The organism is Lactococcus hircilactis, assembly GCF_009601015.1.
Lineage (GTDB): Bacteria > Bacillota > Bacilli > Lactobacillales > Streptococcaceae > Lactococcus > Lactococcus hircilactis.
The window spans coordinates 1-115,343 of sequence record NZ_WITJ01000010.1 but is presented as its reverse complement, the minus strand read 5'-3'; the positions used below and the strand labels follow the sequence as shown (position 1 = coordinate 115,343).

The window sequence follows — 115,343 nt, the reverse complement described above, 5'->3', positions numbered from 1 at the left end:
GTCAAATCCAGTTGGAGCGACTAAAAAATCACAATCAAGTGCGTGGACAGGTCAAAGTCGATAGTGAAACAAGTTTGCTCAATGTGTTTCCTTCCTCAGCTTACGCAGATGAAGCGCGCCAGATTTTGATAAAACAACAAGAGTTTTATCCTGAGCTTACGGATGAATTTATTGAGAAAAGTGTGGAGTTAATCAGTCGCAAACGTGATTATTTTATCGGTCCTGGAAATGAAAAATCGCGCACAGATTATGGTGTGTATAAAATTGATGGCAGGACGCTAGACAATCTTTTTGATGAACTTATTGGTACTGATAAAATAAATGGGGAAAAACGGGCTTCAGCTTCTAGTTTGACTGCTCAGACTTATAATTTGCTCAATGACTTGAATAATTTGATTGTTCCGAATACGGAGAGTGGCAAACTTAGTTCTGAAACAAAAAAGAAAATTTTAGAAGCAGCAAAATGGGCTGATGGACAATTTGGTTTGGTTCAAATCTGCAAGATCATAGGTGCTAAGAAAGAGGATATAAAAGGATTTCGGATCGATAAGTCTGAAAAACCGGTCATTCACACGCTTTCTGGATATCGAAAATTCCGCAAAGAATTAGCGGAGATTGACATTGAAGCAAACAATTTAGTAACTGAATTTTTTGATAAAGTTGCTGATATTTTGACACTCAACACAGAAAAATCTGAAATTCGCAAACAACTTGATAGAGCAGAGTTTGCTGATATTTCTGACGAAATCAAAGAATTGATTATTGGACAAAATAAAAATCTCCTCGTTGATGGTCGTGCGACTTGGCACAGTTTTTCGTATAAAACGCTCAATTTACTCATTCCAGAGTTGCTCAACACATCTGATGAGCAGATGACGATTTTGACACGTTTGGGATTGATGAAGCCTGATAATGAGAAATATGTAGGGCTGAAAAATGTTCCGGCCAAGAAAATCACAGAAGAAATTTACAACCCTGTCGTTGCGAAATCGACACGCGAAGCGATTAATGTGTTCAACGCGATTGCTAAGCGCTATGGACGTGAAAATATTGAACACGTTGTAATCGAACTCCCACGTGAAGACAATGAAGACGACGTAAAAAATAATATTAAAAAGTTCCAGAAAGCGCAAGAAGCAGAGAAAAATGCAGCTGACGAATTCGTCAAACAACAGCTGACAATTTCAGATAGTGCTTTACTTGCACAATATCGCAAAGTTAAAGGCTTATCACAAAAAGTCCGCTTTTGGTATCAGCAAGAAGGTATTTGTCCTTATTGTGGTAAGGAAATTCAGGCTGTGCAACTTATCAATAATAATGACAGTTTTGAAGTTGACCACATTATCCCAATTTCTGTCAGTTTTGATGACTCACAAAACAATAAAGTGCTCGTTCATGCGGGGTGTAATCAAGAAAAAGCCCAACAAACACCGCTTGGCTGGATCAATAGTGGTGGAGGATTTGGACAAACTAAATCTGAGTATATCGCAAGAGTAAAAGCAACAAAAGGTTATTTTAACACTAACAATACTACTCACAGTGCCAAAGTTGATAATCTCTTAAGTGAAGTTGATCTCAATGACCTCGCAACTCGACGTGGATTTATTCAGCGCAATCTCAATGATACACGCTATGCGTCGCGCGTGGTTCTGGACGAATTTTATAGTTTTTTCAAGTCAAACGACCTCCCTACAAAAGTCAAAGTGGTTCGTGGGAAATGGACATCTCAAATGCGTAAAAAGTGGAACAGCGCAGGTGGACTTGCAAAAACACGAGACACACACCATCACCACGCGATTGATGCGAGTATTATCGCAAGCTTTCCTCTGCTAAAAGCATTTGACAAAGCGGTCAAACTTCTTGATATTGATCAAGAAACAGGCGAAATTTTAAAAGATAAAGAGCAAATTAAAAAAGCACGTGAAACAGAAGTTTTAAAACAATGGGCAGTTATCAAAAACAAGGATTTTGAAAAATTAGTTGATGAACTTTATAACTTTCCACTTTTTAAACAAGTAGAGCTGGCAAATGACATTGACAATCCAGAAAATCCTGTCAAATTCAGCCATAAGGTAGATAAAAAAGCGAATCGTGCCGTTGCGAATCAGACGATTTATGGAACGCGTACGAAAGAAACAGAAATCACTAAACGTGGGAAAACTGAGCTTGTAAGTGACGAGTATGTTTTTGGGACAATAAAAAATATCTATAATGTTGATGATTTTGCGAAATTTAAGAAACTCTTTGACGATGCAAATAAAAAGGGTGATCTTAAGTTTTTGATGCAGGCAAAGGATCCAAAAACATGGGAAAAATTATTGCAGGTGCTTAAAGATTATCCTGATTTTGAGGAAAAAACGCAGGTTGACGGAAAGGTGAAGGTGGTTTCAATTTCTCCTTTTGAACTTTATCGTCGGGATAATGGTTTTATTACAAAATATGCGAAACACAATAATGGCCCGAAAGTCGTGAGCTTGAAATATTATGACTCAAAAGTTGGGAATCATATTGATATTACGCCTGAAAATGCGAAACACAAAGTTGTCTTACAGAGTTTGAAACCGTGGCGGACGGATGTTTATTTCAATCCTGATACGCAGCAATATGAGCTTTTAGGCTTGAAATATGCTGATTTGAAATTTACAAATGGAGAGTATGGAATTACTGAGGCAGCTTATGAAAAGTTGAAGCATGGGATTGAGGCAGATGAGACGATCTTATGGAAACCGATTGGGCGAAATAGTGAATTTAGGTTTAGTCTGTATCGGAATGATCGTGTGAAAGTTGTGGATGATAAGGGCGAAGAAATTGAATTGCTATATAGTTCTATCTTCCCAGACGGAAGAAGCGAGGTAAAGCCTATTCATAAAGCACGATTTGAAGGAAGAGAAGAAATAAAATTTTATGGTGCAGTTACTCCAAATGGACGATTTGTAAAAAAATTAGTTAAAGAAGGTTACAAACTCTATAAAGTCAACACCGATATTCTTGGTAATCCGTATTACACGGAGAAAGAATCAGATCAACCAAAATTAAAGATAAAAAATTAAGAAAAGGCTTACGCGATACTTGCAGAGTTTCAATATTTTTGTTACAATAAAGAGGTAGTTGACGAACTGCTATGCTCGACGGAGCATATTTCAATCTTTTTATTGATAGGAAAATGATTGAGAATCTGCAAAGATAAGGCTTTATGCCGAAATCATGACTCGCCTTTGGGCGAGTTTTTGCGTTTTATGAGGAAATAAAATGACGTGGAGAAATGTGATGATTAAAGACGGGGATTATCTTCGCCTTAAACTTGATAATCTGGAAATTGAAAAAGGAGGACATAAATTTACAATTCCGCTGACAGATATAGCGACGATTACTTTAGAGGGCAATATTTTAACATTGACAACGAAATTATTGGCAAAATTGGCGCAACACAATATTGCGGTGATTGTCTGTGATAATAAATATGTTCCTTGCGGTATTTTTATGGGATTTGGGCAATATCATCGGACGGCGAAGCGAAATTTGGAACAGGTTTCTTGGAGGGAACAGTTGCGTCAGGAAGTTTGGACAGAAATCATGCGCCAAAAAATGAGTAATCAAAAAGCGGTGCTCCTTGCGCAAGGAGTCGAAAAGGAACGCACGGATAAAATGCAAGAGCTGATAGACCATCTTCAACTCGCTGATTCAACGAATCGTGAAGGACATGCTGCAAAAGTTTATTTTAATAGTCTTTATGGGATGAAATTTACTCGTGAGCAGGATTCTCTGGAAAATGGTGCGATGAATTATGGTTATACGATAATTCGCGCTTATATGGCAAGGTTGGTCACGAGTTTGGGGTTGATTCCAACTTTAGGAGTTTTCCATCGGAATGAATTTAATTCATTTAATTTGGTGGATGATTTGATGGAGCCTTTTCGTCCGTTGATGGATTGGTATATTTTGGAAAATATTTTGTCGCAAAATCCAAAATATCTGAGTTGGGAGCTGCGTTGTCAGCTAATTGATTTCTTGAATCAGCCTTATATTCATGGCGGAAAGAAAACAACGCTTGACTTGGTGATGCTGGATTATGTTAATTCTTTTATTAAAACAATGCAAGAAAATGGTAATTTATTGGAGATAACGTTGGAGGGAATGCGAGGTGTATGAGAAATTGCGATTGATGTGTTTTTTTGATTTGCCAATGGAAACAAAACAGGAGCAGAAGTATTATCGTGTTTTCCGAAAAAAACTGATTGAGCTTGGGTTTGTGATGGTACAAGAATCAGTCTATGTTCGTACATTGCCTAATCGAAGTCAACTTTTGAAATATGAGGAGCAGCTTAAACGCGTCACACCTTATAATGGATTAGTTGAGCTGATGTATGTGTCTGAAAAACAATTCAATGATCGGCGTTTTTTGACCGGTGAAAAAGCGCCACAGGAAGTGGCGGTGGGCAATAAGAAAATGGTTATTATATGAAAATAGAAATTGAAGAGAATCAGTTTATTGAGTTTGACGAAAGGGCACGGTTATTCTTTTATGGTCCAAATCAGAAAGTGGCACACGAACTTGTTAGAAGTTTGAAACGTTTTGCTAATAAAAAAGCCTTAAATGACTTGGAAGAGTTGGTTTACGGCGAAAATGGAATTGAGATTTATCGGGAAAATCAGCGGCTCAATGCTAAAAATATTGATTTTTATTTTTTGCAGGATAATCTCTCTTTGTATCAGGAAGTAAGTTTTGATAAGAAAAGCTTAATGACTGATTTTTTGTCAGTACTGACAGAAAATGTAGCCGTTACTCAAGAACTAGAAGCCGTCAAAAATCATTTACTCAAGATTGAACTTTTATTTAATGATGAATTTCGACAAGTTTCAAATAATATTTCGTCAAATTTGACAGCGCTGTCATTTGGTGATTTGCTGAAAAATCATTTGTTTTTGTCCTACGCAGCTGAAAATCACGATTTCCCTTTGGAAATGATGGATGCCAATGAATTTGTGGATGAATATTTGGCACTGCTCAGTAAGAAATTGGAACATCAGCCTAAAGAAAGTTGGATTATTTTGGTCAATCCAACAAGCTTTTTGATGACCGAGAAGATACAAGACTTGCTTGAGGGGCTGTCAGTACTGACAGAAAAAACGGGACTTCTAAAAACACTTGTCATAAGTCAGAATGCTTTGGACTTGGTTTATTGTCGCGAAGACATTCCGAGCACCGTCGTTTTGACAGATGAAAATTGTCAGATGCCAGATTTTGATCATTTTAGAAAAAGTATTGAAAATCATTATCCGACTACATTCACGGCGACAGATGATGCGCTCATTGAGAATTTCTATGAAATCGTTTCAAATATTGGGAGTAAGTCAAGAGTGGCTGGGAAATCTTATCAAAATATGTTATTATTGAAAGTGTTAAATGTGATTTTAGGTTTTGAGACACCAGAGTTTTCTTGTAATTTTGATGAACTTTCCGAACTTGAACGCCTTTATCTTAATTCCTGAACATTGACGAATTTTCAGGACTGACGAAAACGTGCAGAAGCAAAAATCAAAAATTTTTAATTTGAGGTTTTTGCACTCTCAACATTTTCCTATCAGTAAAACTCAAGCGTGTTACATTCTTGTATTGTTCCCAGTTTTTGCACTCTCAACATTTTCCTATCAGTAAAACCAGAACAGTAATGGATTCACTCTTGTGGATGGTTTTTGCACTCTCAACATTTTCCTATCAGTAAAACAGCTTCTAAAACTGAGGGTTACGGATTTAAGTTTTTGCACTCTCAACATTTTCCTATCAGTAAAACCATTATTTTTGATACGAACATTAGTATTTAGTTTTTGCACTCTCAACATTTTCCTATCAGTAAAACTATCAGTTACACTTGATAAAAAAACACCTAGTTTTTGCACTCTCAACATTTTCCTATCAGTAAAACACATCACCGAGAAGCAATTTTATAAGGTCAGTTTTTGCACTCTCAACATTTTCCTATCAGTAAAACTAATATTCATTTTCTTTCTCTTTTCTAGCGGTTTTTGCACTCTCAACATTTTCCTATCAGTAAAACTAAGACGGTTACGTCCATCACCAAAGAATAGTTTTTGCACTCTCAACATTTTCCTATCAGTAAAACTAGAGCAGAGATAACTGAACGTGTCGTGGTGTTTTTGCACTCTCAACATTTTCCTATCAGTAAAACATTTCTGGTCTATGACCTTTGATGAAATAAGTTTTTGCACTCTCAACATTTTCCTATCAGTAAAACATAGCTTTCAATGAATTCCGCCACACACTCGTTTTTGCACTCTCAACATTTTCCTATCAGTAAAACTCCTTCAACTTTTTCAAGACCAGGCTCTGTGTTTTTGCACTCTCAACATTTTCCTATCAGTAAAACAAAATGATGTTGTTCTATTTTTTCTTCTTGCGTTTTTGCACTCTCAACATTTTCCTATCAGTAAAACCATTAACAATTGCTACATCCCCAAGATTAGGTTTTTGCACTCTCAACATTTTCCTATCAGTAAAACAAAGAATGGCTTCTACAATCAGACACAATAGTTTTTGCACTCTCAACATTTTCCTATCAGTAAAACCAGTATGCCAACCAATTGACAACCAAATGTGTTTTTGCACTCTCAACATTTTCCTATCAGTAAAACCAGTATGCCAACCAATTGACAACCAAATGTGTTTTTGCACTCTCAACATTTTCCTATCAGTAAAACATGGAGTTGTCTATGAGCCTGATGTAGAAGGTTTTTGCACTCTCAACATTTTCCTATCAGTAAAACTTAATATATTATTTGGGATTGCGTTTCTGATTTTTTGCACTCTCAACATTTTCCTATCAGTAAAACAAACCACAGCAAGCCCTGCCAGTCGTTCCTGTTTTTGCACTCTCAACATTTTCCTATCAGTAAAACAAGTTTCGTACTGGTCAAAAGAGCAAGTCTGTTTTTGCACTCTCAACATTTTCCTATCAGTAAAACCGCATATGATTTTCCAATAGCTGAAGGTTTGTTTTTGCACTCTCAACATTTTCCTATCAGTAAAACAAATAAGAAATTATAGAGCGCATAAGTTGCGTTTTTGCACTCTCAACATTTTCCTATCAGTAAAACCCACAGCTTTCTAGCTAACTATATAACACAGTTTTTGCACTCTCAACATTTTCCTATCAGTAAAACTTAATTCGTTTCTTGTACTCTTGTTGTCGTGTTTTTGCACTCTCAACATTTTCCTATCAGTAAAACAAAATCTAAATTTCATCAGTAGTCCTCTCCGTTTTTGCACTCTCAACATTTTCCTATCAGTAAAACGAAAGTTTCTTCGTTTGGATTATGAGGAGTGTTTTTGCACTCTCAACATTTTCCTATCAGTAAAACTACTTGATGAGTTGACTGCTTTTCCGAATGGTTTTTGCACTCTCAACATTTTCCTATCAGTAAAACTAGCTGAAGTAGAAGAAGAATTTGTCAAGTGTTTTTGCACTCTCAACATTTTCCTATCAGTAAAACACTCACTTAAAAACTACTTGTCAACAAGTGGTTTTTGCACTCTCAACATTTTCCTATCAGTAAAACGTAAATAATTGAAAATATTTTGGCACAATATGTTTTTGCACTCTCAACATTTTCCTATCAGTAAAACCCGCCCATTCCGCTTGTGATTGCGACTGCTAGTTTTTGCACTCTCAACATTTTCCTATCAGTAAAACGGATGGAACGTGTTATTTCAGCTCGTGGTAGTTTTTGCACTCTCAACATTTTCCTATCAGTAAAACTATGCCCTTCCTAAGTCAAATTCACGCTTAAGTTTTTGCACTCTCAACATTTTCCTATCAGTAAAACTTACGTGTATCATTTCGCTAGCGTTGTATTGTTTTTGCACTCTCAACATTTTCCTATCAGTAAAACTAAGTGGTATCAATTCACGACACCCTATGTGTTTTTGCACTCTCAACATTTTCCTATCAGTAAAACCTAAATATATCATTCTTGAACTCTTTACTTGTTTTTGCACTCTCAACATTTTCCTATCAGTAAAACGCCGTGACGCATTGAGAGAACAACTTGTTGGTTTTTGCACTCTCAACATTTTCCTATCAGTAAAACTACTTGATGAGTTGACTGCTTTTCCGAATGGTTTTTGCACTCTCAACATTTTCCTATCAGTAAAACATTCTTGATACCCAATCGTTCCATTTGTTCGTTTTTGCACTCTCAACATTTTCCTATCAGTAAAACATAGCTTTCAATGAATTCCGCCACACACTCGTTTTTGCACTCTCAACATTTTCCTATCAGTAAAACTCCTTCAACTTTTTCAAGACCAGGCTCTGTGTTTTTGCACTCTCAACATTTTCCTATCAGTAAAACTCCGTCGTGATTGTTCATGAATGGAATAAAGTTTTTGCACTCTCAACATTTTCCTATCAGTAGAACCGCTCGGTAACCACCGACTAATTGTAGGAGAGTTTTTGCACTCTCAACATTTTCCTATCAGTAAAACCAGTATGCCAACCAATTGACAACCAAATGTGTTTTTGCACTCTCAACATTTTCCTATCAGTAAAACCAGTATGCCAACCAATTGACAACCAAATGTGTTTTTGCACTCTCAACATTTTCCTATCAGTAAAACATGGAGTTGTCTATGAGCCTGATGTAGAAGGTTTTTGCACTCTCAACATTTTCCTATCAGTAAAACTTTACATTGTTTTGTGAAAAATATGATATAGTTTTTGCACTCTCAACATTTTCCTATTGTACTCATTTGTTTTTATCTAAAAAGTGCGGGGTTAATCCTCTATCTTATTGATACAAGAAGGTACTTGATTTTATTCAGCGCGATTGATTGTGTGTAGCGTTTTTTTGCTTCAATCATTATTTCGTTTTAAAAATTTAGAAGAATCAATCTAAGTTTTTTGATTAGGGGATGAAGCTGAGCGATAAAAGTGATATAATTGATACCATGATCTATGGAAATGGTGTTGATAATGTTGAATTATCAAGAATTCAAGCAGCAATGGGGCGTTCTGAAAAGTTTGTGATTCAGGTTTTAACTGCTAAAGAGTTTGAAAAATTTCAGATGTTTTCTTCTGAGCGTCGTAAGGTTGAATTTTTGGCTGGACGTTGGGCAGCTAAAGAAGCTTTTTCAAAAGCTTTTGGGACTGGGTTTGGCCGGAGTTTGGCGATGCATGACTTAGAAATTCAAAATGATACGTTGGGGAAGCCTTATTTTTCTAAGCATCCTTTTGAGGGAGGAAATGTGCATTTGAGTATTTCTCACAGTAATGTTGAAGCTGTTGCTTTTGTTGTTTTAGAAACCATTTAATCATTTTTCTGTGTCAAAATTGAAGAAAGTAGGATTGAAAATGAAATCATCTCCACATCGTCACACGCCAGCGCTGATTCATCTGAGCGCGATTCAAAACAATGTCAAAAAAATGCGTCAACATATTGGTCAAAAAAGTGATGTGTATGCAGTGGTGAAAGCTAATGCGTATGGTCATGGTGCGGTTGCTGTGGCAAGAAGTGTTCATGAGTTGGTGGATGGTTTTTGTGTTTCTAATCTTGATGAGGCACTTGAGCTTAGAAATCATTTAATCACAAAACCGATTTTGGTTTTATCTGGAATTGTGCCAGAAAACGCGGATATTGCGAGAAGTTTGAATATTACTTTGACTGCACCGAGCTTGGCGTGGTTGAAAATAATTGTGTCACAACCGACAGAAATCAAGGGTTTGAAAATTCATATTGCGGTAGATTCAGGAATGGGCCGAATCGGGGTTTGCGATGTAGAAGAAGCAAATGAGATGATTGCACTTGCAGATCAACACGGTATTATTTTTGATGGGATTTTTACTCATTTTGCAACAGCAGATGAGAAAGAAGAAAGTAAGTTTAGCGCGCAAAAAGAAAAATTTGATGCGATTGTGGCGCATCTTTCAAGACGTCCTGAGTTTGTCCATTCGACAAATTCGGCGGCAGGATTGTGGCATCAAAAAGAGGTTCAGGATATTGAGCGGTTGGGAGTGGCGATGTATGGGCTAAATCCAAGCGGGAATGCGTTAACTTTGCCATTTGAGTTGGAACCTGCGCTAGAGTTGAAATCTGAACTAACCCATGTGAAAACAATTCATGAGGGAGATACAGTAGGCTATGGGGCAACCTTTACAGCACAAGAAGATACAATCGTAGGGACGGTTTCGATTGGTTATGCGGACGGTTGGACGAGGGATATGCAAGGGTTTCATGTCTTGGTTGATGGTCACTTTTGTGAGATTATTGGACGTGTTTCAATGGATCAAATGTGTATTAAATTAGAAAAAGATTATGAAATTGGAACTCCAGTGACGTTAATTGGACGTGATGGAGCGCAAGAAATTACATGCCAGGAAATTGCGCAATGGCGACATACGATTAATTATGAAGTGCTTTGTTTGTTGTCAGATCGGATTTATCGGGTCTATCAATAAAGGTTAAAAAGTCTGTATTATGAACAGGCTTTTTCTTTTGATTACGATTTGATTAAAAAACCTTAAAATGGGGTTTTTGCTCTTTACTTGTTTTCTAATAATGTTATAATATAATTATAAATAAATGAGAAATAAATAATAAAAAATAACAAAAATTATAAATAAGTGAGGAAAAAACCATGATTAAAATTTATACTGTGATTTCGTGTAGTTCATGTAAAAAAGCAAAAGAGTGGATGGAGAACCATCAACTGGAATATGAAGAAGTGAATTTGTTGAATGATCACATGACGCGTGAGGACTTTTTAAAGATTTTATCGTTGACTGACGATGGGACTGAAGAAGTGATTTCAAAACGCAGTCGTGCTTATCAACGACTCAATCTTGATTTTGAAAGTCTTTCAATAAATGAATTGGTTCGGATTTTTGATGAGAATCGCACGTTACTAAGAAGGCCGTTAATTCTTGATGATTGTAGGCTTCAAGTGGGTTATAATGAAGATGACATTCGGAAGTTTTTGCCACGTGACATTCGTCAAGTGGAGATGAAAGCGGCGACAGAAAATATTAAAACATTTTCTCAATCGATTGAAAATAATGAGCAAGAAGCGGTCGTTTAAACGATCGCTTTTTAATTTTCGATATTTACGATTGTTTTTTTAATTTAATGAAAAACGAAGGGAGATTTTTTTATAGGGGCACTTATTTTATGATATACTAAAACTATGAAATTAATAGATGGAAAAGCATTAGCTGAAACGTTACAGCTTCATTTGAAAGATGAAGTAGAAGCATTAGTGAAAAAAGGGATTGTGCCAGGGTTAGTTGTGATTTTGGTTGGGGAAAATCCTGCAAGTCAAGTTTATGTACGAAATAAGGAAAAAACAGCACTAAAACTTGGATTTCATTCTAAGGTTGTGAGATTACCAGCGGATACATCTGAAGCGGATTTGCTTACTTTGATTGAAGAATATAATCAAGATGAAGCGTGGCACGGGATTTTGGTCCAACTGCCATTGCCTAAACATATCTCTGAGGAAAAGGTGTTGCTTGCGATTGATCCGAATAAAGATGTGGATGGATTTCATCCAATGAATATGGGGCGGTTGTGGGCAGGGAATCCGGTGATGATTCCGTCAACGCCAGCTGGAATTATGGAAATGTTTAAGGCTTATCAGGTGGATTTATCTGGTCAGCGCGCAGTTGTTGTGGGACGGTCCAATATTGTTGGTAAACCGATGGCACAGCTGATGATGATGGGAAATGCAACGGTTACGATTGCGCATAGTCGGACAAAAAATCTGTCAGCACTGACAAAAAGTGCAGATATTCTGGTTGTTGCGATTGGAGTGGCCAAGTTTATCACTGCAGACATGGTGAAAAAAGGAGCGGTGGTCATTGATGTTGGAATGAATCGGGATGAGTCTTTAAAACTGTGTGGCGATGTTGATTTTGATGAGGTGAAGGATGTTGCACGTTTGATCACACCAGTACCTGGTGGCGTGGGTCCGATGACCATCACGATGTTAATGGAACAAACGGTTCGCGCGGCACAATTGGCAAGCCAAAAGTAGTGATATCACAGTGGGTCTGAACGTTGGATGATCTGAACGAAGATGTTAGCTTTTGCTAATGTTTTTTTGTTTGGATTTTGGTCAAACATTTTATTTCATTCTTTGGGAAATATGGTAGAATAGGAAATGAAAAGATGTAGGATAGAAGATGGAAGAAAAAAAGGTAGCGTTTAAAAGACGACCACTTTCCTTGATTTTAATGGTTTTAGCCTGTGGATTTGTGATTTTCTTTGGGTTTTCACAGTTAAGCATTGGAAATGTGGTGGGGGGATTATTTATTTTGATTGGTCTTTTTTGCTTGATTGGAGCGGTGGTTATGATTTTGAGATGGTTTATCCCAGCGATTCGCTATGATCAGATGCAAGTAGAATTCCAAAATTTTTATTTGTGGGAGACTAAATCACTGAAAAGAAAGATAAAAATTAAGTGGCAATGGGTATCGCGCGTGGAGATGATGGACGTTGAAGGGCGTGAAACTAAAGGAGATGTTTTTTATTTTTATTTGACTTTGCAAGCACAAAAAATGCAGGCATTAAACAAAGATGGACGGATCAGGGTTTCAATCCCAGAGCTTAATGAAAAAGAGCGCAATGAATTTTTGAACGTCATGATCAATAAAAAATTAATGAAAAAGAAAGGAGCGTGAGCAGTGGCAGAGTATTTAACAGTAAGTACATTAACCAAATATTTGGCAAGTAAATTTTCACGCGATCCTTATTTGGAACGGGTTTATTTGACAGGAGAGATTTCAAATTTTAGACAACGGCCGCATCATCAGTATTTTGCGATTAAGGATGAAGGAGCGGTCATTCAGGCGAATATGTGGGCTGGACAGTTTCGAAAGTTAGATTTTAAGCTTGAGGACGGGATGAAGGTTCTTGTAGTAGGAAAAATTTCGCTTTATGCGCCTGGGGGATCTTATGCGATAAATATTGAGACAATGGTGCCAGATGGTGTCGGAGCTCTGGCAGTAAAATTTGAGCAATTAAAGAAAAAATTGACTGCTGAGGGATTGTTTGAAGCGCGGTTTAAGCAGGCTTTGCCCCAATTTTCCAAAAAAATCGCAGTTGTCACGAGTCCTTCAGGTGCTGTGATTCGAGATATTATTACCACTGTGCAGCGCAGATTTCCAATAGCTGAGCTGGTGCTTTATCCAACGAAAGTTCAAGGGGAAGGTGCAGCGCAGGAAATTGCCGCAAACATTAAACGGGCCAATTTACGTGACACTTTTGATGTGCTCATTATTGGTCGTGGTGGCGGATCTATCGAGGATTTGTGGGGATTCAATGAAGAAGTCGTGGTACGGGCGATTTTTGAGTCAAAAATCCCAGTGATCAGCTCAGTTGGACATGAAACGGATGTGACTTTGGCGGATTTTGTGGCAGATGCACGTGCGGCAACACCAACAGCTGCAGCTGAATTAGCAACCCCAAATACAAAAATGGATTTGCTTGCTTTTACGAAAGATCAGGAAAATCGGATGATCAATCGCTTGTCATTGCTTTTGAGAAATAAACGAGATCAGGTTGAAAAATTGGCACGGTCAGTTGTTTTTCGACAGCCAGAACGCTTATACGATGGGCATATTCAAAAGGTTGATCGACTCACAGAGCGTCTGTCAGCACTGACAGAACAAAAAATTGCCGCAAATCAGCACCGTTATGAGCTGACAGCAAGACAATTGATTCCGCTCTACAGTAAGCGTGTGGAGCATCAAAAAAATCGGTTAGAGAATGCTTATCAAAAACTCATCTTATTAGATATTTCTAAAATTAAGGCTAGAGGATTTTCTGTCATTACTGACAAAAATGGGAAAATCATTAAAAGTGTGAGTGAAGTGAATCGTGGAGATAAACTTTTGATTGATTTATATGATGGTCAAGTCAACGCAGTGATTGAATGAATGAAAAATGTGTGTTTATAGCGCATGCTAGCGTGAAATAATGCGCGTTTTTAGGAGAAAAAAATGGCAACAAAAAAAGAAGAAGCAAAATTTGAAGAAAATTTACAAGCACTCGAAGAAATCGTGCGTAAATTAGAATCGGGCGATGTGGCGCTGGAAGATGCGATTGCAGAATTTCAAAAGGGAATGATTTTATCTGAAAAATTGAAAAAGACTTTGAACGAAGCAGAAGAAACGCTCGTCAAGATTGTAGGAACAGATGATCAAGAACGCGATTTTTCAGCTGAGCAAAAAGCGTATTAATCAAAAAAACGTTGCTTTTCATCAAATATTCATGGGCTTTGCCTGTGCTTTTTGGTATAATAGAGTGCCCGCAAATAAAAATTGTCAAGAAAGCTGAAATTTTTGAACCTGCTTGCAAGAAACCAAAAAATTTCTTCTTTCTCGCCTTTTTTGAGCGATTTGCGCTTACATCTTGGTATAATGATAACTAATGAACACGAAAATTAAAAAAACTGAAGAAGTTCTTGAAAACTTTTATAAAAATCTTAAATTTCCCTCACATTTGGCGCAAGCAACGACTTACTCTCTGATGGCTGGCGGGAAACGCATTCGCCCGCTCTTGTTTTTATCAATGCTTGAAGCGTACAAAATAGAGCTGAAACCGGCACATTTTGAAGTCGCTGCGGCTCTTGAGATGATTCATACGGGATCTTTGATTCATGACGATTTGCCTGCGATGGATAATGATGATTACAGGAGGGGCAAGTGGACAAATCATAAAAAATTTGATGAAGCGACTGCAATTTTAGCGGGAGATAGTTTATTTTTAGATCCTTATTTTGTCCTTGCGAGTTGCGATTTACCTGCGCAAAATGTTGTAAGTTTGGTGAAAGAATTGGCTTATGCTTCGGGTTCTTTTGGGATGGTGGCAGGTCAAATTTTGGATATGGATTGCGAAAAAAAAGAACTCAATCGTTCTGAAATTGAAGAAATTCATCAACTAAAAACAGGACGGATGCTGACGTTTCCATTTGTGGCAGCGGGAATTCTTGCAAACGTATCAGAAACAGAACTTATACAGCTGCGTCAGATCGGAGAAAAATTGGGGCTTGCATTTCAGATCCGCGATGATATTTTGGATGTGACACGTTCGTTTGCAGAACTTGGAAAAACACCTGGTAAAGACATTATCGAAGAAAAATCGACCTATGTCTCACTTTTGGGACTTGAAGCGGCTAAAACTCAGCTTTTGTGCTTGCTGACAGAAGTGAAAAATGCGTTGTCAGTACTGACAATAGTGAATCAATCTGACATTTTATTACTGGTTAAAAATTTGGAGCAGATCTGAAACAATTCCAGATAAAAAACGTATGGAAAGTAAACTGGCATTTTGAAAAATGATGGTGATGTGTAAATGATGAGATTAAAGAGAGAAAAATGAAAGAAAGAGTAGATGTTCTAGCGACGAATCAAGCGCTATTTGAAACACGTGAACAAGCAAAACGCGGGATTATGGCTGGACTTGTAGTGAGTGAAAAAACGGGTGAACGCTTTGACAAACCGGGTCAAAAAATTGATGCTTCTATCGCATTGCGTCTCAAAGGTGAAAAGTTAAGGTATGTCAGTCGTGGGGGCTTAAAATTAGAAAAAGCGCTGCGCGAATTTAATGTGGATGTCAATGGGCTTTTATGTCTTGATATTGGTGCTTCTACAGGTGGATTCACAGATGTGATGTTACAAAATGGTGCCTCATTAGTGTATGCACTGGATGTTGGAACAAATCAATTGGCATGGAAAATCCGATCTGATCAAAGAGTGGTCGTGATGGAGCAGTTTAATTTCCGAAATGCACTCCCGACTGATTTTTCAAAAGGACAGCCTGCTTTTGCATCGATTGATGTGAGTTTTATTAGTTTAGATCTCATTTTACCTCCTTTATTTGATATTTTATTACAAAATGGCAATGTTGTGGCGCTGATAAAGCCCCAATTTGAGGCAGGACGCGCGCAAGTGGGAAAAAATGGAATTGTTAAAGATCCCAAAGTGCACAAGATGACGATTGAAAAAGTGCTCACGACAGCGATAAAATGTGGTTTTTCTGTGAAAAATCTTACATTTTCTCCCATCAAAGGTGGAGGAGGAAATGTTGAATTCTTGGTTCATTTAAAAAAGGATCAAAACGTTGAAATCAATGAATCCATCAATGTTGAGGAGATGTTAAAAAGAGAAAAGGAAACTTTGGAATGAAAAGAGAAGCGCGTTTAAATTATATTGCTGAATTAATTTCAACCAAAGAAGTGAAAACCCAAGATGAGCTGGTTTCTCTTCTTTTGGAGCATCATATTGATGTGACACAAGCAACGATTTCACGAGACATTAAAAGTTTAGCGTTGATCAAGATTCCAGCAACATCAGGGGGGTATCGTTATGATTTACCCAAAAAAACGGAACGTGTCAGGGCTGATTTTCTTTCGCAGGATTTACTTTTTGATTCCATTACAGCAATCAAAATACAAGAGCAAATGCTTGCGTTACAGACCAATCCTGGAACGACCAGTCTTGTGAAAAGTCATTTATTAGATCGATTTAAAAATGATCTATTTACCGTTGTCATTGATGATGACACTGTTTTAGCAATTTTCGTCAGTACTGACAGCGCAAAACAAGCTTATCAGATGCTCAAAAATTAAAATCTTTTAAAATTGAGATGAGAAATTGGAGGTAAGGATGTTACAAGAAATTTCGATTAAAAATTTTGCAATCATTGAAGAAGTTCACCTTTCTTTTGAAACTGGGATGACGATTTTAACGGGGGAAACGGGGGCAGGAAAATCCATCATTATTGATGCGATGAGTTTACTTTTAGGAGGACGAGCTTCAAGTGATTTCGTGCGCCATGGGACTGAAAAAGCTGAGATTGAGGGACTATTTTTCTTTGGTGAGAATGCTGGACTTCTGTCAGTACTGACAGCATTAGGATTTGATTCGATTGGCAATGAGTTGATTCTTCGGCGAGAAATTTTTGCAAATGGACGCTCTGTTTGTCGCATTAATGGACAGATGGTTAATCTTGCGACGTTGCGTCAAGTGGGTGATTTTTTGGTAGATATTCACGGACAACATGACAGCCAAGAGTTGATGAATGCGAAGTACCATCTGCATTTACTGGACGAATTTGGGGATGAAAAGTTTGAACGCATCAGCTCAGATTATGTTCAAAAATTTGAGCGTTATAAGGATTTGCGACTGCAACTCACAAAACGGCAACATAATGCTCAAGAATTTGCACAACGCATTGAGATTTTGAAATTCCAGGCAGAAGAAATTGAAGCAGCAGCGATTGATCCGATTGAAGATGAGACATTAGAAAAACGGCGAGAAAAATTAAATAACGTTAAAAATATCGCCGATGCACTTTCAACAGCCGCGCTTGCGCTTGATGATGAAGAAAATGATTTTTCTAGTCTTAATCACATCAAAATTACAATGAATGAACTGGATCGAATTGCTGAATTTGATCCGATCTATCAGGATTTGGCTGACAAAACAGTAGAGAGTTATTATGTGCTTTCTGACATCTCCTCTCAAATCACGCGTCAGCTTGAACAATTGGAATTCAATCCAAATGAATTGTTGCAAATTGAAGATCGCATCATGACACTCAATACGTTAAAGAAAAAATATGGGCCAACACTTTCAAATGTTGTCCATTACTTAGAAAAAGTACAGTTAGAGCTATCAGATTTGACTGGAGCTGATCATGATTCAGAGTCGTTAGAAAAACAAGTTAAAGCAGCACAAGATGAGCTTTTAGTCGCAAGCCGTGCATTAAATGAGACAAGACACGTGATGGCACAGGATTTAGAAGCAGACATTAAAAAAGAACTGTCTGAATTATATATGGAAAAAGCGGATTTTAAAGTTCAATTTGAGCAGGCAAAGTTTTCTTCACATGGGAATGAACACGTTGAATTTTTTATTCAAACGAATCCAGGAGAAGGGTTTAAACCGCTTGCCAAAACGGCATCAGGAGGAGAATTATCGCGGTTGATGCTTGCCATAAAATCCAGTTTTTCACGTCGTGAAAATAAAACATCAATTGTTTTTGATGAGGTGGATACAGGCGTTTCTGGCCGCGTGGCTCAAGCCATTGCTCAAAAAATCTATAAAATCGCAAAAAATGGACAAGTTCTTGCGATTAGCCATTTACCACAAGTTGTCGCTATTGCAGATACGCAGTTTTACATCGAAAAAAGTTCAGCACACGATGTCACGACCTCAACGGTTCGAAAATTAGATCAAAAAGAACGCATTCAAGAACTCGCAAAAATGCTTGCTGGAGATGATGTAACGAAAGAAGCACTTGCACAAGCTAAAAAATTATTACAGTAAAAATGGATTCAAAAATAAAAATAAAAAAGAGGATTAAAAATGATCAAAGCATATCAAAAATATTGGAAAAAAGCACTAAAATTCAATGGTTATAGTAGCAGAAAAGACTACTGGTGGGTCTTTTTAGTCAATACCATCATTTTTGCCATTTTAAGTTTCATTCGGACCCTCATCACGCTTCCAATGGTGGCGAAAATTATTGAAAGCTCAAAAAATTTGAGTAGAGAAGAAACAGTTGAAAAAACACAGGCCTTGAGTTTGCACCCGACTGGTGCGATTCTTGCAATGGTTATCCTCAGCGCTATTTTAGGAGCGGTAATTTTGATTCCTAACACAACGCTTGTGGCACGTCGTCTAAAAGATGCAGCACTTCCTAATGTGTTAGCTTATCTTTTTGCGATTGCGGCCTTCTATGGCATCATTTCACCCTTCATCGGAGAAAAAGGGTTGGGAGTTGTTTCAACAGTAGCAAGCATTTTAACCCTTCTGATTTACATCTTATGCCTTTTCCCATCCAAATACCGTGATGATGAAGATGATGACAGCCGTAATTACGATTAATTTAAGCCTGATTTGCTATGATGTTTAAGATTGGAGAATATCATGTTTGATTCATATCGGAAATTTTGGCTTGGGTTTTCAAATTTTACATCAAGGACCAGTCGCAGTGCGTTTTGGCAAGCAATTGTGGTTCATTTATTCATCATTTTCGTCTTTTTGATTTTTATTTGCGGCTTTCAGTGGCTTTCAAGTCCAGTTTTACCAGATCGCTTTACAGTAGTGGCCGTCGTTTTGGCGTATTTTTTACTGACTTATCTTCTTATTTCTTTTTTTGCAGGTCTGTCATTACTGACAAGACGGCTCAACGATGTCGGACTTCCCTTTCCACTCATTTTTCTTTTGCTCCTTCCAGGAATTGGGGGGATTGTACTTACAGTTTTTGCAAGTTTAAAATCCGCCACAAAAGCAGTTGAGACACTTCCTAACTTCGATGGTGAAGTGGGAGAGCCAAAAATTTTGGAAAATGGATCACTGCATTTTTCACAAGCCATTAAAAATTATGTGTTTGGGATGTTTGATTTCAGAGGAAAAACGACACGACGCAGTTTTTTGTGGAGCCAACTTGTTTTTTTAGGAATCGGGGTGTTCTGTTTATTTTTGTCAGTACTGACAGAAAAAATTGAGTCTTTTCTTTTTGATTTTACAGGACCTTTAGCGCAATTGACACTACTCATGACGGGAATTTATTTTCTATTCATTCTTTTACCTGAACTTGCAGTTTTTTCAAGAAGATTTAGAGATGCTGGGATTTCTTCTTTCAAGATATTGTTTTTATTTCTTGGATTTTTAACCGTCATTTTTATAGAACGCGCGATTTTTCGTGTCAATCGCTTAAGTTATGGCATTCATCATTTTGAGTTGATCCACTATGTTTTATTCTTGGTTCTTTTGGTTTTAGTCCCTACAAGTCTTGCAATGCTATTAAAAGAGACAAAAAAGTAAGGAAGTTTAGTCCTTGCTTTTTTATTTCCTCTCAAAATTTAAGTTTACGAAAAGCGTCAATTCAATTGACAGCTTCTGTAAGAAAAAAGAGAAGCATCAAAAATTAAATTTCGTTTAAGGTGCGATGTGATGAGCTTTAGGGGGTGCTTTTTTTATAACATAAAAAAAATGAAGTTGACAATAAATTGACAATTTTCATTAAAAACACTTCCAAATTTATCAAAAAGTGTTATAATAAAATAAGTCTGTTTCACGTGAGCATTAAAAAAACAAGAATGTGATATAAAATAAGAGAGCAGACCTTCAACAAGAGCACAAAAGGAGTATAAGAGATGCCTCAAGAATTCAAACATGACACCGTCTTATTACATGAAACTGTTGATCTCCTTGACGTCAAGCCAGATGGTGTTTATGTTGATGCAACATTAGGTGGTGCAGGGCACAGTGAATATCTTTTGAGCCAGTTGACAACAGGACATCTTTATTCATTTGACCAAGATCAAGCAGCACATGACCATGCAAAAATACGGTTAAAAAATCAGCTTGCCGCTCAAAAAGTGACACTGATTAAAGATAATTTTAGAAATTTAAAAGTGGCGCTGGATGCGCTAGGTGTAGAAAAAATTGATGGGATTCTTTATGATTTAGGCGTTTCAAGTCCACAATTTGATGATCGCATTCGTGGATTTTCATACAAAAAAGAGGCACGTCTTGATATGAGAATGAATCAAGAGCAAGCATTATCTGCTTACGAAGTTGTCAATGATTATCCTTTTAATGACTTGGTTCGGATTTTTTATCGTTATGGTGAATCAAAATTTTCCAAGCAAATTGCAAGAAAAATCGAGCAAAAACGGGCACTACATCCCATTGAGACAACACTTGAACTGGCTGATGTTATCAAATCAGCACTTCCTCAAAAGGAACTAAAGAAAAAAGGACATCCTGCAAAGCAAATTTTTCAAGCGATTCGCATTGAAGTGAACGATGAATTAGGTGCAGCAGAAACATCAATTGAGCAAGCAATTGATCTTTTAGCTATCGGTGGGAGAATCTCTGTGATTACATTTCATTCTCTTGAAGATCGGCTCACAAAATCTATTTTTAAAGAATATAGTACAGTAGAAGTTCCCAAAGGATTACCGATACTTCCTAAAGAAATGGAAGCGCGACTTAAGCTGGTGAATCGAAAACCAGTGATTGCATCAAAAGAAGAACTCGAGTATAATAACCGCGCACACAGTGCTAAACTTCGTGTGGCAGAAAAACAAAATAACAATAAATAAACAAAAAATACGGATTAAAAATAAAGGAGGAAAAAATGGCCGCTCAACCCAAAGAATATTTCGATATTAAAACTGCAGCAAAAAAAGACAGTTATCGTATCGATAAAAGCTCATTAGCTCCTGAAGTACTCGCGAGTAAATTCAAAAAATTTGATACAGTGGAAAAAGTGTTTTATACTGTACTTATCATTGCAACGTTGACAATCGTCATTGGTCTTCTTTATATCAAAACTAAAACACAAGAAGTAGAAGGAAGAACGGTAAGTTTAACCACGCAAATTAATCAGTTGCAAACGAAAAACACGGAATATAATCAACAAATTACAGATCTTGGATCTGGCCAACAAATCTCTGACATTGCTACGAAAGATGGCATGTCACAAAATTTCTCTAATGTATTGAAAGCGACAAAATGATCAAATTTTTCAAAAAATTATTTTTACTGCCTTTTAGAAAAGTCTCAAAGCACGCAAAAAAAGAAAATTTAAGTCCAGAAAGAAACCGTAAACACGTAGGTAAAAACCTGTTTTTCCTAGCTATTGCTGTGTTTGCGATTTTTATTTTTAGGTTGGTATGGTTAGTGACTGTCAATCATATTGGGGACACAAATTTAAAAGAATATGCCACATATAATTATCAAAGTACGATAAAAGTTCCAGCAAAGCGAGGGACGATTTTTGATCGTTATGGCACACCGATTGCCGTTGACTCAAGTAATTACACGATTTATGTCGTTCTTGATAAAAAACAAACGGATGTTAATCACCATAAGCTGTACGCAGATAAGAGTGAATTTCCTAAGCTGACGAATTTTTTAAACAGTCAATTAGGGATTGATAAAAAGTTAATTGAAACACAGCTTAATCTTAAAGGAGCCAAACAAGTTCAATTTGGGACAAAAGGAAGCAACATTTCACTCAAAAAAATGCAAGATCTCCAAAAAGCAGCAGATGATCAAGGGTTAGTTGGTGTCGGTTTTTCTGCAACAACGGCGCGCTCTTATCCGATGTCAAACGTTGGATCAGGTTTTGCTTCTCAATTCATTGGAACAACAACATCAAATAATGATACTTTAGTTGGAGCCGATGGGTTAGAGCTTGCTTATAATCATGTATTGAGTGGAAAAAATGGTGTGGAGACTTTCCAAAAAGATGCTTCAGGACATCCCTTACCTGGGACAACAAAAGTCATCAAACAAGTTGAAAATGGATCAAATGTTTATACAACGATTGATTCACGCATTCAAGAATTACTTGAGAGCAAGATGGATCAAGCAGCTGCAGATTCTGGAGCGCAACAACTCTCTGCGACTATCATGACCAAAGACGGACAGATCTTAGCGACCACACAACGTCCAACATATACACCAGATACTAAAAATAAAGCGACGGATCAAAAATATTTTACCTGGAACAGCTTGCTTTTTCAAAGTTCGTTTGAACCTGGGTCTGTCATGAAAACATTTTTGATGTCCTCCGCTTTAGATAGCAACAAAGTTAATTTAAATGCAACATACAATCGGACGAAGTTTAAAATTGCCGATGTCACGATTTATGATGCCGACTTTAATGAAAATGAAGGACAGTACCAAAAACCAGTCATGGGTGTCAGTTTTGCAGATGGTTTTATGATGTCAAGTAATGTCGGAATGAGTACGATTGAGCAAAACATGGGCTATCCACTGTGGAAACAATATTTGCAAAAATATAAATTTGATATGCGCACACGAACGGGATTATCTGGTGAAATCGCAAGTGCCCTTCCTGCTGCGAATGTCGTTTCCCAAGTGCAATCTGCTTTTGGTCAAGGGATTGCTGTGACGCAAATTCAATTGTTACGAGGATGGACTGCTTTTGCTAATGAAGGAGTGATGCTTGAACCACATGGTGTGAGTCAAATCGTGAATCCTAATGATCAGACGGAACGCTCTGTTGGACGAGAAGTGATTGGAAAACCGGTGTCTGATTCTGCCATTTCTAAAACGCTGAATCTGATGGAGGGCGTTGATACTAATGCAACGTATGGGACGGCTTTCACTAATCTTGGAGATCCACAAGATAATATTGCACCAAATAGTCCGTTGATTCAAATTAATGGTCAACCTGCTGCTGTGAAAACAGGGACTGCACAAATCGCAGCTGCTGGTGGAGGATATATTTCGGGATTAGAGAGTAATCTTTACTCAATGGTTGCAATGTATCCTGCGTCAAATCCTGATTTTATCATGTACATGAACATCAAGTTGCCAACAAAACCTTGGACATTACACTATATTAGTCGCGTGATTAATCCTGTGTTGACTTTGGCAGAAGCTAGAAAGAGCGAAATTTTCCAAAGCACAAGTGTCACAAAAGCGGGAGCTGTCAAAATTGGAGCGTATAAAGATAAAAATCCAGGGGATATGGCAGATCAGTTGAGACAAGAGATATTGCAGCCTGTTTTAGTGGGTTCTACGACGAATCCAGGTTCAAAAATTGTGTCGCAATCCATTGCTGCAAATCAAAAGGTTGATGCGAATACGCGAATTTTGCTTTTGACGAATGGAGATCCTGTCATGCCTGATATGTATGACTGGACCAAAAAACAGGTAGAACAGGTTGCAAAATGGTATCAATTGAAAGTGACGTATTCTGGATCTGGTAATAAAGTTGTTGATCAAGATGTTGCCGCATCAGCTAATCTTAAAAGAGGGCAGAGCATCACAGTGACGTTAGGTCACTAAGGTTCAAAGAGGAGAAAAAAATGTTATTTGGCGGAGTGATTGTCGCAGTGATTTCAATGGTGTTTACCATGATTGGAATCCCTCGCTTCATTATGTATTTCCATAAGAAAAAATTGGGCGGACAGCCAACCCTAGAAGAAGTGAAACAACACGCAAATAAAGCCGGAACCCCGACGATGGGTGGTTTTGTCTTTGTTGTGGTGACATTAGTGGTGTCGTTGATCGCAGCGATCAGTTTTAATGTGTTCAGTCCCTTATTTCTCATCACGTGGTGGGTACTTGCGATGTATGCCGTTGTAGGATTTTTTGATGATTTCTTAAAAATTTTTAAAAAAGTCAATCAGGGATTGACGGTGATGCAAAAATTGATTGCACAGATTTTGATTGGCATTGTGTCATACGTGATTTACCTTGCTGCACCTCATATCAAAGGACTGGCTCCAGCACGCGGCATGAGTCCAGATCAGGCGATGGTCCCAAATCATCTCATCCTTTTTCACTTCGATTTTAATTTGAGTTTCTTTTTCTTCTTTTTCATCATTGTTTGGCTCGTTGGCTGGTCTAATGCGGTTAATCTGACAGATGGAATTGATGGTTTGGCTTCAATCACAGTTGCAATCTCGCTGATTGCTTACGCGATTATTGCTGTGGCACAACAACATTATGATATTTTGATGATCATTCTTGCGATGATTGGAAGCTTATTTGGCTTTTTTGTCTTTAATCATAAACCTGCTAAGATCTTTATGGGAGATGTCGGAAGTCTGGCTTTAGGAGGATTCTTGGCGATGATTTCGATTTTGCTCCATGTGGAATGGACTTTGCTTTTGGTTGGTGCGATTTATGTGATTGAGACGTTGTCAGTCATGCTTCAGGTGACGTATTTTAAGCGAACTGGTGGAAAGCGCATTTTCAGGATGACTCCGATTCATCATCATTTTGAATTAGGAGGGTTTTCTGGACATGGTGCAGGATGGTCAGAGTGGAAAATTGATTTTGTTTTTTGGACGACCACTGCAATGCTCTCAGGTTTTGCACTCTTAATTTATTTTGTTGTTTAGATCAACACGCACAAATGCTGTCAGTACTGACAGCAACTTATTTACACAAATCTAAAAGAATTTTTGTATTCTGTCAGTACTGACAGAATTTTTTTTTATGAAATTTTTAGATTTTTAGGTTCGTTTTAGTCCCTGATAAGTCGATTTTAAGTCCTTAGGATTACACTTAGTTCAGTCTCAAAGAGAAAGGGGAAAAGATGGTTCAAAAATTAATTAAAAATAAACTTGTTATTATTACTGCGTTCATCACTTTGATTCTTGGTGGTGCTGGAGGATATTTTCTGGGACAAAAACAAGCGACAAGCAGTAATGCTGAACAAATGAATCAATTTTACAGACGGCGTTTTGATCAAAATATGCCGAATCAAGGTTTTCCAAATCAAAAAAGTGGAACAACAGATGATAATACGGGCGCTACACAGCCTTCGGATTCATCTGGTGCGTCCAATTCATCTCAATCAGAGCAATCTGATTCATCCACCCAAAATACAAATGCCACGACGAATTCAGGCGTTTGATGTCACTGTCCCTTCATCTGTTGAGGCAGAAAGAAATGAGGAATAACTATGGATTTTATAAGACGTGCTTGGCTATTTACCAAAGCAAAAATCACTCGTACCATCTTACTTATCGTGGCGTTTTCAGCCATCTTAATCTTTGTTTTGTCAGGATTAATCATCAATAGTGCAGCCAATGCTTCGATTGCCAATGCAAAAAAAGCAGCAGGAGCAAGTGTTTCTTTATCCGTGAACATGCAAAATGTGATCAAAGCAGCACAAGCATCTGCGCAGAGTTCAAATTCGAGCACAAGTAGTACGAGTGCGACGGACAAACAGCACTTTGGGATTACTTTGCCAACCATCGCTGAGACGACAGCACAAAAAATCGCTGATCTTTCAGGCATCAAGTCTTACAGCTTTACTTACAATGCTCAAGCGAGTGCTAGCTCTGGGATAACAAAGGTTTCTGAGACCTCAACTTCGTCCACATCCTCATCAAATACGACTTCAGAGGGACGTGGTGGAGGTTTTGGTGGGGGAATGTTTGGCGGTGCGAATCAGAGTGACTTCACCATCGTTGGTACAAATAATTTGTCTGTCAATAGCAGCTTTACAAGCAGCTATAAAATGACATCAGGGCGTGCGATTACACCATCTGATCAAGGAACAAACAATGTGGTCATCGAAAGCACGCTTGCGAGCCAAAATAACCTGAACGTTGGCTCGACTTTCGTTCTTAAAGACACCAACAGTAAAACTTATACGATGAAAGTTGTTGGGATTTACACAACGACCAGCAGCTCAACGGAAAACTCGATTTCCTATATGAACAGCATGTACACGGCGCTCTCAGTTGCCAATGCGATGAAGGCGACGACAGGTCAAATCTCAACGGCGACTTACAACATGGAAAATCCATCCCATGCGGATCGCTTTGTCACTGAGGCAAATAAACTTGTCAACAACAGTAATTTCACGGTTTCTAAAAATGATACAGCTTATCAAAATGTAAAAACATCGCTTAATAATGTGGCGAGTTTTGCAAAAAATATTGTGTTACTTGTTGCGCTTGCAGGAGCCATTATTTTAGCGCTGATTGTTATGCTGATGGTACGTGAACGGCGTTTTGAAATTGGTGTATTGATGAGTTTGGGCGAGACCAAAGCAAAAATCGTAGCTCAATTTTTCGTTGAATTGTTCATTGTAATGCTCGTATCTGTTGGTCTTGCCTCTGCTGCTGGAAATGTGGTCGGAAATGTGGTCGGTCAACAATTATTGAAACAAGAAACCACTCAAACGGTTACAAATACGAATATGATGCGCAACACAAACAGAACTCCTTCAGGTAACGCTCAAAATGCAACACGTGGGGCTGGTTTTGCTGCTGGAAATAATGGCGGATTTATGAGACGTGCGGGTGGTGCGATGGGATTTGGTCAATCCAGTCAACAAGCAAAAGCGCTTGAAAAATTAAACATTAAAACTTCTGCTAGTGAGATTTTCTTACTCTTAGGCATCGCCATTCTCATCACTTTGGTGGCGGTTGGTCTTGCTTCTATCGGTATTTTACGGCTCAATCCAAAACAAGTGCTGACCAATTAAAAACACCACAAAAAAGTAAAAAAATAGTTTTGTCAGTACTGACAAAAGTGCAAAAAGGAGACTTTATGACATTAACAGTTGAAAATATGACTTATTATTATACGAATCCAGAAGATTATTTATTTAAAGAAGTGAGCGAAAGCTTTGAGCGCGGTTTTGTTTATGCAATTCTGGGACAATCTGGTTCAGGAAAAACAACGTTTCTATCGATTCTTGCAGGATTAGATAAACCGAAATCTGGAAAACTTTCTTTTGACGGAAAAGTCATCACCTCAGGTCATTTGACCAATTATCGAAAAAAAGTGGTCAGTACAGTGTTTCAAGCCTATAATTTGCTGACTTATATGAGTGCTTATGACAATGTCAAAACCGCAGTCAAAATATCCTCGGTCAGATTTGATAATGAAAAAAAAGCCATCATTGATGTTTTAGAAAAAGTTGGGCTGACAGATGATTTGATTAAAAAACCTGTCAGTAAACTCTCAGGAGGACAGCAGCAGCGTGTGGCGATTGCGCGTGCATTAGTGTTAAATCATGATGTCATCATTGCAGATGAACCCACAGGAAATCTGGATGAAGAAACCACCGCACAAATTGTTGAACTTTTTAAAAAAATTGCGCATGAAGATCATAAAATTGTGATTATTGTCACGCACGAAAATGAAGTGGCACAGGCAAGTGATGTGACTTTTGTATTAAAACATCGAAAATTTGAGCAACAAAACAAAAAGGCTTAAGCCTTTTTGTTTCATCTTGATGACGAAAAATTTCCGATGGATCCGCCTAAACGGATCAAATTTTGTTATAATTGAGGCAGTACAAATCAAAAGTGATCAAAAAGTTGAATTTTTGAACCGGCTCGCACAAGAACAAAAAATCCTCCTTTTTTGATACTTATTTTCACATTTATGCAAACATTTTTTGTGTTATAATTGAGACAGTACAAATCAAAAATGATCACGTGATGACGTTATCAAAATACGATAGAAATTAGAAAAATGGATATAGAAAAAAAGAAAAACCGTTTTGAAGTTGAAGAATTCGAAAAATTAAAAAATATCATGGTCAAATACAATTGTGCATTAGAAATTGTCATGACGCATTTGAATAATTTGAATACTTATTATAATGCTTTTGAGCCAGTTAATCCGATTGAGCACATTAAAAGACGAATCAAATCTCCTGAGAGTATTGCAGGAAAACTCAATAAAAAAGGGTTGCCATTAACAGCAGAAATAGCAGATCAAACGTTACATGATATTGCTGGAATCCGAATCATTTGTGCTTATGCAAAAAATATTTACGAAATCGTTGAAATCATCAAAAATCAGGCTGATTTTACTGTAATTCGCGAAAAAGATTATTTGATGGCACCAAAAGAGAGTGGGTATCGTTCTTATCATTTGATCGTTGAGCTTAATTTGGGGCGCTTATTTGGCGATCAAATTTGTCAAGTTGAGATTCAGCTGAGAACTTCTGCGATGGATTTTTGGGCGACATTAGAGCATAAAGTAAAATACAAATATGAAGGGAAAATGCCTGAATTTTTGAGTCAGGAATTGCAGATCTCGGCAGAACAAATCCATGAGTTGGATGAGCGCATGTATCACATTCATGAGTTGGTGGATGAAATTAACGAGGATTTAATCTAATTTTTTTAACATTGACCTGAAAAAACAGATGAAGCTCTTGAAATGATGAGAAAAATTTGTTATACTTATTTTTGTGCCTTGTGCATAAATACAACTGTCTATCCGCTGGAGATGCACTTTATGATGGGCAAAAGGAGAAAAAAATGTCAATCTCATTGATCGAATCAATCAACGCAAGTCAACTTCGTACGGATATTCCTGAATTCCGTTCTGGTGATACTGTTAAAGTTCACGCGAAAGTCGTCGAAGGAACACGCGAACGTATCCAAATCTTTGAAGGTGTTGTGATCGCGCGTAAAGGAAGTGGAATTTCTGAAACTTACACGGTTCGTAAAATCTCAAACGGTGTTGGTGTAGAACGTATTTTCCCATTGCACACGCCACGTGTTGCAAAAATCGAAGTGGTTCGTCTTGGTCAAGTACGTCGCGCTAAATTGTATTATCTTCGTGCGCTTCAAGGAAAAGCAGCTCGTATTGCTGAACGTCGCGCTAAATAATCGACTTATCAATCGCTCTATGGAGCGGTTTTTTTGTTTCTGTCAGTACTGACAGAAATTTTTTTCTTAAAACGAAGAAAAAACGTTGACAAAAACAAACCGATAGTTTATAATATAAACCAAGAAGTTTATTTCAAGGAGAAGAAGATGAAAAATCAGCAATTGCGTGATTTACGTCAGCAAAGACAGATGACTCAAAAAGAATTGGCGGATGCGCTTGATGTTTCTCTAGTTTCTTACAGTAATTGGGAGCGCGGGACAAAATCCCCTTCTGAGGAAAATATCCATAAATTGGCCCATTTTTTTCAAGTTCCTACATATTTATTTGAAGAACGAGAGGCTCAAGAAGGCGAGTTGATTCATCATTATCAGCAGCTGTCGCAGGTCCGAAAGAAAAAAGTTGTGAATTTTGCAAAAGGACAAGTCAAAGAACAAAAAGAAAGTATCATTTCAATTCAAAATACGCACGCTTATAACATGGTCAAAGTTTATGAGGGACTGTCAGCAGGAAATGGATTTGGGGTGATTGGAGATGGCAGCTTTGATGTTGTCATTACTGACAAAGAGTTGCCGACTTACGATATTGCCGCATGGATTCGCGGAGATTCAATGGAACCTCAATTTAAGGATTGGTCTGTCGCTTTGATTCGTGAGACGGGCTTTGATTATGATGGTGCGATCTACGCTGTTTATGTGCAAGAAGCAAATGTGACTTACATTAAAAAAGTTTTTGTTGAAAAAGATGGATTGCGTCTGGAGTCGCTCAATAAAAAGTACCCAGATCGATTTGTCAGCTTAGAAGATAATCCAATCATCATTGGAAAAATTGTGGGACATTTTGTTCCAATAAATGATTGAGAAAAGAGGAAATGATGGCTCAATCGAGTTCTGAAATTGACGATGCACCACTCAATTTTGATTATAGCAGAGAGCCGCATCGTGATATTGCTTTTGTTGATATGAAAAGTTTTTACGCTTCAGTAGAGTGTTTAGCACGTCAACTCAAACCTTTGCGGGCTTGTTTATGTGTAATGAGTCAAGCTGATCATGCGAGTGGTTTGATATTAGCAAGTTCACCAACATTTAAGTGGGCTTTCGGCAAAGAAAACGTTGGGCGAAGTCGAGACCTCCCTTTTGATGTCCACACGCGAAAGTTCAACTGGTACAAATGGAATAAAGAACATAAAAGTCCGTTTAAAACCGACATTGAACCGCCCAATCCAGCATACGTCGCACACGTAGAATATTGGGCGCGTCAAACGATTTTTGCACCACCATCGATGGCACGATATATCGAAGTCAATGGGATGATTCAAAAAGCAATTCATGAAAAAATTGCACCATCAGAAGATTGTTTTTGGTATTCCATTGACGAAGGATTCATTGATTTGACCAGCCTTTTGAACTACCATGTCAGCGCTGACGAAAAAAATTTAAGTCGAAAAGTAAAGTTAGATATTGTCTCTAAAAAGCTTCAGCGCGTGATTTATGATCGGACAAACGGCATTGTTTCAACCGTCGGGATGAGTAACAGTAACCCATTACTTGCAAAAGTAGCGCTTGATAATTATGCTAAACACGAACCTACCATGCGTGCCTCAATTAATTATGAAGATGTGCCAAGAAAAATATGGACGATTGAGGAAATGACTGATTTTTGGGGGATTGGAAAACGAACACAAAAAAATTTAGCACGTTTGGGAATTCATTCCATCAAAGCACTCGCTCAAGCAAATCCAGATGAATTAAAACAAAGAATGGGCGTGATAGGAGTGCAACTTTATTGTCATGCCAATGGTATTGACGAAAGTACTCTTCAAAAACAGCCGTACAGTCCCAAAAATCGAAGCATCACAAACTCAACAACTTTGCCAAAAACCTATGTTCAGAAAGAAAAAATTTTACTGGTTTTGAGTGAATTAGCCGAGCAGGTTGCGACACGCTTGCGTCGAATGAACCAAGAAGCGAGAACTGTTTCACTTGACGTCGGTTATGCGTTTGATGAGCAAAAAAAGGGGATTCATACCACAAAAAAAATTGATCCGACCAACCAAACCAAAGCATTAGTCACTACTGTCCGTTCTCTTTTTTTAGAGCGCTATGAAAAAGGAGGCGTGAGGCGATTAGGAGTGAGTTATGGTGGACTAATTGCACAGCCGTATCACAAAATTAGCTTATTTGATGAGGAAGAAAATTACGCCAAACAAGAAAAAGAAGCCCGTTTAGAAGAAGTCATCGATTCCATTCGACAACGCTACGGATTTACCAAATTATTAAAAGCATCAGCACTGACAAAGGATTCTCGGGTCATTAAAAGAAGTCAGCAGATTGGAGGACACTCTGCAGGAGGTTTAGATGGACTTCAATAGAGTAGATCGATCGGATTATCCGTCACAAGCAATTCGAGAATATCACGATCGTGGCATGGTGAAATGGCAGGGATTTTATCTGTCAGAGCACAGCAGTGCCATGCGTCAATGGAAAAATGACGAAAAAAATGCTGTCAGTACTGACAAACTCACCCCAAAAGAAAAATTGAATCTCCTAGCACAAGCTTGGAATCATCAAACTTTTCTATCTCTCCTCATTTTTTCAGAATATCAATGCGATGAAAAAAGAGGAAGAGTAAGGACCATTTTAAATCACGAAGAGTGTTTATTTGAAATCCAAAAAAACACCTTTGAAAAAATAGAAATCAAAAAAATCATCGCCATTAAAAAAGCCGACAGTTGGAAAACTGACGACGATTATTTAGAAACATACGATGATAACATCATAACATAGTCACATTAAAAGATAACAAAAGATAACAAATTGAACAGCTTGTCTATCATCTTAATTGATAAGATTGATGAGGAGTTCCGTAATTTGTGCTGGCGTTTCTTTTTTATTTCGACGAATCCAAGCTTGTGTCACTCCGAAAATTGCGTTAGCAAAATAAGTTGTAGCATACACTTTACCAAGTTTTCCAACCTCATGATGTCTAGGGTTTTGAGGGAAAATCGACAATTCTAATAAATCTTTGAGTTTCTGAAGGATAAATTGATGAATTTCTTTACTCCCATTTTCAGAAAGGAGTGCTGCATAAATTTCATTTTTGTTTAAAAATTGATACGTTTCAAGAAGCGTTTCACGCAAATTTCCATTATTTTTCTCAAAAACATACTGAATCGTATTAAACAGCATGCGCTGATACGCCTCAATCATGTCATATTTATCTTGATAATGCGTATAAAAACCGCTCCGACTAACTCCCGCTGTTTTTACTAATTCAGTTGTTGAAATTTGATCGAATGTCTTTTTTTGAAGAAGAGTAATCATTGCGTCACGAAGTGAGCTTTTTGTACGATCTTTGCGGGGATCAGTTGCCATAAGAAGCCTCCATTTTTATTAGGGATTAAAGTGATTTATAGACAAATATGAACAAAATGTCTAAAAAGTAAACTTAAGAATTGTTAATTTTTTTAAAAAGGTTATAATACAATTATATCAATTTTTAGACGTTCTGTCTATATCTTACAAATAAAAATGTAAAAATTGATGCCGCTGTAAAAACGCAAATTATAAAATAAAAGGGGAAAAAATGCTTAAAAACGAATGGAAAGCCATTTTGAAACACAAGTTTTTTATCATCGTTATTCTTGCACTGGCACTTGTACCAGCCATCTATAATTATATCTTTTTAGGTTCGATGTGGGATCCATACGGCAACTTAAATCGGTTACCCGTAGCCGTCGTGAATTTGGACAAACCGTCTGAATTAGATGGACAAACGCTAAAAATCGGGAATGACCTTGTAAAAGAACTCAAGAAAACTAAAAATTTAGATTATCATTTTGTATCTGAAAAAACGGCAACAGATGGGATCAAATCTGGAAAATACTATATGAAAGTGACACTTCCAGAAGCATTTTCAAGTCAAGCTGCAAGTTTGATGACAAAAAATCCTAAGCTGGTCCAAGTGGATTATCAAACAACGAGTGGTCACAATTACATTTCATCAAAAATGAGCGAAAGTGCGATGAACCAACTCAAAGCTGAAGTCTCAAACGACATCACAAAACAGTACACGACATCTATCTTTGAGCAACTAGACACACTGAAATCAGGAATGAAAGAAGCACAGTCTGGTTCTGAAAAGTTAGCAAATGGTGCAACAACAGCGCAATCTGGATCAAAAGAGCTTACAACACATCTTGATACGCTAGCAAAATCCAGCCTAAGTTTCAATGACGGTGCAAATGCACTAGAAGTTGGATTAAAGCAATATTTATCGGGTGTGTCACAAGCTTCAAGTGGTGCGACTCAATTATCAAGCGGCACGCAGCAGTATGTAGCAGGTGTTAATCAAGCATCAAGCGGAGCGAAGGATTTATCAAATGGCACGCAGCAATACGTGGCAGGAGTCAATCAAGTCGCAGATGGAACGTCAACCCTCGCATATGGTGCAACCAGCCTTAGTAAAGGCACACAAGACCTTGCGTCAGGCACAAAAAAATTGACAGATCAAATCCCTCAGTTAGTAAAAGGAATTGAAACACTCCAAGCTGGTCTGTCAACAATGAATCAGGCCACAGATTTAAATACTAAACAACCCACAGATTTAAGCACTCAAAGAGAAGGAATTACAAAATTGGAAAATGGTTTAGATCAATTGAATCAGGCCATCCAAAAGGGTGCGACAGCGTCAAATCCCATAGCAAACCAATTAGCAACGATTGCTACAAATCTTGAAAATATAAAAGCACAATTCAATGCTCAAAAAAGTGCAGTAGAAGCCACCTCAGCTTTCAAGAGTTTATCTCCAGAAAAACAAGCGGAGTTACTCGGTGCAATGAATCAAAATTCCCAACCTGACATTAAAACAGCACAAGAAAATCTTAAACAAATTCAAGGCGAATTAAGCCAAATGGCGACACAAAATCAAGCATTAGCAGGAAATGCAAACGCACTCCTTCCAAATGCAAAAATAAGCCTCGGGAATCTAGTCTCAGGAATAGATAAAACACATGTGGTGACAGGAGAAATGGTTGAAGGACTAAAAAAGACGACTAGTCAATTTCCAGCATTAACCGCAGGTGCTAACGCCTTAACTTATGGAAGTCAAGCTGTAGCAGCGCACACAGCGGAATTATCCGCAGGCACATCTGCCGTTTACGCGGGTGTAAAACAGCTTCAAACAAAAGGGTCAACTTTAACAGCAGGAACCTCACAACTCAGCTCAGGACTTCAAAAACTTCAACTCAATGGACCAACCTTATCTACAGGAACCTTATCTCTTGTTGAGGGATTGAATAAACTTCAAGCCAATAGTCCAAGTTTAGCCTCAGGCAGCAACCAATTAGCAGATGGCGCAAGCAAAATTTCATCAGGCAGCACTCAATTAGCAAAAGGAAGTAGTAGCTTAACTGATGGACTTGTGACGCTTTCTGACGGCACAACAAAATTATCGAGTGCTTTAGGTGATGCGAGTGATAAACTAGAAGGTACGCACAACACGAAACAAAATGCACAAGCTGTCGCTAAACCAGTCACACTAAAACATAGCGATCCAGATAATGTCAAGAAAAACGGTGTCGGAATGACACCATACATGGTCTGCGTGGCGCTTTTCATCGGTGCTATTGCGACAAATGTGGTTATCGGAACGAGTTTTTCAGGTAAGCAATGGAAAAAAGGAAGCGAGTTTATGCTCGCAAAAATTGGAACTCACGGCGTGGTGGCCTTACTTCAAGCCATCATTGTTTACGGAGCAGTCTATCTTTTAGGCTTACGTCCAAACTACCCACTCAAAACCTTGTTTGCAGTGATCTTAATCAGTTTTGCCTTCATGGCCATCTCGACATTCTTTGTGACATGGCTTGGTAAAGTGGGAGATTTCCTCTTGATTGTCTTGTTAGTGCTCCAACTAGCAACAAGCGCTGGAACATATCCGCTTCAATTATCAGATCAAATTTTCCAAAACATAAGCCCTTACCTTCCAATGACATACGGCTTAAGAATGTTAAGACAAACCATTGGCCTTAGTGGTACAATCGGATGGTACGTTTTAGGATTTATACTCATCATCGTTGTATTTACTGGATTATTAAGTTTCTTTAAGAAAATTTCAAGATTAGCATAAAAAATTAAAACTGGATGTTTTCATCTAGTTTTTTTTGAAAAATTTTGATAAAATAAAAGGTGTAAAATGGATTTGACATCAAAGGATGTTTTTAACTCTAAGGAGAATAAAATGGCTGAACAATATACAGAAGAACAAGTCGAAGAAATTAAAAATAAGATTTTAGAAGCACTGGAAAATGTGATTGATCCAGAACTTGGGATTGATATCATCAATCTTGGGCTTGTTTATGAAATTATTTTTGATGATTCAGGACTGACAGAAATTAAAATGACACTGACAACCATGGGATGCCCGCTCGCTGATCTTTTGACTGATCAAATCCATGACGCCCTTAAAGAAGTCAAAGAAGTCACCGAAATCAAGGTCAATCTGGTGTGGTATCCAGCCTGGAGCGTGGATAAAATGAGCCGTTATGCCCGGATTGCATTGGGAATTAGATAGACACAAGTGTTTAAATTTTTTCAAAAGACTGTTTGATGAATGGTCTTTTTTTGTTGTAAAAGAATTCTAATTGGTAAATTATAGGAAATACTGCTAAAATAAAAGAAATAAAAATGAATTTCTTGTATCATGAGTCATTCATAAAAATAAAAAAGGATGAGCACGATGGTGACTGCAAAGCAACCTAAATATCAATACATTGCCTTATTAATCGCAGAAAAAATAACAAAAAATGAATTAAAAGTGGGACAAAAAATTTATGCACGGTCAACTTTAGCAACAACCTTTGGTGTTTCGGCTGAAACGGCGAGAAAATCCATTAGTGTATTGAATGATTTAGGAATTGTTGATTCCGTTCATGGCAGTGGCGTCATCATCTCCTCGCGGCAAAAAGCTCAAGAATTTTTGGCGCAACATCAAGATGTTCAAAGCATTCAGGACCTTCAAGGAGAGATAATACAGAGTGTCAAAAAACAACAGTCTGAATTCATTCATTTTTCATCGATTTTGGATCAATTAGTGGAGCAAACAGGACATTTTCAAAAATTAAATCCGCTGACTCCACTGGAACTGGAATTAAACGAACCGTCAGAAAAATATGGAAAAAATTTAGGCGAAATGAATTTATGGCAAAATACTGGCGCAACCATTGTAGGAATTCTCAAAGAAGATGAATTAGTGGTTTCTCCTGGTCCTTATGCCACATTAAATCAGGGAGATACGATTTATTTTGTGGGAGGAGCGCAGACACTACAAATTACTCGAAATTTCTTTTTCGTAAAATAATTATTTAAATCAAACCGTTGCGATTTTAGCAATGGTTTTTTAGTAAAATCATAAATTTGACACAGTGACCATTTATTGTTATGATAGAATGGTCACTTTAATTATACGAATAAATGACTAATATTTCTTTATAGTGGTTTATATTACACATTAAAAACTTAAAAAGAGTGAGCGGAGCATTTTGCGTTCGCAATCAAAGTAAAGGAGAAGCGTGTGGGAGTAAAAATTAAAATTGAACATTTATCAAAAATTTTTGGTAAACGGATTAAGTCTGCCCTTGCATATGTTGAGCAAGGAAAATCTAAACAAGAAATTTTGAAAAAAACAGGGGCTACAGTTGGTGTTTATGATGCCAATTTTGAGATTGAAGCGGGTGAAATTTTCGTGATTATGGGATTGTCAGGATCAGGGAAATCAACTTTATTGCGTTTGCTCAATCGGTTGATTGAACCAACCAGCGGACGCATTTTGATTGATCAAAAAGATGTTGCGAAAGTCAGTAAAGAAGAATTATTAAACATTCGTCGAAAAACAATGAGTATGGTTTTCCAAAATTTTGGACTTTTTCCCCATCGCACGATTTTAGAAAATACAGAATACGGTTTGGAAGTACAGAACGTGCCAAAAGAAGAACGTCGAAAAAGAGCAGAAAAGGCACTGGAAAATGCAAATTTGCTTGACTTTAAGGATCAATATCCCAATCAATTATCTGGCGGGATGCAGCAACGCGTTGGTTTAGCGAGAGCTTTAGCAAACGATCCTGAGATTTTATTGATGGATGAAGCTTTTTCTGCACTTGATCCGTTAATTCGTAGAGCCATGCAAGACGAGCTGCTTGAATTACAAGCTACGTTTCAAAAAACGATCATTTTTGTGTCGCATGATTTGAATGAAGCCCTGAAAATCGGGGATCGGATCATGATTATGAAAGATGGGAAAATCATGCAGATTGGGACTGGAGAAGAAATCTTAACTCATCCAGCGAATGATTATGTCAAAACGTTTGTCGAAGATGTGGACCGATCAAAAGTGATTACAGCTGAAAATATTATGATTCCAGCTTTGAGTACCAATATCGATGTGGATGGTCCAAGCGTTGCACTTAAAAAAATGAAAACACAAGAAGTCAGCTCGCTTATGGCAGTTGATAGACAACGTCGCTTGTGTGGTGTCGTAACAAGTGAACAAGCCATTTTGGCAAGAAAAAACAATCAATTGTTGCGTGAGGTAATGACAAAAGACATTGATACTGTGGGCTTAACAACAGTGGTCAGTGAAATTCTTCCTTTGATTTATGATGCTCCAACACCTATTGCTGTCATTGATGATTCTGGTTTTCTAAAAGGGGTATTGATTCGAGGACGTGTTTTAGAAGCATTGGCAGATACATCAGATGATAAAGAAAAAGAGGAGGTGAAGCAATGAGTTTTACATTTGGAAAAATAGCACTGGCCACTTGGGTGTCTGATGCGACAGACTGGATTACTCGCCACTTCGCAGATGGATTTAATGTCATTCAAAAAGTAGGAACAGGTTTGATGAATACCATAACAGGCGCTTTAACTGCGGTTCCGTTTTGGTTGATGATTCTTGTTATTACACTCTTTGCATTTTTAGTTTCAAAGAAAAAAATTGGATTTCCACTTTTCACATTTTTGGGATTATCATTGATTGCAAATCAAGGCTTGTGGCAAGATTTGATGAGCACGATTACGTTGGTTTTATTGTCAAGTTTGGTGTCAGTCTTGATTGGGATTCCGCTTGGGATTGCGATGGCAAAATCAGAACTCACAGCTAAAATTGTTCAACCCATTCTTGATTTTATGCAAACGATGCCTGGATTTGTTTATTTAATTCCCGCGGTTGCATTCTTTGGGATTGGCGTTGTTCCAGGAGTATTTGCTTCAGTTATTTTTGCATTACCACCAACGGTTCGAATGACACATCTTGGCATTCGTCAAGTGCCAAAAGAATTAGTCGAAGCAGCAGATTCCTTTGGATCAACCCCGGCTCAAAAATTAGTGAAGCTTGAATTTCCATTAGCGAAAAGTACCATTTTAGCAGGGGTCAATCAAACGATCATGCTCGGTTTATCGATGGTTGTGATTGCTTCAATGATTGGTGCTCCAGGTTTAGGACGTGGAGTGCTCGCTGCAGTACAATCAGCAGATGTTGGAAATGGTTTTGTCAGTGGACTTTCGCTTGTTATTTTAGCGATTATTATTGATCGGTTCACACAAAAACTTAACGTTTCTCCTGTAGAAAAGCAAGCTTCTTCACGTTATAAAAAAGCAAAACAAGTGGTGGCGTGGGTTGGACTTTTCGCATTGATTATCGGAGGAATTTCGGGAGTTTCATTTGAAAAAAAAGCGAGTGCTAAAAAAGTCAATCTTGTTTATATGAATTGGGATTCTGAGGTTGCTGCCATTAATGTTTTGGGGGAAGCAATGAAAGAACACGGGTTTGATGTAACTAAAACAGCACTTGATAATACGGTGGCTTGGCAAACGCTCAAAAATGGTCAAGCTGATGGAATGATTTCTGCCTGGCTTCCGAATACTCACCAGACGCAATGGAAAAAATACGGGAAATCCTTAACGTTGTTAGGACCGAATTTAAAAGGGGCACAGGTTGGACTTGTTGTTCCAAGCTACATGAATGTGGAAAAAATTTCTGATTTGAAAAATCAAGCACATCAAACGATTGTGGGCATTGAACCTGGTGCGGGTGTGATGAAAGCGACGGAAAAAACGCTTCGCAGCTACGACAATTTAAAAGCATGGAAATTAGTTCCCTCATCTGGAGGTGCCATGACGGTAGCTTTAGGTGAAGCAATTAAGCAACATCAAGAAATTGTTGTCACAGGATGGTCACCACATTGGATGTTTAATAAATACGATCTGAAATATCTTTCAGATCCCAAACAGACGATGGGAACTAAAGAAAACATTAACACGGTGGTTAGAAAAAATCTTAAAAAAGAAAATCCTACAGCCTATAAAGTTTTAGAACGTTTTCATTGGACAAAAGAGGAAATGGAGCAGGTAATGTTGGAAATCCAAAAAGGAAAAACACCAGAAAATGCGGCAAAAGCATGGATAAAAACGCATCAAAACCAAGTCAATCAATGGTTTAAATAAATCAGCCGAAATGACTTTATTTTGGGTACGCTAAGCACTGACAAGGAGTAAAAATATTTCTGTCAGTACTGACAGAAATAAAAAATGAGCTGTCAGTACTGACAGAATATAAAATAAGGCTTTAGTCTGAGTGAGAAGGGCATATTTTTTGGTACAATATGAGTATGACTAAACGATTGAAAGTAATAATTGGAATAGAGTTATTGATTTTGGTAGCTTTATTTATTCACATTGCAAAAACGCCGCACATGTGGCTTATGGTGCTCTTAGCGCTCGTGTTTACATTTCTTGCAAATCGTTCACGGGCAAAAATATTTCGTCTCATCAGTGCCGTATTTTGGATTATCTCAGCATTGATTTTATTTAGTGTCGGATGGTTCTGGGCTGCTGTCTTTTTCCCTGCAATCATGTGCCTTGTTTTTTGGAAAAATAATCCGCGCATGGAAGATCAAAGTGGACCGAGAAATTTTTATCAAGAATTTCAAGATGACACTGAAGCACCAAAAGAAGAGCTGACAAAAGCGAATGGAAATGATATTATTGATCTTGACACACTCAATTATCGTCCTGCTGGAAATGCGTTATCCATCAAGAAGAATTCTGGCAACACTAAAATTATTGTGCCAAAAGATGTAGAAGTCATTCTTGATATCACCGTGGACACAGGAATTGTCAAGATTTTTGATGAAGCAGCAAAAATTAACGCTGGAAATATTCGATATTTTAGTGATCCGACGCAGCATTTTAAAAAGCGCGTGCGTATCACAATCAGAGTTCAAACAGGAAATGTTGAAATTGTCCACGGATAATTTTAATGATAGATTTAGGACCACAATGAAACGTTCAATAGTAACCACATTTTTATCTATTTTTTTCATCATTTTAGGAGTGTACGCACTCCTTTTTGTGCTACTCAACAATAACCAGAGTATGGGAATGTCAGAAATGATGGGAAATGTGAGTACGCATATTTATGGCTTATGGATTTTAATTTCGATTGCCGCGATTCTTGCGTTGATTTTTACGCTATTCAATTATTATGAAAATCTCCTGATTCAGCAAAAATTTGAAACCGACGCAAAACGGCTAGAGCAAAATCTGCTCCCTGAAAATGCAGAACTTAAAGTGATTTATAAAAAAATTATCGAAATGTCCACAGAACTTCAAGAATTATCTCAGCAAAAATCAGCAGATAAAGCAGAAATCATTGAATTAGAACGCAAACGGATTTCAAGAGAGTTGCACGATTCTGTCAGCCAAGAACTTTTTGCTGCGACGATGATTTTGTCATCAGTGACAGAATCCACACAAAATCTCACGAAAGCACAAATTGAAACGCAAACAAACCTCGTATTAAAAGTCTTACACTCTGCGCAAAATGAAATGCGTGCGCTATTATTGCACCTCAGGCCAGTAGAATTGGACGGAAAAACGTTAAGTGAGGGGCTGTCAGCACTGACAGACGAATTACAAGCTAAAATATCAGCAAATATCAATGTGAAATTGGCTGATATTGAAACCACAAGCAATATCGAAGACAATCTCTTTCGGATGGCTCAAGAAATTCTCAGTAATACGTTAAGACATTCACAAGCGGAGAATATTGAAGTGATATTACGTGAAAATTATGGTAATATAGTCTTAAAGATTGCTGATGATGGTGTTGGATTTGATCCCACAACCAGTGATAAAACGGCAAGTTATGGCTTAGCAAATATAAAAGAGCGTGCACTCCTTCTTGGAGGAGATGCCAAAGTGATCTCAGCACCCAATCAAGGCACAACCGTAGAAATCCGCATCCCAAAAACTGCCAAAGATGAGGCATTAAAATGAAAATAGGAATAAACAATGGAAAAAATTAAATTATTAATTGTGGATGATCATCAGATGGTTCGACTCGGATTATCAAGTTTCATGACCATTCAACCTGACATTGAGGTTGTTGGAGAAGCTGCAGACGGAGAATCTGGTTTTTTGAAAGCACAAGCACTAAATCCAGATGTGATTTTGATGGATTTGGTAATGGATCGCTTGGATGGGATTGGATCCACACAAAAAATCTTAGAAAAAAATCCCTCAGCAAAAATTCTGATTTTGACAAGTTTTATTGATGATGAAAAAGTATTTCCTGCGCTCTCAGCGGGGGCAAAAGGGTATATTTTAAAAACCTCTCAAGCTGCAGAAATCGCAAATGCCATCCGAAAAGTAGCGAATGGAGAAGATGTCTTATCAGAAGCAGTCAAAGAAAAAATTGCGCAACAAAAGCACCGGAAACATGAACGATATGATGATTTATCAAAACGTGAACTTGAAGTCCTCAAAGTTCTAGCAACAGGAATGTCCAATCAAGAAATCGCAGATGCTCTTTTTATCAGTTTAAAAACGGTTAAAACACACGTTTCTAACATTTTTAATAAATTAGAAGTAACAGATCGCACCCAAGCAACGATTTATGCAATTTCGCACCATCTCGTTTAAGAAAAAGACCAAAACCTTAAATTATGATATAATATATGAATTAATAATAAGTTTGGAAAGCGAAATGGAAGAATTAATCAAAAAAGCAGAGCAAATCAAAATCATTTTTTTTGATATTGATGATACGCTCCGAGTAAAAACGACCGCTTATATGCCTGATTCAATCACTGAAGTTTTTGAAAAATTGCATCAAAAAGGAATCCTGACAGGAATTGCGACAGGACGAAATTTATACGGCGTCGTCCCAGAAGTTAAAGCACTAAATCCTGATTACTTTGTCACCATCAATGGTGCTTTTGTGATGGATGCGCAAAAAAATGTGATTTTTAAAAATCCATATTCAAAAGCAACAGTAAAAGAAATGATGGATTGGCTTGAAGCGAATCACAGTGAATATGCTTTTGTTGGATCAGATGAATTATACGTCTCCCAGTGGAATGAAATTGCAAGCAGTGCAATCCATCCGATTTATGGCACACTTAAAGAAAATAAAAATTATTATCTTAACCATGATGTCTATCAAATGTTATCTCTCTCAGATCATGATGATCAGATCGAATTAACAGAATCACTTAAGCAACAAATTAGAATGGTCCGTTGGCATGAATATTCATCAGATCTCGTTCCGATTCATGGCTCAAAAGCTGACGGCTGTAAAAAAATATTAGATCGGTTAGATTTAAAACCAGAAAACATGATGAATTTTGGGGATGAATTAAATGATCGTGAACTTTTTGATCTTTCAGGATTATCTGTTGCAATGAAAATTTCTCATCAAGAAATTTTAGATAAAGCAGATTACATCACAGAAACTATCGAAAATGACGGCATTTTAAAAGCACTTCGCGCCCTCAAAATCATTGATTAAAAATCAAAATAAAGTTAAACCAAGCACTAGAAAGAAAAAATATGACTTATCCACAAATCGACATCGAAAACTTTGACGCAACAACAGCCATCATGCACACTAACCATGGTGATTTGACCATTAAATTATTTGATGAATTAGCTCCAAAAACTGTGAAAAATTTTGTTGAACTCTCAAAAAAAGGCTATTACGATGGTGTTATTTTCCACCGAATCATCAAAGATTTCATGATTCAAGGCGGAGATCCCACAGGGACAGGGATGGGGGGAAGTTCCATTTATGGGGATAAATTTGAAGATGAATTTTCATTGAATGCGTTCAATATCCGAGGGGCAGTATCAATGGCAAATGCAGGACCAGATACCAATGGTTCTCAATTTTTTATCGTTCAAAATCAAAACCTCCCTTATCCAAAAGAAGCATTAGTTGAAGGTGGATGGCCAGAAGAAATTGCAGAACGTTACACCAAGGGAGGAACTCCTCATTTAGACGGTCGTCATACTGTTTTTGGACAATTAGCCAACGAAGAAAGTTTTAAAGTGATGGATGACATCGCTTCTGTTGAAACAGGCATTCAGGATAAACCTGTTGATGACGTTGTGATTACTTCCATTGACATCATCGAGAAATAAAAAATGAAAGAGCAAAAAATAGGCGATATTGTACGGATTGAGGTGATTGGACTTCAAGATTACGGGGCTTTTGTCAAACTCATTGAAGAAGATCCTAAATCAAAAGAGCAAAAAGGATTAATCCATATTTCAGAAGTTCAGTCTGGTTTTGTTAAAAACATCCGCGAGATGATGACCATTGGGCAAAAAATGGATGCCCAAATCATCGACATCGACGAATACAATAAAAAAATAAGTCTTTCGATTAGAAGCTTGGAGAAAAATCCACAAATTCATCATTTCTATCATAAAAAGCACTTTACTGATTCAAGACAGAAAATCGGATTTAAACCACTAGGCAAATTATTAGATGGATGGGTAGAAGAAAACGAAGCCTACTTAGCACATCTTCAATCAGAAACACACCAACGTTAAGTAAATCATGAGAATAAGTGAGGGTCTTTTTTGAACGATAATGTTTTAAAATATATCAAAAGAATTTTTAATATCATCACTTTATTAGGTTTCGTTGCAACAATTATAGGGGCCGTTTATCTCTGGCGAATGGGTGTTTTTCAAAATCAAACTGCCTTGCAACAATTGATTTTAGCTCATCGTTTTTTAGGACCATTGATTTTCTTTTGTTTGCAGATCATTCAAGTGATTGTTCCCATCATCCCTGGTGGATTTACAATGGCAGCAGGTGTTTTGATTTTTGGCCCTGTTTGGGGATTTATTTATAATTATGTGGGGATTGTTCTGGGTTCTTTTTTGCTTTTTCATTTTGGACGAAAATATGGACAATCTCTGGTTCAGACCTTCATTAAAGAAAAGGCCTATCGTAAATACATGGGCTGGGTTCAAAAAGGACAAAGAAAATTCAATATTATTTTTGCACTCCTCATTTTATCTCCAATTGCACCAGATGATGCCTTAGTATTAATTGCGAGTCAAACAAAAATGAGTTGGCGTTTTCTCTTTTGGACCATGATTTTATGTAAACCAATCCCGATTTTAGCCTACTCGTATCTTTTGATTTATGGTGGGGGCTTCTTAGAAAAAATTTTATAAAACCCGCAGGAGTGCGGATTTTTTTGTAAAAAATAAAACAAAAAGAAATAACAAAAAATCCCCCTAAATCAAATGAAAAAATGTATAATAGAGATATTGATTTTAGAGATAAAAACTTGTTCATGTCGTGAATAAGTTTGATACATTGGAGCTAGTTTTGAGTAAAAAAAATAACACACGCTTTTCGATCGATAATCGGATTGATTATGCCCTTTTATTGCCTGCTTTTTTATTAATCCTCATCGGTTTATATGCCCTTTATGTGGCGGTTTCTCATGACCATGCCAATCGTGCCACTCAAATGGTGGCACAACAAGCCATTTGGGTACTTATTGGATCCGTGATTGCTTTTATTGTCATGCATTTGGATTCAAAATTATTATGGAAATTGACTCCTTATATTTATGGCTTCGGACTCTTTTTAAATGTTCTTCCCATCTTTTTTCATGATGCTCAAACGGTGAAATTAACAGGAGCAAAAAACTGGGTCGCCTTTGGCGGACACAATCTCTTTCAACCGTCAGAATTTATGAAAATCGCCTTTATCCTTTTTATTAGCAGGTTAGTTGTAAATTTTCAAAATAAGGTCGATGAGCGAAGTTTAAAAGATGATTTTAAATTAATTGGATGGTTATTGCTTGCTACAGTTCCCGTTGCATTATTATCTATTTTCCAGAGAGACTTTGGGACATTTTTAGTGTTTGTGGTTATTTTAGCAGGAGTTATTTTAGTTTCTGGAGTGAGTTGGAAAATAATTATTCCAGCACTCGTGTTTGTTTGTGGTGTTGCAGGGGGCATAGTCGCGCTCGTCGCCAATCCTGCTGGACAAGCGTTTTTGGAAAAAACAAGTTTTGCGACTTATCAAGTACAGCGTTTTGAAGCCTGGCTTGATCCATTTGCTAATATGCAAACATTTAGTCTCCAACAAGCAAGATCATTGATCTCTGTTGGGATTGGTGGCATCTGGGGGAATGGTATTGGAGTGGCTAATGTTCAAGTCCCAGTGCGAGAGTCGGATATGATTTTTACTGTTATTGCTGAGGATTTTGGTTTTGTGGGGTCAACATTTTTGATTTTCTTATATTTCATGTTGATTTATCGGATGATCCGAGTGACGTTTAAATCAAATAATCAATTCTATACTTATATTTCAACAGGAATTATCATGATGATTTTATTCCACGTGTTTGAAAATATTGGTGCGGCGATTGGTGTTGTTCCTTTGACAGGAATCCCACTTCCATTTATTTCTCAAGGAGGATCCGCCTTGATGTCCAATATGATTGGCCTTGCTTTAGTGCTTTCAATGAAATATAATCAAATTCCAGAAGGTGTTATTAAACAAGCGTCAATAGACAAAGGACGGGATAAATTAAATGCAAAAAAAGCAAAACGTTCTCAAAGAAGAAATTAGAAAAATCACGTTAGTGGTTTTTTATTTTTTGACAAAATAAAATCCATCTGTTATAATGTTCTTAAATTAACGAAGGTGGTATGGTCTATTGAAATAAGAATGTCTTGAACACATTGCATCCAAAAAAATACAGTAACTTTAAATCTTGTTTTTTTGTGTGCGTTCATGACATTTTAGTGAGATGGACTTGATCTAGTGCGCCTTCTTTTTGAGGGAAAAAGTATAGGGAAAAGCTCTTTTCATGCGATGTCATGAGAAGAGTTTTTTCGTTGTAACATCACAAAAGAAGGAGAAAAAATGAACTTAAAACAAAAAGAAATCCAAGAAAGATTAGAAAAAATAAAACAAGGTCAATCGACATTTACTTCAAAGCAAAAACAAAAAGGACACTTTAATGACAAGGCGACCAAACAAAATACACACGTCTCATCAAAAAACGGTCCTAGAAGAAGTGGGATTTGATTGACCTTCACAACCTAGTGGAGGTGTGCAATGTCTAATATTGAAATCAAAAATTTAACTTTTGGATATCAAGAGGCGCTTATTTTTGACCATGCTCAGATTAATATGGATAAAAAATGGAGATTGGGATTAGTAGGACGCAACGGACGAGGAAAAACAACCCTACTCAAACTCTTATCTGGTGCTCTTAAAACTGAAACTTTAAAGACGATAAAAGAAAATTTTGTGTATTTTCCTCAAGATATAAAAGGAAAATCATCACTTTTAACGCTGGAACTTCTTTATGAGTGCGCAAGTTTTGAGCAGTGGAAATTAGAACGTGAGCTTAAACTTTTAGAGGTGTCTATTGAATTGTTGTGGCGTCCTTTTGAGTCGCTTTCTGGTGGAGAACAGACGAAGTGTTTATTGGCTCTATTATTTTTAGAGGAGGGGAATTTTCCTTTGATTGATGAACCGACAAATCATTTGGATTTGGAAAGTCGAAAAACAGTTGCGGATTATCTCAAGAAAAAATCAGGATTTATCGTCGCATCACATGATCGACAGTTTTTAGATGAAATTTGTGATCATATCTTGGTGATTGAGCGAAAACAAATTTTGCTTCATCAAGGGAATTTTTCAACATATGAGGAACAAAAAAAGTTACGAGATGCGTTTGAACTTTTTGAAGATGAAAAGTTAAAAAAAGATATTTCTCGTCTAAAAAAAACAGCTAGAGAAAAAGAAAAATGGTCAAAAAATCTGGAAATGACAAAATCTCGAAAAAAACGAGGGTTTGATACAGAAACGAAGCGGATCGATAAGGGATTTTTAGGACGTAAAGCTGCAAATATGATGCAGAAATCTAAAAATTTGGAAAACAGAATGAATGAAGAGATTGAACAAAAGGAAAAATTACTTAAAAATCTTGAAAAAATAGATGATTTATCTCTCAATTTTTTTCCTGATTTTCATAAAGTGTTAGTATCTTGCGAGGATTTTACCTTGGGATATGATCATGATTTGTTTGAGCCGATTCATTTTAAACTTGAAAGGGGACAACACCTCGTTCTTTCTGGAAAAAACGGAACTGGAAAGTCTAGTATTGTGAAAGCCATTAAAGGGATTTTTGATGGACAAATAAAAGGGAAACTAGAAGTAGTCTCATCTCTTCAAATCTCTTATGTAGATCAAATGCCTCAACATCAGGGAACGTTGCGAGATTTTGCAGGAGAAAATCACATAGAGATTGAAACCTTCTATTCTCATTTGCGAAAACTTGGGATGGAGCGCAGCGTATTTGATCAAAGAATTGAAACGATGAGTCAAGGGCAACAAAAGAAAGTCGAGTTAGCTAAAAGTTTAGCTCAAAAAGCACAACTTTATGTTTGGGATGAACCGCTTAATTATTTGGATGTGTTTAATCATGAGCAAATCATTACGCTCATTAAAACGTTTAGTCCTTCAATGCTAATCATTGAACATGATGCTGCTTTTATTGAGGCGCTAGGAGAAAATAATATTAATTTAATAAAAAAATGAGACTTTTTCATTTCTGATAATGAAAAAAGAATCAAGTTTAGTGTATAATAAAGGATATGACGAATCAACAAAAAATATTTAAAGGAACAATGCTTGCAATATTTGCAGGCATTTTATGGGGTATTTCAGGGATATTTGGGCAACTTTTTTTCCAAGCCTATCATGGAGATGCATTGTGGATTACTTCATTTCGATTGCTGGTCGCGGGAATGATTTTGTTAGGAATTTCTTATTTTAAATCTAAAACTTTATTTTTTAATTTGATTAAGGAAAAGAAGAATTGGCCGGTTTTATTGCTTTATGCTTTTGGGGGCATTTTTTCTGTGCAATTTTTTTATTATTTTACGATTCAATTATCTAATTCTGCTACAGCGACGATTTTACAATATACTTCGCCTGTTTTTATTTTAATTTATGGGGCGTTTTTTAATAAAAAACTTCCAAAATTAAAGTCCACTTTACTCGTATTAGGTGCGATGTTTGGTGTTTTTTTGCTGATTTCTAATGGTGATGTGCATCACTTGAATATCAGTATTTTAGCATTGTGTACGGGTGGTCTTGCGGCTGTCGCTGTGGTGATTTATTCGCTTGCGCCAAGGCGGATTTTGAGACAATATGGCTCTGTGAATGTCGCTGGTTGGGGCATGATTTTAGCTGGTATTGGAAGTAATTTCATTCATCCATTTTGGAAAATAAACTTTAAAATTGAAGCGTTATCGATTTTTTATATTTTATCTATTGCGATTCTTGGGACTGCGATTGCGTTTTTGATTTGGTTGCAAGCGACAGAGTTTGTGTCGCCATTGGTCGTGAATGTGGCAACAGCAACAGAACCATTAACGTCTGTTTTAGTGAGTGTCCCATTGTTTGGACTTGCTTTGACGCCACTTTCAATTTTTGCGATGCTTTTGGTCGTGATCTGTGTGATTTTATTGTCAAGAAGTGAGGGCGCTTAAGTCTTGCAGAAAGTCAAGTACAGAGATTTTTTCAATCCATTTTACTAAAGGTAAAATTTATTATATAATTAATAAAGTTTCATTTTGTTTTGAAAACAGGACTGAAAAGTAAGAAAAGGCTCATGAAAAAAAATAAAAAAATGCTATGGTCGATTTTTGCGCTATTCATTGTTTTGATTTTAATCATTGCAATAGGATGGTATAAAAATCAAGCGGTGTTCACGACACAAACGAAAACAAATGCGCGTTTAAGTTCAAGTGATCAAAATCAAACGTCAGAAAAAAGCTCAAGTTCAAAAAGTAGTGTTCGTTCAAGCACAAGCACCAGTACTAGTTCGAGTTCGAGTAGTGATTTGCCTCAAGCCCATCAAAGTGACTGGGATTTAATCATTGTGAACAAAAATAATCCAAAAGGAGAGTTAAATCCTCCTCTAGCACAAGTGGATGGCAAAGATGTGAATGCACGGATCGCTCAAGCTGCGGCAGCATTTTTAGCTGCAGCTAAATCAATTGATCCGGATGAACATTTTATCTCGGGTTATCGTTCGGTGGCTTATCAAAGTCAGTTGTATAACATGTATGTAGCGCAAGAAATGTCAGGAGATGGGACGGTTAATTCAACTGGGAAAGAAATTTCAAAAGCGCAAGCGATTCAAAATGTAAATACGTACTCACAACCTGCTGGAATGTCAGAACATAACACAGGGTTAGCGATTGATATGAGTACAGTTGATAGTTTGAATGCGAGTGATCCTACAGTGGTTCAAAAAGTGATGGCTATTGCACCGCACTATGGTTTTATTCTTCATTTTCAAAAGGGGATGGAAGCTTCAACCGGGGTTGATTATGAAGATTGGCATTATCGCTATGTTGGTGTGGAGAATGCGACCTATATGACGGCACATCATCTCTCACTAGAGCAATACGTCGCCTTGTTGCCAAAATAAGAAAAAGCGAGGCAGGATGCGCACATCAGTTGGCGCTTTTTTTATTTTAAGAAAAGTGTGCTATAATTTAGGGCATGTTAAGAGATAAAAAATTTTTATATTTGCAAGGCTTTTTCGTGCTATTTGTGCTGGTTTGTATGGCATTTTCGCTCCTTTTTTATGGAAAAATCAGTTTACATGTTGAGGTGAATGTTCCAATGAGCATGACGTGGAACGTATTTTTAGCGCTTTTAGCTTATGATTTTGCATATTTTTCGTGTCAGGTGTCAAAAAAAGGAGCTCAAATTGGATTTGCGTTTTTATGGCTCATTTTTTATCCGAATACATTTTATGTACTGACGGATGCAAAGCACTTTGTTGATTGGTTGGATCCTACAATGGTGCATCGTTTGAGTCAATTTCGAACGCTCATTAATTTTAATTTGTTGATTTTTGGCATCATTTTTGGTGTGGTTTTGGGGGCATGGTCAATTCAATTGATAGTGACGCGTTTTGTTCCTTATAAAGTATTGCGCGCGTTTTTTGTATTTGTGATTTCGTTTTTGAGTTCGATTGGTATTTTTGTTGGGCGTTCTGAACAATTGAGATTAAATTCATGGGATTTAATTTTGCATCCGTTCAATACTTTTTTTACGATTATTCGATCAATCAATCAAGAAAATTTGGGCTTTTTTGGCGCATTTACGGTTTGTCAGATTGTGATTATTTTATTACTTTCTTTTTCTCCGCAACTTTTTTTGCAAAAGAAATAATAATGCTTGACAAAAATTGGTTTTATGTTATAATAGATTTAAATAAAAAACTATTAGAAAGGAGCGTTCGAAAGAGCGCTCCTTCTCTGTCGCGTTTTGGAGAGGAGAATGATGTCAGATATTACAGAAGTTGTAGAGGATTATCTTCGTCCATATTTGCCTGAACCGTTTGTTTTACATGCGATTGAATGGGAAAAATTTGGTGGAGACATGGTTTTGAGGATTTTAGTGGATCGTTTGGGAGGAATTACGATTGATGAAACAGGGGAGTTGAGTGAGTTGATTTCACCACTTCTTGATCGTTTGTCTCCTGATCCATTTCCAAAAGAGGGATATCTTTTGGAAGTCGCAAGTCCAGGCGCTGAACGTCCGTTAAAAAAACCAGAGCATTTTAAAGAAGCGATTGGCGAGTTTGTTTTTGTTAAACTTTATCAGAAATTGGATGGAATCAAAGAATTTTCCGGTGATGCCGTTGATTTTGATGGTCATGTTTTGACGCTTGATGTGTTGGATAAAACGCGGCATAAAACGGTTGTGATTCCTTTTGAGTTGATTTCAAAAGCACAAACAATGGTAAAATTTTAAATCATTTTTTTGCATCGGATAAAAATTTTTCTTGTCAGTACTGACAAAGGCTAATATTGAGGGAAATCGGGCTCTGTCAGTACTGACAAGAAAAAATGTTGTCATGGATCAGAAAAAAAGTTATTTTTACGAAGAAAGAGAGAAAAAAATGAGCAAAGAAATGCTGAACGCCTTTGCAATGCTGGAAGAAGAAAAAGGAATCAAGATGGAGATTGTGGTTGATGCGATCGAACAAGCAATCACAGCAGCTTACAAACGTCAATATGGTCAAGCGCAAAATGTCAAAGTGATTTTTGATGAGAAAAAGGGAAATTTCAACGTTTATTCAACGCGTGAAGTCGTTGATGAAGTGTTTGATAGCCGTTTGGAAATCAGTTTGGAAGATGCGCTTGAATTAAATCCACATTATGAAATTGGCGATAAAATCATGTTTGAAGAAAAGCCTAAGGATTTTGCGCGAACTGCTGCTGGAGCGGCTAAACAAGTGATCATGCAAAAAATGCGTGAAGAAGAACGAACAATCATTTACAATGAATATTCACGGTATAAAGATGAAATTATTCAAGGAACGGTTGAAAAAATTGACAATCGTGCGGTTTACGTGAATTTGGGCCGTGTCGATGCGCTGTTGACGAAAAAAGATCAAATTGCTCAAGAACGTTATCATGTGGGGGATCGCGTGAAAGTCTATGTGACAGATGTTATCTTGACACCAAAAGGAACGCGCGTGTTCATTTCACGTACTGTTCCAAATATGCTCAAGCGGATGTTTGAAAAAGATATTCCAGAAGTTTTTGATGGTACTGTTGAGATCAAATCCATTGCACGAGATGCTGGAGATCGCGCAAAGGTCATTGTTCAATCACATGATGAAAATGTTGATGCTATTGGGACAATGGTTGGAGCAAAAGGAGCACGGATTCAAGGCATTATTCGTGAACTCGCTGGCGAAAAAATGGACATCATCGAATTTTCAAATGACAAAGCGACATTGATTGCAAATGCATTGAAACCAGCTAAAATCGAGCAAGTACTGATTACTGAAGATGGAGCGTCTCTTGCGGTAGTGGCGAAGGATCAATTGTCCTTGGCGATTGGAAAACGTGGTCAAAATGTTCGTCTCGCAGCACATGTTACAAACAGTAAAATCGACATTAAATCTGCTGAAGAATTCAATATGGATGATTATGACTTCGTGACAGAAACAGAAGATGATGCAACGCTTGAAGATGCCCTTGACACCAAGGAATTTGAAGGTGAGGTTTTTGAATCTGAGGACGTTGTCAGTACTGACAATGAAGCATGATCCATTTTTCAAAATAAAAAGATAAAATCGAGGATTTTTGATGAAGCAAAAAAAAATTCCCATGAGAAAATCTTTAGTCTCAGGCGAGCAATTTCCCAAAAAACAACTGCTTCGTGTTGTTTATACGAAAGCAGGCGAAATTTCAATTGACCCAAATGGCAAAGCCAATGGGCGCGGTGCTTATATTGCTCTACAAAATCGTGAAGCACAAATGGCAAAGAAAAAGCGAGTGTTTGATCGCGCGTTTTCAGCTAAAATTGCGGATGCTTTTTATGATGAGTTGATTGCGTATGTGGAACATCAAGTGGCACGAAAAGCCTTGTTAGAGGCCACTTATTCAGCTGAACAAGCTCCTGATTATGACTAAAAAACATGGATAAAAAACAACAATTATTTAATTTGGCAGGACTTGCAAAACGCGCAGGAAAAACGATTACTGGTGAAGAATTAGTGACCAAAGCGATTCAAAATGGACGCGTAAAATTGATTTTTCTTGCAAACGATGCAGCGTCAAATTTGACAAAAAAAATGATCGATAAATCAAAGTTTTATGAGGTTGTGGTTTGCCAAACCTTCTCAGAAAGTGAACTATCACAAGCAATTGGCCAACATCGTAAGGTCGTAGGAATTGCAGATGATGGATTTGTAAAGAAAATGGAGAGCCTCATGACAGAATGATAAGTAGGGAGAAATTCGCCAGCTAAAAAAAGAAAAACCAGAATTTAGAGGGTTCTTTTGAGCGAGTGGATCCAAAAAAAGGAGGACAAAATTGTCTGATAAAAAGCGAATTAATCAAATAGCAAAAGAAACAGGATTGTCAAATTCAGATTTAGTGAATGCAGCGCAAGCACTTGGATTGGAAGTGAAATCACATTCCAGCTCAGTTTCAGAAGGAGATGCAAAAAAAATTGTTGAAAAAGCAAAAGAAGGCGGCGTGAAAACAGCACCTGCCAAACCCGCATCAACAAAAAAAGTAGCGCCTAAAGAAACAAACACCCAAGCGCGGACGTTTGCTGGAAAAGCAATCGTTGAAGATCCAGCGATTTTAGCAAGAATTAAAGCCAAAGAAGAAGCAGAAAAAGCTGCAAAATTGGCCAAAGCAGCTCAGGAAACATCAAATGAGGCTCACGTAAAAGAAAAACCAGCAGCTCGCACGGAGCAGCCAAAAAAAGCGCCAAAAGTCGTTCAAGGAAGTGTAAATACACCTCATTTGGCAGCGAATGAACAAAAAAATGAAAAGAGTGAAACAAACATCGTTACAAAAACGGAAACTGCCAAAAAAGAAGAAAAACCAAAATTTGGTAAAAAACCAAGAATTCAAATCAAAGTTGTCAAACGTGCAGAGGACATCAAAAAAGAGGCAGATGCTGCTGCTGAAAAACGAAAATCTGAGCATAAGTCTTTCGATCGCAATCATCGCAATAATAACGGAGATAATCGCAGACCACAAAATAAAGAAGGCCAAGGGCATTATGATAAAAAACGGCCTCAGGGAAATACGCAAGGTCAAAATCGTTCTGGAAACAAATTTGAAAAACCAAGTTCAACGACTGAAACATTTGCTGCGCCTGTCACAGGAAAAACCAGTCGTCGTGACCGTGAGCGCGATAAAAAGAAGAGCGAGCACGATAAATCTGGAGAGGGCAATCGTAAAGGTGGTCCACTTCATGTCAATGATAATCGTAATCAGGTGCGTAACGCCAGAAATTCAAATTGGAATGCTGGAAATAAGCGCGGAAAAGGAAGAAATACTAAATTCGTTTCACAAGCCGCACCACAAACACAGCGTAAATTCCATGAATTACCTGAAAGTCTTGAATACCAAGAAGGAATGAACGTTCAAGATATTGCAAAAGCCATCAAACGTGAACCAGCTGAAATTATCAAAAAGCTCTTTATGATGGGGACGATGGTCAATCAAAATCAATCACTTGATGAAGAAACGATTGAATTAATTTTGATGGATTATGGCGTTGAGGCCATCAAAAAAGTCGAAGAAGATAAAACAGATATTGAGCGTCTTTTTGTTGAAGAAGGATACCTCAATGAGGATAAAATGGAAGAACGTGCTCCTGTTGTAACAATCATGGGACACGTTGACCATGGGAAAACAACGTTGCTTGATCATTTGCGTAATTCTCATGTGACAGAAGGCGAAGCTGGTGGAATCACTCAAGCAATCGGAGCGTATCAAATTAAAGCAAATGGTAAGAAAATCACATTCTTGGATACACCAGGTCACGAAGCGTTCACTTCAATGCGTGCGCGTGGTGCTTCTGTGACGGATATTACGATTTTAGTTGTTGCAGCAGATGATGGTGTAATGCCTCAAACCATTGAAGCTATTGACCACTCTAAAGCGGCCAATGTTCCAATTATTGTTGCGGTTAATAAAATTGATAAACCTGGTGCAAATCCTTCTCGTGTGATGCAAGAGCTTGCTGAACATGGGGTCGTTTCAACTGCTTGGGGCGGGGAATCTGAATTTGTTGAAATTTCTGCAAAATACGATAAAAATTTGGATGAGCTTTTAGATACGGTGCTTCTTGTCGCTGAGGTTCAAGAATTAAAAGCTGATCCTACTGTCCGTGCGATTGGTACAGTGATTGAAGCGCGTCTTGACCAAGGAAAAGGAGCGATTGCAACGCTTCTGGTTCAACAAGGAACCATGCACATTCAAGATCCAGTCGTTGTCGGAAATACGTTTGGACGTGTTCGGACGATGATTAACGAACGTGGGCGTCGTGTGAAAGAAGCAGGACCATCCACTCCAGTTGAATTGACTGGATTAAATGAAATGCCTCAAGCGGGAGACCATTTTGCAGTCTTTGAAGATGAAAAAACCGCACGTAGTGTCGGTGAAAATCGTGCAAAACATGCGCAACTTGAAAAACGCAAAAACACACGTCGTGTCAGTCTTGACAACCTCTTTGATACGCTTAAAGAAGGACAAACTAAAACGGTCAATATCATCATCAAAGCAGATGTTCAAGGTTCTGCAGAAGCTTTAGCAGCTTCACTTCAAAAAATTGAGGTGGAAGGTGTGCGTGTGGATATTGTCCATGCAGCAGCGGGAGCAATTTCTGAATCTGATGTTGCGTTAGCTGAAGCGTCAAATGCGATTATTGTTGGGTTTAACGTCCGTCCAACAGGAATTGCGCGGGAACAAGCCGAACGTGCTGATGTCGATATTCGTCTTCACAACATCATCTATAAGGTCATTGAAGAAGTTGAAACTGCGATGCGTGGCATGCTTGATCCAGAATTTAAAGAAGAAATCACAGGAGAAGCCATTGTTCGTGAAGTCTTTACCGTCTCTAAAGTCGGTACAATTGCTGGATTCATGGTGGTCCGTGGAAAAGTGGCACGCGATGCGAGTGTCCGTGTCATTCGTGAAGGCGTTGTTTTGTTTGATGGCGCGATTGCCAGCTTGAAACACTTTAAAGATGATGTCAAAGAAGTCGGAAATGCCCAAGAAGGTGGATTGATGATTGAAGGTTACAATGATGTTGCCGTTGATGATACGCTTGAAGTTTACAAAATGGTTGAAATCGAACGAAAATAATAAAATGACGCGTTTCATGTTTTGTCAGCACTGACAAGAATTAAAAATGGGATACTGTCAGTGCTGACAGAAAAAAAGAAATGAATTTGTAATGAAAGGAAATCAAAATGGGAAATTCTTATCGCAGTGATCGTGTTGCTGTTGAAATTCAGCGTGAAATTAATGATATTTTGCGTAACAAAGTGCGTGATCCTCGGGTTCAAGACGTGAATATTACCGATGTTCAGATTACAGGAGATTTGTCACAAGCCACAGTTTATTACAGTCTCTTGTCAGATTTGGCTTCGGATCATCAAAAAGCTCAAACTGCACTTAATAAAGCCACAGGGCTATTCAAAAGTGAATTAGCACACCGGATGTCCATTTTTAGAATTCCAGATTTGACCTTTGAGCAAGATCAATCCGTCGAATATGGTTCAAAAATAGATGAATTATTACGAGGACTTAACAAATAATGAAACGGCACTTTCAATTGAAAGTGTTTTTCATTTAATCTGGACGGCGCTTTCTTTTTTGTGATATAATAGGTCTATACAATACAAAATTAGTTTGAGAGGATACAGAGGATGAAAGAAGCACTGTTTTTAAAATCGGTTTTGCATGAAAAAATATGGGGCGGAACGCATTTGAAGGAATTTGGTTATGATTTGCCAAGTGATAAAGTGGGGGAATATTGGGCCATTTCAGCGCATCCGCACGGGATATCCATTGTTAAAAATGGGACTTATGCACAAATGCCCCTTGATAAATTGTATGCTGAACATCGCGAACTTTTTGGAAATCGTACTGAATCCGTTTTCCCATTGCTGACAAAAATCTTGGATGCCAATGATTGGCTTTCTGTACAGGTTCACCCTGATGATGCGTACGGTCAAAAGCATGAGGGAGAACTTGGAAAAACAGAATGTTGGTATATTATTTCTGCAAAACCTGGTGCTGAAATTGTTTATGGCCACACCGCAAAAACAAGAGTGCAACTGGCTGAGATGATCCATGCAGGTGCATGGGATGAGCTGCTTACTAAAGTTCCTGTCAAAGTTGGAGAATTTTATCATGTTCCCTCTGGAACAATGCATGCGATTGGTGCAGGCATCGTCATTTTAGAGACACAACAGTCGTCTGATACGACTTATCGTGTTTATGATTTTGATCGACGTGATGCACAAGGAAATTTACGTGAGTTGCACATTCAGCAGTCCATTGATGTTTTGACGATTCCTGGAGATCAGTTGCCTGATAATAAAGTTACTGTAGAAACTTTTGATGGTGCTGAACTTTCAACGTTAGTAAAATCAGATTTTTTCGATGTTTTCAAATGGGTCATTACAAAAAATCATGACTTCAAAAAAACAGCGGATTACACGCTTGTTTCTGTCCTTGATGGATCAGGTCAACTTGATATTGATGGACAAGTAGTATCCATAAAAAAAGGAGATCATTTCATTTTGCCAAGTCCAGTGGAGTCATGGAAAATCACAGGACAGTTAGAAATGATTGCAAGTCAACCCAAGTAAATCGCACCACTAAACAAAAATTTGTCAGTACTGACAAGTTTTTTTGTATCCTTTTATTCTTGCAAAATGAAAATTTTATGATATAATTTGATACATGAAATGATTTGCAGTGTAAAATATTACTTAACAAATCGGAGATAAAATGAAAACAGATTTTGATAAAGTCAATGAATGGCTGATTCAACTTTTCCATGATTTCATGATTTTAGAGGAACAATTTCTCAAAGATCGAGAGAACCCAGATGTGACCGTCAAGGAGCTTCAAATCTTGACGCTCATCCATGCTTTAGGAAGTTGTCGTGCGACAGACATTGCCAAAGATCAAAAACTGGCGCTTTCAACGATTACAATCACGCTCAATCGGCTTGAAAAAAAAGGATATATTCGTCGGACCCCATCAAAAGTGGATCGGCGTGTGATTTTTGTTGGGCTTGAAGAAAAAGGAAATGAACTATGTGACAGCCATCGTGCGTTTTTCAGCGATATCACGGATAGCCTTTTTGATAGCATTTACGGGACAACAGAAAATAAATTGGAGGGTGAGTTAGGCAATTTGCATAATTCATTGGAGAACATGAAATAATAATGTTTGCAAAAATTACAGCAGCAGCACACGCTGCACCAAATAATTCTGTCAGTAATGACAAACTTTCTACATTGATGGACACCTCTGATGAATGGATTTATTCACGGACAGGAATTAAATCACGCCATCTTTCGACAGGAGAAAACACTTCTGATTTATCCATTAGGGTTGCAAAACGGTTACTTGAAAATGCAAATCTTTCTGCTGACGAATTGGATTTCATCATCGTTGCAACGATTACACCAGATTCAATGATGCCGTCAACAGCTGCGATTGTTCAAGGAAAAATCGGAGCAACACACGCATTTGCATTTGATTTGACCGCTGCTTGTTCAGGTTTTGTTTTTGCCCTATCCACAGCTGAAAAACTGATTCAAGCTGGAAGTCACAAAGGAATTGTCATTGGCGCAGAAGTTTTTTCTAAAGTACTAGATTGGACCGATCGCTCAACTGCTGTACTATTTGGTGATGGTGCGGGGGGAGTATTACTTGAAGATAAGGGAACAAGCCCACTTGTCATCGCTGAGCAGCTCCAAACAGACGGAAGCCGTGGAGACAAATTAACGTCATCACTCACCGCCGTTCAATCGCCTTTTTCAGTATCGCACACACCACTCAACACACACGTCACGATGGATGGACGCGCAATCTTTGATTTTGCAGTGCGTGATGTGCCAAAAAATATGTTGTCAGTACTGACAAAAGCGCAGCTGACAGTAGATGAGATTGATTATTTCCTTTTGCACCAAGCAAATTCAAGAATTCTTGATAAAATGGCAAAAAAATTATCTGCAAATAGATCAAAATTTTTACAAAATATGGCAGAATATGGAAATACAAGTGCAGCAAGTATCCCTATTCTCTTGTCAGAATCGCTAGAAAATGGTAAGCTATCATTAGGGCAAAATCAAAAAATCCTTCTGACAGGATTTGGTGGTGGATTAACTTGGGGAACCATGATTATCACGCTCTAATCGGTTGTTCAAAAATAGACGAACATCCACATTTAAAAAAGGTATAACCCGCAGGGTTGCGGATATATAAAAATTATATTAAAATGGTTTAGTACCATCTAAATCATATTCAAAAGGAGAAACAACTCATGGCTGTATTTGAAAAAGTACAAGATATTATCGCAGACGAACTTGGTAAAGACAAAGAAGAAATCACGCTCGACACTACATTTGAAGCGCTCGATGCTGATTCACTTGACCTTTTCCAAATTATCAATGATATCGAAGACGAATTCGAAGTTGAAGTAGATACTGACCAAGATCTCAAAACGGTAGCTGAACTTGTAAACTACGTTGAAGAACTTAAAAAATAATGAAAAAAGGGGGTGACAGAATTCTGTCGGATCGGGAGAAATTTTTTCTTTCATCAACCCCTCTTCATTTTAAAAAAAATATAGTTTGACAACTCAAATAAAAAATGGTGAAAAAGATGACGAAAACTGCATTTCTTTTTTCTGGGCAAGGTGCCCAAAAATTAGGCATGGCTTACGATTTATATGAAAAATATGACAGTGTTAAAGCAACATTTGATCGCGCAAGTCACTTATTGGGCTATGATCTGCGTGCCTTGATTGATCATGATGAAGAAAAACTTAATGAAACAGCTTATACACAACCTGCGATTTTGGCCACTTCAATCGCGATTTATCGTTTATTGCAAGAAACGGGCATAAGCCCTGATGTGGTTGCTGGACTTAGCTTAGGAGAATATAGCGCACTCGTAGCTTCAGGAGCATTGACCTTTGATGATGCCATAAAATTGGTTGCAAAACGCGGTCAATATATGACGCAAGCTGCACCGACCGGTTCAGGAAAAATGGTTGCCGTCATGAATACTAGTGCTGAAATCATTGAAGAAGCCTGTAATGAAGCGCGTCAATACGGGATTGTCAGTCCAGCAAATTACAACACCCCAGGACAAATTGTCATCGGGGGAGAAAAAGACGCAGTAGATCATGCTGTTGCGCTGCTCAAAGCAAAAGGAAGTAAAAAACTTATTGAACTCAAAGTCTCAGGACCTTTTCATACCGCGATTTTAAAACCCGCTAGTGAAAAGTTAGCTGTGGCATTAGAAAAAACAAATTTTACTTCCTTTAATCTCCCATTGATTTCAAATACCACCGCGCAAGTCATGGAACATGATGAAATAAAAGCACTCCTTACGCGACAAGTTATGGAACCCGTTCGTTTTTATGAGTCCATTGAAACCATGAAAAATATGGGAGTTGAGCGATTTATTGAGGTTGGTCCAGGGAAAATTTTATCTGGATTCATCAAAAGAATTGATAAAACCGCCGACTTTACAAATGTTGAAGATTTATCGAGTTTTGAAGCACTGACAAAAATACAAGATTAAAAAGAAATCAAATCAATCAAAAGTGACGAGTTCTGACGTTTTATGAACGGTCACATTTGTCTTTAGAAGCGTTTCACTTAATGCTTATCCCTTTCTTATTATTTTTTGAAAATAGAAATGAGATAGGAAAAAATCAATAATCGGAGTAAACGATGGAAATCAAAAATAAAAACGTATTTATTACAGGATCAACACGAGGCATCGGACACGCGATTGCTCTTGAGTTTGCAAAACGTGGTGCAAATGTGATCATTAATGGACGCTCAGCTATTTCAAAGGAAACCTTAGCTGACTTCACAGCTTTTGGTGTTCAAGCAATCGGAGTATCAGGAGATATTTCAAGCTTAGACGATGCCAAACGAATGGTTCAAGAAGCAACAGACCAACTTGGCTCAGTAGATATTTTAGTCAATAACGCAGGAATCACAAAAGATGGACTTTCTTTAAAGATGAAAGAAGAAGATTTTGAAAGTGTGTTAAAAATCAATGTGACGGGTGCATTTAATATGACCCAAGCCGTTTTGAAGCCCATGACACGTGCGCGCCAAGGAGCCATCATCAATATCTCATCTGTTGTTGGTTTGATTGGAAATGCAGGACAAGCCAATTATGCCGCTTCAAAAGCAGGTCTCATTGGCCTGACAAAATCTATTGCACGAGAAGTGGCCGCAAGAAATATCCGTGTCAATGCGGTAGCACCAGGTTTTATCGAGTCAGATATGACTGCTGTTTTATCGGATAAAATAAAAGGAAGTATGCTCAATCAGATTCCAATGAAACATTTTGGAAGTCCAGAAGATGTTGCAAAAACTGTACTTTTCTTAGCAGAACAAGAATATATCACAGGACAAGTCCTCACCATTGATGGTGGGATGGTCATGTAATATTAGGGAATTTTCCCAACATAAGATTTAAAAGGAGAAAAAAATGAGTCGAGTAGTAATCACAGGCTACGGTGTCGTTTCAGCAATCGGTAACAATCCAGAAGATTTCTGGGAAAGTTTGAAAACAGGAAAAACAGGAATTGGTCCTTTGGATCGTTTTGATGCCACAGCAACAGGAATTTCTGTTGCTGCACAAGTTAAAGATTTTCCTTTCGAAAAATACTTTGAGAAAAAAGATGCCAGAAGAATGGATTTATTCAGTCAATATGCAGTGTATGCTTCATTAGACGCAATGGAAATGGCTGGCATCACAGAAGAAAATACAAATTATGATCGTTTAGGTTGTATCATGGCTTCTGGGATTGGTGGTCTTGAACAAACGCAGAATAATTCGATTGCAATGGAAAATAAAGGCCCTCGAAAAGTAGCTCCTTTATATGTTCCACTGGCTATTGCCAATATGGCAGCAGGAAATGTAGCGCTCAGGACTGGAGCGCGCGGCACTTCTCGTGCAGAAGTAACCGCATGTGCAGCAGGAGCAAATGCAATCGGATCTGCTTTTCGTGAAATTAAACACGGCTATGCTGATGTGATGATTTCAGGAGGAGCTGAGAGTGCGATTTGTGAAATCGGAATCGCAGGATTTGCAAATTTGACTGCTCTAACGAAAGAATCCGACCCAACACTTGCATGTCGTCCTTTTGATAAAGAACGGTCTGGTTTTGTCATGGGTGAAGGTGCTGGTGTTTTGATTTTGGAAAGTTTGGAACACGCACAAGCACGTGGCGCAAATATTTTAGCTGAAATTGTTGGTTATGGTTGTACCAATGACGCCTTTCACATGACGACACCGTCAGGAACAGGTGCAGAAAATGCAATGAAATTGGCACTCGAAGAAGGAAATATTGAACCAAGTGAAGTGGATTATATCAATGCGCACGGCACTTCTACCCACGCAAATGAAGAAACAGAAGCAAAAGCGATTCATAATGTGATTGGAGATCGTGCCTTTGTTTCTTCAACTAAAGCACTTCATGGACATGCACTTGGGGCAACAGGGGGGATTGAAGCTGTCGCAACTGTCCTTTCAATCATGCATCAATACGCACCAGTCAATGCAGGAACTAAAGTACTTGATGATGATATGACTATCAATGTCGTCCTTAAAGAAGGACAAAGCACCCCAATCAATGTGGCCTTATCGCAAGATTTCGGATTTGGTGGTCATAATGCCGTTCTTGCATTCAAAAAATGGACGGGCAAATAAAAAGGAGAGATGATAAAATGAATATTTCAGAAGTAAAAGAATTGATGGATAAGTTTGATCACTCTAGTTTACGTGAATTTTCATGGAAAAATGCGCAAGGTGAGCTTGACTTGTCCAAAAATGAAAGACAAGTCTCTTCCTCATTTGAAAAAAATTACAGCGCTCCATCAGTAACTCCTACCAGCATTCCTGAGAATTATGATACAAATAGCGTCGAACTTACAGAAGAAGTAATTGAGGAAAAGCCCAAAGCAGTTGCTCAAGGAGAAGTTGTCAAAAGTCCTTTGGTCGGGGTTGTTTATCTCAAGAGTTCTCCAGAAAAACCTCAGTTTGTAAATATTGGTGATACCGTCAAAAAAGGTCAGACGCTTTTGATCATTGAAGCAATGAAAGTGATGAATGAAGTTCCAGCACCTAAAGATGGTGTTATCACAGAAATTTTAGTTGCTACTGAGGACGTGGTCGAATTTGGACAAGAACTCGTGCGCATCAAATAATTTCAGCCAAAATTTTCTTTTACATACTTCTTGGAAGGTGAAAAATGCTATTTCTAAGTCCATTGTTTTTAATCATCGCGATTTGTGCGACTTTTTAGCCACCAAAAATGACTGGAAAAAATAAGATTTATCGCTAAAAATTCTTGTTTTAGCAATCGACCTTATTGCGCCAATTTTCATTGGATTTGTCACTTCTTCCATGTAAGTAAAAGGAGGATAGAAAATGAAAAAACATTGGATTTTTGTTCCGCTTGCAGTACTTGTAGTTTTAGGGGGAATTTACGTATGTTATGATTTTTTCAAACCAGATCCTGATTTGACAATTCCTGCCGATTTTCACTATCAAGGCCGTTCTTATGAGCAGTCGCTCTATCTGGATTGGGATACGCATTCGTTAGAAAAAGTAACGAAGATTGGGAAACTTTCACAAAAAAGCTACCTCAATCTTGTCAAATTTCCAGAACTCCCAACAAAAACGACTTTGGGCGTCGAAAATAGCAATCTCGGCTTCATGGATCAAGGATCAAGCGCTGTTTATTTCTCTGATAAGGCGGACAATAGTCTTTCTCGTGCGTTAGCGCTTATTTCTCCCCTCAAAACTGACGTTGAGACGGGAGGCGTGAATGGTAAAAAGTTGAAAGATTATTCACTCTCAGCAAAAAGCACAAGAATTTTGACAGATTATCTCAGCGCGCATGAAAACGAAGGAAAAAGGATAACGGATGATCCATTTGCCACATCAACCAAATCAATTTATAATCTGACAATCTCTGGAAAGAATGCCTACGGCTTTAACACCTCTTTCGCTTATGGGATAAGTGATTCGGGGGTTCCAATCATTGAGCGGACTTTGGGAGATGAAAACGATCCTTCTGATAAGAGCATCGTTTGGGAAAACATTCCGCAAAACATTCAAAAAATTATTGAAAAATAGAAAGGCATTATGAAATGACAGAAGTAAATATAGATGTCACAAAAGTCATGGAAGCTTTACCTCATCGCTATCCCATGCTTCTTGTGGATCGCGTGATTGACATTTCGGATGATGAAATTACAGCCATCAAAAATGTGACCATAAACGAAGAATTTTTCCAAGGACATTTTCCAAAATACCCTGTGATGCCAGGCGTTTTGATCATGGAAGCTTTGGCTCAAGCAGCAGGTGTTTTAGAACTTTCTAAGCCTGAAAATAAAGGAAAACTTGTCTTTTACGCTGGCATGGACAATGTCAAGTACAAAAAACAAGTCGTTCCTGGAGATCAACTTATTTTGCACGCCAAATTTATTAAACGTCGTGGATCAATTGCAGTTGTAGAAGCAAATGCGACTGTTGATGGAAAGATCGCAGCAAAAGGAACGCTGACTTTCGCACTAGGAGCGTAAGAGATGCGAAACCTATTTGCAGCTATCGTAATCACTCCCAAAGGGACAAAGGCACCCGCTTTTATCTTTTCTACTGTCGTGCGCGTGTTGGCTGTTATTTTGGGACTTTTGCTTATTTGGGCAGCGCTCCATCTTGAAAATTTCGTACAGGATAGCTCAGGAAAACTGCTGTGTTTAGGGATTGGCCTTTTTATTGCCATCGGTGATACTATTTTTCAGATTCTTTCGACGAAAAATTTTTTCGAAAAGGAAAAAAAGTAGCTCACGTCACTTTCGCGTGGTGTTTGGAATGCTTTGAAGTGCTTTGTAAAAAAGTTTAGGAGAAAAAATGTTTAATAAAATATTAATTGCCAATCGTGGTGAAATTGCGGTGCGAATTATTCGTGCAGCAAGAGAGTTAGGAGTGGAAACTGTTGCAGTTTACTCCCAAGCAGATCAAGACGCACTTCATGTGGCTTTGGCTGATGAGGCCATTTGTATTGGGCCAGCAAGAAGTAATGACTCTTATTTAAATATGAATAATATTCTTGAAGCTGCTGTGGCAACGCACGCACAAGCAATTCATCCAGGATTTGGATTTTTGAGTGAAAACTCTAAATTCGCGCGACTTTGCGAAGAAATGAACATCAAATTTATTGGACCATCAGCTGAGGTTATGGATGCTATGGGAGATAAAATCAATGCGCGTGCGCGCATGCGCAAAGCTGGAGTTCCTGTAACACCAGGCTCTGAGGGCGAAGTATATAATGCTGAAGAAGCTTTGAGCATTGCTGAGCGTATTGGCTATCCTGTCATGTTGAAAGCTTCTGCTGGTGGAGGAGGAAAAGGGATTCGAAAAGTAACTTCGAGTGAAGAACTTGTTCCAGCCTTTAATGCCGCCACAGCAGAAGCGAAAGCTGCTTTTGGGAATGGTGCAATGTTTATTGAACGCATGATTTATCCTGCACGACACATTGAAGTTCAAATTTTAGGTGATCAGCATGGACATGTCATTCATTTGGGAGAACGCGATTGTTCTTTGCAAAGAAATAACCAAAAAGTTTTAGAAGAAAGTCCATCAGTAGCGATCGGACAAACTTTGCGTCATAAAATCACTAGTGCTGCAGTTAAAGCAGCGCAAGCAGTAAACTATGAAAATGCAGGGACAATCGAATTTCTCTTGGATGAAAAAGCAGGCGAATTTTATTTCATGGAAATGAATACGCGCGTACAAGTGGAACATCCTGTTACTGAATTTGTCTCAGGTGTTGACATTGTCAAAGAGCAAATTCGGATTGCTTATGGTGAACCGTTATCAAAAAAACAAGAGGATATCGTTTTTAGAGGGCATGCGATTGAATGTCGAATCAATGCTGAAAATCCAAAGTTTAATTTTGCACCGAGTCCTGGGAAAATTACAACACTCTTTTTGCCTTCTGGAGGAGTCGGATTACGAGTAGATTCTGCAATGTATAGTGGTTATAGCATTCCTCCTTATTATGATTCGATGGTGGCTAAAGTCATTGTACACGGAGAAAACCGGTTTGAAGCGTTGATGAAAATGCAGCGTGCACTCATGGAATTTGAATTGGAAGGTGTAACCACAAACATTGATTTCCAATTAGAATTAATCTCTAACGCACAAGTCATTGCTGGAGATTATGACACGGGATTTTTGGGAAATGTTTTTTTACCCGAATATTTGAAACAAGAAGATTAGAACGATAAAAGAGGAATAAAATGCCTTTATTTCAGAAAAAAAAATACATCAAAATTACTCCCAATCGCTCACTTAATCAGGATCCACGAACAAATCCTGAAGTGCCCGATGAACTTTTTGCAAAATGTCCAAAATGTAAACACAGTATCTATGTTAAAGATTTAGGGGCCGCTAAGATTTGCCCACACTGTGCTTATAATTTTAGAATTTCAGCTCAAGAGCGTCTGTCATTACTGACAGAATCTGAAACAGATTTTGAAGAGTGGTTCACAGGGATTGAAACGAAAAATCCATTGAATTTTCCAGGCTATTTAGATAAATTGGAACAAGTGAAAGCAAAAACGGGACTTGATGAAGCCGTTTGGACTGGAAAAGCGATCATGGGAGATCATTCACTCGCGCTTGGAATTATGGATTCAAATTTTATAATGGCATCAATGGGGACGGTTGTTGGTGAAAAACTCACTCGTTTATTTGAACGTGCAACGCTAGAACATCTCCCTGTTGTGATTTTTACTGCCTCAGGTGGAGCTCGGATGCAAGAGGGAATCATGTCTTTAATGCAGATGGCAAAAACATCTGCTGCGGTTAAACGCCACTCAAATGCTGGATTACTTTACATTACGGTTTTAACAGATCCCACGACAGGTGGGGTTACGGCTTCTTTTGCAAGTTTAGGCGATATTATTTTAGCTGAACCTCAGTCATTGATCGGTTTTGCAGGTCGTCGCGTGATTGAAGAAACAGTGCGTCAAACTTTACCAGATGGGTTTCAAAAGGCAGAATTTTTACTTGAACATGGTTTTGTCGATGCGATTGTCAAACGGACAGAGTTGCGTGATCAGTTGATTCGATTATTAGATCTGCATCTTGGGAAAGGAGAAATACATGTTTGATTTGAATCTTTCTAAAAAAACAAATCGAAAAGAAATTGCAGAAATTATCAATGCAGCCCGCGCTATTGATCGTGTTTCTGTGCGTGAAATTATTGAACATTGTTTTACTGATTTTTTTGAATTGCATGGGGATCGTCAATTGCTTGATGACCAGGCCATTGTTGGTGGAATTGCAAAATTTGATGATCAAGCAGTGAGTGTCATCGGGATTCAAAAGGGGAGAAATTTAACCGAAAATTTGGCAACGAATTTTGGTCAACCAAGTCCGAATGGTTATCGTAAGGCACTTCGCTTAATGAAACAAGCAGAAAAATTTCATCGTCCAATTTTCACATTTATCAACACTGCAGGGGCTTATCCTGGTATCGAAGCAGAAGAACGCGGGCAAGGTGAAGCGATTGCAAGAAATTTGCTAGAAATGTCAGATCTTACAGTTCCTGTGATTGCAGTGATTCTTGGAGAAGGTGGGTCTGGTGGAGCATTAGCTCTTGCTGTTGCAAACAAAGTTTATATGCTTGAAAATGCAGTGTATTCAGTATTATCACCAGAAGGCTTTGCGACAATTTTATGGAAAGATGGAAAACGGCGAGACGAAGCGGCAGAATTGATGAAAATGACTGCAGATCATCTGTATGAAATGAAGGTTATTGATGGAATCATTGCTGAGGAAAATCTGTTTGAGCAACTTTCCATCACGCTAAAAAAAGCGTTAGTAGAGTTGAACGCATTGACTCCTCAAGAGTTGCAAAATCAGCGCTATGAGCGGTTTAGAAAATTTTAAAAGAAATGAATGGCTTTTTTACTGTTCATTTTTTTGCTTTTTTTTAGTTTATTGTCGTCAGTGTCAGAAAATTATGGTATAATACAAAAAATAACATCTTATGAGATTGGAGAAAAAATGGTTTATAATTTTGCAGCAGGGCCATCTGTCTTGCCAAAAGAAGTCTTGTTAAAGGCGCAAGATGAATTACTTGATTATGCAGGGTCTGGCATGTCCGTTATGGAATTAACACATCGAGGCAGTGAATTTTCATCAATCTTATCAAAAGCAGAAGCAACATTGCGTGAGTTAATGTCCATTCCAGATCACTATAAAGTACTATTTTTACAAGGTGGTGCTTCGACACAGTTTACCATGATTCCACTGAATCTCGCAGTGGGTAAAAAAGCGTATTATATTGAGTCAGGAAGTTTTGGAAAAAAAGCTTATACAGAAGCCGTAAAGCTCTCAAAAGTCATTGATTTTGAACCGATTTCTCTGGGATCAACTGAAAAAACAAAATTTGATCGGTTGGTTAAAGCAGTAGGGAAAAAAGAAAATCCACACGATGAGTGTGCGTATGAAATCAATGAGATCGATCCAGATGCTGCATATGTTCATATCACGTTAAATAATACGATTGAAGGAACAGCGATTTATGATTTGCCAGATGCTCATGGCGTTCCACTTGTAGGAGACATGAGTTCAGATATTTTGGCAGTGGATTATGATGTATCAAAATTTGCTTTAATTTATGCTGGGGCACAAAAAAATATTGGTCCTGCTGGAGTGACGGTTGTGATTATTCGTGAAGATTTTTTACCGAAAAAAGAAATCTTGTCATCAATGTTGGATTATCGGGTCCTTTCAGAAAATGATTCTTTATACAATACGCCACCGACATTTGGAATTTATATGGCAGGACTTGTTTTTGACTGGGTCAAAGCGCAAGGCGGAGTGAAAGCACTGGAAGCTAAAAATCGAAAGAAAGCAGCGCTTTTATACGATTTTATTGATCAGAGTGAGTTTTATCAAAGTCCAGTAAAAAATAAAGCAGAGCGTTCAATTTGTAATGTGCCGTTTACGACAGGAGATCAATCCTTTGATCAAGCGTTTATTGCATTTGCGGACGAAAAGGGATTCAAAAACATTAAAGGACATCGCTCTGTGGGAGGGATGCGTGCAAGTATTTATAATGCTTTTCCTTATGAAGGCGTGCTTGAGTTGGTTGAGTTAATGAAGACGTTTGAAAAGGAACATACAAAACATGAATAATGTTATTTTTTGGATTCTTGTCGTTGTGGGGCTAGATTTAGTTTTTGCACTACTTTATGCTTCAATCAAAACAACTTTGAAAAAAGATAATCCCTCGCGTTCATGGCTTTATTATTTTTGGATTGGAAGTTTGGGCGGACTGTTTGAGTTAATTTTTGCAGCATTATAGAAAAAAGAGGAAATTATGGTTTATCAGATTAAGACGATCGGTAATAATATCGATCAAAAAGGACTCTCAGAACTTGGAGATCAATTTGCGATTGATCAAGTGACAGAAGAAAAAGCACACGCATTTTTGTGTCGGGCTCAAAATTTTCACACGTATAAATTTAGTGAAAATCTACTTGCAATTGGACGGGCTGGGGCTGGATTTAATAATATTCCAGTTGAGCAATGCTCGAGTCAAGGGATTGTTGTTTTCAATGCACCTGGGGGCAATGCGAATGCGGTCAAGGAGTTGGTGCTTGCAATGATGATTTTTGGGTCTCGGAATTTAAAGCCAGCAAACAAATGGCTCTCAGAGCAATTGGGAAGTGATCAAGCGATTGATTTGGCCGTTGAAAAAGGAAAGAAAGCTTTCTCTGGATCTGAAATTGCTGGAAAAACGATTGGAATTATTGGGCTTGGAAATATCGGTTCACGTGTTGCTAACGATGCTGAGAAGCTTGGAATGAAGGTGATTGGTTACGATCCATACATTGCTGTTGAGCGGGCATGGGAAATTTCTTCTCATGTTAAACGTGTGACTCAGTTGAGTGATATTTTTGAACAGGCTGATTACATTACGATTCATACTCCATTAACCAAAGAGACACGTGGGATGTATGGGGCTGAAAATTTTGCAAAAATGAAAAAAGGAGTGGTTGTCCTTAATTTTGCACGCGATGAAATTACGGATAAAGATGCGGTGTTAGAATACATCAATAATGGCACCATTCAACATTTTGCAACGGATTTTGGATCGGAAAAATTTTATCATCAAGATGCCATCTTTGTAACTCCTCATTTAGGTGGATCAACGGCTGAGGCCAGCCTGAATTGTACACGAATGGCTGCAAATTCGCTCAAACGTTATTTGATGACAGGTGAAATCATTAATTCTGTTAATTTTCCACGTGTTGTTCAAGAGCTAAATTCTCCTTATCGCATTACTTTGATTAATAAAAATGTGCCCAATGTTGTCGCAAATATTGCGGCATTAGTTTCTGAACAATCCATCAATATTGCGAATATCGTCAATCGTGGACAAGGGGAATTTGCCTATACTTTGCTTGATTTGGATGAATCGAATGCAGATAAAATTGATGCACTTGTTGATCAGTTTAAAGCGAATGAAAATATCGTTCGTGTTCGTGTGATTCAACGATAAAGAGGGCAAAAATGGCTAAAGAAATGCGTCGCAAAAAATTACAAACGTCAAAAAAAGAAGCGCTTCGGGTACTTTTTGAATCTAGCTATGGTGTTCTCGCAACAGTTAGCCCAGCTGGAGAACCTCGAGCAACAGCAGTGAATGCAGTGTTGATTGACGAGGAAACGCTTGTTTTTCATGGTGCTCCTGTTGGCGAAAAAATGGAAAATTTAATTGCAAATCCTGCGGTTAGTTATTTTGTGGTGGCACATGAAGAAGTGCTGGGAAAAGATTTTACTACTGATTATTTGTCAGTCAGCGTGCAAGGAATCGCTGAAGTTGTGACAGATGACAAAGAAAAACGCGAGTTATTGGTAAAACTTTCACAACATTTTGCGCCAGAAAAAACAGAAGATGACGTTGTAAATTATATTTATCCCGCTCGGATGGGAAAAGTTGCTGTTGTACGCATCAAAATTTTGGATATGAAGGGGAAATACCATCCTGCGATGAGAACACGTTAGCATAGGAAAAAGTGAGTAGAGTGGAAAATACGAAATGAATGAACAAACGAAGAAACTTCTTGTGATGGATGTCGATAGTACATTGATTGAAGAAGAGGTGATTGATCTGCTTGGAGATGAAGCGGGAGTGGGAGATGAGATTGCGCGGGTGACGGCAGCTGCTATGCGAGGAGAGATCGATTTTAAAGCGGCGTTGCGTGATCGTGTGGCTTTGCTTGAAGGATTGCCCGATGATATTTTTGAAAAAGTATATTCTCGTGTTCATTTCACTAACGGGGCTAAAGCCCTGATTAAAGCAGCACATCAACGTGGGTGGAAAGTGGGTGTCGTTTCAGGAGGGTTTCATGAAATCGTTGATAAACTAGCTCAGGAAGTTGCGCTTGATTATGTGCTTTGTAATCATTTAGCTGTTAAAGCGGGAAAATTAACAGGAAAAACAGATGGGCCAGTGGTGGATAAAATACTCAAGTTAAATACGATCAAAAAATGGGCTGAACTGAATCATTTGACGTTGTCAGACGTGATTGCACTCGGAGATGGAGCGAATGATCTTCCGATGATTCAAGCTGCAGGAGTAGGCATTGCGTTTTGTGCAAAACCTGCGGTACAAAAGGGAGCACCACATCTTTTGAACACGCGTGATTTGATGAAAGTGCTTGAAATTGTTGATCAATTGGCGGATGAATGAACATGAATTTTTCCGATAAAAAAATGAGCAGTGCTCATTTTTTATTTTTCCCAAAGATAAGACTTGCGACTAAAACAACAATCACTGCTCCGATGATTGAGGGGACTAATGCCATTCCTGCAAGGGAAGGACCCCAGTGTCCAAAAAGCGCTTGTCCGACCCAAGCTCCTAAAAGTCCAGCAATGATATTTGTAACACAGCCCATTGAATCACCATATTTTGTGATTGCTCCAGCGATGGCTCCGATAAGTGCGCCAACAATTAATGACCAAATCATAGGTCGTCTCCTTTTTCTTATATTATTATTATATTACCATTTTATCACAAAAAATTGTTATTTTTAAACGAAAAGAAAAAAGAGGTTTGAATGGGCTTTTGAAATTCAAAATAAAATGGTACAATAAAATGCAAGTGCTTTTAAGCGAGGTCTGTACTGATTTTTGGGTCAGTTAGAAAAGAGTGAAAAAATGTATCAATTTTATGGATATCCAAAATGTTCGACGTGTCAAAAGGCAAAAGCGATGCTGAATCGTTTAGAGGTTAAGTATCAGGAAATAGACATCAAAGAAAATCCGCCAGAAGCGAAAACATTTGAAAAATGGTTTAAAGAGGGCAATTTTTTACCCAAGCAATTTTTTAATACGAGTGGATTGGTCTATCGTGAGATGGGGCTGAAAGACCGATTATCCGAGTTATCCCTAAAAGAGCAAGCGCATCTTTTGGCATCAAACGGAATGTTGGTCAAACGTCCGCTTTTAATCAAGGACAATCAGCTGATTGCGATTGGTTTTAAAGAGGCAGTATATGCCCAGCTCTAATTTTTCTTTTTCGTTTCTGAGAGGAAAAATGAGACAAAGAAAAAAATAAAAACGAGAGACGTCGTATCTCTCGTTTTTATAGTGCATCCAATCAGTGCAGACAACGTTCAAGATGTCACGTGGAAAATTTCTGTCAGTGCTGACAGCGTTCAAGATGTCACGTAGAAATTTCTGTCAGTGCTGACAACGTTCAAGATGTCACGTGGAAAATTCTGTCAGTGCAGACAGCGTGCAAAATGTCACGTGGAAAATTTCTGTCAGTGCTGACAGCGTGCAAGATGTCACTTAGAAATTTCTGTCAGTGCTGACAACGTTCGAGATGTCACGTGGAAAAATTCTGTCAGTGCTGACAGCGTGCAAAATGTCACTTAGAAAATTCTGTCAGTGCTGACAACGTTCAAGATGTCATGAAATCGCGTGAAGTTAGTAGTGATTGTGTTACAATTCGATTTCAAGTAAGATGGGGACGTGGTCTTTTCTCTCGCCTGTATTGATCGGACGAGAGGTTATGATGCCATTTGCTACGCGGTTTGAGACGAGCCAATAATCAATACGCCAGCCTGAATTATTCGCTTTTGCAGTTTTGACACGCTGTGCAAACCAAGTATAAATACTGACATCGTCCAACATTTTTTCTACATTTCCGTGTAAATAGCGAAAAGAATCTGTAAATCCAGCAGCTAAGAGGTCACCGAATTTCTCACGCTCTTCATCGAAAAATCCTGGAGATTCGTGATTTGCTGCTGGATTGGCAAGATCAATCTCCGTATAAGCAGCATTGAAATCACCGCACGCAAGAACTGGTTTTTTCTCATCCAGTGATTTTAAATAGTTACGATAAGCGTCATCCCATTGGCCACGTGCACTCAAGCGTTTCTCACGCCCTTGGCTATTGGGGGTGTAAACAGTTGTGGCAAAAAAATCAGGAAATTCCAGTGTAATAATCCGTCCCTCGCAATCCATCGGCTCTGGGGCATTGATTTCTGGATAAGAGATGAGTGGTGTTTGCAATGTTTTTTTGTAAAGCATCATCGTTCCAGCATAACCTTTGCGGGCGGGAGGAGTGCTCATGCGGTGGACTAATTCGTAATCTGGAAATTTTTGTCCAAGGAGGGTTAAAATTTTGTTTAGTTTTTTTGGGTCATCAGATAATTTTGTTTCTTGGATGGCTAAAATGTCTGGTGAGCACTTGATGATCGAATCTATCACTGCGAGTGATAAAGCAGCGCGTTCACTTGTTCCAGTCAGTGCTGCATTAAGTGAGTCGATATTCCATGAAATGAGTTGATAGGTCATTGTCACATCCTTTTTTATAATGCCGATACGTCTTAGATTTGTGTGAAAATCAAAAAATTTGGCGTTTTTATTTGTATGCACTCTATTATATCATAAAGAAAATTAGCTTTAGAGATGGAAAATTAAAGAATTCATTAAAAGATTAGAAAACATAAGGAATGTGCGACATTTCTTGGTGTGATGGAGTAAAAAATGATAAAAAATGAACTGAAAATACCGATTTTCTCATGTTTTTGGTATAATGAAAATAGAATATTCTGGCGAGTTTCATTTGCTCGACCAAGGAGGTTAGAAATTTGACTGAAAATAAAACTTTTTACATTACGACACCGATTTATTATCCTTCTGGAAAATTGCATATCGGAAATACTTACACGACAGTGGCGTGCGATGTTTTAGCGCGTTACAAGCGTTTGATGGGCTTTGATACTTTTTATTTGACAGGGCTTGATGAACATGGAATGAAAATCCAGAAAAAAGCAGAAGAACTTGGGTTGACGCCAAAAGAGTATCTGGATCCGATGGCAAAAGAAGTGAAAAAGCTTTGGGAAACATTGGATATTTCGTATGATCAATTCATTCGGACCACGGATACGTATCATGAACAGGCCATTGCAAAAACGTTTGAGCAGTTGCTTGCACAAGATGATATTTATCTTGGCACTTATGAAGGCTGGTATTCAGTTTCAGATGAAGAATTTTTCACTGAGAGTCAATTGGCTGAAGTTTATCGTGATGAGAATGGCACAATGATTGGTGGAATGGCACCATCAGGTCATGAAGTAGAACGTGTTCAAGAAGAAACTTATTTCTTTAGGATGGGGAAATATGCAGATTGGTTGTTGAAGTATTACGAAAAACATCCTAATTTTATTCAACCTGAAATTCGTAAAAATGAGATGATTAACACGTTTATCAAACCAGGACTCGAGGATTTAGCATTGACGCGCACAAGTTTTACTTGGGGGGTCAAAGTGCCATCAAATCCAAAACATATTGTGTATGTATGGTTTGATGCTTTGTTTAATTATGTGACAGCACTTGGTTTTGGATCTTCTGATGATTCAAATTATCAAAAATATTGGCCAGGAATCAATATGGTCGGAAAAGATATTTTGCGTTTTCACACAATTTATTGGCCGATTTTCTTGCACGCTTTGGGGATGGAACCTCCAAAACAAGTGTTTGGACACGGCTGGTATCAGGTGAATGGACGTAAGATGAGTAAATCTTTTGGAAATGTAATTTATGCAGAAGATTTGGTTGGACGTTATGGTCTTGATCCTTATCGTTACTATATTTTGCGGGCGATGCCGTTTGGCAATGATGGAAATTTCACATCGGAATCTTATATTGATCGAATCAATTTTGATTTGGCAAATGATTTAGGAAATCTGTTGAATCGTACGGTTGCGATGGTCAATAAATATAATGACGGACGCATTGAAAAAACGAATGAAACAACGGCGTTTGATGCGTCACTTTCTGAAGTTTTGACAACGTCAATCAAAAATTATCATGCTGCGATGGATCGATTTGAATTTTCAGTTGCTTTGTCTGAGGTGTGGACGATTATTTCGCGCACAAATAAATACATTGATGAAACTGCGCCTTGGATTTTGGCAAAAGAAGTGGCAGATCATGCACAATTGAATAATGTTTTGTATCATTTAGCTGAAAATTTGCGGATTGTTGCCAGTCTTTTGCAGCCATTTATGCACGCGACAAGTGAAAAAATCTTTGCACAACTTGGACTAAAAGAGCAACATTTTAGCTTAGAGGAATTAAAGTTTGGGTATGAATTTTCACACCCTGTTACAAAAAAGGGGGAACCGATTTTCCCACGCTTGGATCGTGAGCTTGAGATTTCTGTCATTAATGACGAAATGCTTGGTGGAGGAAAAAAATCTGAAGAAAAAGAACCTGTCTTTCATAAAGAAGAAATTACGTTTGATACTTTTGATCATGTCGAGATTCGAGTGGCACAAGTCGTTTCGGTCAGTCGTGTGGAAGGATCAGATAAACTTCTAAAATTTGAACTCGATGCTGGGGATAAAAACTTGCGGACGATTTTATCGGGAATTGCTGCATTTTATCCAGACGAACAAGCGCTCGTTGGAGTGAAATTGCAAATCGTAGCGAATTTAAAACCGCGTAAAATGATGAAAAAATATGTCAGTGAAGGAATGATTTTGTCTGCAGAATTTGATGGAAAGTTGGCAGTACTGACAGTTTCTAAAGAAGTGCCAAATGGCGCAATCATTGGCTAAAAATTTAAAAGGGGCGACTGCCCTTTTTGTCATAAGGAGAAAAAATGACGTTTGAAGAAATATTACCAGAACTTAAAGCAGGAAAAAAAGCAGTGCGAACAAAAGGGTGGTCAGGAGCTGAAAATTATGTAAAAATATTGGATCATATCGAGGATCTCTCTGTCACTCCTTATTTTTTGATTTCAGTAAAAGGCGAAGCAAAGGAATTTTCGATGTGGGCCCCTACAGCCTGTGACGTTTTGGCTGAAGACTGGATTGTGGTTACGCCATGACGACGTTTGCTGGAAAAAAAGTACTCGTCACAGGAAGTTCAAGTGGTATCGGACAAGCACAAATTCGGGCATTTAGAAAAGCGGGGGCAAATGTCATTGGAGTTGATCTGCATTCTGGCACAGAAACGGATTTTGTGTGTGATCTGTCAGTACTGACAGAAGTTGAATCAATTGCGAAATCCATCGGATCAATCGATATTTTGTGTAATACCGCAGGAATTTTAGATCAGTATTGTACGCTTGAAAACACGTCTGCTGTCCTTTGGGATCACGTGTTAAAAACCAATCTTTATAGCATGTTTTATTTGATTCAGCAATTTTTGCCAAAAATGAAAGCTCAAAAATCGGGTGTCATTATCAATATGGCATCCATTGCAGGACTTGTGGCTGGCGGAGGTGGCATTGCATATACCGCAAGTAAGCATGCCATTGTCGGACTGACAAAGCAGCTTGCTATTGACGAAGCTAAATCGGGCATTCAAGTGCTTGGAATTGCACCAGGTGCGATTGATACACCGATGAATGCGCGCGATTTTACTGAAAATGATGGTCAAATGGCCAAGTGGGTTGCAAACGAAACGCCTGCAAAACGTTGGGCAACAGCAGATGAAGTCGCTGAACTCACGCTTTTTTTGGCCAGTCCCAAAGCAAGTTACATGACGGGTGCAATTGTCCCAATTGATGGCGGCTGGACTGCCCAATAGCACTGACAAAATGCCAAACCTCACGTGAAAATTTCTGTCAGCACTGACAAAGTGCCAAGATTCACGTGAAAAATTTCTGTCAGCACTGACAAAGTGCCAAATCTCACATGAAAAATTTCTGTCAGCACTGACAAAGTGCCAAACCTCACACGAAAAATTTCTGTCAGCACTGACAAAGTGCCAAATCTCACACGAAAAATTTCTGTCAGCACTGACAAAGTGCCAAATCTCACGTGAAAATTTCTGTCAGCACTGACAAAGTGCCAAAATTCACACGAAAAATTTCTGTCAGCACTGACAAAGTGCCAAACCTGATACGAAAAATTTCTGTCAGCACTGACAAAGTGCCAAATCTCACATGAAAATTTCTGTCAGCACTGACAAAGTGCCAAACCTCACACGAAAAATTTCTGTCAGCACTGACAAAAATCTGAAACGTCTCATTTTTTCTAGCTTTTCATTTTGATGAAAAACTGGTATAATGTAAAACGTTGCTAAATGGGTAGCAACCCTCAGAACTTCTGACCTTTTTCTGAGCATATTACACGCGGTTTAGCCGCTAAAGGAGAAAAAATGAATTCGTCTCAAACCAAAGCCTTTTCAGTCCAAGGGCTCGTTCGTGGAGCAGTAGTGTGCGCGTTATACATTGTCATCACTTACCTGATGGCCTCAGTCAATTTAGCCGTAGGCCCGGTCCAATTTCGACTTTCTGAAATGTTTAATTTTCTTGCATTTTACAATAAGCGTTATTTATGGGCGGTGACATTAGGATGTGCCATCTCAAACGTCTTAGTGCCTGGAAATCTTGGGATTATTGACTTTATTGTTGGTGGAGGATCCACGTTCATTTTCATTTCATTGGGAATTTTATTGACCAAAAAACTCTCAAAAATGACCTATTTCAATGGTTGGCTCAATGTTCGCTTCATTGCGTTTAGCGTGTTTTTTGCCTTATCCATGTTTACGATAGCACTGGAGTTGATGATTTTTGTGAAAACGCCATTTTGGGTCATGTACCCAACGCTTGTATTGGGCGAGTTTGCAAGTTTAATCATTGGAATGTTTATCATCATCACACTTTCCAAACGCATTGATTTGAGTCGATAATGACTGACCATTAAAAACTTGAACGTTCAAGTTTTTTTTGTTGAAAAAAGCTTTTTCATCTCAACAAAGCGATTCAGATTTTTACGCCAAATTTTGATATAATGGTAGAGAAATTTAAAAACGGAGGAGCTCACATGAATCAGCTTCAAGAAAAGTTAAAAAATGAATTCGGCATTATTTTTAACGATGAAAAAATCCTCAACATCGCATTTACTCACTCTTCATATACCAATGAAGAACGGCTCCCAAAGGTTGTAAACAATGAACGTTTGGAATTTTTGGGAGACGTCGCATTAAGTCTTGTGATTTCAGATTATCTCTACAGAACCTATCCTGAAAAACTTGAAGGAGAACTCTCGAAAATGCGCTCAAGCATCGTCAGAACAGAATCTCTCGCCAATTTTTCACGTCGATGTGGGTTTGGGCGCTTTTTAAAACTAGGACATGGCGAAGAAAAGATGGGCGGACGCAATCGTGAAACCACACTTGAAAATCTCTTTGAGGCATTTTTGGGTGCTTTATTTCTTGATCAAGGCATGGATGAAGTGAAAAAATTCATTTTTCATGTTGTAATCCCGCACGTTAAAGCCAATGATTATGTCAAAGTGATTGATTATAAAACACAATTACAAGAAATTTTGCAAGTCGGCGGAGAAACGACGATTACATATAAAATTTTAGACGAAAGTGGTCCTGCGCATTTGAGAAAATTCGTTGCTGCTGTTTTCAATAATGGCCAAGAACTAGGACGTGGCGAAGGTTCTTCAAAAAAATTAGCAGAACAAAGTGCAGCAGAAAATGCAATAAAAGGGCAAATTCATGTATCTTAAAAAAATGGAAATTGTCGGGTTCAAGTCATTTGCAGACCGGACAAAAGTCGAGTTTGATCAAGGAGTGACCGCAATTGTCGGACCAAATGGATCAGGAAAATCAAACATTGTAGAAGCCTTGCGCTGGGTGCTTGGTGAACAATCTGCAAAATCATTGCGTGGTGGAAAAATGCCAGATGTGATTTTTTCTGGAACAGAAAAACGACACGCCATGAATTACGCACAAGTCACAGCTTATTTTGACAATGCTGATCATTATTTAGCAAGTTCAAAAGATAATGAAGATGTCATCATCTCGCGTCAGCTCTATCGCAATGGGGATGCTGAGTTTCGATTGAATGGCAAAAAATGCCGATTGCGTGATATTCATGACTTGTTTTTGGATACCGGATTAGGACGAGATTCTTTGTCTATTATTTCACAAGGCCGAATCGAAGCGGTGTTTAATTCAAAAGCAGAGGATCGACGGGCAATTTTTGAAGAAGCCGCAGGCGTTTTGAAATTTAAAAGCAGACGTAATGAAACGGAATCAAAACTGTCAACCACACAAGATAATCTGGATCGACTAGAAGACATTTTATATGAGCTAAAAGGACAGCTTGTTCCACTTGAAGCACAAAAAACAGTAGCTTTGCGTTTTCAAACGCTTGATGCAAAAGAAAAAGCACTCGATTTATCTGTTTTGATGGGGCAATTGATCGCAGAAAAAGAAAAATACGACACGACGAATACAGCACTGATAGAGATTTCTCAAGCACTCTTAAAACTTTCTGATCATAAAAAAACGTACGATGAGCAGTGGGAATCGTTGCGTTTTGCGCGCACAAAAGTTGAAACGCAACAAGAAGCGCTGCAAAAAGAAACGCTTCAATTGACAGAATTAAAATCAGAAGTGACACGAAAAATTGAATTATTTGATGTTCAAAAAAACTCTTCACAGCAATCAACAAAAGAGCGCAAGCAGCATCTCTCAGAGCTCAACGAAAAGCTGTCAGTACTGACAGCACAAGAAAAATCAGCGCACGAGAAAATCACTCAATTGACGCAAGAAAAAAATGAGCTCGATCAAAAAATAAAAAAATTAAATCAAAAACAGGACGCTTTATCAGAAGCTCCAGAACTTGTGATGGAGCGCTTGAGAGAAACTTATGTGGATTTAGTCAACCAAGAAGCTCAGCTTTCAAACACAAAAACAAAAAATCAAGCAGAACTTGAACACCTCATCCAAAAAATGAGTGAGCGTAATGCGTCAACCAAAGAAAATGCACAGCGCCTAAAAGACATGACCACTGCGCTAAATGAAGCACAAAATGAAAATCACAAGCTCAAAAACACGATAGCGACGCTTTTAAAAAATTACGAAAGTGAACAAGAAAAAGAAAAGAAAAGAGCCCAAAAAGAGCGTCTCGCACAAAATGAAATGTACGATCAAATGAATCTTTTGAATAAAGATAAAGCACGATTGGCAAGTCTTGAAAATATCCAAGAAACGCACAGCAATCTTTACCAAGGAGTTCGTGCCGTCATGCAAAATCAAAGTCAAATCAAAGGAATTATTGGTGTTGTGGCTGATTTATTGACGTTTGATCCAAGATACACCACAGCCATTGATATTGCACTAGGTGGTGGGAGTCAAAACATCGTGTGTGAAGATGAATCCAGTGCAAAACATGCGATTGCTTATTTGCGTGAACGCAGACTTGGACGAGCGACTTTTTTGCCCTTGACCACAATCAAACCGCGGAATTTCAGCGCTTATGAACGCATTTCATCAATGACAGGGTTTATTGATACGGCGCTCGCTCTTGTCAGTGCTGACAAAAAACTTATTCCTGCGCTCTCAAGCCTACTTGGGACGACGGCCGTTGTAGATACTGCTGAAAATGCCACAGCAATTGCACGTCAGATGAACTATACCATTCGCATTGTGACCTTGGATGGCACTCAAATTAATCCTGGTGGATCCTATTCGGGAGGCGCTGGAAAACGCAATTCGACAACGTTTACACAGACTGAAATCAAAAGTCTCAAAAATAAAATTGAAACAGCAAATGAGCAGCTAAAAATCACAGAACACACCGTAGCTCACTTACAACAAGAAGCAAAAGAAAATGCTAGAGTACTTACGGATTTACGTGCTCAAGGTGAGGAGAAACGCTTTGATGAAAAAAGTTTAGCGCTAAAAATTGACCAACTCAAAGAAAATCAATCCAATTTACTCGCGCTGTCAGCACTGACAGAATCTTCACAAAGCAAAAATCGCGTGACAGCGTTGCAGCAAGAAAACAAAATCCTGATTGAACAACTCGCAAAAATTTCCCAAGAAAAACAAACGATTGAGTCACAATTAGAAGCCGTAAAAGGAAATGCACAAACTCAAAATGATCAAAAAACACACTTATTAGAAACGCTTAATCAATCCAAATTAGATTTTTCTGAAAAAACAAGTGAATTACGTTTTGTCAGTACTGACGAAAATCGTTTGACGCGCGAAAAAGCACAAGTCACTGCTGAAATTGCACGAGTTCTTGACTTACTCTCTCCCCAAATTGAGTATGCTGACGAAAATCGGCATCATTTGGAAAAGCAGCTCAACACTGTTTTAGAAAAACTCAAAACAGCAAATGTCAAAAGTGTCAGTTTAAAATTTGAACACGAAGATATCGTTGCTCAAATGGAAGAACTTGAGCAGCACAATCACGATTTCATCGAACAAACGCACGCACTCAACCTACAAAAAACACGCTTGGATCTTCAATTTGAACAAATCAAAGCACGCCTCATCGAAAAGCAAAATCGTTTAAATTCTGATTTTGAAATCAGTTTTGAATCCGCATTAAAAACGACACCGATTCCTGAGGATTTAGAGCAATGCGAGCGAGATTTAAAAAACGTTTCACGTCAAATCAAAGCATTAGGTCCCATCAATTTAGACGCCATTCAACAATTTGACGAAGTTAATGAACGCTATCAATTTCTCAATCGCCAAAAAACAGACTTGTCAGAAGCAAAAACGCTCCTCTTATCAACGATAGATGAGATGAATGATGAAGTTAAAGCACGCTTTAAAACAACCTTTGAAGCAATTAGAGAAAGTTTCAAAACCACCTTTTCACAAATGTTTGTAGGCGGACAAGCTGATTTAGCCCTCACCTCAGACAATTTACTTGAAGCAGGTGTTGAAATCAATGTCCAACCTCCAGGAAAAAAATTATCCAGTTTAAATTTGATGTCTGGAGGAGAAAAAGCACTCACAGCACTCGCACTGATTTTTGCAATTTTGCGCGTGCGAACAGTTCCATTTGTTGTACTCGACGAAGTTGAAGCTGCACTTGACGAGGTCAATGTCAAACGCTTTGGCGATTACATGAATCATTTTGACAACAGTAATCAGTTCATTGTGGTTACGCACAGGCGCGGGACAATGGCTGCAGCAAAAGCCATGTACGGTGTGACAATGGCTGACGCAGGAGTATCAAAAATGATGTCTGTAAAACTTGACACCACACGAGAATAAAGATTTAGAAAGGCTATTGTAGTGAAAAAAAAGATTCAATTGCTTCATACTCGAATCGGAATCATTGGATTTTCAGTAGGTTTTATCTGGTTGAAAACACTTTTAGCCTATTTTACAGAATTTCAACACCTTCACAGTGAAAATGTTGCAGATTATCTGATTATGCTCATTAATCCGATTGGATTTACCGCATTTTTTCTGTGTTTAACCCTTTTGATCAAACGAAAAGAACTCTTTTATCTCGACGTACTCATGATCAATTTGATCGGAAGTTTATTGGTTTATGGCAATGTCCTTTATTTTCGAGAATTTCAAGATTTTTTATCTGTGAATACCATCACAGGCGGTGCAGGAATGATGGGGCATGGATTTGATTATTCTTCTATTCCGATCCATCCGCTAGACCTCATCTATTGGCTCGATTTGATCATCATCGGACTCTTATTTGCGACAAAAAAAATTAAGATGGATGAGCATTTCCAAGGGTTTCCCTTTGCTTTCAAAGCGCTGACCTTCTCTTTCATGATTTTTAGCCTCAATTTTTGGGCAGGAGATGCTACTGAACACCGTTTAGTATCACGTCAAGCACAATACGATGACACTTATGTTGTGCGCTATTTAGGACTTGGACCGTGGCTTTTGACCAATGGATGGTACACACACGTCGCCAATCAAACGCGCGCACTCGCATCAAAATCTGACTTTACAAAAGTTCAAGAATATATCAAAAAAGAGCGGTATCTCTCCCCAGACGTCAAAATGGAGGGCCTTGCAAAAAATCGAAACGTCATCATGATTCATTTAGAATCTTTGCAACAAGACCTCATCAATTTAAAAATCAACGGTCAAGAAGTGACACCATTTTTGAATTCACTCTATAATAATAATCCTTCTGTGTATTCCTTTAGTAACTTTTTTAATCAAGTGGGACAAGGAAAAACATCGGATGCAGAAAACATGCTTGAAACATCTACATTTGGTTTACCCACAGGATCATTGTTCACGCAATTAGGCTCAACTCAAACCTTTCAAGCAATGCCTGCCATTTTAAATCAAACACAAGGATATTCCTCGGCTGTTTTTCATGGCAATGTTGGCTCATTTTATAATCGAACCAATGTTTATCGAAACATGGGCTATCAAAATTTCTTCGCTCAAAACTTTTGGAGTGAAAATGATCAAAATAAAACAGCTTGGGGAATCAAAGATAATTATCTCTTTGCCGATTCAATTCCTTACTTAGAGCAACTTCAACAGCCCTTTTATGTCAAGTATCTCACTGTCACTAATCACCTGCCTTATACAGGACTATTACCAGAAGAAGAAGATCCTAATTTTACAACCAGCCATTCTGGAGATGCAGAAGTCGATAATTATTTTTTGACCGCTCATTATCTTGATCAATCCGTAAAAACATTTTTTGATTATTTAAAAGCATCTGGACTCTATCAAAAATCAGTGATTGTTCTTTATGGCGATCATTATGGGATTTCAGGCGCAGATACAAAACCTTTTGCAAGTGCAATTGGTGAAAATCCCCAAAATTGGGGAGACGCTCAAGATACGATGATGCAGCGCGTGCCGTTTATGATTGATATTCCTGGACGTACAGACGGACATATCAGTGATGAACTTGGCGGTGAAATTGATGTCATGCCCACTCTTGAACACTTATTAGGAATTTCAACATCCAATAAGATCCAATTTGGACAAGATTTATTCAGTAAAAACAGACAAAATTTTGTTGCGTTTAGGAATCGTGGATTTATCACACCAACCCTGATCAAACCAAGCGCTACCTCAAAAGTATATTACGACACAAAAACAAAAGCCCCCCTCACCCTTACTGCACAAGAACAGAAAAACGCACAAAATATTCAAAAAAAAGTCAATCAATTATTGGATATGTCTGATACACTCAATACAGAAGATCTTCTTAGATTTTACACGCCATCTGGATTCACTCCCGTTCAGCCTACAAAATATACTTATACCGTTTCTGCAACACAAAAACGATTAGCTCAAAGTGAAAAAACGCTTAACGCAAGATCAACCTCACTTTTATCAGCACATGGCGGCATGACGACACTTGGACTTTATAAAACAGAGGATCCTGCACTTGAAACTCAAATTCAATCCCTATTGAATCAAAATGACCAACCACAAATTCCAATAAAAAGAAAGGAGAAATAAATGAAAGCTGGATATTTTTACCCATTTTCTGGCCCCTACCGTTTAGCATGGATGTGGTGGGTCATCTTACTTTCTTTTCAGCAAGTACTTTTTTTTGAGTATAATATGGCATTGAATAGGATAACGCTCTCTCTTTTTGGTGCAGTCCTTTTGGGCTTATACTTTCTAGCACGAAGAAGACGTTTTTTCATTGTCGAAGAACAAATCCAATTAAGTCGAGACTTTCATTTATCGACCTATCCGATTGATCTAAAATACATCAGTGCAGTAAAAGTAAAAACGTGGAGCATTACATTTGTTTATGTCGGAAAAGAATATCGCGTGTTAGTTTTTGGAAAATCAAAACTTCTCATCCAAAATCTAATCAATCAAAAAACGCAACCACAGCATTAAATCCACATCAATCCATCAAATAAAAGAAGGAGGAAAACATGATTACAACAGCATTTAAGACACTCCATATTCAAAGAAAATGGCGTATCATTGCAAGCATCATTTGGAGTGTAATGAATCTGATTGTGATTTTTGCTACCCCAAAATGGCACATTGATAATGTCATCGCCCTTATTCTTGGTAATGTTATCTTGATGACGGCCATACTCTATCTTTTTTTCATCGCTCATGCCAGCAAAAAGATAAACACGCTTGCATTAACAACCGTTCATACTTATTATCTTCGAAGTTTACTTATTTTAGGCCTTGCTGTATTGATTGTGCCCTACTTTTTTATGATTCATGTCCCACATGACGCACACGATTGGGACTTTTTTGTGGTTTTTGCAAATACCAGCGCACTCCATGGCAGGACTTTTGACCACCTTGCACTCACAGAAAATCAACGCCTTTATTTTTTACATTATCCCAACAATCAGTGGTTTGGAATGATTCAAAACTTCCTTTTTGCAAAAACGACCCTCGCGTCAAAAATGTTTCTTATGACAGGACTTTCCTCACTTTTGACCAGTAGTTCTGTTGTGGCCGGTTCGCTTTTAGCAAAAAAAGTAGCGTCAGAAAAAATGGGCTTATGCTATAATCTTGCTGCGTTTGGATTTCTCCCATTTTACGTGTATGGAGCACAGTTTTATACAGACACCGCTTCGCTTCCTTTTGTAATTTTTGGTGTGTTATTTATCATTTATGCACTCAAAGCAACACAAACAACATCCAAAATACTCTGGTGGATCATTGCGTTATTGGTCATTTTTTCAGGCTATTACATCAAACCCACCGTGACAATTCCATTGATTGCAGCTGTTGTTTTTTTGATCTTAAATAAAAAATGGAGAACAGTCCTGTTTGTGCTTGCGCTATCTGTTTTGTTGTTTTTTGGAACGTCTAAAGTGGTTCATCACACAATATCAAGCGATCCAGCTTTTAGCACCACTGCAAACGAACGCTACAACCTTCCATTGATTCATTGGGTCGCCATGTCTTTTGCACAAGAAAATTTTTCTGGAGGTTTTGACCCAAACATTCTTTCATATTCAGAGCAATTCTATGACAAAGCTTCAAAACAAGAAGCGGATCTTGATTTATTAAAAGAAAATATCGCACAAGAAGGTGTTTTAGGTGTGTTATCCAAATTAGCTAGAAAAACCATATATACCTGGTTAAATGGAGATTTACGCGATTTTTATTATACCTATCTGCACATCAATCCTATTGTCAATCGCTATTTTGATTGGGTAAGTAATAACGAAAAAGGAAATATTACAGGATATCTTCTAATTACAGGAGCGCAGTTACTTTATTGGCTATGTTTACTATTTTTGATGTGGTATGAAATTTTTCAAAGCATTTTTAAAAAAAGAGGGAGCATCTGGTTCATTTTCGCACTTTCGATTGTTGGATTAGCACTCTTTTTACTGTTCTGGGAAGCCAATTCACGCTATCTTTACAATTTTACTCCACTCATGATTTTATTAGCAGTAAAAGGAAAGCTCGACTTTTCACAAAGAAAGGAAAAGATAAGGAGAAAAAATGTCAGTATTAAATAAAACGATGTATCGTATTTTGTTCGGATTATTTTTGAGTGCATTCGTTTCGATGTTGCTTCAACCCTTTACAGATACAGGGTTTGTAGAACCCATTTCAGTTGTCCTTTTATCATTTTTACTTTATCTCCTCTTTATGCGAGGATTTAAAAAAATAAAAGCATTAAGCACGCGTACGATAAAAAAAATGATTTATATTTTTTTCATTCTTTTTATTCTTCTTCAAATCCTTATTGTTTCACAGATTCAGATTCAAATTTTTGGAGATCCATGGAATACTCTAACTCAAGCACTTCACCTCTCAAAGGGAATCCCAGGATGGGATCCTTGGATTGAATATTATCCCAATTTGCTTCCTTATGTTGGTTTACAATGGTTTTATATCAAAATTGCAGAATTTTTACATCTTAATTATTATATTATCTTTTACAGTTTTAATATTCTGATCAATACAAGCATTTGGATGAGCATCATCCAATTTTTGTGGAAAAAGGATCCAAACATTGCTGGGATGACCACAGTTTTGATGCTGATCCTTCCGATGAATTATGAGTTTATTTTAAAAGTGGGATATACAGACGGCATTGCAATCTTGATGCTTGTGAGTTTGGCGCGTGTATTTGATCACATGATGATGACCCAAAAGTTAACGTACAGAAGTTTCTTTGCGAGCATTTTTTGCTTTACCTGTGCATATTTGGCACGCCCTAATGTTATCGTCGTTTTAGTCGCTCTTTTGATTTTTGTCCTCTTCGCATTTCTTAAGCGTGACACATTTCAAAAGTTATGGCAACACGTCCTGAAGCTTTTTTTAGCTTGTGTCATTGGCATCATTTTATCCATTGGGCTTTCACAGCAAATGGCTCATTGGATGCATTATGACATGAATAATCCAATCAATTTTCCTACCGCAAACTGGATTTATGAATCTGTGAATTTTGAGAGTATGGGAGAGTGGACGCCACAAGATCGGGACTATACGCTGACACATCCAGGTTTTGCAACAGCAAAAGAGGCAGACATTGCAGGCATTAAAAACCGAATCTCTGAATTATTACACCACCCATGGAAAATTCCAGTACTTTATATCGTTAAGTTTGCCACATTATGGTCCTGCGGAACTTTTGCGACAGCAACAGACTATCAACTTTATTCTCAAATGTATCATTGGTCGCGTGCCCCACGTTTTGTCGTGGATAACATTGGTACGATCAATATTTTTATTGAAACGTACGCCAAATCGCTCATGGCACTTTTACTTTTTGCGATTGTTTCTCAATTAAAACGAGTGAGAAAAATTGAACTTTCGATTTTTAATTTTTCAATCCTCACAATCATGGGAATTTCGTTCTTTCACACGTTGCTTTGGGAAGTTAAACCGCGCTATCAATACATGACGATTGGTCTCATTATTATTGCAGCGGCACTCTCTTTTGAAAATCTATATCAAAAGCAGCACATAAAACGTTTAGAAAATAAATTAATTTCTAAAAAAAGAGGCGTCATTGTCTTTGGTTTGTGCGCGCTAAGCTCTCTTATACTCATGTCAACGGTGATGCAAATGCAAGCCCCTCAAACCATTATTGTCAATTCTCAATTTCAGCAACTTGATAATTACCATCCAGGGGAGGATCAGTTAATTTTACAAGCGCAAGAAAAAATTGTCCAAGAAATTAATTTACCGACTTCAGCAGAAAAGTTCACAGTAACGAGCCAACCTTCACAAAACATCCAACTCAAAATTCAAAAAAAGTTACACCAAAAATGGATACCGATCACTCAAAAAGAAATTCCAAAAAACGCGGTTCAAACGACTGTTCAACAGCAGTTTCAATCAGGAAAATATCGATTGATTTTGTTCAATTCAAACGATACAGCAACTCAGATTAAAGCAATGACCCGTACAGAGGTACTGGATTATCCTAATCAAGCAAAAATTGGATCAAGAAAGATCTCGTTAGGTTTTGAATTTTCTAAAAAAGAAAAAGTTTCAAAATATCATTTCGGATTAATTCTCCTGTTTTTAGTGCTTTATAGCGTCACTATCTTTTTATTTTATACAGAAAAATCATTTTAAAAAGTACAATAAACGATTTGCTTATTTAAGACACAATTAAAGTATTTATGATAGAATTAAGGCAAGACAATGAATTTGTCTTTATCTTTTTACTTTTCATCACTAAAAGTAAGCGAATCTGATCACATTTGATTAGTTTTGATTTAATTAATTTTAAGAGGTTTAAATTTTGAAAAAATTATTAAATGGTTTTAACACACGACTCGGATTGATGTCATATCTGGTATTATTTGTGTGGGCCAAATCAATGTTTGCCTATTTCACGGTATTTAATCTCCGTGCAATTGGTGTTGAGTATTTAATGATGATCATTAATCCTATAGGATTCACATTTACTTGTTTTGCCATTTTACTCTTTATTCGAAGGACATCACTGTACTATATCGCAACACTCATTTTAGCGGTGGTAGCCAATTTTTTGCTTTACATGAATGTTTTGTATTATCGAGAATTTACGGATTTCATCACGATTGATACTTTAACAGGTGGAGCTGGAATGTTCCAGCATGGATTTGATTTTAATTCAGTTCCGGTACATCTTATGGACTGGGTTTATTGGATTGATTTACTGATTATTTTAGTATTAATGATTGCAAAAAAAGTCAGATTTGATCACAGAGTTCCTGGTGTAAAAAAAGCATTCACCTTTGTATCTGTTGGACTTGCGATATTTAGTCTCAATTTTTGGGCCGGAGATTTCTTGAAACCTCAATTAATCTTAAGAAGAGCACAGTCAGATAAAACATACGTTGTTCGATATCTAGGCTTAGGGCCATGGATGTTGACTGATAGTTATTATACGCATTTAGCAAACAGTCAACGTAAAGATGCCAGTAAGAGCTCGCTTGAAGAAATTCAAAAATATATTGCTTCAAATCGTTACCTTGCACCAAATATGAAAATGTTTGGTATTTCTAAAAATAGAAACGTCATCGAAATACATCTGGAATCTTTTCAGCAAGCTTTGATTGATTTAAAAATCAAAGGAACGGATGGAAAAGAGCACGTTGTAACACCATTTTTGAACTCACTTTATCATTCAAATTCAACGTATTCATTTAGTAATTTCTTTAACCAAGTTGGACAAGGAAAGACCTCTGATGCTGAAAATATGCTTGAAACATCAACGTTCGGACTTCCTGCAGGATCGCTATTTGCAAAATATGGATCAACGCAAACTTTCCAAGCGATGCCAGCTATCCTTCAACAAACAGAAGGATATAGCTCAGCGGTCGTTCACGGTAATGTAGGTGCGTTTTACAATCGGATCAATACTTACAAGCAGATGGGATATGATTATTTCTTTGATCAAAGTTTCTTTAATAACGCTCCTCAAAACATGAGCCCTTGGGGAATTAAAGACAAAATTCTTTTTAGAGATTCTGTCCCACTCCTTGAGCAAATGCAACAACCATTTTATGTGAAATACTTGACTGTAACAAATCACTTAACGTATGAATTAGCAGATTCTGACAAAGATCCGAACTTTGCGACAGTGGATTCTGGGGATAAGTTGGTTGATGGTTATTTTGAAACAGCACATTATTTAGATCAATCCGTTGAGCAGTTCTTTGATTATCTAAAAAAATCTGGATTATATGAGAAATCAATTATCGTTTTATATGGTGATCACTATGGTATTTCAGGTTCTGATAATAAAGCTTTTGCGCCGTACGTGGGATATAATGCAGATACATTTAATGCGTATGACAATACCATGCTTCAAAGAACACCATTTATGATTAATATTCCAGGAAACACAAAAGGTCATATTATTGATACGTACACGGGTGAAATTGATGTGATGCCAACACTTGAACACTTATTAGGAATTGATACTGCGAAATATGTTCAATTTGGACAAGACATGTTCTCCTCAGGGCGACAAGATTATGTGGCTTTGCGCAACGGTGGGTTTGTAACTCCGACGATTACCCTTCCAAGTATCAATAGTCATTACTATTACGATACACAAACAGGATTACAAATTGAGAAATTAACTCCTGATCAAGAAGCTTATGTCAAAGACATCAAATCAAAAGTATCGACACTTTTTGCAATGTCTGATAAACTCAACAATCAAAATTTACTGAGATTCTATACACCATCAGGCTTTACGCCAGTTGATCCAAAGAATTATACTTATTCTGTCAAAGCAACGAAAGCAAAACTTAAAAAAGAAAATACTGTGCTTTCGGCAAAATCAACGAGTCTCATTTCTCAAAATCAAGGAAATTCCTCCATTAGCGAATATCCGACAGTAAAAAAATAGAAAATCAATAGTGAAGAGGTTAAAAAAATGAATTCAGGTTTCTTTTTACCCATGTCAAGTAATTATAGATTGGCTTGGCTTTGGGGAATCATTGTACTATCTTTTGAACGTATCGTTTTTTACGAACTGGACAAAGAGAGTAATTGGCTGTTAACGTTGATCTTTTGGCTTTCAATCATTGCATTTTTAGTACTGATTTGGCCACACCGATTTTTCATCTCGCAAGGACATTTCTATTTTCCTTTTTTCCCCCGCTTAAAAATGGCTGATTTTGAGATCCGGCACATCAGTGCTGTAAGAATTACTCGTTTTGGTTGTGGCTTTAGTTACGCTGGAAAAAGATATCATTTCCTTACTTTTGGAAAATCCAAAGCAGCATTTGAAAAAATGATGGATCATGGAGAAACAAGCGTTGTAAATGCTTAAAAATAAAAAGTAGGATGCGCACACGTTCCTACTTTTTTCTTTGATATTAAAAGAAAAACAGGTTATGAAATGCTCAAAAGAATTATGACATTAAAAAACAAGGGATTAAAAATCATTTTCGTATTGATACTTACAGGAGTGACTTATGTGCTTGTCAATCAAAATGCGTTTATGTATCATGAACCCGTCGGAAAAATCATCCAAGCAAAAACCATCAAGAAGCAAGAGGTTGAGGACAATTATAAAAATAAAGATCTTCAAATTACACAAGAATTAAAAATTAAGTTTTTAAATCAAAACAAGCAAAGAATTACGCTTCATAATACGGCTGATGTCTCTCAAGCCAGCGGTCAAATTTATAAAAAAGGACAAAAAGTAATTCTTCAAAGAATTAGTCAAACTTGGCAAATCATGACGTTAAAACGGGATGCTTTAATTGTAAGTTTAATGGTGTTATTTATTGGATTATTGATCGTTTTAACACGATTCCGTGCGTCTTTGTTTTTACTTTTGTCACTTGGACTTAATCTCATTTATTTTGTCATCGCGATTGCACTTAATGTCAGTTTTACAATTCCTGTAATTTTGCTTTATGCGATGCTTTCGTTTGTTTTTGCTGCGTCCTCTTTATTATTTGTCATTGGTGCAAATCGTCAAATGATCTTCACACTTTTAACCACAGTACTTACGACAGTGCTTACTTTTTTAATCACATTTATAGTCCTTGATTTAACTGGAAATGCTGGGATTCATTTTGAATACTTAGATTATGTGACACAAAATCCCTCTCAATTTTTCTTTGTTGGAACAATGATTTCTGTTTTAGGTGCGATTATGGATGGGACAGGAGATATTGTTGCGGGATTATTTGGCTTATCTCGTCAGAATCAAGTGAATCACATTCAATTAAAATATAAAGATTATGTTCGCTCTGGATTTTCGATAGGTCAAGAAATTATTGGAACATTAACGAATGTGCTTTTTATGATTTTTATGGCCGAGGCCTTTCCGATTTGTTTTTTACTTTTGAAAAACGGAAATACGTGGGGATACATTGCGACAGTCGGGCTAAATTTAGGGTTATTGCAAACCATCATTTCAGCAATCGGGATTGTACTAGCAGTGCCTGTGACAGCTTTTGTCACGAGTCTTGTCCTTGTTAAGCAAGATAAAGAAAGAAAAGAGGATGTATCATGAATGCTTTATTTGTTTTGCTTATCATTTTAGCTTTATTAATGATTGCTGTGGCTAAAAAAGATGGCATTAGAAATTTATTTGGTCTCCTCTTAAATTTTGGGACAATATTTGTCTTGATTACTTTGATGTCATGGGGATTACCAATTTGGATTCTTCTTCCTTTATTTTCTTTCATCATATTAGCGCTATCAATTTATATGTCCTCAGAAGATGGGGAAACGACTAATATTGCGTTTAAAACAAGTGTGATTGTTGTCTTTGGGTTAATGATTTTTGCAGTACTTATACAGGATATTGGACAATTACAAGGATTTGCAGTAGAAGATGTTGATGAGTTAGAAAATCTTTCTTTAACAGTAGGAATGAATTTTTCAACAGTGGCTATTGCAGTAATGACGATTTCTATGCTAGGTGCTGTTGCTGAAGCTGCAATGGCAATTGTTGCGAATTTATCAGAAGTGATTGAACAAGATGAAGCCATGACGGTGAATCAATTTAAAGCGCAACGCATGATTATCACGCAACAAATTTTGGGAACTGCGATAAATACACTCTTTTTTGGAGTTTTAGGTTCTAGTGTGGGCTTGATTTTATGGTTTGTGCGGCTGCATTATTCTTTCGCACAGATTTTTAATTCAAAATTATTAATGGCAGATGTGTCAACCATGCTTTTGGGAATGTTTGGAATTTTCTTTTCTATTCTTTTAGCTGGGCATTTTGTTGAGAAGAACTTTACGCAAGCAAAAAAATAGGCAGAGCACTAAAAAATGTCACGTATTTTAAACGTTTTTATAAAAGAGAAGTCTAAAAACGTGGGGCTATTTCTTGTTCAGTTTTTTTAAGTGTTTCATCTTTTAATTTTTGTCATTTTATCGTAAAATAGTAATATAAACTATACTTTTATTGGAATGGATAGTTTTTAGAAGTGGAGCGATAGAATGAAAAAAATGAGATTAAAACAGATTTCTTTTGTGATGGTTTTGCTCTTTGGATTTAATGTTCTAGCTTCTTTGGTGATTGGTGCTTTAGCGCGCTTTTCTCCTGAAGCTTATAAAATTAATACATCGACTTTTTCTCAGTTTGTAAATTATTGGATTAAAAATGGTTGGAGTTATGGGGTTGTTTTCTTAGGCTATCTGATGATTTATTTTATTTTGGTTCTTTTATTGATTGCGATGACCTTAATTTGTAATCAACAGTTTAGTTTTTCTCGAATGATTCGGGGGATTAAAACACCAGCTGTTTATGTGATGACTTTGGGCTTGATTTTGATTTTTTGGCCGCTTAATGCGCTGGGGCTTAAGTTTCCAGTGACAAATTACATCACAATTCCTCAAACGTTTGTTTCGATGGTCTCAAATCCTTTACTTTGGATTATTTTTTGGGGTGTTATTTTAATCGTGATTCTTTTGTTTTTTAGGCTCAAAAGGGTTCTTTTTGATAGTGTCACGAGTGATCAAAAAGTAAGGCATCCATTTAAGGAGAGTTGGAAAAAAACAACAGGCAAGTTTTTAAGTGATTTTTTTCAATTGTTTCAATGTGCAGTGCAATTTGTTGGAGCAACAGGGATTGTTTTTGCGCTTCAATGGCTCGTGGATCGACTTGGTGTGAGGACGCTGAGTATTTCGTTTGCAAATGTCATGATTGCACTTTTAGCAGGTGTTTTATATTTTATTACGGCAGAAATGGTTTTTATTTTCTTATCTCCACTTGAGCGTGAAAAAAGAGATCAAAAATATAGTGGTATTACTGCGTTAGTGATGATCGTTTTGATTGGTTTTGTGTCTTTGATTCTCTCTGGAAAAATGCTTCACACTCCCAATTCAGAGTATTTGGTGATGGCACATATGGGAATTGCTTCAAAAGAAGATGTTCCTAATTCGATTCTTAGTTTGAAAAAGGCGCATGAGGCAAAACCTGATTATGTTGAAATTGATATTCAAAAAACAAAAGATGGTACATTTGTCTTAAGCCATGATACAAGTATTGAGTCTTTATCTGGGAAAAAATATGTATTGAATGATGTTTCATGGAATGAATTGAAACAGGTGGAATTTAAATCTGGGAATCAAACAGTAAAATTAACACGTTTTGATGATTACATTAAGAAAGCAAATCAATTGAAACAAAAAATCTTGATTGAACTAAAGATTAATGCGACGATAACAAATCAAGAACTTGAAGCATTTGAAGAGAGATATGGTGCGCTAATGGAAGAAAATCATGCTCAAATTCAATCGCTCAATCAAAATGCTCTAGCAAGATTATCTAAATATTCTGAGAATGGGTTAGGGTTGCTTTCTCCTGTAGATAATGCCATTAATGCTTCAAAATTTAATACGTTCTATGCGATTGAGTATTCTAGCTTGAGTCCAAAAACAGTGGCGGCAGCCAAAAAGGTGAATAAATCAGTTTATGCATGGACGGTGGATACTCAAGCTGATTTGAGTACCACTTATGCGTATGGTGTCAAAGGGTTTATTACGGATCAACCTGCAAGAACGCGAAAAACTTTGGATCGGTTACGTCGGCATCCACATTATGATCTTGTGGTTTGGAATGCTTTATTGTTTAAGCGCGCTAATTTTTAGGGAATTGAGAAAATAAAAAAAGATCAAAAAAGGAATTCAGTTTGAAGTTCTTTTTTTGATTTCGAATTTTTGTAGGTTTTTGAATAAAAAACGGGAATTATTTACAGCTTTTTTAATCAAAAAATGGTAAGATGATGGAAGTGAATGACTTTTTAAATTGAAGAGAGGAGCTGAAATATGATTAATGATAGGGAACAACAAATTTTTGAAGCTTTTGCAAAACTTGCATTGCGTAAGCATGAGAATAAGGAACTTCCTCAAATCACGATTGCAGAAATTGCAAAAGAAGCTGGAATTTCTAAACAGGCAATGACGAAATATCATTTTAAGACGCTTGAAGAATTAGTGGATACGATGCATCGAAGAATGTCGTTAGATATTCATTCGACATTTGCGAATTTTTCACCAGAACAAAAAATTTGTCCAATTACAGTGATGGCTGAGTATGTTTTGCCAGCACTTTATCCTTGGATGAATCTAATCAAAGCGGCTTATGTGGCGCCTACGCAGATGCTTCATGGATGGAGTACGTCGAAAAACAAAATCGTGAGTGGATTCTTCCTTATGTTTCTGAGATTTCTAAAACTTTAGATGTCGCACCAGAATTAATTGCAAATTTGGTGACGGATAATGCTGTAAATATCATCAAATTATGGATTACTCCCAAATATCCAAAAGGGCCAGATGAATTTTCTGTTATTTTTACTGCTTTAGCAAGAAAAACGATTAATCCACTTCTTAATCGAGAGTATCGGTTGCCTGAAAATCTGATGAAAGCAAATGAGAGAGAGAGAGAGAGAGAGAGAGAGAGAGAGAATTTTGTGGTCAAAATAAATTTGAAAAGTTGTCAAGTAACCAAGTAAGTTGTTAAAGGACAACTTTTTTTGCTGTGTGAAAAAGCAAAAGGAGGACAAAAATCGGGATAGAACGATCATAAATTTGAGGTGGAGAATAGCCTAAAAAAAACACTGAGCTATTCAAATATCATGGTTTCGATTGGGACGTTTTCAGAAAAAGTATGGGATTTGTTTTGGGAAATGTCTATTATAAAACTCGGGTGTCCAGTTGCTGTACATCTTTTATGGAATTTTTAGTTTTATATCGTGGATAAAGATTGTCAACTCAACAACAATGTTGTTGAGTGTTAAACTTTTTTTATTATAATCAAGAACCAAAAAAGAGCAGTTGTGCTAATATTAGGGTATAGAAAATTGGGGTGAGTGAATTGAAATTAAAGGTTGTTATATGTGATACAGGATGAGAAGAACGATAAAAAAATGAATGATTTTAGTGTGTAGTAGTGCTTTTTATGTTTATTTTGTGTGTTTTTTGTTGTTTTTTCAAAGCGAATTGTTTTTGATTTTGATGAATTTAATCTGCTAAATGGTAATATTGGAATGGCTCGAAAAATCTTAACAGAGAGGACTGATAAGCGTTCCTATGCTATTTGGGAGAGAAATAGAGAAGGAGGAAATAATCATGGTATTCAGAATTATTGGCATTATCTTGTTGTTGTTGGCAATTTGGCAATTTGTACAGGCTAGAAACGGTTGGCAGGTTTATAAAAATAAATCTCAAAGAACCGATAATGCGCTGAGGGTTTATGGCTTTGCTTATAGCTTTTTCATTGCATTGTTGCTTGTTGTTTTAGGGTTATCTGCGCTTTTGGGTGTTTTTTCCTAACTAGAAGTTTGGAAAGATTAGGAACTTTTATCAAAAAACGTAGCCTATAGCTGTGGAAAAAATTAATTTGAAAAAAGGTGGTCTATCATGACTAACGAAAAGATGAATGCTGAATTTTCTACATCCGCTTTTGCAGACAAATTTGACACCTTGACTAATGATGAGTTGACAAAGGTGGTTGGCGGTAGTGCTAAGAGTATATTAGAGGGTGCTGGAGAGATATTTATGATTGCGTATGAATCTGGTGCGATTGATTATGCCCTCCTTCTTCTCTAAGGCTAATTAACACAAGAAGAGGCGAGCTTCATATCTTTCAACTATGCAGCTCGTTTTGTTTTGGAGGAAAATTATGAAAACATTAAAAAAGTCGTTAGATTATTCTAATATCATGGCTCCTAAACTCTTTGCTCTTTTCATTATTTATCAGATTCCCACAGGAATGCTTTACGCTTGGACAATTCTTGGGGATAAAAAGGTATCTATTCTCATTGCTCTGCTAATTTTGATAGTTACAGCATTCGTCTTGATTTTCTTTTTATCAAAGGCGAAAGAAATCAATCTTGTGAATTGGCGATTACATTCGTTGTGGGAGCACAAATGGGCAGTTATTCTTGGAATCTTGATTGCGATTGTATGGTTTCAGTTTATCCTAAACGCTGTATTTGATTTTTTCAAAGTAGGAAGTTCTGTGAGTGCTAATCAGCAACTTATCAACAGTATGGCATCAAAAGCTCCCGAATACTTGATGGTAATTTTAACAGCAATCTTTGCACCAATTTGTGAAGAATTGATTTTTTGATCTGGCTTTTTTGAACTGCTATTTTTACAGTTCCCACGTATCGCTCTGATTAGTTCAACTATTTTATTTGCCAGTGCTCACATGGTGATGAATGTGACTGATTGGGCATCTTGGATAGTTTATTTGAGTATGGGATTGATTTTAGGGCTTATCTATTATAAGACAAGAAGCGTAGAATGTTCAATTGCGGTACACATGCTTTGGAATCTTTATGCGATTTTTATTTAGCTACTCTAAAAAAGGTTGACGAACCACTAATAAAGTTGTCGCGAGGACAACTTTATTTGAGTTTCTCTATTGCCATGAGCTGACAACGGGAGTAAAATGAAATTAACAAAAAAGAAAGGTGATGAGTCCAATGGGTCAGACAAAATGAAAAAAAGTATCAATAGAACTTGGAGGTCACTATTGATACTCGTTGCACAACGCGGTGGGGCATCATTATAGCACAAAATCTAAAAATTAGAAAGAGGTATATCATGACTAACGAAAAGATGAATGCTCTTAATTTTGTGGAGCTTACGGATGAAGAATTGCAGAATATAGTTGAAATAAAAAGTATTTTTTTTACAAATTGGGGATGTTGTGAGAAGACATAACGGTTACTAAAAAACTGTTTCATCGTTTTGGAGCATTAAGTTGTCTAACGCTTGGAATGTCGTTGTTTTTAGTGTTATGTGTGATTTTATAAGATTTGGTTTTGGAAAGGACGAATAAGAAATGAAAAAAACTGGATTAATTTTTATCATTACGATTGCTTATCTTTTGATTTTTGGCGAAATTGTCACGGGGCTATTTCATATATCTATGAAAAGTGGAAATGTGACATTACTTTGGTTATTGGTTCAAGACTTGCCTTTATTTTTAATTATGTTTGTGATTTATCGGTGGTCGAAGATCAAAATTTTATGGGAACATTATCCTGTTTTAAAAAGTGTGGGGCTATTGTGGTATGCGCTTTATACGCTTGTTTTGTCACTTCCACTTAATCTATTGATGCGGCATGAAAAAATATCTGTTTGGTTTACGATTGGTGCAGCTCTCGTTGCGGTGGTTGTTGGTTGTGTTGAGGAATTCATTTTTAGAGGGTTGATTTTGGGTGCAATCATTGAAAAAACGCATTCTCTTTTTATTGGCATTGCAGTCTCCGCTGTTTTGTTTGGAATTTCGCATAGTGTGAATTTAGCACATCAGACGGTTACGGCTACGGGGATTCAAATGGTGTATGCGACTGCACTCGGAGTATTTTTGGCAGTGCTTTATCTAAAATCACATTTACTTTTGATTCCGATCATCATGCATGGAGCTATTGATTTTACGAGCTTGCTTGTGTCGCAAGGATCAGCTAATTCAACCACAACAGTACAACAGGCTATGGTTTTGGTTGTTATCATTGGGATTACAAGTGGTCTATTTATTGTGACAGGAAAAAAACAGATCGGTTCATTTAAAGAAAAATTCCTTAATAAAAGTGTGGAGTGATGAAGAATGATTTGAAAAAATGACTTTATTTGATTTGTAAGTGATGAGAGTGTGTTATAATAATCACATGGAATACGATAATTATATTTGGGATTTAGGTGGAACGCTGCTTGATAATTATGAAACGTCAAGTCGTGCTTTTGCTGCCGCTTTGTGGATGCTCAGTGAGCGTGTGATTTTGCATCAGGAAATTTATCGTGCGTTGAAAGTTTCGACGGCTTATGCTGTGGAGCAATTTGCAAGTGATATTCCGCAGTTTTTGGAGACTTACAAAGCACTCGAAGCTCAAACATTGACACATCCAGTCCTATTTGTAGGGGCTGAAAAAGTTTTGTCAGTACTGACAGAAAATGGACGACGGAATTTTATGATTTCGCATCGGGATGCGCAAGTCAATGAGATTTTGAAATCAGCGAATATTTTACAATTCTTTGCTGAAGTGGTGACTGCTGACAATGGATTTAAGCGAAAACCTGCGCCGGATTCGATTCACTATTTACTTGAGAAATATCAGATGAATCCTGAAAAGACGGTCATGATTGGCGATCGTTCGATTGATATTGAGGCTGGAATTGCAGCGGGGGTAAAAACGGTTTTCTTTGATGCGACCAAGCGTGATCCCAAAGCGACGCAAAGTATCACAACTTTAGAAGCACTGCTGTAAGAGGAAACGTTGAGTGAAATGCGGTGTGCTGTCAGTAAGGATTGACTGATGGTTTAGACATTTTTGATTTCTGTCAGAACTGACAGAAATTATTTTTTTGTAACCGTTATTTTTTGCTGACAAAAGCGGATTTAAAATGGCTTGAAATATCGAAAAAAAGCTTCAAATGTGCTATAATATAAGTAAGACTCAATAGAAATGAGATTTATTTTGAACGAAAAAGATAAAGAAATAGAAAAGCTTGCTGATCAGTATGATGCCAGTCAAATTCAAGTCTTAGAAGGACTTGAAGCGGTGCGGATGCGTCCAGGGATGTATATCGGTTCAACTTCAAAAGAAGGACTGCATCATTTGGTTTGGGAAATTGTTGATAATTCGATTGATGAAGCGCTTGCAGGATTTGCCAGCCACATTGAGGTGTTTATTGAACCTGACAATTCAATTACGGTTATTGATGATGGACGTGGGATTCCTGTTGATATTCAAGAAAAAACTGGACGTCCTGCTGTTGAAACTGTTTTTACTGTGTTGCATGCTGGAGGGAAGTTTGGCGGTGGCGGATATAAAGTTTCAGGTGGCTTGCACGGTGTTGGATCTTCTGTCGTCAATGCGTTATCAACGATTCTTGATGTTACGGTTCATAAAGATGGACAAAAATATTTTCAAGAATATCATCGTGGTCATGTGATTGAGGATCTAAAAGTTATTGGAACGACAGATCATCGTGGGACAACGGTTCATTTTGTGCCAGATCCAGAGATTTTTACAGAAACCACTGAATTTGATTATGAAAAATTATTGACACGTGTTCGTGAGCTTGCTTTTTTGAATCGCGGGCTACGGATTTCCATCACTGATAAGCGCCAAGGAAATGAAAAAAATCAGAATAGTTTTCATTATGAAGGGGGTATTCAGTCTTATGTTGAATACCTAAATGAAAATAAACAGGTGATTTTTGAACCTGCGATTTTTACTGAAGGTGAACTTGATGGCATTGCAGTAGAAGTGGCGATGCAATATACAGATACATATCACAGTGTGGTCATGTCCTTTGCCAATAACATTAACACGCATGAAGGTGGAACGCACGAGCAGGGATTTAGAACAGCACTCACACGGGTCATCAATAATTATGCCAAAGCTCAAAAAATTCTCAAAGAAAATGAGGATAATTTGACAGGAGATGATGTCCGTGAAGGGTTAACGGCAGTAATTTCAGTGAAACATCCGAATCCTCAATTTGAAGGACAAACGAAGACGAAACTTGGAAATTCTGAAGTCACTGGAATTGTCAATAAACTCTTTGCAGATGCGTTACAAACATTCATGCTTGAAAATCCACAAGTTGCAAGAAAAATCGTTGAAAAAGGAATTCTTGCGAGTAAAGCACGGATTGCTGCAAAACGTGCGCGTGAAGTGACACGGAAAAAGTCAGGTCTCGAAATTTCAAATTTACCTGGAAAATTAGCAGATTGTTCTTCGAATAATCCAAAGCAAACTGAACTTTTCATTGTCGAAGGAGATTCTGCAGGAGGGTCTGCGAAATCTGGACGAAATCGTGAATTTCAGGCGATTTTACCAATTCGCGGGAAAATTTTGAATGTGGAAAAAGCAACGATGGATAAAATTCTTGCAAATGAGGAAATTCGAAGCTTATTTACCGCAATGGGAACAGGATTTGGTGCGGATTATGATCTTTCAAAAGCACGTTATCACAAACTTGTCATCATGACGGATGCTGATGTTGATGGCGCGCACATTCGAACACTGTTACTTACACTTTTCTACCGCTACATGCGTCCAGTCGTTGAAGCAGGTTATGTCTATATTGCGCAACCTCCAATTTATGGAATCAAGGTGGGATCTGATACAAAAGAGTACATCCAACCTGGACCAGATCAGGAAAAACAATTGGCTACTGCGATTGAAAAGTGGTCTCAAGGACGCTCTAAAGCAACGATTCAACGTTATAAAGGGCTTGGAGAAATGGACGACCACCAACTTTGGGAGACGACAATGGATCCAGAAAATCGATTGATGGCACAGGTTTCATTGACGGATGCAGCAGAAGCGGATAAGGTTTTTGATATGCTTATGGGCGATCGCGTGGAGCCACGGCGCGAGTTTATCGAAGAAAATGCACAATACAGTACGATTGATGCTTAAAAGATTAAAAAAGAATGAGTTTTCTTATTCTTTTTTTATAAAGAAAGAAATTTGAATGGGATGACAGATGAATTAACAGCACGCACTGGCATTGCAGAAACATTGCCTACTGTTTTTGGCTACATTGGAATTGGACTCGCTTTTGGAATGATTGCACGCAGTAATCATTTGAGCGTGGGACTTGTTTTTTTGCTTTCGGCAGTGGTTTATGCGGGTTCCGCACAATTTATCATGGTGACGTTGATTGCACTTAAAAGTCCGATTTTATCGATTGTTTTAAGTGTATTTTTAGTAAATTCGAGAATGATTTTATTGAGTAGTGCCGTTGCTCCTTATCTAAAAAAGGAAAGTTTATTTAGAAATATTATAATTGGAAGTTTTTTGACTGATGAAAGTTTTGCGTTGAGTATGAACAAGCTTAATGCGACGGATGGTGCGCTAAATTTCGATTGGCTTAATGCAGTGAACATGGTTGCTTATTGTACTTGGGTTATTTCTAGCGTATGCGGTGCGGTGCTTGGGCATTATATTGTGAATCCGATGGCATTTGGATTGGGGTTTGCAGTCGTTGCGATGTTTATTGGCCTACTTTATTTGCAGGTCATTAGTGATACGATCCTTGGGATACGTCTTCAATTGCTGATGATTGGTGTGACATTGCTCTTGTTTTTTGTCGGAATTATTTTTATTCCAAGTAATATTTTAGTATTATTTGTCACATTGGTGTCCTGTGGATTGGGGGTGTGGATCAAACATGAGTTCTTTTAATTTTTTGTTACTGACGATTTTTTCTTGTGGTCTTGTGACCTGGGGGGCACGAGTGCTTCCATTTATTTTACTTAAGCGATTCACGCTTAAAAAAAGAGTGGTTGATTATTTAAGTTTTGTGCCTGTGGTAATCTTATCTTCGCTGTGGTTTTCAAATATTTTCATTCAACATTTAGGCAAGTGGCCCTCAATTGATGTGAAGAATCTTTTAGCGTCTCTTCCGACGATTTTAGCGGCGGTGTGGATTAAAAATTTATTGGTGATTGTTTGTGTGGGGATGTTAAGTTTGGCAGTTTTGAATGTTATTTTTTAATGAAGTTTTTGTTATTTTGTAATCGTTTCTTGACAAAATAAAATAATTTTTTTAAAATAATTAATATGTATTAATAAATAAAAAGGATTAGAATTTTTTTTGATATAATATTAATGAAAAAGCATTTTGGAGTTAAGGGAGAAAAAATGGATTATAATGAGTTGGCGCAGACCTTTATTCATAGTGTCAAAAAGCCTGGTAAAATGCGGGCTTTGAGCCGTTTTAATACGTATTCACATGGAGAACATCAGGTCATTTATTTTTTGTTTAAAAATTCTGGTAAAGCAATTATGCCAAGTGACATTGCTAAATTTACCAATACAAGTACGGCGAGAATTGCAACGATTTTGAACAGTTTGGAAGATAAGGGGATGATTATTCGTGAAATTTCAAGAGAAGATCGTAGAAAGATTTTAGTGAGTATTACAGATAAGGGAAGAAAAACTGCGGAAAAAGCTTATGACCAAACGATTTCAGATATTGCGTCAGTATTTCAAACAATGGGTGAAAAACGAGCCATGGGATTCGTTGATGATTTCAAACTGTTTTTAGATTTGAGCAGCGCTTTGCATAAAGAAAATGACGAAAAATGAAACGCTAAAAAGCTGTCAGTACTGACAGCTTTTATTTTTTAGGGGGTGTATTTTCGATTTCGTATTTGTACTTGTAATCTGAAAAGGAACGGAAAAGTTTTTGGTACCATTTTTCTTTGACTAGTGCTTTATTGAGTTCAATGGCGTTCGTGAGCTTTTCTTGGGTCGCTTTGAGTTCGTTTTGGAGTTTTAAATAATTAGATTGCGTTTGTGACACTTGATCTGTCAGTTGCTCCATTGCTTGACGTGAGGTATCATTTTCATCTAAAACAGCGTTGAGAAAGTGCTGTATTTCTTTGTCAATCGGGAGTGTTTGGATGGTCACAGCATCAAAATAATCGGCTTCATTTAAGATTTGATTTGTAAAATGATTGAGTATATTTTCTTTACGCCAATCAATATAATGCTCGTTTTCTTTAAAATAAGTCAAAATATTTTGAGTGATTTTTTCTTCTTGTTCACTGCTTGAATCCGCTTCAATAAATGCGACAGATGAAACTAACGCTTTGTCTTCGTTTTCCATCGGATGACCTCCGTTTTCTTAAGGAATGTTGGTATTTTTCCTTAGCTTTATTATAGCATTTTCTGTTGGAAGTGGAAGATTTAAATTCAGATTTTCATGTGATCTATGTTATAATTTGATTAGAAGAATCGATTGTTTAAAATCGAGAAAAGGAGAATTTAAATGGCTAAAAAATTTGGTCGTGTACATCTTATCGTTATGGATTCTGCTGGAATTGGGGAGGCACCCGATGCTGACAAGTTCTTTAATCACGACACTCCAGATACGGGAGCAAACACAATTGGTCACATTTCTGAAGCTGTTGGACTAGATGTGCCGAATTTTCAAAAAATTGGACTGGGAAATATCACTTCCTTGAAGACAGTGGCGAAAACGGCACATCCTTTGGGTTATACCACGAAATTACAAGAAGTTTCTAATGGTAAGGATACCATGACAGGACACTGGGAAATTATGGGATTGGATATTAAAAATCCATTTCCAGTCTATCCTGATGGATTTCCTGAAGCGCTATTGGAAAAAATTGAAGCATTTTCAGGACGTAAAATCATGCGCGAACCTAATAAACCTTATTCTGGGACGCAAGTTTTAGATGATTTTGGAGAACGTCAACTCAAAACAGGCGAATTAATCATTTATACTTCGGCAGATCCAGTTTTACAGATTGCTGCCAATGAAGCAGTGATCCCGCTTACTGAACTTTACAAAATTTGTGAATATGCGCGTGAAATCACAAATATTGGCTCAGAATGGATGCTTGGACGAATCATTGCACGCCCTTATGTGGGAGAGCACGCGGGTCAATTTGAACGGACGCCAAACCGTCGGGATTATGCTTTAGCTCCTTTTGGGGCAACGGTATTGAATCATCTGGACGATGCAGGATTTCCTGTGATTTCAGTGGGTAAAATTCACGACATCTATGAAGGACAAGGCATTAATCGTGACATGGGACACAATCTAAATGATATGGATGGTGTTGATCGGATGCTAAAAGCGATGGCATTGCCTGAATTTGACAAGGGACTATTGTTTGTCAATCTTGTTGATTTTGATGCGAAATATGGACATCGTAGAAATCCAGAAGGCTATCGTGACGCAATTCAAGATTTGGATGGACGGTTGCCGGAAATTATGGCTGCGATGAAAGACGATGATTTGCTCATCATTACTGCTGATCACGGAAACGATCCTACTTTTGTTGGGACAGATCATACGCGAGAGTATATTCCGATGATTTCGTTTTCAAAAGCATTTACAACGCCAAAACCACTTCCTGTAGGACATTTTGCAGATATTTCTGCAACCATTGCGGAGAATTTCGGTGTATCTGCTGGAGAAATTGGTCAGAGTTTCTTAAGAGACTTGATTTAAGCCATGAAAAAAATATATTTTCTTTGCACTGGAAATTCTTGCCGTTCTCAGATGGCTGAAGGATTTGCCAAAAAATTGCTAAAAAATACGGTTCAGATTCGCTCAGCGGGCATTGAACAACATGGGGTCAACCCAGATGCGATAAAAGTCATGGCGGAGGTCGGCATTGATATTTCTGATCATACTTCTGATTTGATCGAGATGGATTATTTTAATGCGTGTGATCTGATCATCACGTTATGTGGTGATGCAAGAGATAAATGTCCTGTGATTCCAAAAACAACGCAGCATGAACATTGGGCGATTAAGGATCCTGCTGGTCACTCACTTGAGGAATTTCGTTTGGTGAGAGATGAGATCTATAAAAAAGTAAAAACACTCGATTTGTAGCTCAAAATCGCACGAAAAGTGAAAAAAGAGGAGCTGTGTTTTGTCAGTACTGACAAAAAAATCTAATAAAAAACAAAAATTTAAAACGATGGCACGATGTTCTGGCCATAAAAATAGAAAGTAGAAAAAATGCCAACACCACATATTGAAGCCCAAAAGGGCGAAATCGCTGACAAAATCTTATTGCCCGGAGATCCATTGCGTGCAAAATTTATTGCTGAACATTTTTTGGAGGACGCTGTTCAATTTAACAGTGTGCGCGGAATGCTAGGTTTTACAGGACTGTATAAGGGGGAACGTGTTTCTGTCATGGGGACTGGGATGGGGATTCCATCCATTTCGATTTATGCTAATGAGCTGATTACAGAATATGGCGTCAAAAAACTCATTCGTGTCGGTACTGCAGGCTCCATCAATGAGGCGGTCCATGTGCGTGATCTCGTGATTGCACAAGCTGCTGCGACCACTTCTAGTTTAGTCAAAAATGATTTTCCTGGATTTGATTTTCCTCAGATTTCAGATTTTGATTTGCTTGATAAAGCCTATCACATCGCAAAAGCGCTTGACTTGAATGCACACGTTGGAAATGTGCTTTCCTCAGACTTATTTTACGGGGGTCCTGACGGCGTTGCACTCGGAAAATTTGGCGTAAAAGCAATCGAGATGGAAGCCGCAGGCTTATTCTATCTTGGTGCAAAATATGGCGTACAAACGCTTGCCATCATGACGATTTCTGACCACATTTTGACAGGTGAAGTTACGACGTCACAAGAACGTCAATCCACGTTTACAGATATGATGAAAGTTGGATTGGAAACCTTAATTGCTTAATTAAAAAAACTGTCAGTACTGACAAGATGAAAAAAATTTCTGTCAGTACTGACAAAAAACGAATTGATTTCTGTGAGTGTCAAATCTCCCTGTTTTGGAGCTTTTGAGTGCTGACAGATTTTTTTTAAAAGGAGAAAATATGGATGTTGAAAAGATGATGCGTCAAGCAGGATTTGATCCAGCCGATTTTGGGAGTGCGTATGTTTTTGGAAATGATACTGAAAACATCACCAATCCAGCTTTGGCTGATGATTTGGCAGAACTTGTGAGATTAGGGGTGAAAACAGCGACCACGAGCGCGCTGATTGACTACGAAAGAGAAAATGAAGCACTTCCAGTTGCGGATGGGAAAGTGGATCTGATCTTAAACAGTACGTTAGAGCTGGTTGCAATCGTGCGAAATCGTAACGTTTATGTGACAACTTTTGATCAAGTGTCGAAAGAACATGCGTTTAAAGAAGGAGAAGGTTTGCCTGAGCACTGTTTTGGAAAAAAATTTGAAGAGGTGAGTGAATCAGATCGTTCCTTTGTTTTAGAGTATTGGCGGCGCGTCCATGAGCAATTTTTCAGACGTACAAATGTGTATTCACCAAAAATGCGCGTGGTGTGTGAAGAATTTGAAGTTTTGTATCCAATATCACACTAAATTTCGCTATTTCCATATATTTATCAAAAATAACGCGTCAAAATTTAATGAAATGAATGAATTGTTTTGATTTTTTGTTAAAATAGAGGGTGAACATTCGGAGGAAAATATGAAATCAGATATTGAAATCGCACAAGAAGTAGAAATGCAACCAATCACAACGATTGCCGAAAAACTGGGACTGTCATTTGATGACATTGAACTTTACGGAAAATATAAAGCCAAACTTCCACTTGACGTTTTAGAAAAAATGAAAAATAAAGAAGATGGAAAGTTGATTTTGGTGACAGCCATCAGCCCAACACCTGCTGGCGAGGGAAAATCAACAGTGACGGTTGGATTGGCAGATGCATTGAATCGTCTGGGCAACCATGCAATGGTGGCGTTGCGCGAGCCGTCGCTTGGACCAGTGATGGGCATGAAAGGAGGTGCTGCTGGCGGAGGATTTGCTCAAGTGCTTCCGATGGAAGACATTAATCTGCATTTTACAGGTGATATTCATGCAATTACGACAGCAAATAATGCAATTGCAGCATTTCTTGATAATTCCATTCATCAGGGAAATCCTTTGGGCATTGATCCTCGGCGTGTGATGTGGAAACGCGTGCTTGATTTGAATGATCGTGCGCTTCGTCATATTACTATTGGTCTTGGCGGTGTTGTTAATGGTATGCCACGTGAAGATGGTTTTGACATCACGGTAGCCAGTGAAATTATGGCGGTCTTGTGTCTTGCAACGTCGATTGAAGATTTGAAAACGCGCATTTCGCGCATTGTTATTGCGAATACCTATGATCGAAAACCAGTGACAGTTTCTGATTTGGGAGTTTCAGGAGCGATTACGATGCTGTTAAAGGACGCAATTAAGCCAAACTTAGTGCAAACCATTGAAGGGACTCCAGCACTGGTTCATGGAGGTCCGTTTGCCAATATTGCACATGGTTGTAATTCTGTTTTGGCGACAAAAATGGCACTAAAACTCTCAGATATTGTGATTACAGAAGCTGGATTTGGTGCGGATTTGGGCGGTGAAAAATTCTTAGACATTAAGACACGTCAACTCAAAAAAGTACCTGACGCAATCGTGATTGTAGCAACGGTTCGTGCACTTAAAATGCATGGAGGGGTGGATAAAAAAATGTTGACAGAAGAAAACATTCCTGCATTGAAAAAAGGATTTGTAAATCTTGAACGTCACATCAAAAATATCCAATCTTATCAACGTCCTGTCATCGTTGCGATAAATCAATTTGCATCGGATACTCCAGAAGAAATAGAAACGCTGTCAGCGCTGACAAAAGCGCTCAATGTCCCAATTTCATTATGTCAAGTTTTTGAAAAAGGAGGACAAGGAGGAATTGATTTAGCCCAAAAAATCCTCCCCTTACTTCAAGAAAATAAGGATTTTCACTATCTTTATGATCTTGATCTTGCTGTGGATGAAAAAATCAAAACCATTGTCACACAAATTTATGGGGGACAAAAAGTTAATTTTACGCCAAAAGCAGCCCGCCAATTAAAAGAAATAAAAGAAAATAACTGGAATCATCTTCCCGTTTGTATCGCAAAAACGCAATATTCATTTTCTGATTCGCCAAAATTATTGGGTGCTCCAGAAGGATTTGAAGTGACTGTAAAAGCACTGATTCCAAAAATCGGAGCTGGATTTATTGTTGCATTATTAGGAGATATCATGACCATGCCAGGCCTTCCAAAATCCCCAGCAGCGCTCAAAATGGACGTATCAGATGATGGAAAAATCAGCGGATTGTTTTAAACACAAAAAAAGTAGCGCGATGCGTTATTTTTTTATGAACGAAAGCAGAAAAAAATTGAATTTTCATGTATAATAAGAGAGAATGGATTACTTTTTAATACAATGAAAAAGAATACGAGAGGGAAAAATGGTACTTCAATTATATCTTCAAGGATTATTGGTTTCAGCGCTTGTAATGGTTGTATTTAGTGCAATTTATGCGTTTGCCTATTTAATTAGAAATGCATATCAACCAAAAAACGTGATCAGAAATCGGATATTTGATTTGATTTTGATCAATCTTTTAACGATTCCAGTGCTTAGTTTTGCGGTGTTAGGACTTTTGGTCATTTTAAAAACGCGCCTGCTCTAAGCTGATTAATGGCTATTTTTTTAAATAAAGTTTATCATTATATGAAGTAAGAATAAATGAGGAAATGAGAATGACTGAAAAAAAATACGATGTAATCATCATTGGGTCTGGTCCTGCAGGGATGGCAGCAGCACTTTATACAGCACGTTCAGAGATGAAAACGTTGCTCCTTGAGCGTGGTGTTCCTGGAGGTCAGATGAATAATACTGCTGAAGTCGAAAATTATCCAGGCTACGGCACAATCATGGGTCCAGAATTATCTATGAAAATGTATGAACCTCTCGAAGCTTTGGGAGTAGAAAACGCGTACGGTTTTGTCACAGCCATTGAAGATTTAGGAGATGTCAAAAAAGTCATCACAGAAGACGAGGTCTTTGAAACAGCATCTGTGATCATTGCTACAGGTGCTGTTCATCGTAAATTGGGCGTTCCTGGAGAGGAAACGTTTGGGGCAAGGGGTGTTTCATATTGTGCCGTTTGTGATGGTGCATTTTTCCGCAATCAAGACATTTTAGTGGTCGGTGGCGGCGATTCTGCAGTCGAAGAAGCACTTTATTTGACACGTTTTGGAAAATCAGTGACGATTATGCACCGCAGAGACCAATTACGCGCACAAAAAATCATTCAAGAACGTGCTTTTGCAAATGATAAAATCAAATTTATTTGGGACGCCACAGTCGAGGAAATCAAAGGAGACGATCGAAAAGTGACCAGTGTCGTTTACAAAAATGTTAAAACGAACGCACGTACTGAACAAGCTTTTGGAGGAGTGTTTATCTACGTCGGATTAGATCCCATTTCCGAATTTGCAACAGCGCTTGGAATTTCTGATGCGGCAGGATGGATTGTCACAGATAATCACATGAAAACCAATCGACCAGGAATTTTTGCAGTCGGAGATGTGCGTCAAAAAGATTTCCGTCAAATCACAACAGCCGTAGGTGACGGTGCACAAGCAGCGCAAGAAGCTTATAAATACGTTGCGCAACAGCTTTCGCTCTAATTTTTCAGATAAAAAAACAATTGATTTAGGAAAATTCCTGTCATTTTTGGAAAAATATGTTACAATGGAAACAACGTATTTTGAGATGAGAAGGGAAAGAGCGACTTGCTCTTAATAATAGTATGGAAAAAATGATTTATGACATTCTGATTGTCATCATGTTGATTGTATCAGTATTGACTATTGTATCAATCTTTATGCAACCTTCAAAACAAGATGGTGCTGCGGATGCCTTTTCTGGAGGCTCTGGCGAGCTCTTTGAGGGTCGAAAAGCACGCGGTTTTGAAGCAATTATGCAACGATTTACAGCGATTATGATTGGCTTATGGCTCGTCATTGGTTTTGTCTTAGTCGTTTTATCTACAAAATAATAACCAATAGCAAGAAGATTAACGCAAATAATTGAAGAATGTAGAAATAAAAGGCTTTGTTGAGCCTTTTTTGATTTGTTGTTTTTACATTTGTTGAACAAATATGAAAAGTTTTGAAAAACTTCTGCCCCTTTTTCTGCCCCTTTTTTATAAGAAAAACCTGTGATTTACAGGTCTATTTTATTTAACTTTTCTACAATGTTCTTACTCATCTTGTCTGTGACGTGTGAGTAAATAGAAAGTGTTGTATTAGGATTTGTATGTCCGACTCTTTCCATTATTGCTTTTAAGGGAATACCGACTTCTGTAAGCATAGCGATATGAGTATGGCGGAATATATGTGTTGTTAACTTTTTATCACTTTTAATTTTCCCAAGTCGACTATTCACATTTTCAATATATTCGGGTTGATTGGATCTATTTACGAAGATGAAGTTTTCGGGATTCCCATCATTGATGTTCATTTTTATATTTAGCTCAATTCTTTCGTCAAGTATTTTTTTAGCTTGATTAGATAACGCAATCGTTCTTTCTGAATGAATGTTTTTAGGCGTTGTTTTAGAATGCGTGATAGGGTCAAAAGAACCAGTTATTTCGATAGTTTCATCATTTATATTTTTACACTGTAAAGCCACACATTCTCCGTAGCGTAAACCCGTCAAAGCCATGAATTCAACGATTAATGCAGTTGGTTTATCTATAATTCTAAGCTGTTTTAGAACATCCTTTAATTCATCAAGTTCAAGATACTTATCTTTTTTTGCTTGCCTTTGCTCAAAAGTTTCAACCTTCTTTTTTATTTTAACTTTGGAAGATGGATTATTTTCGATATATCCCTTTGAAATGGCATAATCTAAAACCATACTAATATTTGACTTTATTAAAATCATGTAAGGGTAAGAGTAGTTATCCACATAGTATATTTTTTCGAGAATAGATAAGATATAATTTGAAGTAAGCTCTGTTAGAAGAGTTTCCTCAGGTATTATTTCTCTGATTTTATTTTTAGCTGAGATCCTAGCTGTCACAGTACGAGCCTTAACCGTATCGTTATATACAGCGAGAAAATCATCTTGAACTTTCCAAAATGTGATAGAAGTTATTTTATTTTTTTCATCTTCAATTTTTTGTTTTTCTTTTTCAAGCTTTGCATCTATTTTATTATACAGTAGCCTAGAAGCTTCATTTTGCGCCCTAGAGCTATTTTTATCTAGCGTTACTGATACTTTCCTTAACTTACCTTTAGTGTCTGTATAACGCTCACAGTACTTATATTTGCCGTTTGGTAAATCTTCTATCCACATAATATTATCCTTTCTAAAAATGCCCACCTAATCAAAGGTTGGGCGTTTTTTAATAGTCTTGTTCAACTTTTACTAATCTACCTTCAATCTCTGCTGGGTGATATTCATCAGCGTATTGAATCGGATATTCAGGGTTTAATGGTTCAAGTCTTAAACGGATAGGATGACCGTTTTCGTCATATTCATAAAAGACACATTTAAGAGTTGCTTCGTTGTCATCCGTGAAGCGTATCGCTCCGATAGATCCATCTGAAATGTTAGGCTCTTGAAGAATTAAAGCAAATGATCCGTCATGTATTTCTGTTTCCATGCTTTCTCCTTTAACTCTAAGCCAAAATATATCATCACGTCCGGCATATTTACCATAAACAGGGCGCATTCCCTCAAAATTTTGTTCAGATAGAATCGGAGTACCTGCTGCTATTTCCCCAATGACTGGAGCATATCCTTCTTTTTCAGGGTCATACGTAATAACATTGCTGATTTTATCGAAATCAATTTTCTTTGAGAAGAAAGATAAGTGTTTCTTTTCTATTTGTTCTTTTAATTGAGAAGAAGCAGTATCAAGCACAACTTGTTGACGTGGTTCTTCGAGTTGAGAACTGATTTCAGTGATTTTTTTCACCAAATGAGATTGTTTTTTATTATTGTTCCAATCTTCCAATGAGTAACCTTGTTTATATGAAGGGTCAATATCAGACTTTAGGAGGCCAAGTGTGTCCGAAATTTTTTGAAGGTTACCAGCATTAGGTCTAGTTACACCTTTTATATATCCAGACAAAGTTGTTGGAGGTATTCCAGCTCTTCTAGCAAATTCAGCTTGAGAGATGCCTTCTTCTTTTATTTTTGTTCTAATATTATTAGATATAACCTTTTTTAATTCCTCTTCTTGAGGTGTTAAAGTTCCTCTGCCCATTGTATGAATCTCTTTCTTGAATTTTATTATATCGTTATTATAACGAATTAAACAGTATAAAGCAATAGTTTTTTGTGAAAAATACGGTTTTTTTCGCATTTATTTATATTTTTGTCTTGACATACCGTTTAAACAGTAGTATAATTAACTCATAAAGTCAAACAAGCGAACAAGCATGGAGCATTCAGTACGGCGGACGGAACGATTTTCAAATGACGGTACACGACGTATCCACCGCGACGTAAGTAGTGAGTTTGGCAAATAAAAAGCCCCAGAGGGGCGGAAAGGATACTAATATGAACCTTGAAAAAATTAAACAAGTTAAAATACTAGACAATTATGAAGAAGCCAAAGACATTGTTAATGCTCATATAGAAGCGGGTTGGATTGTTTTGCTATCAGACAGTAAAAAAGTTATTCTTGGAGCTGAATGGCCTGAATCGTACAATATGAATGTTAATTTAACTGTCGAAAGAAAACATTTTGGTGTAGTGGGTAGACCTGGTGTTCCAGGAATTGGCGTTATTTAAAGATGTTTTGTATTTCTTGAATAGCTTTTTTATGTACTGCTGTGGCTTTGTTTTTCCATAAATCAAGAAGTTCACCAATAGTTGAAGCCTCAATCTCCGCAAGATTAGGAACTTCTTCCCATAAAGTAGGATTATTTTCGAAAATTGGTAAAAGGAGCTTAACAATATGTTTGTTATTATTTCTGTCATATCTATAATATGAGGTTGAGAAATAAAGGTCACACTCAGTCGCGCTTGCTAGTTCATCAGATGAATAGTCAGTTAGATAATGGGCATATTCTACTAAATCTATAAGTCCAGAATTCAAGTAAAACTTTGTTTTTTTTCTTAAAAAGAAGTGAGAACTTAGCTCACATAGACTTTCTTCGAAATATGCTAAACTATCATTTTTGATTCCAGTACTTATGAAATAGTGGCACATTTCATGAGCCAATTGATAAGTAACTTGAGACTCTCTTAGTCCATCTCCAATGTGAAGATAGATAGTGTTGGGATAAAAATATTGTGGTAGATCTTTGAGAGGGTTAGGGTTTAGTATTGATAAACCCTTTGGAAGAGTTTTGTTAAAATAATAGCTCATTTCCTTTATTAAGTACTCACAATAAGCTTCAAAGTGTTCTTCGTTGATTACATTAAAGCTGTGATAGCAGTTAGAAATATTCGTAAATTCTTTTAATTCAAAGTTCATAAGAACCTCCAATATAATTTTAGTTTAGTCACTTACATTATATCACGGAGTTATGATATGTGGAACTATCCACAGGGAAGACTGGCGAACAGGTTCGATTCCTGAACTTCCCTTACTGCGTATGCAGAAGTTTAAAAACAGAAAGGATAATAAAATGAACATTATCGAAGCAACAAAAAAAGCCTTAGAAGAAAATAAGGCAATTACAACCCCTGAAAACAAAGAACATGGCACTGTTTTTATTCCAACAAATTCAATGCCGCTTGGTATCGTTATTGTACCAACAGAGCCTGGTCTTGAAAAAGTTGAAGGAATTTATAAAGAAAAATGGACTTCAGCTTTTAAGTTTTGGAACCCTAAAGCTGAAGACCTCTTAAGAGATGATTGGGAATTATATTAATTTAAAAATCCAATCCGCAATTTCTTTGACGGTATTAATATTTTTGTTTTCAAAATATATTATCGTCTTATCTAGCAAATACGAATCAATAATAGTGTTGTTTCCATAACTATTCATAACATACCCAGACCTAGACAGCTCGTTCATAGTTTCTAAAACATCAGCTGGTAACCAATCAGGTACTAATGCGCAGATGTCAGAGATATGTCCGACACGCTTTGCAGAGTTTTTGGAAACACCATTATTAATTTTACTAAGGTACTCTTTATAAATTATCGCAAGTAATTGTTTAGAATCCTTAGTTAATTGAACATCATC

General features: G+C 37.5%; 119 protein-coding genes, 1 CRISPR repeat array and 1 riboswitch (1 of these 121 running past the window's edge). Of the genes, 110 read left to right on the top strand and 9 right to left on the bottom strand.

Annotation, left to right across the window (positions count from 1 at the left end):
- The 29 genes from cas9 to GHI93_RS08250 all read left to right on the top strand — a co-directional run.
- A protein-coding gene (gene cas9, locus GHI93_RS08390) for a type II CRISPR RNA-guided endonuclease Cas9 (RefSeq protein WP_153496603.1) crosses the window boundary here: on the top strand, positions 1-3,050 show its 3' portion. 478 nt of this gene lie to the left of the window's left edge; only the last 3,050 of its 3,528 coding nucleotides appear in the window; its start codon lies beyond the left edge, outside the window; the stop codon is at positions 3,048-3,050.
- Positions 3,051-3,249: 199 nt separating this feature from the next.
- On the top strand, positions 3,250-4,149 hold the full coding sequence (gene cas1, locus GHI93_RS08385) for a type II CRISPR-associated endonuclease Cas1 (protein ID WP_153496602.1): 900 nt from the start codon (positions 3,250-3,252) through the stop codon (positions 4,147-4,149).
- A 13-nt stretch (positions 4,150-4,162) separates the two neighbouring features.
- Positions 4,163-4,462, top strand: a complete 300-nt coding sequence (gene cas2 / locus GHI93_RS08380) for a CRISPR-associated endonuclease Cas2 (protein WP_211368887.1) — start codon at positions 4,163-4,165, stop codon at positions 4,460-4,462.
- Complete coding sequence (locus GHI93_RS08375) at positions 4,459-5,490, top strand: P-loop NTPase family protein (RefSeq protein ID WP_153496601.1); 1,032 nt, start codon at positions 4,459-4,461, stop codon at positions 5,488-5,490. Before cas2 ends, GHI93_RS08375 begins: the two co-directional genes overlap by 4 nt.
- 66 nt (positions 5,491-5,556) lie before the next feature.
- Positions 5,557-8,701: direct repeats of the CRISPR family, unit length 36 nt; unit sequence GTTTTTGCACTCTCAACATTTTCCTATCAGTAAAAC.
- 264 nt (positions 8,702-8,965) lie between these two features.
- The gene (acpS, locus tag GHI93_RS08370; protein WP_153496600.1) at positions 8,966-9,328 is read left to right on the top strand and encodes a holo-ACP synthase; all 363 of its coding nucleotides are present in this window, start codon (positions 8,966-8,968) and stop codon (positions 9,326-9,328) included.
- A gap of 40 nt (positions 9,329-9,368) precedes the next feature.
- Positions 9,369-10,472 (top strand): alanine racemase, encoded by a 1,104-nt coding sequence (alr, locus tag GHI93_RS08365; protein ID WP_153496599.1) that lies wholly within the window; start codon positions 9,369-9,371, stop codon positions 10,470-10,472.
- Positions 10,473-10,651: 179 nt separating this feature from the next.
- On the top strand, positions 10,652-11,092 hold the full coding sequence (locus tag GHI93_RS08360; protein ID WP_153496598.1) for a Spx/MgsR family RNA polymerase-binding regulatory protein: 441 nt from the start codon (positions 10,652-10,654) through the stop codon (positions 11,090-11,092).
- A 105-nt stretch (positions 11,093-11,197) separates the two neighbouring features.
- Complete coding sequence (locus tag GHI93_RS08355; protein ID WP_153496597.1) at positions 11,198-12,046, top strand: bifunctional methylenetetrahydrofolate dehydrogenase/methenyltetrahydrofolate cyclohydrolase; 849 nt, start codon at positions 11,198-11,200, stop codon at positions 12,044-12,046.
- A 148-nt stretch (positions 12,047-12,194) separates the two neighbouring features.
- Positions 12,195-12,692: a DUF202 domain-containing protein gene (locus GHI93_RS08350; RefSeq protein ID WP_153496596.1), complete on the top strand. Its 498-nt coding sequence runs from the start codon at positions 12,195-12,197 to the stop codon at positions 12,690-12,692.
- Positions 12,693-12,695: 3 nt separating this feature from the next.
- Positions 12,696-13,949, top strand: coding sequence for an exodeoxyribonuclease VII large subunit (gene xseA, locus GHI93_RS08345; protein WP_343030347.1), 1,254 nt, complete (start codon positions 12,696-12,698; stop codon positions 13,947-13,949).
- 63 nt (positions 13,950-14,012) lie between these two features.
- Positions 14,013-14,252 (top strand): exodeoxyribonuclease VII small subunit, encoded by a 240-nt coding sequence (locus GHI93_RS08340; RefSeq protein WP_153496595.1) that lies wholly within the window; start codon positions 14,013-14,015, stop codon positions 14,250-14,252.
- Between the two features lie 190 nt (positions 14,253-14,442).
- The gene (locus GHI93_RS08335) at positions 14,443-15,300 is read left to right on the top strand and encodes a polyprenyl synthetase family protein (RefSeq protein ID WP_153496594.1); all 858 of its coding nucleotides are present in this window, start codon (positions 14,443-14,445) and stop codon (positions 15,298-15,300) included.
- Between the two features lie 89 nt (positions 15,301-15,389).
- A complete protein-coding gene (locus GHI93_RS08330; RefSeq protein WP_153496593.1) occupies positions 15,390-16,199 on the top strand; it encodes a TlyA family RNA methyltransferase in 810 nt (269 codons plus the stop codon).
- Positions 16,196-16,642: an arginine repressor gene (locus GHI93_RS08325; protein WP_153496592.1), complete on the top strand. Its 447-nt coding sequence runs from the start codon at positions 16,196-16,198 to the stop codon at positions 16,640-16,642. Before GHI93_RS08330 ends, GHI93_RS08325 begins: the two co-directional genes overlap by 4 nt.
- 37 nt (positions 16,643-16,679) lie before the next feature.
- On the top strand, positions 16,680-18,344 hold the full coding sequence (gene recN, locus GHI93_RS08320) for a DNA repair protein RecN (protein ID WP_153496591.1): 1,665 nt from the start codon (positions 16,680-16,682) through the stop codon (positions 18,342-18,344).
- Positions 18,345-18,383: 39 nt separating this feature from the next.
- A complete protein-coding gene (locus tag GHI93_RS08315) occupies positions 18,384-18,905 on the top strand; it encodes a DUF805 domain-containing protein (protein WP_153496590.1) in 522 nt (173 codons plus the stop codon).
- Between the two features lie 42 nt (positions 18,906-18,947).
- A complete protein-coding gene (locus GHI93_RS08310) occupies positions 18,948-19,847 on the top strand; it encodes a DUF805 domain-containing protein (protein ID WP_153496589.1) in 900 nt (299 codons plus the stop codon).
- Between the two features lie 332 nt (positions 19,848-20,179).
- Positions 20,180-21,133 carry a 16S rRNA (cytosine(1402)-N(4))-methyltransferase RsmH gene (gene rsmH, locus GHI93_RS08305; protein ID WP_153496588.1) on the top strand — a complete coding sequence of 318 codons (954 nt, stop codon included), beginning with the start codon at positions 20,180-20,182 and terminating at the stop codon, positions 21,131-21,133.
- Positions 21,134-21,168: 35 nt separating this feature from the next.
- Entirely contained in the window at positions 21,169-21,549 is a 381-nt protein-coding gene (locus GHI93_RS08300; RefSeq protein ID WP_153496587.1) for a cell division protein FtsL, read from the top strand.
- On the top strand, positions 21,546-23,855 hold the full coding sequence (locus GHI93_RS08295) for a penicillin-binding transpeptidase domain-containing protein (protein WP_153496586.1): 2,310 nt from the start codon (positions 21,546-21,548) through the stop codon (positions 23,853-23,855). The genes GHI93_RS08300 and GHI93_RS08295 overlap by 4 nt, the downstream gene beginning before the upstream one ends.
- Positions 23,856-23,875: 20 nt before the next feature.
- A complete protein-coding gene (mraY, locus tag GHI93_RS08290) occupies positions 23,876-24,916 on the top strand; it encodes a phospho-N-acetylmuramoyl-pentapeptide-transferase (RefSeq protein WP_153496585.1) in 1,041 nt (346 codons plus the stop codon).
- A gap of 197 nt (positions 24,917-25,113) precedes the next feature.
- The gene (locus tag GHI93_RS08285) at positions 25,114-25,434 is read left to right on the top strand and encodes a hypothetical protein (RefSeq protein WP_153496584.1); all 321 of its coding nucleotides are present in this window, start codon (positions 25,114-25,116) and stop codon (positions 25,432-25,434) included.
- A gap of 48 nt (positions 25,435-25,482) precedes the next feature.
- Positions 25,483-27,018, top strand: coding sequence for an ABC transporter permease (locus GHI93_RS08280; protein ID WP_153496583.1), 1,536 nt, complete (start codon positions 25,483-25,485; stop codon positions 27,016-27,018).
- 65 nt (positions 27,019-27,083) lie between these two features.
- On the top strand, positions 27,084-27,755 hold the full coding sequence (locus tag GHI93_RS08275) for an ABC transporter ATP-binding protein (RefSeq protein ID WP_153496582.1): 672 nt from the start codon (positions 27,084-27,086) through the stop codon (positions 27,753-27,755).
- 261 nt (positions 27,756-28,016) lie between these two features.
- Positions 28,017-28,670: a GTP pyrophosphokinase gene (locus GHI93_RS08270; RefSeq protein WP_153496581.1), complete on the top strand. Its 654-nt coding sequence runs from the start codon at positions 28,017-28,019 to the stop codon at positions 28,668-28,670.
- A gap of 143 nt (positions 28,671-28,813) precedes the next feature.
- The gene (gene rplS / locus GHI93_RS08265) at positions 28,814-29,167 is read left to right on the top strand and encodes a 50S ribosomal protein L19 (protein WP_153496580.1); all 354 of its coding nucleotides are present in this window, start codon (positions 28,814-28,816) and stop codon (positions 29,165-29,167) included.
- Positions 29,168-29,314: 147 nt separating this feature from the next.
- Positions 29,315-30,025, top strand: a complete 711-nt coding sequence (locus GHI93_RS08260) for an XRE family transcriptional regulator (RefSeq protein ID WP_153496579.1) — start codon at positions 29,315-29,317, stop codon at positions 30,023-30,025.
- 14 nt (positions 30,026-30,039) lie between these two features.
- Complete coding sequence (locus tag GHI93_RS08255) at positions 30,040-31,536, top strand: DinB/UmuC family translesion DNA polymerase (RefSeq protein WP_153496578.1); 1,497 nt, start codon at positions 30,040-30,042, stop codon at positions 31,534-31,536.
- Complete coding sequence (locus tag GHI93_RS08250) at positions 31,523-31,951, top strand: hypothetical protein (RefSeq protein ID WP_153496577.1); 429 nt, start codon at positions 31,523-31,525, stop codon at positions 31,949-31,951. Before GHI93_RS08255 ends, GHI93_RS08250 begins: the two co-directional genes overlap by 14 nt.
- Before the next feature lie 51 nt (positions 31,952-32,002).
- Here GHI93_RS08250 and GHI93_RS08245 read toward each other — a convergent pair whose 3' ends face one another.
- Positions 32,003-32,539 (bottom strand): TetR/AcrR family transcriptional regulator, encoded by a 537-nt coding sequence (locus GHI93_RS08245; RefSeq protein ID WP_153496576.1) that lies wholly within the window; start codon positions 32,537-32,539, stop codon positions 32,003-32,005.
- A gap of 211 nt (positions 32,540-32,750) precedes the next feature.
- Here GHI93_RS08245 and GHI93_RS08240 point away from each other — a divergent pair, with 211 nt between their 5' ends.
- From GHI93_RS08240 to serB, 43 genes are all read left to right on the top strand, one after another.
- The gene (locus GHI93_RS08240) at positions 32,751-35,291 is read left to right on the top strand and encodes a YhgE/Pip domain-containing protein (protein ID WP_153496575.1); all 2,541 of its coding nucleotides are present in this window, start codon (positions 32,751-32,753) and stop codon (positions 35,289-35,291) included.
- Between the two features lie 111 nt (positions 35,292-35,402).
- Positions 35,403-35,735, top strand: coding sequence for a metal-sulfur cluster assembly factor (locus tag GHI93_RS08235; protein WP_153496574.1), 333 nt, complete (start codon positions 35,403-35,405; stop codon positions 35,733-35,735).
- A 165-nt stretch (positions 35,736-35,900) separates the two neighbouring features.
- On the top strand, positions 35,901-36,521 hold the full coding sequence (locus GHI93_RS08230) for a GntR family transcriptional regulator (RefSeq protein WP_153496573.1): 621 nt from the start codon (positions 35,901-35,903) through the stop codon (positions 36,519-36,521).
- Positions 36,522-36,734: 213 nt separating this feature from the next.
- Positions 36,735-37,946 carry a quaternary amine ABC transporter ATP-binding protein gene (locus GHI93_RS08225; RefSeq protein WP_343030346.1) on the top strand — a complete coding sequence of 404 codons (1,212 nt, stop codon included), beginning with the start codon at positions 36,735-36,737 and terminating at the stop codon, positions 37,944-37,946.
- Entirely contained in the window at positions 37,943-39,661 is a 1,719-nt protein-coding gene (locus GHI93_RS08220) for an ABC transporter permease/substrate binding protein (RefSeq protein WP_153496572.1), read from the top strand. The genes GHI93_RS08225 and GHI93_RS08220 overlap by 4 nt, the downstream gene beginning before the upstream one ends.
- Positions 39,662-39,825: 164 nt before the next feature.
- Positions 39,826-40,470 (top strand): LiaF domain-containing protein, encoded by a 645-nt coding sequence (locus GHI93_RS08215; RefSeq protein WP_153496571.1) that lies wholly within the window; start codon positions 39,826-39,828, stop codon positions 40,468-40,470.
- A gap of 25 nt (positions 40,471-40,495) precedes the next feature.
- A complete protein-coding gene (locus tag GHI93_RS08210) occupies positions 40,496-41,494 on the top strand; it encodes a sensor histidine kinase (protein WP_153496570.1) in 999 nt (332 codons plus the stop codon).
- Between the two features lie 15 nt (positions 41,495-41,509).
- Complete coding sequence (locus tag GHI93_RS08205; RefSeq protein WP_153496569.1) at positions 41,510-42,139, top strand: response regulator; 630 nt, start codon at positions 41,510-41,512, stop codon at positions 42,137-42,139.
- Between the two features lie 64 nt (positions 42,140-42,203).
- Entirely contained in the window at positions 42,204-43,007 is an 804-nt protein-coding gene (locus tag GHI93_RS08200; RefSeq protein WP_153496568.1) for a Cof-type HAD-IIB family hydrolase, read from the top strand.
- Between the two features lie 41 nt (positions 43,008-43,048).
- Positions 43,049-43,639 (top strand): peptidylprolyl isomerase, encoded by a 591-nt coding sequence (locus tag GHI93_RS08195; RefSeq protein ID WP_153496567.1) that lies wholly within the window; start codon positions 43,049-43,051, stop codon positions 43,637-43,639.
- Between the two features lie 3 nt (positions 43,640-43,642).
- On the top strand, positions 43,643-44,053 hold the full coding sequence (locus GHI93_RS08190) for a CvfD/Ygs/GSP13 family RNA-binding post-transcriptional regulator (protein ID WP_153496566.1): 411 nt from the start codon (positions 43,643-43,645) through the stop codon (positions 44,051-44,053).
- Between the two features lie 30 nt (positions 44,054-44,083).
- On the top strand, positions 44,084-44,689 hold the full coding sequence (locus GHI93_RS08185; RefSeq protein ID WP_153496565.1) for a TVP38/TMEM64 family protein: 606 nt from the start codon (positions 44,084-44,086) through the stop codon (positions 44,687-44,689).
- 157 nt (positions 44,690-44,846) lie between these two features.
- The gene (locus GHI93_RS08180; protein WP_153496564.1) at positions 44,847-46,103 is read left to right on the top strand and encodes an FtsW/RodA/SpoVE family cell cycle protein; all 1,257 of its coding nucleotides are present in this window, start codon (positions 44,847-44,849) and stop codon (positions 46,101-46,103) included.
- A 297-nt stretch (positions 46,104-46,400) separates the two neighbouring features.
- Positions 46,401-46,565: a hypothetical protein gene (locus GHI93_RS12850; protein WP_170272422.1), complete on the top strand. Its 165-nt coding sequence runs from the start codon at positions 46,401-46,403 to the stop codon at positions 46,563-46,565.
- Positions 46,566-46,595: 30 nt separating this feature from the next.
- Entirely contained in the window at positions 46,596-48,086 is a 1,491-nt protein-coding gene (abc-f, locus tag GHI93_RS08175; protein ID WP_153496563.1) for a ribosomal protection-like ABC-F family protein, read from the top strand.
- Positions 48,087-48,142: 56 nt separating this feature from the next.
- The gene (locus GHI93_RS08170) at positions 48,143-49,042 is read left to right on the top strand and encodes a DMT family transporter (protein WP_153496562.1); all 900 of its coding nucleotides are present in this window, start codon (positions 48,143-48,145) and stop codon (positions 49,040-49,042) included.
- A 122-nt stretch (positions 49,043-49,164) separates the two neighbouring features.
- Positions 49,165-49,989, top strand: coding sequence for a M15 family metallopeptidase (locus tag GHI93_RS08165; protein ID WP_153496561.1), 825 nt, complete (start codon positions 49,165-49,167; stop codon positions 49,987-49,989).
- Positions 49,990-50,186: 197 nt separating this feature from the next.
- Complete coding sequence (locus tag GHI93_RS08160; protein WP_211368886.1) at positions 50,187-50,741, top strand: DUF1361 domain-containing protein; 555 nt, start codon at positions 50,187-50,189, stop codon at positions 50,739-50,741.
- 108 nt (positions 50,742-50,849) lie between these two features.
- Positions 50,850-51,326 carry a ribosome maturation factor RimP gene (gene rimP, locus GHI93_RS08155; protein ID WP_170272420.1) on the top strand — a complete coding sequence of 159 codons (477 nt, stop codon included), beginning with the start codon at positions 50,850-50,852 and terminating at the stop codon, positions 51,324-51,326.
- Positions 51,327-51,474: 148 nt separating this feature from the next.
- Positions 51,475-52,632, top strand: a complete 1,158-nt coding sequence (nusA, locus tag GHI93_RS08150) for a transcription termination factor NusA (RefSeq protein WP_153496610.1) — start codon at positions 51,475-51,477, stop codon at positions 52,630-52,632.
- Between the two features lie 40 nt (positions 52,633-52,672).
- On the top strand, positions 52,673-52,999 hold the full coding sequence (rnpM, locus tag GHI93_RS08145; RefSeq protein ID WP_153496558.1) for an RNase P modulator RnpM: 327 nt from the start codon (positions 52,673-52,675) through the stop codon (positions 52,997-52,999).
- A 5-nt stretch (positions 53,000-53,004) separates the two neighbouring features.
- On the top strand, positions 53,005-53,310 hold the full coding sequence (locus GHI93_RS08140) for a YlxQ-related RNA-binding protein (protein ID WP_153496557.1): 306 nt from the start codon (positions 53,005-53,007) through the stop codon (positions 53,308-53,310).
- Between the two features lie 91 nt (positions 53,311-53,401).
- Entirely contained in the window at positions 53,402-56,197 is a 2,796-nt protein-coding gene (infB, locus tag GHI93_RS08135) for a translation initiation factor IF-2 (RefSeq protein ID WP_153496556.1), read from the top strand.
- Between the two features lie 107 nt (positions 56,198-56,304).
- Complete coding sequence (rbfA, locus tag GHI93_RS08130) at positions 56,305-56,652, top strand: 30S ribosome-binding factor RbfA (RefSeq protein WP_153496555.1); 348 nt, start codon at positions 56,305-56,307, stop codon at positions 56,650-56,652.
- A gap of 111 nt (positions 56,653-56,763) precedes the next feature.
- Entirely contained in the window at positions 56,764-57,711 is a 948-nt protein-coding gene (gene manA / locus GHI93_RS08125; RefSeq protein ID WP_153496554.1) for a mannose-6-phosphate isomerase, class I, read from the top strand.
- 142 nt (positions 57,712-57,853) lie between these two features.
- Positions 57,854-58,294, top strand: coding sequence for a MarR family winged helix-turn-helix transcriptional regulator (locus tag GHI93_RS08120; RefSeq protein WP_153496553.1), 441 nt, complete (start codon positions 57,854-57,856; stop codon positions 58,292-58,294).
- Positions 58,294-59,271, top strand: coding sequence for a beta-ketoacyl-ACP synthase III (locus tag GHI93_RS08115; RefSeq protein WP_343030349.1), 978 nt, complete (start codon positions 58,294-58,296; stop codon positions 59,269-59,271). The genes GHI93_RS08120 and GHI93_RS08115 overlap by 1 nt, the downstream gene beginning before the upstream one ends.
- Before the next feature lie 128 nt (positions 59,272-59,399).
- Positions 59,400-59,624, top strand: coding sequence for an acyl carrier protein (locus GHI93_RS08110; protein WP_153496551.1), 225 nt, complete (start codon positions 59,400-59,402; stop codon positions 59,622-59,624).
- Positions 59,625-59,740: 116 nt separating this feature from the next.
- Positions 59,741-60,667 carry an ACP S-malonyltransferase gene (gene fabD / locus GHI93_RS08105; protein ID WP_153496550.1) on the top strand — a complete coding sequence of 309 codons (927 nt, stop codon included), beginning with the start codon at positions 59,741-59,743 and terminating at the stop codon, positions 60,665-60,667.
- Positions 60,668-60,819: 152 nt separating this feature from the next.
- Positions 60,820-61,551, top strand: coding sequence for a 3-oxoacyl-[acyl-carrier-protein] reductase (gene fabG / locus GHI93_RS08100; protein WP_153496549.1), 732 nt, complete (start codon positions 60,820-60,822; stop codon positions 61,549-61,551).
- 43 nt (positions 61,552-61,594) lie between these two features.
- Positions 61,595-62,818 (top strand): beta-ketoacyl-ACP synthase II, encoded by a 1,224-nt coding sequence (fabF, locus tag GHI93_RS08095; protein ID WP_153496548.1) that lies wholly within the window; start codon positions 61,595-61,597, stop codon positions 62,816-62,818.
- Positions 62,803-63,315 (top strand): acetyl-CoA carboxylase biotin carboxyl carrier protein, encoded by a 513-nt coding sequence (gene accB, locus GHI93_RS08090; protein WP_425481761.1) that lies wholly within the window; start codon positions 62,803-62,805, stop codon positions 63,313-63,315. The genes fabF and accB overlap by 16 nt, the downstream gene beginning before the upstream one ends.
- A 223-nt stretch (positions 63,316-63,538) precedes the next feature.
- Entirely contained in the window at positions 63,539-64,249 is a 711-nt protein-coding gene (locus GHI93_RS08085; RefSeq protein ID WP_153496546.1) for a hypothetical protein, read from the top strand.
- 14 nt (positions 64,250-64,263) lie between these two features.
- A complete protein-coding gene (gene fabZ, locus GHI93_RS08080; protein ID WP_153496545.1) occupies positions 64,264-64,698 on the top strand; it encodes a 3-hydroxyacyl-ACP dehydratase FabZ in 435 nt (144 codons plus the stop codon).
- Positions 64,699-64,701: 3 nt separating this feature from the next.
- Entirely contained in the window at positions 64,702-64,959 is a 258-nt protein-coding gene (locus GHI93_RS08075) for a hypothetical protein (RefSeq protein WP_153496544.1), read from the top strand.
- Positions 64,960-65,026: 67 nt separating this feature from the next.
- The gene (locus GHI93_RS08070; protein WP_153496543.1) at positions 65,027-66,397 is read left to right on the top strand and encodes an acetyl-CoA carboxylase biotin carboxylase subunit; all 1,371 of its coding nucleotides are present in this window, start codon (positions 65,027-65,029) and stop codon (positions 66,395-66,397) included.
- A gap of 20 nt (positions 66,398-66,417) precedes the next feature.
- Positions 66,418-67,293, top strand: a complete 876-nt coding sequence (accD, locus tag GHI93_RS08065; RefSeq protein WP_153496542.1) for an acetyl-CoA carboxylase, carboxyltransferase subunit beta — start codon at positions 66,418-66,420, stop codon at positions 67,291-67,293.
- A complete protein-coding gene (gene accA / locus GHI93_RS08060) occupies positions 67,286-68,074 on the top strand; it encodes an acetyl-CoA carboxylase carboxyl transferase subunit alpha (protein ID WP_153496541.1) in 789 nt (262 codons plus the stop codon). Before accD ends, accA begins: the two co-directional genes overlap by 8 nt.
- 117 nt (positions 68,075-68,191) lie before the next feature.
- Positions 68,192-69,328 (top strand): 3-phosphoserine/phosphohydroxythreonine transaminase, encoded by a 1,137-nt coding sequence (gene serC, locus GHI93_RS08055; protein ID WP_153496540.1) that lies wholly within the window; start codon positions 68,192-68,194, stop codon positions 69,326-69,328.
- Positions 69,321-69,497 (top strand): hypothetical protein, encoded by a 177-nt coding sequence (locus GHI93_RS08050; protein ID WP_153496539.1) that lies wholly within the window; start codon positions 69,321-69,323, stop codon positions 69,495-69,497. Before serC ends, GHI93_RS08050 begins: the two co-directional genes overlap by 8 nt.
- Before the next feature lie 15 nt (positions 69,498-69,512).
- Positions 69,513-70,697 carry a 3-phosphoglycerate dehydrogenase family protein gene (locus GHI93_RS08045; protein WP_153496538.1) on the top strand — a complete coding sequence of 395 codons (1,185 nt, stop codon included), beginning with the start codon at positions 69,513-69,515 and terminating at the stop codon, positions 70,695-70,697.
- An 11-nt stretch (positions 70,698-70,708) separates the two neighbouring features.
- A complete protein-coding gene (locus GHI93_RS08040; protein ID WP_153496537.1) occupies positions 70,709-71,200 on the top strand; it encodes a pyridoxamine 5'-phosphate oxidase family protein in 492 nt (163 codons plus the stop codon).
- Positions 71,201-71,234: 34 nt separating this feature from the next.
- Positions 71,235-71,888, top strand: a complete 654-nt coding sequence (serB, locus tag GHI93_RS08035) for a phosphoserine phosphatase SerB (protein ID WP_153496536.1) — start codon at positions 71,235-71,237, stop codon at positions 71,886-71,888.
- Between the two features lie 34 nt (positions 71,889-71,922).
- Here serB and GHI93_RS08030 read toward each other — a convergent pair whose 3' ends face one another.
- Positions 71,923-72,165: a GlsB/YeaQ/YmgE family stress response membrane protein gene (locus tag GHI93_RS08030; protein ID WP_153496535.1), complete on the bottom strand. Its 243-nt coding sequence runs from the start codon at positions 72,163-72,165 to the stop codon at positions 71,923-71,925.
- 190 nt (positions 72,166-72,355) lie between these two features.
- Here GHI93_RS08030 and GHI93_RS08025 point away from each other — a divergent pair, with 190 nt between their 5' ends.
- A complete protein-coding gene (locus GHI93_RS08025) occupies positions 72,356-72,706 on the top strand; it encodes an arsenate reductase family protein (protein ID WP_153496534.1) in 351 nt (116 codons plus the stop codon).
- Positions 72,707-73,144: 438 nt separating this feature from the next.
- On the opposite strand, the gene GHI93_RS08020 is transcribed toward GHI93_RS08025, so the two are convergent.
- Positions 73,145-74,002, bottom strand: a complete 858-nt coding sequence (locus GHI93_RS08020) for an exodeoxyribonuclease III (RefSeq protein WP_153496533.1) — start codon at positions 74,000-74,002, stop codon at positions 73,145-73,147.
- Between the two features lie 296 nt (positions 74,003-74,298).
- Here GHI93_RS08020 and metG point away from each other — a divergent pair, with 296 nt between their 5' ends.
- The 3 genes from metG to GHI93_RS08005 are packed head-to-tail and all read left to right on the top strand — an operon-like array spanning position 74,299 to position 77,248.
- Positions 74,299-76,272 (top strand): methionine--tRNA ligase, encoded by a 1,974-nt coding sequence (metG, locus tag GHI93_RS08015; RefSeq protein ID WP_153496532.1) that lies wholly within the window; start codon positions 74,299-74,301, stop codon positions 76,270-76,272.
- Between the two features lie 44 nt (positions 76,273-76,316).
- Positions 76,317-76,544: a DUF2829 domain-containing protein gene (locus tag GHI93_RS08010; RefSeq protein WP_153496531.1), complete on the top strand. Its 228-nt coding sequence runs from the start codon at positions 76,317-76,319 to the stop codon at positions 76,542-76,544.
- A complete protein-coding gene (locus GHI93_RS08005; protein ID WP_153496530.1) occupies positions 76,541-77,248 on the top strand; it encodes a 3-oxoacyl-ACP reductase in 708 nt (235 codons plus the stop codon). The genes GHI93_RS08010 and GHI93_RS08005 overlap by 4 nt, the downstream gene beginning before the upstream one ends.
- Positions 77,249-77,268: 20 nt before the next feature.
- Here GHI93_RS08005 and GHI93_RS08000 read toward each other — a convergent pair whose 3' ends face one another.
- A complete protein-coding gene (locus GHI93_RS08000) occupies positions 77,269-77,481 on the bottom strand; it encodes a hypothetical protein (RefSeq protein WP_153496529.1) in 213 nt (70 codons plus the stop codon).
- Positions 77,482-77,720: 239 nt separating this feature from the next.
- Positions 77,721-77,824: riboswitch (PreQ1 riboswitch) on the top strand.
- On the opposite strand from GHI93_RS08000, the gene GHI93_RS07995 reads away from it, so the two are divergent.
- The 24 genes from GHI93_RS07995 (at position 77,822) to GHI93_RS07880 (ending at position 103,920) form a co-directional block, all read left to right on the top strand.
- The gene (locus GHI93_RS07995; RefSeq protein ID WP_153496528.1) at positions 77,822-78,355 is read left to right on the top strand and encodes a QueT transporter family protein; all 534 of its coding nucleotides are present in this window, start codon (positions 77,822-77,824) and stop codon (positions 78,353-78,355) included. Its footprint overlaps the riboswitch before it by 3 nt.
- Before the next feature lie 134 nt (positions 78,356-78,489).
- Positions 78,490-79,185 (top strand): ribonuclease III, encoded by a 696-nt coding sequence (rnc, locus tag GHI93_RS07990; RefSeq protein WP_153496527.1) that lies wholly within the window; start codon positions 78,490-78,492, stop codon positions 79,183-79,185.
- The gene (gene smc, locus GHI93_RS07985; protein ID WP_153496526.1) at positions 79,175-82,702 is read left to right on the top strand and encodes a chromosome segregation protein SMC; all 3,528 of its coding nucleotides are present in this window, start codon (positions 79,175-79,177) and stop codon (positions 82,700-82,702) included. The genes rnc and smc overlap by 11 nt, the downstream gene beginning before the upstream one ends.
- Positions 82,703-82,717: 15 nt before the next feature.
- Complete coding sequence (locus tag GHI93_RS07980; protein ID WP_415579481.1) at positions 82,718-84,895, top strand: LTA synthase family protein; 2,178 nt, start codon at positions 82,718-82,720, stop codon at positions 84,893-84,895.
- Complete coding sequence (locus tag GHI93_RS07975) at positions 84,896-85,288, top strand: EbsA family protein (RefSeq protein ID WP_153496525.1); 393 nt, start codon at positions 84,896-84,898, stop codon at positions 85,286-85,288.
- Positions 85,289-85,326: 38 nt separating this feature from the next.
- Entirely contained in the window at positions 85,327-86,892 is a 1,566-nt protein-coding gene (locus GHI93_RS07970; protein ID WP_153496524.1) for a glycosyltransferase family protein, read from the top strand.
- Positions 86,876-88,966 carry a hypothetical protein gene (locus tag GHI93_RS07965; RefSeq protein WP_153496523.1) on the top strand — a complete coding sequence of 697 codons (2,091 nt, stop codon included), beginning with the start codon at positions 86,876-86,878 and terminating at the stop codon, positions 88,964-88,966. Before GHI93_RS07970 ends, GHI93_RS07965 begins: the two co-directional genes overlap by 17 nt.
- A gap of 211 nt (positions 88,967-89,177) precedes the next feature.
- Positions 89,178-91,238 (top strand): sulfatase-like hydrolase/transferase, encoded by a 2,061-nt coding sequence (locus GHI93_RS07960; RefSeq protein ID WP_153496608.1) that lies wholly within the window; start codon positions 89,178-89,180, stop codon positions 91,236-91,238.
- A 27-nt stretch (positions 91,239-91,265) separates the two neighbouring features.
- Complete coding sequence (locus tag GHI93_RS07955) at positions 91,266-91,664, top strand: EbsA family protein (RefSeq protein ID WP_153496522.1); 399 nt, start codon at positions 91,266-91,268, stop codon at positions 91,662-91,664.
- A gap of 84 nt (positions 91,665-91,748) precedes the next feature.
- Positions 91,749-92,861, top strand: a complete 1,113-nt coding sequence (locus GHI93_RS07950) for a YibE/F family protein (RefSeq protein WP_153496521.1) — start codon at positions 91,749-91,751, stop codon at positions 92,859-92,861.
- Positions 92,858-93,613 (top strand): YibE/F family protein, encoded by a 756-nt coding sequence (locus GHI93_RS07945; RefSeq protein ID WP_153496520.1) that lies wholly within the window; start codon positions 92,858-92,860, stop codon positions 93,611-93,613. The genes GHI93_RS07950 and GHI93_RS07945 overlap by 4 nt, the downstream gene beginning before the upstream one ends.
- Before the next feature lie 186 nt (positions 93,614-93,799).
- Entirely contained in the window at positions 93,800-95,452 is a 1,653-nt protein-coding gene (locus GHI93_RS07940) for a glycerophosphodiester phosphodiesterase family protein (protein ID WP_153496519.1), read from the top strand.
- Between the two features lie 177 nt (positions 95,453-95,629).
- On the top strand, positions 95,630-96,043 hold the full coding sequence (locus tag GHI93_RS07935) for a TetR/AcrR family transcriptional regulator (protein ID WP_153496518.1): 414 nt from the start codon (positions 95,630-95,632) through the stop codon (positions 96,041-96,043).
- Complete coding sequence (locus GHI93_RS07930) at positions 95,974-96,315, top strand: hypothetical protein (protein ID WP_153496517.1); 342 nt, start codon at positions 95,974-95,976, stop codon at positions 96,313-96,315. Before GHI93_RS07935 ends, GHI93_RS07930 begins: the two co-directional genes overlap by 70 nt.
- A 616-nt stretch (positions 96,316-96,931) precedes the next feature.
- Positions 96,932-97,135 carry a hypothetical protein gene (locus GHI93_RS07925; RefSeq protein ID WP_153496516.1) on the top strand — a complete coding sequence of 68 codons (204 nt, stop codon included), beginning with the start codon at positions 96,932-96,934 and terminating at the stop codon, positions 97,133-97,135.
- Positions 97,136-97,222: 87 nt separating this feature from the next.
- The gene (locus tag GHI93_RS07920) at positions 97,223-97,411 is read left to right on the top strand and encodes a bacteriocin (protein ID WP_153496515.1); all 189 of its coding nucleotides are present in this window, start codon (positions 97,223-97,225) and stop codon (positions 97,409-97,411) included.
- A 73-nt stretch (positions 97,412-97,484) separates the two neighbouring features.
- Positions 97,485-97,934: a hypothetical protein gene (locus tag GHI93_RS07915; protein ID WP_153496514.1), complete on the top strand. Its 450-nt coding sequence runs from the start codon at positions 97,485-97,487 to the stop codon at positions 97,932-97,934.
- A gap of 15 nt (positions 97,935-97,949) precedes the next feature.
- On the top strand, positions 97,950-98,162 hold the full coding sequence (locus tag GHI93_RS13285; RefSeq protein ID WP_425481765.1) for a CPBP family intramembrane glutamic endopeptidase: 213 nt from the start codon (positions 97,950-97,952) through the stop codon (positions 98,160-98,162).
- 492 nt (positions 98,163-98,654) lie between these two features.
- Positions 98,655-99,416, top strand: coding sequence for a CPBP family intramembrane glutamic endopeptidase (locus GHI93_RS07905; RefSeq protein ID WP_153496512.1), 762 nt, complete (start codon positions 98,655-98,657; stop codon positions 99,414-99,416).
- Positions 99,417-99,483: 67 nt separating this feature from the next.
- Complete coding sequence (locus GHI93_RS07900; RefSeq protein WP_153496511.1) at positions 99,484-100,080, top strand: HAD-IA family hydrolase; 597 nt, start codon at positions 99,484-99,486, stop codon at positions 100,078-100,080.
- Positions 100,081-100,290: 210 nt separating this feature from the next.
- Complete coding sequence (gene gyrB, locus GHI93_RS07895; RefSeq protein WP_153496510.1) at positions 100,291-102,246, top strand: DNA topoisomerase (ATP-hydrolyzing) subunit B; 1,956 nt, start codon at positions 100,291-100,293, stop codon at positions 102,244-102,246.
- Positions 102,247-102,306: 60 nt separating this feature from the next.
- Positions 102,307-103,014, top strand: a complete 708-nt coding sequence (locus GHI93_RS07890) for an AzlC family ABC transporter permease (RefSeq protein WP_153496509.1) — start codon at positions 102,307-102,309, stop codon at positions 103,012-103,014.
- Positions 103,001-103,327, top strand: a complete 327-nt coding sequence (locus GHI93_RS07885) for an AzlD domain-containing protein (protein ID WP_153496508.1) — start codon at positions 103,001-103,003, stop codon at positions 103,325-103,327. The genes GHI93_RS07890 and GHI93_RS07885 overlap by 14 nt, the downstream gene beginning before the upstream one ends.
- Positions 103,328-103,473: 146 nt before the next feature.
- On the top strand, positions 103,474-103,920 hold the full coding sequence (locus tag GHI93_RS07880) for a MarR family winged helix-turn-helix transcriptional regulator (protein ID WP_153496607.1): 447 nt from the start codon (positions 103,474-103,476) through the stop codon (positions 103,918-103,920).
- A gap of 31 nt (positions 103,921-103,951) precedes the next feature.
- Here GHI93_RS07880 and GHI93_RS07875 read toward each other — a convergent pair whose 3' ends face one another.
- Complete coding sequence (locus GHI93_RS07875) at positions 103,952-104,443, bottom strand: hypothetical protein (RefSeq protein ID WP_153496507.1); 492 nt, start codon at positions 104,441-104,443, stop codon at positions 103,952-103,954.
- Positions 104,444-104,605: 162 nt separating this feature from the next.
- Between GHI93_RS07875 and GHI93_RS07870 the strand changes: the two genes are divergently transcribed.
- The 8 genes from GHI93_RS07870 to secG all read left to right on the top strand — a co-directional run bounded on the left by GHI93_RS07870 (position 104,606) and on the right by secG (position 111,187).
- Positions 104,606-105,817, top strand: a complete 1,212-nt coding sequence (locus GHI93_RS07870; protein ID WP_153496506.1) for a phosphopentomutase — start codon at positions 104,606-104,608, stop codon at positions 105,815-105,817.
- A 3-nt stretch (positions 105,818-105,820) separates the two neighbouring features.
- On the top strand, positions 105,821-106,207 hold the full coding sequence (gene arsC / locus GHI93_RS07865) for an arsenate reductase (thioredoxin) (protein ID WP_153496505.1): 387 nt from the start codon (positions 105,821-105,823) through the stop codon (positions 106,205-106,207).
- A gap of 129 nt (positions 106,208-106,336) precedes the next feature.
- A complete protein-coding gene (gene deoD, locus GHI93_RS07860; protein WP_153496504.1) occupies positions 106,337-107,038 on the top strand; it encodes a purine-nucleoside phosphorylase in 702 nt (233 codons plus the stop codon).
- A gap of 139 nt (positions 107,039-107,177) precedes the next feature.
- On the top strand, positions 107,178-107,684 hold the full coding sequence (locus tag GHI93_RS07855; protein ID WP_153496503.1) for an ASCH domain-containing protein: 507 nt from the start codon (positions 107,178-107,180) through the stop codon (positions 107,682-107,684).
- A gap of 109 nt (positions 107,685-107,793) precedes the next feature.
- The gene (locus GHI93_RS07850) at positions 107,794-109,461 is read left to right on the top strand and encodes a formate--tetrahydrofolate ligase (protein ID WP_153496502.1); all 1,668 of its coding nucleotides are present in this window, start codon (positions 107,794-107,796) and stop codon (positions 109,459-109,461) included.
- Between the two features lie 127 nt (positions 109,462-109,588).
- A complete protein-coding gene (locus GHI93_RS07845; RefSeq protein WP_153496501.1) occupies positions 109,589-109,813 on the top strand; it encodes a DUF4059 family protein in 225 nt (74 codons plus the stop codon).
- A 70-nt stretch (positions 109,814-109,883) separates the two neighbouring features.
- Positions 109,884-110,816, top strand: a complete 933-nt coding sequence (trxB, locus tag GHI93_RS07840) for a thioredoxin-disulfide reductase (RefSeq protein WP_153496500.1) — start codon at positions 109,884-109,886, stop codon at positions 110,814-110,816.
- A gap of 131 nt (positions 110,817-110,947) precedes the next feature.
- Positions 110,948-111,187: a preprotein translocase subunit SecG gene (gene secG, locus GHI93_RS07835; RefSeq protein ID WP_415579479.1), complete on the top strand. Its 240-nt coding sequence runs from the start codon at positions 110,948-110,950 to the stop codon at positions 111,185-111,187.
- 167 nt (positions 111,188-111,354) lie between these two features.
- On the opposite strand, the gene GHI93_RS07830 is transcribed toward secG, so the two are convergent.
- Positions 111,355-112,491 carry a tyrosine-type recombinase/integrase gene (locus GHI93_RS07830; RefSeq protein WP_153496498.1) on the bottom strand — a complete coding sequence of 379 codons (1,137 nt, stop codon included), beginning with the start codon at positions 112,489-112,491 and terminating at the stop codon, positions 111,355-111,357.
- 49 nt (positions 112,492-112,540) lie between these two features.
- On the bottom strand, positions 112,541-113,407 hold the full coding sequence (locus tag GHI93_RS07825; protein ID WP_153496606.1) for a helix-turn-helix domain-containing protein: 867 nt from the start codon (positions 113,405-113,407) through the stop codon (positions 112,541-112,543).
- Positions 113,408-113,703: 296 nt separating this feature from the next.
- Here GHI93_RS07825 and GHI93_RS07820 point away from each other — a divergent pair, with 296 nt between their 5' ends.
- Positions 113,704-113,937 carry a hypothetical protein gene (locus GHI93_RS07820; protein WP_153496497.1) on the top strand — a complete coding sequence of 78 codons (234 nt, stop codon included), beginning with the start codon at positions 113,704-113,706 and terminating at the stop codon, positions 113,935-113,937.
- Here the strand turns inward: GHI93_RS07820 and GHI93_RS07815 are convergent.
- The gene (locus tag GHI93_RS07815) at positions 113,930-114,625 is read right to left on the bottom strand and encodes a hypothetical protein (RefSeq protein ID WP_153496496.1); all 696 of its coding nucleotides are present in this window, start codon (positions 114,623-114,625) and stop codon (positions 113,930-113,932) included. The two genes, GHI93_RS07820 and GHI93_RS07815, sit on opposite strands and share 8 nt — an antisense overlap.
- Before the next feature lie 154 nt (positions 114,626-114,779).
- Here GHI93_RS07815 and GHI93_RS07810 point away from each other — a divergent pair, with 154 nt between their 5' ends.
- Positions 114,780-115,025 (top strand): hypothetical protein, encoded by a 246-nt coding sequence (locus GHI93_RS07810; RefSeq protein ID WP_153496495.1) that lies wholly within the window; start codon positions 114,780-114,782, stop codon positions 115,023-115,025.
- Here GHI93_RS07810 and GHI93_RS12845 read toward each other — a convergent pair.
- Positions 115,017-115,343, bottom strand: a 327-nt coding sequence (locus GHI93_RS12845; protein WP_170272419.1) for a hypothetical protein, incomplete at its 5' end; no start/stop codon positions are given. The genes GHI93_RS07810 and GHI93_RS12845 overlap by 9 nt on opposite strands.

What these genes read in the sequence shown, in the direction of transcription:
- GHI93_RS08195 (WP_153496567.1), top strand. Translation starts at nt 43,049, where the DNA reads ATGACTTATCCACAAATCGACATCGAAAACTTTGACGCAACAACAGCC.
- serB (WP_153496536.1), top strand. Translation starts at nt 71,235, where the DNA reads ATGAATGAACAAACGAAGAAACTTCTTGTGATGGATGTCGATAGTACA.
- GHI93_RS07815 (WP_153496496.1), bottom strand. Translation starts at nt 114,625, where the DNA reads ATGAACTTTGAATTAAAAGAATTTACGAATATTTCTAACTGCTATCAC.
- alr (WP_153496599.1), top strand. Translation starts at nt 9,369, where the DNA reads ATGAAATCATCTCCACATCGTCACACGCCAGCGCTGATTCATCTGAGC.
- rplS (WP_153496580.1), top strand. Translation starts at nt 28,814, where the DNA reads ATGTCAATCTCATTGATCGAATCAATCAACGCAAGTCAACTTCGTACG.
- rnpM (WP_153496558.1), top strand. Translation starts at nt 52,673, where the DNA reads ATGAAGCAAAAAAAAATTCCCATGAGAAAATCTTTAGTCTCAGGCGAG.
- GHI93_RS07920 (WP_153496515.1), top strand. Translation starts at nt 97,223, where the DNA reads ATGACTAACGAAAAGATGAATGCTGAATTTTCTACATCCGCTTTTGCA.
- GHI93_RS07885 (WP_153496508.1), top strand. Translation starts at nt 103,001, where the DNA reads ATGAGTTCTTTTAATTTTTTGTTACTGACGATTTTTTCTTGTGGTCTT.
- GHI93_RS08140 (WP_153496557.1), top strand. Translation starts at nt 53,005, where the DNA reads ATGGATAAAAAACAACAATTATTTAATTTGGCAGGACTTGCAAAACGC.
- GHI93_RS08330 (WP_153496593.1), top strand. Translation starts at nt 15,390, where the DNA reads ATGAAAGAAAGAGTAGATGTTCTAGCGACGAATCAAGCGCTATTTGAA.
- GHI93_RS08025 (WP_153496534.1), top strand. Translation starts at nt 72,356, where the DNA reads ATGTATCAATTTTATGGATATCCAAAATGTTCGACGTGTCAAAAGGCA.
- GHI93_RS07855 (WP_153496503.1), top strand. Translation starts at nt 107,178, where the DNA reads ATGGATGTTGAAAAGATGATGCGTCAAGCAGGATTTGATCCAGCCGAT.
- GHI93_RS07945 (WP_153496520.1), top strand. Translation starts at nt 92,858, where the DNA reads ATGAATGCTTTATTTGTTTTGCTTATCATTTTAGCTTTATTAATGATT.
- fabD (WP_153496550.1), top strand. Translation starts at nt 59,741, where the DNA reads ATGACGAAAACTGCATTTCTTTTTTCTGGGCAAGGTGCCCAAAAATTA.
- nusA (WP_153496610.1), top strand. Translation starts at nt 51,475, where the DNA reads ATGAGCAAAGAAATGCTGAACGCCTTTGCAATGCTGGAAGAAGAAAAA.
- GHI93_RS08360 (WP_153496598.1), top strand. Translation starts at nt 10,652, where the DNA reads ATGATTAAAATTTATACTGTGATTTCGTGTAGTTCATGTAAAAAAGCA.
- GHI93_RS08285 (WP_153496584.1), top strand. Translation starts at nt 25,114, where the DNA reads ATGGTTCAAAAATTAATTAAAAATAAACTTGTTATTATTACTGCGTTC.
- GHI93_RS08160 (WP_211368886.1), top strand. Translation starts at nt 50,187, where the DNA reads ATGAGCATGACGTGGAACGTATTTTTAGCGCTTTTAGCTTATGATTTT.
- smc (WP_153496526.1), top strand. Translation starts at nt 79,175, where the DNA reads ATGTATCTTAAAAAAATGGAAATTGTCGGGTTCAAGTCATTTGCAGAC.
- GHI93_RS07970 (WP_153496524.1), top strand. Translation starts at nt 85,327, where the DNA reads ATGATTACAACAGCATTTAAGACACTCCATATTCAAAGAAAATGGCGT.
- GHI93_RS07820 (WP_153496497.1), top strand. Translation starts at nt 113,704, where the DNA reads ATGAACCTTGAAAAAATTAAACAAGTTAAAATACTAGACAATTATGAA.
- GHI93_RS07850 (WP_153496502.1), top strand. Translation starts at nt 107,794, where the DNA reads ATGAAATCAGATATTGAAATCGCACAAGAAGTAGAAATGCAACCAATC.
- mraY (WP_153496585.1), top strand. Translation starts at nt 23,876, where the DNA reads ATGTTATTTGGCGGAGTGATTGTCGCAGTGATTTCAATGGTGTTTACC.
- GHI93_RS08005 (WP_153496530.1), top strand. Translation starts at nt 76,541, where the DNA reads ATGACGACGTTTGCTGGAAAAAAAGTACTCGTCACAGGAAGTTCAAGT.
- GHI93_RS07925 (WP_153496516.1), top strand. Translation starts at nt 96,932, where the DNA reads ATGGTATTCAGAATTATTGGCATTATCTTGTTGTTGTTGGCAATTTGG.
- GHI93_RS08325 (WP_153496592.1), top strand. Translation starts at nt 16,196, where the DNA reads ATGAAAAGAGAAGCGCGTTTAAATTATATTGCTGAATTAATTTCAACC.
- GHI93_RS08210 (WP_153496570.1), top strand. Translation starts at nt 40,496, where the DNA reads ATGAAACGTTCAATAGTAACCACATTTTTATCTATTTTTTTCATCATT.
- GHI93_RS08340 (WP_153496595.1), top strand. Translation starts at nt 14,013, where the DNA reads ATGGCAACAAAAAAAGAAGAAGCAAAATTTGAAGAAAATTTACAAGCA.
- rbfA (WP_153496555.1), top strand. Translation starts at nt 56,305, where the DNA reads ATGGGAAATTCTTATCGCAGTGATCGTGTTGCTGTTGAAATTCAGCGT.
- accD (WP_153496542.1), top strand. Translation starts at nt 66,418, where the DNA reads ATGCCTTTATTTCAGAAAAAAAAATACATCAAAATTACTCCCAATCGC.
- GHI93_RS08030 (WP_153496535.1), bottom strand. Translation starts at nt 72,165, where the DNA reads ATGATTTGGTCATTAATTGTTGGCGCACTTATCGGAGCCATCGCTGGA.
- GHI93_RS07965 (WP_153496523.1), top strand. Translation starts at nt 86,876, where the DNA reads ATGTCAGTATTAAATAAAACGATGTATCGTATTTTGTTCGGATTATTT.
- GHI93_RS08110 (WP_153496551.1), top strand. Translation starts at nt 59,400, where the DNA reads ATGGCTGTATTTGAAAAAGTACAAGATATTATCGCAGACGAACTTGGT.
- GHI93_RS08045 (WP_153496538.1), top strand. Translation starts at nt 69,513, where the DNA reads ATGGTTTATCAGATTAAGACGATCGGTAATAATATCGATCAAAAAGGA.
- GHI93_RS07810 (WP_153496495.1), top strand. Translation starts at nt 114,780, where the DNA reads ATGAACATTATCGAAGCAACAAAAAAAGCCTTAGAAGAAAATAAGGCA.
- GHI93_RS07915 (WP_153496514.1), top strand. Translation starts at nt 97,485, where the DNA reads ATGAAAACATTAAAAAAGTCGTTAGATTATTCTAATATCATGGCTCCT.
- GHI93_RS08375 (WP_153496601.1), top strand. Translation starts at nt 4,459, where the DNA reads ATGAAAATAGAAATTGAAGAGAATCAGTTTATTGAGTTTGACGAAAGG.
- GHI93_RS08245 (WP_153496576.1), bottom strand. Translation starts at nt 32,539, where the DNA reads ATGGCAACTGATCCCCGCAAAGATCGTACAAAAAGCTCACTTCGTGAC.
- accA (WP_153496541.1), top strand. Translation starts at nt 67,286, where the DNA reads ATGTTTGATTTGAATCTTTCTAAAAAAACAAATCGAAAAGAAATTGCA.
- GHI93_RS07955 (WP_153496522.1), top strand. Translation starts at nt 91,266, where the DNA reads ATGAATTCAGGTTTCTTTTTACCCATGTCAAGTAATTATAGATTGGCT.
- GHI93_RS08215 (WP_153496571.1), top strand. Translation starts at nt 39,826, where the DNA reads ATGACTAAACGATTGAAAGTAATAATTGGAATAGAGTTATTGATTTTG.
- acpS (WP_153496600.1), top strand. Translation starts at nt 8,966, where the DNA reads ATGATCTATGGAAATGGTGTTGATAATGTTGAATTATCAAGAATTCAA.
- rimP (WP_170272420.1), top strand. Translation starts at nt 50,850, where the DNA reads ATGATGTCAGATATTACAGAAGTTGTAGAGGATTATCTTCGTCCATAT.
- GHI93_RS08200 (WP_153496568.1), top strand. Translation starts at nt 42,204, where the DNA reads ATGGAAGAATTAATCAAAAAAGCAGAGCAAATCAAAATCATTTTTTTT.
- secG (WP_415579479.1), top strand. Translation starts at nt 110,948, where the DNA reads ATGATTTATGACATTCTGATTGTCATCATGTTGATTGTATCAGTATTG.
- GHI93_RS07995 (WP_153496528.1), top strand. Translation starts at nt 77,822, where the DNA reads ATGAATTCGTCTCAAACCAAAGCCTTTTCAGTCCAAGGGCTCGTTCGT.
- arsC (WP_153496505.1), top strand. Translation starts at nt 105,821, where the DNA reads ATGAAAAAAATATATTTTCTTTGCACTGGAAATTCTTGCCGTTCTCAG.
- GHI93_RS08120 (WP_153496553.1), top strand. Translation starts at nt 57,854, where the DNA reads ATGAAAACAGATTTTGATAAAGTCAATGAATGGCTGATTCAACTTTTC.
- GHI93_RS08085 (WP_153496546.1), top strand. Translation starts at nt 63,539, where the DNA reads ATGAAAAAACATTGGATTTTTGTTCCGCTTGCAGTACTTGTAGTTTTA.
- GHI93_RS08050 (WP_153496539.1), top strand. Translation starts at nt 69,321, where the DNA reads ATGAATAATGTTATTTTTTGGATTCTTGTCGTTGTGGGGCTAGATTTA.
- rnc (WP_153496527.1), top strand. Translation starts at nt 78,490, where the DNA reads ATGAATCAGCTTCAAGAAAAGTTAAAAAATGAATTCGGCATTATTTTT.
- GHI93_RS08280 (WP_153496583.1), top strand. Translation starts at nt 25,483, where the DNA reads ATGGATTTTATAAGACGTGCTTGGCTATTTACCAAAGCAAAAATCACT.
- GHI93_RS07870 (WP_153496506.1), top strand. Translation starts at nt 104,606, where the DNA reads ATGGCTAAAAAATTTGGTCGTGTACATCTTATCGTTATGGATTCTGCT.
- GHI93_RS08010 (WP_153496531.1), top strand. Translation starts at nt 76,317, where the DNA reads ATGACGTTTGAAGAAATATTACCAGAACTTAAAGCAGGAAAAAAAGCA.
- GHI93_RS08315 (WP_153496590.1), top strand. Translation starts at nt 18,384, where the DNA reads ATGATCAAAGCATATCAAAAATATTGGAAAAAAGCACTAAAATTCAAT.
- GHI93_RS08190 (WP_153496566.1), top strand. Translation starts at nt 43,643, where the DNA reads ATGAAAGAGCAAAAAATAGGCGATATTGTACGGATTGAGGTGATTGGA.
- manA (WP_153496554.1), top strand. Translation starts at nt 56,764, where the DNA reads ATGAAAGAAGCACTGTTTTTAAAATCGGTTTTGCATGAAAAAATATGG.
- GHI93_RS08270 (WP_153496581.1), top strand. Translation starts at nt 28,017, where the DNA reads ATGGATATAGAAAAAAAGAAAAACCGTTTTGAAGTTGAAGAATTCGAA.
- GHI93_RS08235 (WP_153496574.1), top strand. Translation starts at nt 35,403, where the DNA reads ATGGCTGAACAATATACAGAAGAACAAGTCGAAGAAATTAAAAATAAG.
- fabZ (WP_153496545.1), top strand. Translation starts at nt 64,264, where the DNA reads ATGACAGAAGTAAATATAGATGTCACAAAAGTCATGGAAGCTTTACCT.
- GHI93_RS07905 (WP_153496512.1), top strand. Translation starts at nt 98,655, where the DNA reads ATGAAAAAAACTGGATTAATTTTTATCATTACGATTGCTTATCTTTTG.
- GHI93_RS07975 (WP_153496525.1), top strand. Translation starts at nt 84,896, where the DNA reads ATGAAAGCTGGATATTTTTACCCATTTTCTGGCCCCTACCGTTTAGCA.
- GHI93_RS07875 (WP_153496507.1), bottom strand. Translation starts at nt 104,443, where the DNA reads ATGGAAAACGAAGACAAAGCGTTAGTTTCATCTGTCGCATTTATTGAA.
- GHI93_RS08255 (WP_153496578.1), top strand. Translation starts at nt 30,040, where the DNA reads ATGGCTCAATCGAGTTCTGAAATTGACGATGCACCACTCAATTTTGAT.
- serC (WP_153496540.1), top strand. Translation starts at nt 68,192, where the DNA reads ATGGTTTATAATTTTGCAGCAGGGCCATCTGTCTTGCCAAAAGAAGTC.
- cas2 (WP_211368887.1), top strand. Translation starts at nt 4,163, where the DNA reads ATGTGTTTTTTTGATTTGCCAATGGAAACAAAACAGGAGCAGAAGTAT.
- GHI93_RS08335 (WP_153496594.1), top strand. Translation starts at nt 14,443, where the DNA reads ATGAACACGAAAATTAAAAAAACTGAAGAAGTTCTTGAAAACTTTTAT.
- cas1 (WP_153496602.1), top strand. Translation starts at nt 3,250, where the DNA reads ATGACGTGGAGAAATGTGATGATTAAAGACGGGGATTATCTTCGCCTT.
- GHI93_RS08075 (WP_153496544.1), top strand. Translation starts at nt 64,702, where the DNA reads ATGCGAAACCTATTTGCAGCTATCGTAATCACTCCCAAAGGGACAAAG.
- GHI93_RS08295 (WP_153496586.1), top strand. Translation starts at nt 21,546, where the DNA reads ATGATCAAATTTTTCAAAAAATTATTTTTACTGCCTTTTAGAAAAGTC.
- rsmH (WP_153496588.1), top strand. Translation starts at nt 20,180, where the DNA reads ATGCCTCAAGAATTCAAACATGACACCGTCTTATTACATGAAACTGTT.
- GHI93_RS07890 (WP_153496509.1), top strand. Translation starts at nt 102,307, where the DNA reads ATGACAGATGAATTAACAGCACGCACTGGCATTGCAGAAACATTGCCT.
- GHI93_RS07845 (WP_153496501.1), top strand. Translation starts at nt 109,589, where the DNA reads ATGGTACTTCAATTATATCTTCAAGGATTATTGGTTTCAGCGCTTGTA.
- fabG (WP_153496549.1), top strand. Translation starts at nt 60,820, where the DNA reads ATGGAAATCAAAAATAAAAACGTATTTATTACAGGATCAACACGAGGC.
- GHI93_RS08310 (WP_153496589.1), top strand. Translation starts at nt 18,948, where the DNA reads ATGTTTGATTCATATCGGAAATTTTGGCTTGGGTTTTCAAATTTTACA.
- GHI93_RS08230 (WP_153496573.1), top strand. Translation starts at nt 35,901, where the DNA reads ATGGTGACTGCAAAGCAACCTAAATATCAATACATTGCCTTATTAATC.
- GHI93_RS08170 (WP_153496562.1), top strand. Translation starts at nt 48,143, where the DNA reads ATGACGAATCAACAAAAAATATTTAAAGGAACAATGCTTGCAATATTT.
- GHI93_RS08165 (WP_153496561.1), top strand. Translation starts at nt 49,165, where the DNA reads ATGAAAAAAAATAAAAAAATGCTATGGTCGATTTTTGCGCTATTCATT.
- GHI93_RS08260 (WP_153496579.1), top strand. Translation starts at nt 29,315, where the DNA reads ATGAAAAATCAGCAATTGCGTGATTTACGTCAGCAAAGACAGATGACT.
- fabF (WP_153496548.1), top strand. Translation starts at nt 61,595, where the DNA reads ATGAGTCGAGTAGTAATCACAGGCTACGGTGTCGTTTCAGCAATCGGT.
- GHI93_RS07930 (WP_153496517.1), top strand. Translation starts at nt 95,974, where the DNA reads ATGGAGTACGTCGAAAAACAAAATCGTGAGTGGATTCTTCCTTATGTT.
- deoD (WP_153496504.1), top strand. Translation starts at nt 106,337, where the DNA reads ATGCCAACACCACATATTGAAGCCCAAAAGGGCGAAATCGCTGACAAA.
- trxB (WP_153496500.1), top strand. Translation starts at nt 109,884, where the DNA reads ATGACTGAAAAAAAATACGATGTAATCATCATTGGGTCTGGTCCTGCA.
- GHI93_RS08240 (WP_153496575.1), top strand. Translation starts at nt 32,751, where the DNA reads ATGCTTAAAAACGAATGGAAAGCCATTTTGAAACACAAGTTTTTTATC.
- GHI93_RS07880 (WP_153496607.1), top strand. Translation starts at nt 103,474, where the DNA reads ATGGATTATAATGAGTTGGCGCAGACCTTTATTCATAGTGTCAAAAAG.
- GHI93_RS08070 (WP_153496543.1), top strand. Translation starts at nt 65,027, where the DNA reads ATGTTTAATAAAATATTAATTGCCAATCGTGGTGAAATTGCGGTGCGA.
- GHI93_RS08355 (WP_153496597.1), top strand. Translation starts at nt 11,198, where the DNA reads ATGAAATTAATAGATGGAAAAGCATTAGCTGAAACGTTACAGCTTCAT.
- accB (WP_425481761.1), top strand. Translation starts at nt 62,803, where the DNA reads ATGGACGGGCAAATAAAAAGGAGAGATGATAAAATGAATATTTCAGAA.
- GHI93_RS07940 (WP_153496519.1), top strand. Translation starts at nt 93,800, where the DNA reads ATGAAAAAAATGAGATTAAAACAGATTTCTTTTGTGATGGTTTTGCTC.
- GHI93_RS07950 (WP_153496521.1), top strand. Translation starts at nt 91,749, where the DNA reads ATGACATTAAAAAACAAGGGATTAAAAATCATTTTCGTATTGATACTT.
- abc-f (WP_153496563.1), top strand. Translation starts at nt 46,596, where the DNA reads ATGTCTAATATTGAAATCAAAAATTTAACTTTTGGATATCAAGAGGCG.
- GHI93_RS08275 (WP_153496582.1), top strand. Translation starts at nt 27,084, where the DNA reads ATGACATTAACAGTTGAAAATATGACTTATTATTATACGAATCCAGAA.
- GHI93_RS07830 (WP_153496498.1), bottom strand. Translation starts at nt 112,491, where the DNA reads ATGTGGATAGAAGATTTACCAAACGGCAAATATAAGTACTGTGAGCGT.
- GHI93_RS07960 (WP_153496608.1), top strand. Translation starts at nt 89,178, where the DNA reads ATGTCATATCTGGTATTATTTGTGTGGGCCAAATCAATGTTTGCCTAT.
- GHI93_RS07900 (WP_153496511.1), top strand. Translation starts at nt 99,484, where the DNA reads ATGGAATACGATAATTATATTTGGGATTTAGGTGGAACGCTGCTTGAT.
- GHI93_RS08040 (WP_153496537.1), top strand. Translation starts at nt 70,709, where the DNA reads ATGGCTAAAGAAATGCGTCGCAAAAAATTACAAACGTCAAAAAAAGAA.
- GHI93_RS12850 (WP_170272422.1), top strand. Translation starts at nt 46,401, where the DNA reads ATGAACTTAAAACAAAAAGAAATCCAAGAAAGATTAGAAAAAATAAAA.
- GHI93_RS08205 (WP_153496569.1), top strand. Translation starts at nt 41,510, where the DNA reads ATGGAAAAAATTAAATTATTAATTGTGGATGATCATCAGATGGTTCGA.
- GHI93_RS08250 (WP_153496577.1), top strand. Translation starts at nt 31,523, where the DNA reads ATGGACTTCAATAGAGTAGATCGATCGGATTATCCGTCACAAGCAATT.
- GHI93_RS07825 (WP_153496606.1), bottom strand. Translation starts at nt 113,407, where the DNA reads ATGGGCAGAGGAACTTTAACACCTCAAGAAGAGGAATTAAAAAAGGTT.
- GHI93_RS08020 (WP_153496533.1), bottom strand. Translation starts at nt 74,002, where the DNA reads ATGACCTATCAACTCATTTCATGGAATATCGACTCACTTAATGCAGCA.
- GHI93_RS08350 (WP_153496596.1), top strand. Translation starts at nt 12,195, where the DNA reads ATGGAAGAAAAAAAGGTAGCGTTTAAAAGACGACCACTTTCCTTGATT.
- GHI93_RS07935 (WP_153496518.1), top strand. Translation starts at nt 95,630, where the DNA reads ATGATTAATGATAGGGAACAACAAATTTTTGAAGCTTTTGCAAAACTT.
- recN (WP_153496591.1), top strand. Translation starts at nt 16,680, where the DNA reads ATGTTACAAGAAATTTCGATTAAAAATTTTGCAATCATTGAAGAAGTT.
- GHI93_RS08220 (WP_153496572.1), top strand. Translation starts at nt 37,943, where the DNA reads ATGAGTTTTACATTTGGAAAAATAGCACTGGCCACTTGGGTGTCTGAT.
- GHI93_RS08300 (WP_153496587.1), top strand. Translation starts at nt 21,169, where the DNA reads ATGGCCGCTCAACCCAAAGAATATTTCGATATTAAAACTGCAGCAAAA.